Source organism: Streptomyces sp. NPDC018610 (assembly GCF_044391765.1).
Taxonomy (GTDB): Bacteria; Actinomycetota; Actinomycetes; order Streptomycetales; family Streptomycetaceae; genus Streptomyces.
Map to the genome: position 1 here is coordinate 373393 of NZ_JBISAL010000003.1, position 115343 is coordinate 488735.

At 71.3% G+C, this 115343-nt stretch carries 95 protein-coding genes, 2 tRNA genes and 1 riboswitch (1 of these 98 running past the window's edge); of the genes, 39 read left to right on the forward strand and 58 right to left on the reverse strand.

Annotated features, from left to right (window positions below):
• Nucleotides 1-295: 295 nt before the first annotated feature.
• From ACH5A8_RS11120 to ACH5A8_RS11135, 4 genes are all read left to right on the forward strand, one after another.
• Nucleotides 296-1102 (forward strand): SAM-dependent methyltransferase, encoded by an 807-nt coding sequence (locus ACH5A8_RS11120; RefSeq protein WP_399000375.1) that lies wholly within the window; start codon nucleotides 296-298, stop codon nucleotides 1100-1102.
• Between the two features lie 208 nt (nucleotides 1103-1310).
• Nucleotides 1311-3644 carry an AAA family ATPase gene (locus ACH5A8_RS11125; protein WP_399000377.1) on the forward strand — a complete coding sequence of 778 codons (2334 nt, stop codon included), beginning with the start codon at nucleotides 1311-1313 and terminating at the stop codon, nucleotides 3642-3644.
• A gap of 256 nt (nucleotides 3645-3900) precedes the next feature.
• On the forward strand, nucleotides 3901-4689 hold the full coding sequence (locus ACH5A8_RS11130) for a BTAD domain-containing putative transcriptional regulator (RefSeq protein ID WP_399000379.1): 789 nt from the start codon (nucleotides 3901-3903) through the stop codon (nucleotides 4687-4689).
• Between the two features lie 18 nt (nucleotides 4690-4707).
• Nucleotides 4708-5619 (forward strand): sterol desaturase family protein, encoded by a 912-nt coding sequence (locus ACH5A8_RS11135; protein WP_399000381.1) that lies wholly within the window; start codon nucleotides 4708-4710, stop codon nucleotides 5617-5619.
• On the opposite strand, the gene ACH5A8_RS11140 is transcribed toward ACH5A8_RS11135, so the two are convergent.
• The 7 genes from ACH5A8_RS11140 to ACH5A8_RS11170 all read right to left on the reverse strand — a co-directional run bounded on the left by ACH5A8_RS11140 (nucleotide 5517) and on the right by ACH5A8_RS11170 (nucleotide 12604).
• Entirely contained in the window at nucleotides 5517-7289 is a 1773-nt protein-coding gene (locus ACH5A8_RS11140) for an FAD/NAD(P)-binding protein (protein WP_399000383.1), read from the reverse strand. The genes ACH5A8_RS11135 and ACH5A8_RS11140 overlap by 103 nt on opposite strands.
• Nucleotides 7286-8365: a 2-aminoethylphosphonate aminotransferase gene (locus ACH5A8_RS11145; RefSeq protein WP_399000385.1), complete on the reverse strand. Its 1080-nt coding sequence runs from the start codon at nucleotides 8363-8365 to the stop codon at nucleotides 7286-7288. Before ACH5A8_RS11145 ends, ACH5A8_RS11140 begins: the two co-directional genes overlap by 4 nt.
• On the reverse strand, nucleotides 8362-9504 hold the full coding sequence (gene aepY, locus ACH5A8_RS11150; protein WP_399000387.1) for a phosphonopyruvate decarboxylase: 1143 nt from the start codon (nucleotides 9502-9504) through the stop codon (nucleotides 8362-8364). Before aepY ends, ACH5A8_RS11145 begins: the two co-directional genes overlap by 4 nt.
• On the reverse strand, nucleotides 9501-10367 hold the full coding sequence (locus tag ACH5A8_RS11155) for an isocitrate lyase/phosphoenolpyruvate mutase family protein (RefSeq protein ID WP_399000390.1): 867 nt from the start codon (nucleotides 10365-10367) through the stop codon (nucleotides 9501-9503). Before ACH5A8_RS11155 ends, aepY begins: the two co-directional genes overlap by 4 nt.
• A 76-nt stretch (nucleotides 10368-10443) precedes the next feature.
• The gene (locus tag ACH5A8_RS11160; protein WP_399000392.1) at nucleotides 10444-11661 is read right to left on the reverse strand and encodes a beta-ketoacyl-[acyl-carrier-protein] synthase family protein; all 1218 of its coding nucleotides are present in this window, start codon (nucleotides 11659-11661) and stop codon (nucleotides 10444-10446) included.
• Entirely contained in the window at nucleotides 11658-11918 is a 261-nt protein-coding gene (locus tag ACH5A8_RS11165; RefSeq protein ID WP_399000394.1) for an acyl carrier protein, read from the reverse strand. The genes ACH5A8_RS11160 and ACH5A8_RS11165 overlap by 4 nt, the downstream gene beginning before the upstream one ends.
• Nucleotides 11915-12604 carry a lysophospholipid acyltransferase family protein gene (locus tag ACH5A8_RS11170; protein WP_399000396.1) on the reverse strand — a complete coding sequence of 230 codons (690 nt, stop codon included), beginning with the start codon at nucleotides 12602-12604 and terminating at the stop codon, nucleotides 11915-11917. Before ACH5A8_RS11170 ends, ACH5A8_RS11165 begins: the two co-directional genes overlap by 4 nt.
• A gap of 534 nt (nucleotides 12605-13138) precedes the next feature.
• Here ACH5A8_RS11170 and ACH5A8_RS11175 point away from each other — a divergent pair.
• The gene (locus tag ACH5A8_RS11175) at nucleotides 13139-14320 is read left to right on the forward strand and encodes a cytochrome P450 (protein ID WP_399000399.1); all 1182 of its coding nucleotides are present in this window, start codon (nucleotides 13139-13141) and stop codon (nucleotides 14318-14320) included.
• On the opposite strand, the gene ACH5A8_RS11180 is transcribed toward ACH5A8_RS11175, so the two are convergent.
• Nucleotides 14321-15823, reverse strand: a complete 1503-nt coding sequence (locus ACH5A8_RS11180; protein WP_399000401.1) for a succinic semialdehyde dehydrogenase — start codon at nucleotides 15821-15823, stop codon at nucleotides 14321-14323.
• A gap of 17 nt (nucleotides 15824-15840) precedes the next feature.
• On the opposite strand from ACH5A8_RS11180, the gene ACH5A8_RS11185 reads away from it, so the two are divergent.
• On the forward strand, nucleotides 15841-21711 hold the full coding sequence (locus tag ACH5A8_RS11185) for an SDR family NAD(P)-dependent oxidoreductase (RefSeq protein ID WP_399000404.1): 5871 nt from the start codon (nucleotides 15841-15843) through the stop codon (nucleotides 21709-21711).
• Nucleotides 21712-22053: 342 nt separating this feature from the next.
• Here the strand turns inward: ACH5A8_RS11185 and ACH5A8_RS11190 are convergent, their stop codons facing one another.
• The 10 genes from ACH5A8_RS11190 to ACH5A8_RS11235 form a co-directional block, all read right to left on the reverse strand.
• Nucleotides 22054-23715 carry a polyketide synthase gene (locus tag ACH5A8_RS11190; protein ID WP_399000406.1) on the reverse strand — a complete coding sequence of 554 codons (1662 nt, stop codon included), beginning with the start codon at nucleotides 23713-23715 and terminating at the stop codon, nucleotides 22054-22056.
• Complete coding sequence (locus tag ACH5A8_RS11195) at nucleotides 23708-24262, reverse strand: 4'-phosphopantetheinyl transferase family protein (RefSeq protein WP_399000408.1); 555 nt, start codon at nucleotides 24260-24262, stop codon at nucleotides 23708-23710. The genes ACH5A8_RS11190 and ACH5A8_RS11195 overlap by 8 nt, the downstream gene beginning before the upstream one ends.
• A 49-nt stretch (nucleotides 24263-24311) precedes the next feature.
• Complete coding sequence (locus tag ACH5A8_RS11200) at nucleotides 24312-25100, reverse strand: enoyl-CoA hydratase/isomerase family protein (RefSeq protein ID WP_399000410.1); 789 nt, start codon at nucleotides 25098-25100, stop codon at nucleotides 24312-24314.
• Nucleotides 25100-26338, reverse strand: coding sequence for an FAD-dependent oxidoreductase (locus ACH5A8_RS11205; RefSeq protein ID WP_399000413.1), 1239 nt, complete (start codon nucleotides 26336-26338; stop codon nucleotides 25100-25102). The genes ACH5A8_RS11200 and ACH5A8_RS11205 overlap by 1 nt, the downstream gene beginning before the upstream one ends.
• A 1-nt stretch (nucleotide 26339) precedes the next feature.
• Complete coding sequence (locus tag ACH5A8_RS11210; protein WP_399000415.1) at nucleotides 26340-27209, reverse strand: alpha/beta fold hydrolase; 870 nt, start codon at nucleotides 27207-27209, stop codon at nucleotides 26340-26342.
• Between the two features lie 7 nt (nucleotides 27210-27216).
• On the reverse strand, nucleotides 27217-28707 hold the full coding sequence (locus ACH5A8_RS11215; protein WP_399000416.1) for a coproporphyrinogen-III oxidase family protein: 1491 nt from the start codon (nucleotides 28705-28707) through the stop codon (nucleotides 27217-27219).
• 11 nt (nucleotides 28708-28718) lie between these two features.
• Nucleotides 28719-29600, reverse strand: coding sequence for an AfsA-related hotdog domain-containing protein (locus tag ACH5A8_RS11220; RefSeq protein ID WP_399000419.1), 882 nt, complete (start codon nucleotides 29598-29600; stop codon nucleotides 28719-28721).
• On the reverse strand, nucleotides 29594-30793 hold the full coding sequence (locus tag ACH5A8_RS11225) for a beta-ketoacyl-[acyl-carrier-protein] synthase family protein (protein ID WP_399000421.1): 1200 nt from the start codon (nucleotides 30791-30793) through the stop codon (nucleotides 29594-29596). Before ACH5A8_RS11225 ends, ACH5A8_RS11220 begins: the two co-directional genes overlap by 7 nt.
• Nucleotides 30790-31044, reverse strand: a complete 255-nt coding sequence (locus tag ACH5A8_RS11230) for an acyl carrier protein (protein WP_399000423.1) — start codon at nucleotides 31042-31044, stop codon at nucleotides 30790-30792. The genes ACH5A8_RS11225 and ACH5A8_RS11230 overlap by 4 nt, the downstream gene beginning before the upstream one ends.
• 539 nt (nucleotides 31045-31583) lie before the next feature.
• Nucleotides 31584-31656, reverse strand: a tRNA-Ala gene (locus ACH5A8_RS11235).
• Between the two features lie 182 nt (nucleotides 31657-31838).
• Between ACH5A8_RS11235 and ACH5A8_RS11240 the strand changes: the two genes are divergently transcribed.
• Nucleotides 31839-32387 carry a helix-turn-helix domain-containing protein gene (locus tag ACH5A8_RS11240; RefSeq protein ID WP_399000426.1) on the forward strand — a complete coding sequence of 183 codons (549 nt, stop codon included), beginning with the start codon at nucleotides 31839-31841 and terminating at the stop codon, nucleotides 32385-32387.
• Nucleotides 32388-32466: 79 nt separating this feature from the next.
• A complete protein-coding gene (locus ACH5A8_RS11245; protein ID WP_399000428.1) occupies nucleotides 32467-34404 on the forward strand; it encodes a protein kinase in 1938 nt (645 codons plus the stop codon).
• 58 nt (nucleotides 34405-34462) lie between these two features.
• Here ACH5A8_RS11245 and ACH5A8_RS11250 read toward each other — a convergent pair whose 3' ends face one another.
• Nucleotides 34463-35800: a hypothetical protein gene (locus ACH5A8_RS11250; protein WP_399000431.1), complete on the reverse strand. Its 1338-nt coding sequence runs from the start codon at nucleotides 35798-35800 to the stop codon at nucleotides 34463-34465.
• 229 nt (nucleotides 35801-36029) lie between these two features.
• Nucleotides 36030-36158 (reverse strand): DLW-39 family protein, encoded by a 129-nt coding sequence (locus tag ACH5A8_RS11255; protein WP_003999697.1) that lies wholly within the window; start codon nucleotides 36156-36158, stop codon nucleotides 36030-36032.
• A 336-nt stretch (nucleotides 36159-36494) separates the two neighbouring features.
• Here ACH5A8_RS11255 and ACH5A8_RS11260 point away from each other — a divergent pair, with 336 nt between their 5' ends.
• Both ACH5A8_RS11260 and ACH5A8_RS11265 read left to right on the forward strand, forming a co-directional pair.
• Complete coding sequence (locus tag ACH5A8_RS11260; protein WP_399000433.1) at nucleotides 36495-36860, forward strand: DUF6344 domain-containing protein; 366 nt, start codon at nucleotides 36495-36497, stop codon at nucleotides 36858-36860.
• Between the two features lie 164 nt (nucleotides 36861-37024).
• Nucleotides 37025-37483 carry a GNAT family N-acetyltransferase gene (locus ACH5A8_RS11265; protein WP_399000435.1) on the forward strand — a complete coding sequence of 153 codons (459 nt, stop codon included), beginning with the start codon at nucleotides 37025-37027 and terminating at the stop codon, nucleotides 37481-37483.
• A gap of 64 nt (nucleotides 37484-37547) precedes the next feature.
• Here the strand turns inward: ACH5A8_RS11265 and ACH5A8_RS11270 are convergent.
• The 9 genes from ACH5A8_RS11270 to dnaA all read right to left on the reverse strand — a co-directional run bounded on the left by ACH5A8_RS11270 (nucleotide 37548) and on the right by dnaA (nucleotide 51038).
• Nucleotides 37548-37624: transfer RNA gene (locus ACH5A8_RS11270), tRNA-Ile, on the reverse strand.
• A 121-nt stretch (nucleotides 37625-37745) separates the two neighbouring features.
• On the reverse strand, nucleotides 37746-38486 hold the full coding sequence (locus ACH5A8_RS11275; protein ID WP_399000437.1) for a DUF3566 domain-containing protein: 741 nt from the start codon (nucleotides 38484-38486) through the stop codon (nucleotides 37746-37748).
• Nucleotides 38487-38505: 19 nt separating this feature from the next.
• A complete protein-coding gene (gyrA, locus tag ACH5A8_RS11280; RefSeq protein WP_399000439.1) occupies nucleotides 38506-41100 on the reverse strand; it encodes a DNA gyrase subunit A in 2595 nt (864 codons plus the stop codon).
• Between the two features lie 42 nt (nucleotides 41101-41142).
• On the reverse strand, nucleotides 41143-43224 hold the full coding sequence (gene gyrB, locus ACH5A8_RS11285; protein ID WP_399000440.1) for a DNA topoisomerase (ATP-hydrolyzing) subunit B: 2082 nt from the start codon (nucleotides 43222-43224) through the stop codon (nucleotides 41143-41145).
• A 393-nt stretch (nucleotides 43225-43617) separates the two neighbouring features.
• Nucleotides 43618-44310: a DUF721 domain-containing protein gene (locus ACH5A8_RS11290; RefSeq protein ID WP_399000443.1), complete on the reverse strand. Its 693-nt coding sequence runs from the start codon at nucleotides 44308-44310 to the stop codon at nucleotides 43618-43620.
• The gene (gene recF, locus ACH5A8_RS11295; protein WP_399000445.1) at nucleotides 44307-45431 is read right to left on the reverse strand and encodes a DNA replication/repair protein RecF; all 1125 of its coding nucleotides are present in this window, start codon (nucleotides 45429-45431) and stop codon (nucleotides 44307-44309) included. Before recF ends, ACH5A8_RS11290 begins: the two co-directional genes overlap by 4 nt.
• A gap of 52 nt (nucleotides 45432-45483) precedes the next feature.
• The gene (gnd, locus tag ACH5A8_RS11300) at nucleotides 45484-46359 is read right to left on the reverse strand and encodes a phosphogluconate dehydrogenase (NAD(+)-dependent, decarboxylating) (RefSeq protein WP_399000447.1); all 876 of its coding nucleotides are present in this window, start codon (nucleotides 46357-46359) and stop codon (nucleotides 45484-45486) included.
• 210 nt (nucleotides 46360-46569) lie between these two features.
• The gene (dnaN, locus tag ACH5A8_RS11305) at nucleotides 46570-47700 is read right to left on the reverse strand and encodes a DNA polymerase III subunit beta (protein ID WP_399000449.1); all 1131 of its coding nucleotides are present in this window, start codon (nucleotides 47698-47700) and stop codon (nucleotides 46570-46572) included.
• 1286 nt (nucleotides 47701-48986) lie between these two features.
• The gene (gene dnaA, locus ACH5A8_RS11310; protein WP_399000451.1) at nucleotides 48987-51038 is read right to left on the reverse strand and encodes a chromosomal replication initiator protein DnaA; all 2052 of its coding nucleotides are present in this window, start codon (nucleotides 51036-51038) and stop codon (nucleotides 48987-48989) included.
• A 367-nt stretch (nucleotides 51039-51405) separates the two neighbouring features.
• Here dnaA and rpmH point away from each other — a divergent pair, with 367 nt between their 5' ends.
• The 9 genes from rpmH to ACH5A8_RS11355 all read left to right on the forward strand — a co-directional run bounded on the left by rpmH (nucleotide 51406) and on the right by ACH5A8_RS11355 (nucleotide 58313).
• Nucleotides 51406-51543, forward strand: coding sequence for a 50S ribosomal protein L34 (gene rpmH, locus ACH5A8_RS11315; protein ID WP_003956500.1), 138 nt, complete (start codon nucleotides 51406-51408; stop codon nucleotides 51541-51543).
• Nucleotides 51544-51564: 21 nt separating this feature from the next.
• A complete protein-coding gene (gene rnpA, locus ACH5A8_RS11320) occupies nucleotides 51565-51936 on the forward strand; it encodes a ribonuclease P protein component (RefSeq protein ID WP_399000453.1) in 372 nt (123 codons plus the stop codon).
• Nucleotides 51933-52286: a membrane protein insertion efficiency factor YidD gene (yidD, locus tag ACH5A8_RS11325; protein WP_399000455.1), complete on the forward strand. Its 354-nt coding sequence runs from the start codon at nucleotides 51933-51935 to the stop codon at nucleotides 52284-52286. Before rnpA ends, yidD begins: the two co-directional genes overlap by 4 nt.
• Before the next feature lie 3 nt (nucleotides 52287-52289).
• Nucleotides 52290-53579: a membrane protein insertase YidC gene (yidC, locus tag ACH5A8_RS11330; protein WP_396318718.1), complete on the forward strand. Its 1290-nt coding sequence runs from the start codon at nucleotides 52290-52292 to the stop codon at nucleotides 53577-53579.
• Between the two features lie 15 nt (nucleotides 53580-53594).
• Nucleotides 53595-54107: a protein jag gene (locus ACH5A8_RS11335; protein ID WP_396318717.1), complete on the forward strand. Its 513-nt coding sequence runs from the start codon at nucleotides 53595-53597 to the stop codon at nucleotides 54105-54107.
• A 116-nt stretch (nucleotides 54108-54223) separates the two neighbouring features.
• Nucleotides 54224-54940, forward strand: coding sequence for a 16S rRNA (guanine(527)-N(7))-methyltransferase RsmG (rsmG, locus tag ACH5A8_RS11340; RefSeq protein WP_399000458.1), 717 nt, complete (start codon nucleotides 54224-54226; stop codon nucleotides 54938-54940).
• 360 nt (nucleotides 54941-55300) lie between these two features.
• On the forward strand, nucleotides 55301-56374 hold the full coding sequence (locus ACH5A8_RS11345; RefSeq protein ID WP_399000668.1) for an AAA family ATPase: 1074 nt from the start codon (nucleotides 55301-55303) through the stop codon (nucleotides 56372-56374).
• A complete protein-coding gene (locus ACH5A8_RS11350; protein WP_399000460.1) occupies nucleotides 56371-57489 on the forward strand; it encodes a ParB/RepB/Spo0J family partition protein in 1119 nt (372 codons plus the stop codon). The genes ACH5A8_RS11345 and ACH5A8_RS11350 overlap by 4 nt, the downstream gene beginning before the upstream one ends.
• Before the next feature lie 206 nt (nucleotides 57490-57695).
• A complete protein-coding gene (locus ACH5A8_RS11355; protein ID WP_399000670.1) occupies nucleotides 57696-58313 on the forward strand; it encodes a GNAT family N-acetyltransferase in 618 nt (205 codons plus the stop codon).
• A 124-nt stretch (nucleotides 58314-58437) separates the two neighbouring features.
• Here ACH5A8_RS11355 and trxA read toward each other — a convergent pair whose 3' ends face one another.
• The 7 genes from trxA to ACH5A8_RS11390 all read right to left on the reverse strand — a co-directional run bounded on the left by trxA (nucleotide 58438) and on the right by ACH5A8_RS11390 (nucleotide 68310).
• Nucleotides 58438-58770 carry a thioredoxin gene (trxA, locus tag ACH5A8_RS11360; protein ID WP_399000462.1) on the reverse strand — a complete coding sequence of 111 codons (333 nt, stop codon included), beginning with the start codon at nucleotides 58768-58770 and terminating at the stop codon, nucleotides 58438-58440.
• A 45-nt stretch (nucleotides 58771-58815) separates the two neighbouring features.
• Nucleotides 58816-59787, reverse strand: coding sequence for a thioredoxin-disulfide reductase (trxB, locus tag ACH5A8_RS11365; protein WP_399000464.1), 972 nt, complete (start codon nucleotides 59785-59787; stop codon nucleotides 58816-58818).
• Between the two features lie 171 nt (nucleotides 59788-59958).
• Nucleotides 59959-60834 carry an anti-sigma factor family protein gene (locus tag ACH5A8_RS11370; RefSeq protein WP_399000466.1) on the reverse strand — a complete coding sequence of 292 codons (876 nt, stop codon included), beginning with the start codon at nucleotides 60832-60834 and terminating at the stop codon, nucleotides 59959-59961.
• Nucleotides 60831-61556, reverse strand: a complete 726-nt coding sequence (gene sigM / locus ACH5A8_RS11375; RefSeq protein ID WP_399000468.1) for an RNA polymerase sigma factor SigM — start codon at nucleotides 61554-61556, stop codon at nucleotides 60831-60833. The genes ACH5A8_RS11370 and sigM overlap by 4 nt, the downstream gene beginning before the upstream one ends.
• A gap of 27 nt (nucleotides 61557-61583) precedes the next feature.
• Entirely contained in the window at nucleotides 61584-63305 is a 1722-nt protein-coding gene (locus ACH5A8_RS11380) for a protein kinase family protein (RefSeq protein WP_399000470.1), read from the reverse strand.
• A 118-nt stretch (nucleotides 63306-63423) separates the two neighbouring features.
• A complete protein-coding gene (gene murJ, locus ACH5A8_RS11385; RefSeq protein ID WP_399000471.1) occupies nucleotides 63424-65820 on the reverse strand; it encodes a murein biosynthesis integral membrane protein MurJ in 2397 nt (798 codons plus the stop codon).
• 45 nt (nucleotides 65821-65865) lie between these two features.
• Nucleotides 65866-68310, reverse strand: a complete 2445-nt coding sequence (locus ACH5A8_RS11390) for a DUF6049 family protein (protein ID WP_399000473.1) — start codon at nucleotides 68308-68310, stop codon at nucleotides 65866-65868.
• A gap of 288 nt (nucleotides 68311-68598) precedes the next feature.
• Between ACH5A8_RS11390 and ACH5A8_RS11395 the strand changes: the two genes are divergently transcribed.
• The gene (locus tag ACH5A8_RS11395; protein WP_399000475.1) at nucleotides 68599-70065 is read left to right on the forward strand and encodes a CCA tRNA nucleotidyltransferase; all 1467 of its coding nucleotides are present in this window, start codon (nucleotides 68599-68601) and stop codon (nucleotides 70063-70065) included.
• Nucleotides 70066-70180: 115 nt separating this feature from the next.
• Here ACH5A8_RS11395 and ACH5A8_RS11400 read toward each other — a convergent pair whose 3' ends face one another.
• The 4 genes from ACH5A8_RS11400 to ACH5A8_RS11415 form a co-directional block, all read right to left on the reverse strand.
• The gene (locus tag ACH5A8_RS11400; RefSeq protein WP_399000477.1) at nucleotides 70181-70711 is read right to left on the reverse strand and encodes a hypothetical protein; all 531 of its coding nucleotides are present in this window, start codon (nucleotides 70709-70711) and stop codon (nucleotides 70181-70183) included.
• Nucleotides 70712-70825: 114 nt separating this feature from the next.
• A complete protein-coding gene (locus tag ACH5A8_RS11405) occupies nucleotides 70826-72103 on the reverse strand; it encodes an MFS transporter (protein ID WP_399000479.1) in 1278 nt (425 codons plus the stop codon).
• Between the two features lie 96 nt (nucleotides 72104-72199).
• Nucleotides 72200-73282: an inositol-3-phosphate synthase gene (locus ACH5A8_RS11410; protein WP_399000481.1), complete on the reverse strand. Its 1083-nt coding sequence runs from the start codon at nucleotides 73280-73282 to the stop codon at nucleotides 72200-72202.
• Nucleotides 73283-73326: 44 nt separating this feature from the next.
• Complete coding sequence (locus ACH5A8_RS11415; protein WP_399000483.1) at nucleotides 73327-74010, reverse strand: PadR family transcriptional regulator; 684 nt, start codon at nucleotides 74008-74010, stop codon at nucleotides 73327-73329.
• 398 nt (nucleotides 74011-74408) lie between these two features.
• On the opposite strand from ACH5A8_RS11415, the gene ACH5A8_RS11420 reads away from it, so the two are divergent.
• Nucleotides 74409-77147 (forward strand): transglycosylase domain-containing protein, encoded by a 2739-nt coding sequence (locus ACH5A8_RS11420; RefSeq protein WP_399000485.1) that lies wholly within the window; start codon nucleotides 74409-74411, stop codon nucleotides 77145-77147.
• 107 nt (nucleotides 77148-77254) lie between these two features.
• A complete protein-coding gene (locus ACH5A8_RS11425; protein ID WP_399000487.1) occupies nucleotides 77255-78763 on the forward strand; it encodes a glycosyltransferase family 87 protein in 1509 nt (502 codons plus the stop codon).
• A gap of 84 nt (nucleotides 78764-78847) precedes the next feature.
• Here the strand turns inward: ACH5A8_RS11425 and ACH5A8_RS11430 are convergent, their stop codons facing one another.
• From ACH5A8_RS11430 to ACH5A8_RS11440, 3 genes are all read right to left on the reverse strand, one after another.
• Nucleotides 78848-79879, reverse strand: coding sequence for an alanine racemase (locus tag ACH5A8_RS11430; RefSeq protein ID WP_399000489.1), 1032 nt, complete (start codon nucleotides 79877-79879; stop codon nucleotides 78848-78850).
• Nucleotides 79880-79989: 110 nt separating this feature from the next.
• Complete coding sequence (gene femX, locus ACH5A8_RS11435) at nucleotides 79990-81111, reverse strand: peptidoglycan bridge formation glycyltransferase FemX (protein ID WP_399000491.1); 1122 nt, start codon at nucleotides 81109-81111, stop codon at nucleotides 79990-79992.
• 209 nt (nucleotides 81112-81320) lie between these two features.
• Nucleotides 81321-81641 carry a hypothetical protein gene (locus ACH5A8_RS11440; RefSeq protein WP_399000493.1) on the reverse strand — a complete coding sequence of 107 codons (321 nt, stop codon included), beginning with the start codon at nucleotides 81639-81641 and terminating at the stop codon, nucleotides 81321-81323.
• Between the two features lie 288 nt (nucleotides 81642-81929).
• On the opposite strand from ACH5A8_RS11440, the gene rpsF reads away from it, so the two are divergent.
• The 4 genes from rpsF to rplI all read left to right on the forward strand — a co-directional run bounded on the left by rpsF (nucleotide 81930) and on the right by rplI (nucleotide 83662).
• Entirely contained in the window at nucleotides 81930-82220 is a 291-nt protein-coding gene (rpsF, locus tag ACH5A8_RS11445) for a 30S ribosomal protein S6 (protein WP_019324683.1), read from the forward strand.
• A 77-nt stretch (nucleotides 82221-82297) separates the two neighbouring features.
• Nucleotides 82298-82879 carry a single-stranded DNA-binding protein gene (locus ACH5A8_RS11450; RefSeq protein ID WP_399000495.1) on the forward strand — a complete coding sequence of 194 codons (582 nt, stop codon included), beginning with the start codon at nucleotides 82298-82300 and terminating at the stop codon, nucleotides 82877-82879.
• Between the two features lie 81 nt (nucleotides 82880-82960).
• On the forward strand, nucleotides 82961-83197 hold the full coding sequence (gene rpsR / locus ACH5A8_RS11455) for a 30S ribosomal protein S18 (RefSeq protein WP_003949403.1): 237 nt from the start codon (nucleotides 82961-82963) through the stop codon (nucleotides 83195-83197).
• 18 nt (nucleotides 83198-83215) lie between these two features.
• Nucleotides 83216-83662 carry a 50S ribosomal protein L9 gene (gene rplI, locus ACH5A8_RS11460; protein ID WP_009189554.1) on the forward strand — a complete coding sequence of 149 codons (447 nt, stop codon included), beginning with the start codon at nucleotides 83216-83218 and terminating at the stop codon, nucleotides 83660-83662.
• Nucleotides 83663-83856: 194 nt separating this feature from the next.
• Here rplI and ACH5A8_RS11465 read toward each other — a convergent pair whose 3' ends face one another.
• Nucleotides 83857-85194 (reverse strand): MATE family efflux transporter, encoded by a 1338-nt coding sequence (locus ACH5A8_RS11465; protein ID WP_399000498.1) that lies wholly within the window; start codon nucleotides 85192-85194, stop codon nucleotides 83857-83859.
• Nucleotides 85195-85653: 459 nt separating this feature from the next.
• On the opposite strand from ACH5A8_RS11465, the gene dnaB reads away from it, so the two are divergent.
• Nucleotides 85654-87132 (forward strand): replicative DNA helicase, encoded by a 1479-nt coding sequence (gene dnaB / locus ACH5A8_RS11470; protein ID WP_399000499.1) that lies wholly within the window; start codon nucleotides 85654-85656, stop codon nucleotides 87130-87132.
• A 71-nt stretch (nucleotides 87133-87203) separates the two neighbouring features.
• Complete coding sequence (locus ACH5A8_RS11475) at nucleotides 87204-88589, forward strand: serine hydrolase domain-containing protein (protein WP_399000501.1); 1386 nt, start codon at nucleotides 87204-87206, stop codon at nucleotides 88587-88589.
• Nucleotides 88590-88662: 73 nt separating this feature from the next.
• Here the strand turns inward: ACH5A8_RS11475 and ACH5A8_RS11480 are convergent, their stop codons facing one another.
• Together ACH5A8_RS11480 and ACH5A8_RS11485 are read right to left on the reverse strand one after the other, a co-directional pair.
• Entirely contained in the window at nucleotides 88663-89115 is a 453-nt protein-coding gene (locus tag ACH5A8_RS11480) for a GNAT family N-acetyltransferase (RefSeq protein WP_399000503.1), read from the reverse strand.
• 40 nt (nucleotides 89116-89155) lie between these two features.
• Nucleotides 89156-89620 (reverse strand): MarR family winged helix-turn-helix transcriptional regulator, encoded by a 465-nt coding sequence (locus ACH5A8_RS11485; protein WP_399000505.1) that lies wholly within the window; start codon nucleotides 89618-89620, stop codon nucleotides 89156-89158.
• A 138-nt stretch (nucleotides 89621-89758) separates the two neighbouring features.
• Here ACH5A8_RS11485 and ACH5A8_RS11490 point away from each other — a divergent pair, with 138 nt between their 5' ends.
• The gene (locus ACH5A8_RS11490; protein ID WP_399000507.1) at nucleotides 89759-90967 is read left to right on the forward strand and encodes an MFS transporter; all 1209 of its coding nucleotides are present in this window, start codon (nucleotides 89759-89761) and stop codon (nucleotides 90965-90967) included.
• A gap of 153 nt (nucleotides 90968-91120) precedes the next feature.
• Complete coding sequence (locus ACH5A8_RS11495) at nucleotides 91121-91543, forward strand: heme-binding protein (protein WP_399000509.1); 423 nt, start codon at nucleotides 91121-91123, stop codon at nucleotides 91541-91543.
• 106 nt (nucleotides 91544-91649) lie between these two features.
• On the opposite strand, the gene ACH5A8_RS11500 is transcribed toward ACH5A8_RS11495, so the two are convergent.
• The 5 genes from ACH5A8_RS11500 to ACH5A8_RS11520 all read right to left on the reverse strand — a co-directional run bounded on the left by ACH5A8_RS11500 (nucleotide 91650) and on the right by ACH5A8_RS11520 (nucleotide 96083).
• Entirely contained in the window at nucleotides 91650-92516 is an 867-nt protein-coding gene (locus ACH5A8_RS11500) for a GNAT family N-acetyltransferase (protein ID WP_399000511.1), read from the reverse strand.
• A gap of 210 nt (nucleotides 92517-92726) precedes the next feature.
• Nucleotides 92727-93209, reverse strand: a complete 483-nt coding sequence (locus ACH5A8_RS11505; protein WP_399000513.1) for an NUDIX domain-containing protein — start codon at nucleotides 93207-93209, stop codon at nucleotides 92727-92729.
• An 83-nt stretch (nucleotides 93210-93292) separates the two neighbouring features.
• The gene (locus tag ACH5A8_RS11510; RefSeq protein ID WP_399000515.1) at nucleotides 93293-94198 is read right to left on the reverse strand and encodes a LysR family transcriptional regulator; all 906 of its coding nucleotides are present in this window, start codon (nucleotides 94196-94198) and stop codon (nucleotides 93293-93295) included.
• Between the two features lie 223 nt (nucleotides 94199-94421).
• A complete protein-coding gene (locus tag ACH5A8_RS11515; RefSeq protein WP_399000517.1) occupies nucleotides 94422-95603 on the reverse strand; it encodes a cystathionine gamma-lyase in 1182 nt (393 codons plus the stop codon).
• A 102-nt stretch (nucleotides 95604-95705) separates the two neighbouring features.
• Entirely contained in the window at nucleotides 95706-96083 is a 378-nt protein-coding gene (locus ACH5A8_RS11520; RefSeq protein WP_399000519.1) for a phage holin family protein, read from the reverse strand.
• 47 nt (nucleotides 96084-96130) lie between these two features.
• Between ACH5A8_RS11520 and ACH5A8_RS11525 the strand changes: the two genes are divergently transcribed.
• The 4 genes from ACH5A8_RS11525 to ACH5A8_RS11540 all read left to right on the forward strand — a co-directional run bounded on the left by ACH5A8_RS11525 (nucleotide 96131) and on the right by ACH5A8_RS11540 (nucleotide 98443).
• The gene (locus tag ACH5A8_RS11525; protein ID WP_399000521.1) at nucleotides 96131-96448 is read left to right on the forward strand and encodes a cupin domain-containing protein; all 318 of its coding nucleotides are present in this window, start codon (nucleotides 96131-96133) and stop codon (nucleotides 96446-96448) included.
• Between the two features lie 146 nt (nucleotides 96449-96594).
• Nucleotides 96595-96807, forward strand: a complete 213-nt coding sequence (locus tag ACH5A8_RS11530) for a DUF5326 family protein (RefSeq protein WP_399000523.1) — start codon at nucleotides 96595-96597, stop codon at nucleotides 96805-96807.
• Nucleotides 96808-97073: 266 nt separating this feature from the next.
• Nucleotides 97074-97904, forward strand: coding sequence for an IclR family transcriptional regulator (locus ACH5A8_RS11535; protein WP_399000672.1), 831 nt, complete (start codon nucleotides 97074-97076; stop codon nucleotides 97902-97904).
• A gap of 101 nt (nucleotides 97905-98005) precedes the next feature.
• Nucleotides 98006-98443: an SsgA family sporulation/cell division regulator gene (locus ACH5A8_RS11540; protein WP_399000525.1), complete on the forward strand. Its 438-nt coding sequence runs from the start codon at nucleotides 98006-98008 to the stop codon at nucleotides 98441-98443.
• An 81-nt stretch (nucleotides 98444-98524) separates the two neighbouring features.
• On the opposite strand, the gene ACH5A8_RS11545 is transcribed toward ACH5A8_RS11540, so the two are convergent.
• A complete protein-coding gene (locus ACH5A8_RS11545) occupies nucleotides 98525-99922 on the reverse strand; it encodes a YibE/F family protein (protein WP_399000527.1) in 1398 nt (465 codons plus the stop codon).
• Between the two features lie 71 nt (nucleotides 99923-99993).
• A riboswitch (TPP riboswitch) is annotated at nucleotides 99994-100170 on the forward strand.
• Here ACH5A8_RS11545 and thiC point away from each other — a divergent pair.
• A complete protein-coding gene (gene thiC, locus ACH5A8_RS11550) occupies nucleotides 100163-101986 on the forward strand; it encodes a phosphomethylpyrimidine synthase ThiC (protein ID WP_399000529.1) in 1824 nt (607 codons plus the stop codon). Its footprint overlaps the riboswitch before it by 8 nt.
• 287 nt (nucleotides 101987-102273) lie before the next feature.
• On the opposite strand, the gene ACH5A8_RS11555 is transcribed toward thiC, so the two are convergent.
• From ACH5A8_RS11555 to ACH5A8_RS11565, 3 genes are all read right to left on the reverse strand, one after another.
• Nucleotides 102274-103125: a hypothetical protein gene (locus ACH5A8_RS11555; protein WP_399000531.1), complete on the reverse strand. Its 852-nt coding sequence runs from the start codon at nucleotides 103123-103125 to the stop codon at nucleotides 102274-102276.
• A gap of 182 nt (nucleotides 103126-103307) precedes the next feature.
• Nucleotides 103308-104420 (reverse strand): metallophosphoesterase, encoded by a 1113-nt coding sequence (locus ACH5A8_RS11560; protein WP_399000533.1) that lies wholly within the window; start codon nucleotides 104418-104420, stop codon nucleotides 103308-103310.
• Nucleotides 104421-104603: 183 nt separating this feature from the next.
• On the reverse strand, nucleotides 104604-105716 hold the full coding sequence (locus tag ACH5A8_RS11565) for a LacI family DNA-binding transcriptional regulator (protein WP_399000535.1): 1113 nt from the start codon (nucleotides 105714-105716) through the stop codon (nucleotides 104604-104606).
• Between the two features lie 420 nt (nucleotides 105717-106136).
• Here ACH5A8_RS11565 and hisC point away from each other — a divergent pair, with 420 nt between their 5' ends.
• Nucleotides 106137-107216 carry a histidinol-phosphate transaminase gene (gene hisC, locus ACH5A8_RS11570; RefSeq protein WP_399000537.1) on the forward strand — a complete coding sequence of 360 codons (1080 nt, stop codon included), beginning with the start codon at nucleotides 106137-106139 and terminating at the stop codon, nucleotides 107214-107216.
• 71 nt (nucleotides 107217-107287) lie between these two features.
• On the opposite strand, the gene ACH5A8_RS11575 is transcribed toward hisC, so the two are convergent.
• The gene (locus ACH5A8_RS11575) at nucleotides 107288-107662 is read right to left on the reverse strand and encodes a cyclophilin-like fold protein (RefSeq protein WP_396318742.1); all 375 of its coding nucleotides are present in this window, start codon (nucleotides 107660-107662) and stop codon (nucleotides 107288-107290) included.
• 210 nt (nucleotides 107663-107872) lie between these two features.
• On the opposite strand from ACH5A8_RS11575, the gene ACH5A8_RS11580 reads away from it, so the two are divergent.
• From ACH5A8_RS11580 to cydD, 3 genes are read left to right on the forward strand one after another with little or no spacing between them, the layout of a single operon-like run.
• Nucleotides 107873-109381, forward strand: a complete 1509-nt coding sequence (locus ACH5A8_RS11580; protein WP_399000540.1) for a cytochrome ubiquinol oxidase subunit I — start codon at nucleotides 107873-107875, stop codon at nucleotides 109379-109381.
• A gap of 18 nt (nucleotides 109382-109399) precedes the next feature.
• Entirely contained in the window at nucleotides 109400-110404 is a 1005-nt protein-coding gene (gene cydB / locus ACH5A8_RS11585; RefSeq protein ID WP_399000542.1) for a cytochrome d ubiquinol oxidase subunit II, read from the forward strand.
• A 51-nt stretch (nucleotides 110405-110455) separates the two neighbouring features.
• Nucleotides 110456-113959 (forward strand): thiol reductant ABC exporter subunit CydD, encoded by a 3504-nt coding sequence (gene cydD / locus ACH5A8_RS11590; RefSeq protein ID WP_399000544.1) that lies wholly within the window; start codon nucleotides 110456-110458, stop codon nucleotides 113957-113959.
• Between the two features lie 228 nt (nucleotides 113960-114187).
• Here cydD and ACH5A8_RS11595 read toward each other — a convergent pair whose 3' ends face one another.
• Complete coding sequence (locus ACH5A8_RS11595; RefSeq protein WP_399000546.1) at nucleotides 114188-115096, reverse strand: Cof-type HAD-IIB family hydrolase; 909 nt, start codon at nucleotides 115094-115096, stop codon at nucleotides 114188-114190.
• Between the two features lie 76 nt (nucleotides 115097-115172).
• A protein-coding gene (locus tag ACH5A8_RS11600) for an LLM class flavin-dependent oxidoreductase (RefSeq protein ID WP_399000548.1) crosses the window boundary here: on the reverse strand, nucleotides 115173-115343 show its end. Its footprint extends 732 nt past the window's final position; the window shows 171 of its 903 coding nt (coding positions 733-903); its start codon lies beyond the right edge, outside the window — the gene reads right to left on this strand; the stop codon is at nucleotides 115173-115175.

Consider the following 115343-nt stretch of genomic DNA (forward strand, 5'->3'; position numbering starts at 1 on the left):
GCGGGGGTTGGGGGGCGGGGGGGGGGGGCGGCCGCCGGCGGGGGGGGGGGGGGGGCGGGGGGCGGGGGGGGGGGGGGGGGGGCGGCCGCCCCGGGGCCCCCCCCCCCCCCCCGCCCACGTGTCTCCCCGCCCGCCCGCACGCCTCAGCCGGCTCCGCACCGGTGGCCCGGCCCTCGGCACTCCCGAATCCCTCACGGGCGCCCCTTCAAGGGCCCGTGAGGGACCTCCCGGAACACCGATACGGCTTTTTCCACAGGCTTCTGACACCGCGTCGACCTTGTGTGATGCTCTGCCCATGACTGAATCACGTGGCGACTGGCGGGACCGACTGCAGACCGACCGGCCGCATTCGGCGCGGGTGTGGAACTACCTGCTGGGCGGCAAGGACCACTACCCCGTCGACAGCGACACCGGGGACCTGATCCTCGGCGCCTTCCCCGAGATCGCCGCGATCGCCCGGCAGCAGCGCGCCTTCCTCAAACGGTCGGTCCGCTTCCTGGCCGAGGAAGCCGGTGTACGCCAGTTCCTGGACATCGGCACGGGGCTGCCCACGGCGGACAACACCCATGAGGTGGCGCAGCGCTTCGCCCCCGCGAGCCGGGTCGTCTACGTGGACAACGACCCCATCGTGCTGGCGCACGCCGAGGTGCTGATGCGCTCGACCCCCGAGGGCGCGTGCGCCTACCTGGACGCCGATGTGCGGGACACGGGACGCATCCTGGAGCAGGCGGCCCGGACCCTGGACCTCACCCGGCCGGTCGGCCTGGTCCTCCTGGGCATCATCGGGCAGCTCTCCGACGCCGAGGAGCCCGCCCGGGTGGTGCGGGAGCTGATCACCGCACTGCCCGCGGGCAGCTATGTGGCGCTCAGCGACGGCACCGACACCAGTGAGCCCCTGAAGAAGGCGATCGCCGCCTACAACGGCCAGTCCGCCAACTCCTACCACCTGCGGCCCGCACGGCAGATCGCATCCTTCCTGGACGGCCTGCGGCTGCTGGAGCCGGGTCTCGTCAAGACCGGGCACTGGCGCCCCGACCGCACGGCGGACGCGCCCGCCCCCGACGAGGGCTACGCCGTCTGCGCGGTGGGCGTAAAGGAATAACCCACCGCCGCGATTTCCCCTCCGGCCGGAACACCGGAACACACCCGCGGGGATGGTGCGAATGAACCCACATTCGTATCGCCGCACAACGGAACCGCCCTGGATCCACCTCGACAATTGATCCAGATCCGGAAGTGCGTTCGAGTTACCCTCTCCCTCGGACAAGGACTGGCTCGACACTGCACCCGGAAGCTGACAGGGGAGTTCCGTGAAGGTCGTCGAACGTACCGCTGCTGACAATGTCCTCAACGCCCTTTTCGATCAGGCGCGGAGAAGCAGCGGGCGGGCGGCGCTCGTCGTCGGCGCGCCGGGGATGGGGAAGACCAGGCTCCTCCAGGAGGTGCGTCGGCGCGCCGGGGAAGCGGGGGCGCTGGCGCTCTCCGCGGTGGCCTCGCGTGCGGAACGGGCCGTGCCGATGGGCGTGGTGCGGCAGCTGTTCGGCACCGCCCACCGGGTGCTGGGAGAACAGCGGGCCGCGCGGCTCGCCGAACTCATCGACGCGGCCGAGGGCTTCCGGCTGAGCGGCCCCTGGCCGGACCGAGTGGTGGTGCCGCGGGGCGCGGCCGAGGAGGCGCACGGGCTGATCGTGGGGCTGGCCGAGCGGGCGCCGCTGGTGCTGATCGTGGACGACGTGCACGACGCGGACCCGGCCTCGCTGCAGTGCCTGCTGTATCTGGTGCGGCGGGTGGCGCCGTGCCGGATGCTGCTGGTGCTGGGCGGCCGGACCGGGGGCCGGCACGCGATGTCGGAACTGTCCGCGGAGTTCGTGCGCAACCCGGCCTGCACGCTGATCCGGCTCTCCCCGCTCACCGGAACCGACCCCATACTCACGGCCGAACTGGGCGCGGCGACGAGCCGCGCCGCGGGGGACGCCTGGCTGCGGGAGTCCGGGGGCAGCCCGCTGCTGCTGCACGCGCTCGCCGCCGACCGCAGGGATCCCGGCCAGGAACTGCCGCGCCCGGGCGAGACGTTCCAACTCGCCGTGAAGTACCTGCTGGACCAGCTCACCGAACCCGAGCTGGGCACGGCCCAAGCGCTCGCCGTGCTGGGCTCCGAAGCCACACCGGGCCGCCTCGACCGGCTGACCACGCGCCCCCATGGTTCCGGTTCGGTCACCTGCACCGCGCTGGAGGGCCTCGGCCTGGTGACGAGGTACCGCTACAACAGCACCGCCGCGGCCGCGGCGGTGCTGGAACGGATGCCGCCCGGGAAGCGCGCGGCCGCCCACCGCCGCGCGGCCCGGGTGCTGCACGACGACGGCGCGTGCGCCTCCTCCGTGGCCCGGCATCTGCTGGCCGGCGGCCGGGACGACGGGCTCTGGGGCCAGGACGTGCTGCGCCGCGCCGCCGAACAGGCCCTGCGCGACGGCGACCCGCGCTGGGCGGTCTCCTGCCTGCGGGCCGCCGATGCCTACACCGGCGCCCCGGACCAGGCCGATGTGCGGGCCGAACTGCTCAGTGCCGAGTGGGAGCTGAACCCGGCCGTGGCCCACCGCTACCTGGACCCGCTGCTCGACCAGCACCGCCGCGGCCGGCTCACCCCGCGCAACTCCATCCGCTTGGTCGCCTACCTGATGTGGCACGGCCGTCCCACCGAGGCCGCGGAGATCCTCACCGACCTGGACCGGCGGGCCGAGGAGATCCCGGTGGGCCTGCGGATGCGGCTGGAGAGCACCCGTGCCTGGTTCGGCCACGTGTACCCGCTCGGCGGCATCCCCCCGCAGGAGCGTCCCACCCCCGGCGTCGCCGAGCGGCTGCTCACCGCGACCCTGCACGATCCCGCCCTCGCCCCCTCCATCTCGGCCATGGCCTTCGTGCTCCACCGCCGGCCCTACGGGGTCACCGAGGCGTACGAGGGCCAGTTGCTGCGGATGGCCCGCCGCTCGCGCACCGCGCGCGCCGTGCTCGCCGCGGCCGGGGCCGCCCTGGAAGCGCAGCACGGCAACCACGCGCTCGCGCGTTCCCGTGCCGACCAGGCGCTGTCCCTGATCTCCCCGGACGCCTGGGGCATCACCGTGGGCATCCCGCTCGCCGCCGCGCTGATCGGCTGCACCGGCGTGGGGGACTGGGCCGGTGCGGCCGAGTGTGCCCGGGTGCCGGTGCCCGAGATGATGTTCAGCACCCTGCCGGGGGCGCACTACCTCTACGCGCGGGGCGCTTACCACCTGGCGGAGGGCCGCCACCACGCCGCGCTCGGCGACCTGTTCGCCTGCCGGGACCTGCTCTCGCACTGGCCGCTCGACCTCTCGGGCCTGATCCCCTGGCGGGCCGCCGCGGCCGAGGCGAGCCGCGGGCTGGGCCGCGGCCAGGGCCTGGGTGAGCCGCCGGGCATGAAGAACCCGGCCAGGAGGACCGCCGGGACCATCACCCAGGCCGAGCGCAGGGTGGCACAGCTCGCCGTCGAGGGCTCCACGAACCGGGAGATCGCCACCCGGCTCTACCTGACCACGAGCACGGTCGAGCAGCATCTCACCCGGATCTACAGGAAGCTGGGGATCAAGGGCCGGGCGGACCTGTCGGTCGCCCTCGCCACGGAAGAGTAAAGAGATTCCCAAGACGCGGCAAAGTGCCCCACGATCGCTCTTCGGTGACGCACAGGGATTCCCTGACAGGGGCCGGATTATACGCGCGCCGCCTTGCGCAACGGCACCCCTAATGTCACGAGAACGCTCTGATGGGCGACGTTCTGACGTCACTTTAGGGGTGCGGAGCGTAGGGGTTGTTCCGCGCCACGGGGCCCCGGAAAGATGCCTCGCCGACCGCCATAACCGGCGGCCGGCAGAAACGGGGGATTCACAAGTGACGGTGCAGTTCCAGATATTGGGCCCACTGGAGGTCCGAGGAAGCATCCGCAGCATCACACCGCAGCCCGCGAAGATCCGTTCGCTGACCGCACTGCTCTGTGTCAAGGCCGGGGCAGTGGTGTCACGCGACTTCCTCTTCGACGCGCTGTGGGCCGGAAACCCACCGCGCACCGCGCGCACCGCGCTCCAGGTCTACGTCTCCAAGCTGCGCAAGCACCTGGACGAGCACGGCGGGTTCGCGGACCGCCTGGTGACCAGGCCGCACGGCTACGCGCTGGAGTTGGAGACGGTCGAGCTGGACCTGCGCCAGTTCGAGTCACTGGCGGGGCGGGCCAAGGCAGCGCAGGCCGCGGGCCACGCCGATGAGGCGCTGAGCTGCTGGCAGGCGGCGTGCGGGCTGTGGCGCGGTCCGGCGCTGGCCGACCTCAGGGGGCAATCGGTCTTCGACAACCTGGCCCGGCAACTGGACGAGAAGCGGATCGACGCGCTGGAGCAGCGGATCGCGCTGGAGCTGGACCTCGGCCGCAACAGCGGCGTCGTCAGCGAGCTCTACGGCCTCGTCGCCGAGTACCCGCTGTGGGAGAACGTGCACGCCCAGCTGATGCTCGCGCTCTACCGCAGCGGCCGGGTGGCCGAGGCGCTGCAGGTCTACCACAAGATCCGGGACGCGCTGGTGCGCGAACTCGGACTGGAGCCCGGTGAGCGGATCCAGCGGCTGCACCGCGCGGTCCTCGTCCGCGACCCCCAGCTCGACCCGCGCCCCCTGGCCGCCCGCGCCGCCTAGCAGACCGGAGTTCCGACGTTGTCCCAGCTCGTCGACAGACTGCACGACCCGGTCGTGCTCGCCCTGCCGCTCATCGCCCTCATCGTCGTGGTGGAGTTCGTCGCCATCCACCTCGACAAGGACGACACCGAGCGCTTCACCGCCGCCGACACCCGCGCCAACATCCTCACCGGGCTCGGCGCGCTGGTCATCTCCAGCGTGCTGCGCACCGCCGCACTGATCTTCTTCGCCTGGATCTACGAGTACGTGGCCCCCTGGAAGCTGCCGGCGACCGCTTGGTACACCTGGGTGGCGCTCTTCATCGGGGTGGATCTCACGATCTACGTCTACCACCGGATGACGCACCGGGTCCGGCTGCTGTGGGCGGGCCACCAGGTGCACCACTCCAGCGAGTACCTCAACGTCTCGGTCGCCTTCCGGCGCAAGTGGGCGCAGTGGTTCGAGAAGCTGATGTGGCTGCCGCTGCCGCTGCTCGGCGTCCCCCCGGTGCTGGTCTTCACCATGCACTCGATCCACCTGCTCTACGGTCTCTTCGCGCACACCGAGAAGATCGGCAAGCTGCCCCGGCCGATCGAGGCGGTCTTCGTCACCCCCTCACACCACCGGGTCCACCACGGCTCCGACCCGGAGTACCTGGACAAGAACTACGGCAGCATGCTGATCGTCTGGGACCGCCTGTTCGGCACCTTCCAGCCCGAGCTGCACCGTCCCACCTACGGCCTGACCAAGCAGATCAGCACGCACAGCCTGTGGCGGATCCAGGTGCACGAGTTCGTCGCCATGTTCCGCGACATCCGTGGCGCCGCGACCTGGCGCCAGAAGGCGGGTTACGTGTTCGGGCCGCCCGGCTGGCAGCCCGCGGCCGGCTCCGGACGCCCGAGCACCTCCCAGAAGCCGCTGAGCCACGCCAGCACGTCGCGCATGACGTAGTGGTCCGTGCCGGGGCGGAGCGCGGAGAGCTGGAAGGAGCGCCTGCCCTCGGTGGGCGGCCCCAGCACCCCGATCCGCTCCTCGGCCGTCCCGTCCACCCGGACGGGACGGCCGCGCGCGTCGAGGTCCAGCCCTCCGGGCGTGAAGCCGCCGTTGCGCCACAGCCGGACGGTGCCGTCGGCGAGCATCCGGCGGAACAGCGGGTTGGCGTCGAGCCGTGGGTCGAAGGGGTGCACCCGGCCCTCCACCAGGGTGTCGATCCCGTACACGGCTCCGGTGACGGGTCCATTGACCTCGAACCGCCGGCCCGTGGTGCGAACCCGCGCCCCGGGGCCCGCGCCCACGTCCAGCACGCCGTGCCGGATCAGCGCCTGGAGCCGGGCCATCACCTCGGGCGCGGCGCCGTTGCCGAGCCGGTTGTGCACCCGGACCCAGCGGTCCAGGAAGTCGCGGTGCGAGCCGGGGGTGAGGCCGCCGTCGTCCACCGCGTAGGAGATGACGTGCCGCAGGTCCCGCCAGACGCCGTCGGCCGCCGCCTTGTGCGGGTTGGTGACGTTGCCCTCCTCGGCCCGGCGCTGGTCGAGCTCCATGAAGTCCAGCACGGCCTTTCGGTAGGCCTCGGGCGTGTGCGCCCCGGCACTCGCCAGGGGGTCGACCGTGCGCGCGAAGTCGAAGCTCCCGCCTCCCGCGGCCTCGTACAGGTAGGCCATCTCCCGCTCGATCAGCGGCAGCACGTCCCGCTCGAAGTCCAGCCCCTCGGGGTGACGTTCGCGCAGCCGGTCGATCGCCTCGGTGGTGAGGTGGACGCCCTGGTGGGCGCGGTCGCCCTTCTCGTCGTCGGCGCGGCAGAAGGTGAAGAGGCCGGAGCCGCTGAAGGCGACGACGCGCCGTGGCTCGGCGCCGCTGGGCACGTAGCGCAGGCCGCCGGCCACGGGCTCGAAGCGGCCGCCGCGGCCCTCGGTCAGATGGAGGATCACGTCGATGGCCGTGAGGCCCGTGCCGGCGACGCCGACGGTGCCGGTCTCCTCCGGCAGCCGGTCCAGGGGGTAGGCGTAGGGGACGTAGTGGCAGCCGGTGGCCGCGGCGAACCGGGCGCGGGAGCGGGAGGGCTCGCCGCGTAGGGGGTCGTGGTGGGTGTGGCCGGTCACCAGCAGCGCCTGGTCGGCCTCGAAGCGGCGGCCGTCCGCGGTCTGCAGCAGCAGACGTCTGCCCGCCCGCAGCCGCACCACCTCGGCGTGGTGCAGCTCCAGCTCGGCCCTCGGGTGGGCGCGCAGGTCCGCCGCGTAGGAGTCGAACGCCTCACGCAGCGCCAGCCCGTGCACGTACCGTCGTGGCCAGTCCGCCGGCCCGAGGTCCAGGTCCGGTTCCCCGGTGCGGGCGTAGCGCTCGCGGCACCACTCGTGCAGCGTCCTGCGGGAGGTCCGCAACGGTCCGGCCCCGGTCGTCGTCTCGTCGGCCGCGAAGGAGACCTGGCTGCTGACGCGGTTCAGGAAGCTGGTCGCGGGCTGCGAGGGGCTGTGCGCCTGCCCCGCGCCGAACTCCCCCGACCGCTCGAACACCAGCACCTTCAGCCGCTGCCCGGGGCCGAGCCGGTCCAGCTGGGCGGACAGCCGCTCCAAGGCGTAGGTGGCCCGCGGTCCACCGCCCACGACGGCGAGCACATGGGTCACCGCGGCCGCCTCAGCAGCCGGGCCAGCGCGGCGAGGAAGGCGTCGATGTCGGCCTCCGTCATGGCGCCCATGGTGGAGAGCCGGAACCAGCCGGCGGCGAGCTGTTCCTGGGCCGCGTAGATGACGAACCCCTCGCGCTTGAGCCCGTCGTGCAGGCAGTCGTAGTCGAGGCCCGGGGGCAGCCGGACCGCGGTGAGCGAGGCCGCCCGCAGCCCGGACGGCAGCAGCAGCTCCAGACCCAGCTCCTCCAGTCCCCGGCGCAGCCGTCCGGCCAACCGCCGGTAGCGGGAACCGCGGGCGGCGACGCCCTCCTTCAGCGCGAGACCGAGGGCGGTGTCGAAGGCGTAGGCGACCGGGACGGAGGGAGTGAAGGCGGGGGCGCGGCCCCGCTCCTGCGCGAGGTAGTGGCGCCTCAGGTCGAGGTAGTAGGTCCGGGGGACGCCCTGGGCGAAGGACTCGTGGGCGGCACAGACGAAGGAGAGGCCCGGCATCCCCTCCAGGCACTTGTTGGCGGTGCCCACCAGCCAGTCGACGCCGTCCTCCCTCAGGTTCAGCTTCTCCGCCCCGACACTGCTGACGGCGTCGACGATCGTCGCGCGCCCGTGGGCGCGGGCGGCCGCGGCGACCGCCCGGACGTCATTGAGCATTCCGGTGCTGGTCTCGTGGTGCACCACGGCGACGTGGGTCAGCCGCTCGTCGGAGGCCAGCGCCCGCTCCACCGCGGCGGCGTCCACCGGGACGCCCCAGCCCAGCTCCAGGCGGACCGTGTGCAGCCGGTGCACCCGGGCGATCTCGTGCAGCCGCTCCCCGTAGTGCCCGTTGTCCACCACCAGCACTCCGCCCGAGGCCGGCACCGCCGAGGCGATCGCGGCCTCCAGCGCCGCGGTCCCCGAGCCGGTCAGCAACACGCTCGTGTGCTCGGGGCCGCCGCCGCAGATCTCCGTGACGCGGGACCGTATCCGGTCCATCAGCTCCGCGAACTCCGGCTCCCGGTGGCACTGGTCGGGGCCGCCCAGCGCGTCCCGCACCTCCTCGGCGGTGTTCACCGGCCCCGGGTTCATCAACACGTACCTCATACCCGCGCCGCCTTCCTGAACCGTTCGGCCGAAGCGGGCGGGGCCAGCGCGGGCCTGCCCAGGCCGGGGTCCGAGCCCGGCGCCACCCGCACGCGCAGCAGCGCGGGCCCGGCGTACGACAGCTGGCGCTCCAGCGCGGAGCGCAGCCCCTCGGCGCTGGAGACCTCGCGGGCCGCGCGGTAGCCGCAGGCGGCGGCGATCTCGGTGAAGTTGACCTGTCCGGAGCCGGTGGGCTGGCCCCCCGTGGACTCGTACGCCTCGTTGTCGATGAGCACGTGCAACAGATTGGTCGGGGCGAGCCTGCCGATCGCGGCCATCGCCTCCAGTCGCATCAGCGCGGCCCCGTCCCCGTCCAGCACCACGACCTGCCGGGAGCGGGCCTGGAGTGCGACGCCGAGGGCGACGGAGGAGGCGCAGCCCATGGACCCGACCACGTACAGGTTCTCCGGGCGGTCCCAGTCCGCCTCCAGTTCACGGGCGGTCTTACCGGTGGTGGCGACGATCAGTGAGGAGTCGCCGACCGCGCGGACCACCTCGGCGACGGCGTCCCGGCGCAGCATCGTCCCCCCGGGCCGGGGCCCGGGGGCCGCGGCCCGCCGGGCGAAGGTCCCCTTGGGCACCACGAAGGCGAACGGCAGGCCGGTCTCCTCCATGTGCCGTCCGGCGGCCCTCAGCCGCTGCGCGAGACGGTCCCCGGACAGCACCTCGTTGCGGATCTCCATCGAGGTGAGCAGCGACGGCGTGATCCGTCCCATCACCTCGTGCTGCGGTTCGTCCGGACGCCCCGGCTCACCGCGCCAGGTGACCAGGAGCAGCACCGGGACGCGCAGGGTGTGGCAGAGCGAGGTGAGCGGGTTGACCGCGTTGCCGAGCCCGGAGTTCTGGAGGAGCACCACGGGCCGCCGCCCGGCCAGCTGTGCCCCGGCTGCGATGGCGACCGCCTCGCCCTCGTTGGCCGCGATCAGGTACTCGCCGGGAAACTCCTCCTGGAGGCAGGAGATCACCGGCCCCAGGTAGGAGCACGGTACGCCGGTGAAGGGCCCGTACCCCTCGGCGCGCAGCAGCCGCACCGCCTCCGACGGGTCGAGCGGCGCGGGCGAGGCGACGGTCGTGCCGTCACTCCCCTGACGTACGGTCATGCCGTCACGCCCCTGACGTAGCGGTGCTCGTCCGCCTTCAGTTCGTCCATGCCCTGCAGATCGAAGACGGTGCGCAGCGGTGCGATCCGCTCCTCGACGCCGGTGGAGCGGCCCTCCTTGAGGATGGTCTCGAAGGTCTCGGCCATGGCGGTGATCCCGGCCCGCAGCCCGTGGTTGGCGTAGACGACGAGTTTGGCCCCGGCCGCGCCCAGCTCCTCCGCCGTGGCGGTGTGGTAGGTGGTGGGCACGACCACCACGGGGAGGCCCGCCTTCCACCGCCCCAGGAACTCCAGCACCGGTCCGGGCGACTCGCCCTTGGCGTGGATGAGCACGGCGTCGGCGCCCGCCTCCGCGTAGGCCGCGCACCGTGCGAGCGCCTCGTCCATCGACCGGCCGGCGATCAGCGTCTCGGTGCGCGCGATCACCATCAGGTCCGTGCCGCGCTGCGCCGCCTTGGCGGCCTCGATCTTCCCGCAGAACTCCTCCGTGGACACCAGCTGCTGGCGGCCCGCGACGAAGCTGTTGACCTTGGGGAACATCTTGTCCTCGATGCTGACCGCAGCGATCCCGGCCCGCTCGTAGCGCCGCACGGTGTGCATCACGTTCAGCGCGTTGCCGTACCCGGCGTCGCAGTCCGCCACCACCGGCACCCCGACCGCGGCGGCCATCGAGGAGGCCACCTGGAGCAGTTCCGACATGGTGAGCAGGTCGGTGTCCGGCAGACCCTGGGACGCGGAGATCTCCAGCCCGCTGGACCAGATCCCGTCGAACCCGGCACGCTCGGCGAGCCGGGCGCCGAGCGGGTTGTGGGCGCCCGCGATGCGGATCACCCCCGGGCGGTTGAAGAGCTCGCGCAGAGTCATGACTCCGCTCCTTGTCGGTGTGCTGTGCGGGAAGTGGTGCGGGACTGAGAGTGTTCGCGACCGCGTCCCCGGGTCCTCAGCGGGCGAGGACCAGGGAGACGTTGTGGCCGCCGAAGCCGAAGGAGGTGGACAGGGCCGCGCCCCGGCCGACCGGGCGCGGCCGGCCCGTCACCAGGTCGAGGTCGGCGCCCGGGTCCGGGTCGTCCAGGTTGCGGATCGGCGCCACCACGCCGTCCCGCAGCGCCAGCAGCGCGGCGACCGCCTCCACAGCGCCGGAGGCGCCGAGCAGGTGCCCGGTGCAGGACTTGACGGCGGTGACCGGCGGGCGCTCGCCGCCCAGCGCCCTGTTGAGGGCGCGAGCCTCGGCGAGGTCCCCGGCGGGCGTGGCGGTGCCGTGGCTGCTGACGTGGCCGATGTCGGCGGGGGTCAGCCCGGCCGCGCGCAGCGCGAGCCCGATGCTGCGGGCCGCTTGGGCGCCTTCGGGGTCGGGTGCGATGAGGTGGTGCGCGTCGGAGGTGATCCCCGCGCCGAGGACGCGTCCGAGCACCTCGGCCCCGCGCGCGGCGGCGTGCTCGGGTCGCTCCAGTACCAGCACCGCGGCGCCCTCGCCGAGCACGAAGCCGTCCCGGGCGGTGTCGAAGGGGCGGCTGGCCGAGGCCGGTTCGTCCACGCGGCGGGAGAGCGCGCGCAGCTGCGCGAACCCGGCCAGTGTCATCGGGTGGACGCAGGACTCGGCTCCGCCGGCGATCACCACGTCGGCCTGCCCGGTCTCCAGCAGCTCCAGGGCGAACGCCACCGCCTCGGCGCCGGAGGCGCAGGCGCTGGCGGTGGTGCGCGCGCCGCCGTGCACGCCGAGGTGCAGTGCCACGGAGGCGGCGGACGCGTTGGGCATCAGCGCGGACATCAGGTACGGGCTGACCCGGCGCGGCCCGTGCTCCTCCACCAGCAGGGTCTGCCCGGGCAGCGCGGCGATGCCGCCGACGGCGGTGCCGAGCACCACGGCGACCCTGGCCGGGTCGGTGACGTCCTGGGCCTTGGCCTGCTCCCAGGCCTCGCGGGCGGCGATCAGGGCCAGGTGCTGCACGCGCTCCACGGTGCGCGCGGCGGTCCGCTCCAGCCGGCCCTCGACGTTCTCGCGGGCGACGGTGGCGGCGAGCCGGGTCGGCAACGCGTCGAACTCACCGCCCTCCAGCAGTCCCACTCCGGAGGTCGCGGCGAGCAGACCGCGGTGCAGGCTCTCGGCGTCCGGTCCCAACGGGGTGAGGGCGCCGAGCCCGGTGACGACGGCGGTCACGAGGCCGGGGTCCGGGCGGCGGCGAAGTGGTCCAGTACGTCGTCCACGGTGCGCAGCCGGTTCACCACCTCGTCCGGCATGGCGACGCCGAGCCTGCTCTCGCAGGCCACCATCAGCTCGATCCGGGCGACCGAGTCGATGCAGAGGTCGTCCACCAGCTCCGCGTCGGGGCGGATCTCGTCCTCCTCGAGGCCGGTGATCTCCGCGACGATCACGGCGATCCTCCGCAGGTCCTCCTCGCGTGCGGTGTCGCTCATGCGTGGCTCCCTTCCTTCAGGGCCTGACCCTTGACGGCGAAGCGCGGCACGGACTCCTGGCCGCTGAGCGCCCCGATCTGCTGCATGATCCGGTCGGTGTAGCGACGGCGGGTGAGGCTGAGGTGCTCCTTGCCCGCGTAGTCGGCGGGCGAGAGCGGCGCCCCGAAGTGGACCTCGAAGCGGACGGGGCGCAGCAGCAGCTTCCCCGGGCTCTGCACCCGCTCGGTGCCGATCAGTCCGCACGGCACCACGGGCGCGCCGGTCTCCAGCGAGAGCCAGGCGGCTCCCGTGTGACCGCGGTAGAGGCGGCCGTCGGGGGAGCGGGTGCCCTCCGGGTGGATGCCCACCCCGGCACCGCGCTCCAGCACCTCCTGGCTCGCCGTCAGGGCCGCGACGCCGCCGCGGCCGCCGTCGCGGCGGACCGGGATCATGCCGACCTTCTCGAAGAACAGCCCGCTGAGCCGACCGCGCAGCCCGCCCCGCCCGAGCCGCTCGGCCTTGCCCACGAAGTACACCGGGCGGGGCACCAGCAGGCTGAGGAAAATGTGGTCGCAGAAGGAGAGATGGTTGGCGGCGAGCACGAAGGGCCCGCCGCGCGGAATGTTCTCGACTCCGGTGACCTTGGGGCGGAAGACGCCCACGGTCACCGCCGCCAGAATTCTGCGCACCGCCTCACGACCGGCCACTGCTCCCCCTCCAGATCGCCCACTTGCTTCGGCACCGGTGCAGTGTGCCGAATTACCGATGGCGCGGACAAGGCGGGCCGCCGCGTATTCACCAGGGCTTTTTCCCGGGCTTTAGCAACGAATATGGAACGACGAGCCGTCCGCCCGTCGATGTCCGCTCCGGACATCGACGCCGACCTGGCGCCGCCGCCCCCATGAGCGGAGCCGCCCGACCTCGTCGTCCCCGCGCCCGCCGCGGGAGCAGCCGTGAGTGAGAGGCGGGGGACGGTCGGTGACGACGACCGGCAGCCCCCGTCGGAAACCGAAAGCATCCCCGCCGAGATTCCGGGACAGTCGTGCACCAAAAACCGGGGACAGCCGTCCACATGAAATCGGGAACGGCAACCGCGTCGAGCACCCGGCACGACCCGGAGCCGGAACGGAAAACTCCCCGGCCGAGCCCGGTGCGGGGCCCCGGCGGCACACTCTCCTACCCTTCCGTCGATTTAGCTCTGCTTTAGCGGGGCATTTGCCCGCGAACCTAAGGTGCCCGCCATGACCCGCCTCGTCGATCTCACCGCTGACGCCGCCGAGTTCATCACCGACCCCTATCCGCTCTACGCGAAACTCCGCGAGCGCGGCCCGGTGCACCGGGTGCTGGCGGAGGAGGGCGAGCAATGGCTCGTCGTCGGTTACGAGGCGGCCAAGGACGCGCTCACCGACCCGAGGTTCCGCAAGAACCGGCCCCGCCCGAGCGCGTCGCACGGCGGCGTCTCACCGATAGACGCCAACCTGCTGGAGACCGACCCCCCGGACCACACCCGGCTGCGGAAGCTGGTCACCCGGGAGTTCACCGGCCGGCGCATCGCCGCACTGGAGCCGCGGGTCCAGGAGCTGACGGACGAACTGGTGGACGCGCTGACCGCGAAGCCGGAACGCCGCGCCGATCTGGTGGACGCGCTCGCCTTCCCGCTGCCGATGACCGTCATCTGCGAACTGCTCGGCGTCCCCGAGCTGGACCGGGACACCTTCCGCGGCTGGTCCAACGACTTCGTCGCGCCCGAGAGCCCGGACTCGAGGGCGAACGCGGTCCGCGCCCTCGAGGCCTATCTGACCCGGCTCATCGACGACAAGGCCCGCACTCCCGGCGAGGACCTGATGAGCGCGCTGATCAGAACCCGCGACGAGGAGGGCGACCGGCTCTCGCGGGACGAGCTGATCGCGATGGCCTTCCTGCTCCTGGTCGCCGGGCAGGAGACCACCGCGAACCTCATCTCCGGCGGGCTGCTCTGCCTGCTCCAGCACTCCGACCAGCTCGCCGACCTGCGCGCCGACATGAGTCTGCTGGACGGCGCGGTGGAGGAGATGCTGCGTTACGAGGGCCCGGTGGAGAACTCCACCTTCCGCTACACCGACGCCGACACCCGCTTCCGCGGCACCGTCATCCCGGCCGGCTCCACGGTGCGGGTGGTGTTCGCCGCCGCCGACCGGGACCCGGCGAAGTTCGCCGCCCCCGACACCTTCGACATCCGCCGCGCCCCGCAGTCCCACCTGGCCTTCGGGCACGGGGTGCACTACTGCCTGGGCGCGCCGCTGGGCCGGCTGGAGGCGAAGGTCGCCATCCGCACGCTGCTGGAGCGCTGCCCCGGACTGGCGCTGGACACCGAGCCGGGAGCGCTGCGGTGGCGGCCCGGACTGCTCATCCGGGGTGTGCGCAGGCTGCCGGCCCGGTGGTGATCACCGCAGGCGCAGCCGCTTGAGCGTGCGCATCGCCCGCACCATGAACTCCTCGTAGCGTTCGCCCTCGACCCTCAGCGGGCCGAGGGTGAACGGGGCCATGGGCAGCACCCGCTGCTCGGCGACGGTCTGGGTCTCGGTGAAGCGGCGGATGCCCTCGGCGCCGTGCCGGGCGCCGACCCCGGAGGCGCCGCGGCCGCCCATGGGCGCGTCCACGCTGCCGAAGGCGGAGCCATAGGCCTCGTTGACGTTGACCTGGCCGGTGCGCAGCCGGGCCGCGAGGGCACGGGCGCGGGCGGGGCTGCGGGTCCAGAGGGAGACGTTGAGGCCGTAGTCGGTGTCGTTGACGAGGTCGGCGGGGTCGCCGGTGAAACGGTGCACGGCGACCACCGGTCCGAAGGTCTCCTCGGCGTGCAACCGCATCCGCGGGGTGACGTCCGCCAGCACGGTCGGCTCGTAGTACAGCTGTTCACGGGGGTGGCCGCCGGTGAGCACGGTGGCTCCCAGGGAGACCGCGTCCCGGACGTGCTCGTCGACCCGTGCGAGGTGCTCGGCGGAGATCAACGGGCCGATGTCGACGCCCGGGACCAGTGCGGAGGTCCGGGCGACGAAGGCCTCCAGGAAGCGGTCCGCGATGTCGGCGTGCGCGTAGATCCGCTCCGTCGACATGCACAGCTGCCCCGCGGAGGCGAAACAACCGCGGACCGCGCCGTCCACCGCGCGGTCCAGGTCCGCGTCGTCGAGCACCACGAGCGCGTTCTTCCCGCCCAGCTCCAGCGAGCAGCCGACCAGGCGCTCCCCGGCGCGGCGGCCGACCTCGCGCCCGGTGCGGGTGGAGCCGGTGAAGCAGACATGGTCGGCGTGGTCCACCACGGCCCGGCCCACCGTGGGCCCGTCGCCGGTCACCAGCTGCCAGGCCTGGGCCGGCAGCCCCGCCTCGACCATCCGCTCCCGCACCCACCGGGTGGTCCCCACGGTGCGGCTGTCCGGCTTGGTGACCAGCGCGTTGCCCGCGGCGAGCGCCGGGAGGGCGTCGCTGACGGCGAGCGCCAGGGGGTAGTTCCAGGGGACGATCTGGCCGACGACACCGACCGGGTGGCGCAGTTCCGTGGTACGGGTGAGTACCGGTATCGCGCCGCGGCGCCTGCGCGGGCGCAGCTGGTGCGGGGCGCGACGGCCGTAGTACCGGGCCACCACCGAGGCGGCGAGCACCTCCTCCACCGCGTGCGGGCGCACCTTCCCGGTCTCCTCGCGCACCAGCGCCACGATCTCCTCCCGGCGGCTCAGCAGCAGGTCGTGGAAGCGGAGCAGCACCGCCGCGCGGCGCCGTACGGGAACGCGGGCCCACCCCGGCTGTGCGGCGCGGGCTCGGTCGAATGCCTCGGCAACGTCCATACACGGTGACGCTAGCGCCCGAACGCGCCGCCGCCCTGATCGCTTCAGCAGAGCTTTAGCAGGGGTTTTGCCGCCGCTCCTAGCATCGCCAGCGGCGCACGTCGGCACTTGTCTGGAGGGCTCGAGTGAGCATCGCTGTCATCGGCATGGCGGGCCGCTTCCCGCAAGCTCCGGACCTGAACGCCTTCTGGGAACTGCTCGCTCACGGCCGCGACGCCATCGGCCCCGTCCCCGCCGACCGCTGGGACCCGGACGAGGTGACCGACCCGGTGAAGGACATCCAGGCGGTCGGCGGCTTCCTGGAGGGCGTCGACCTCTTCGACGCCGGCTTCTTCGGCATCTCCCCGCGCGAGGCAGAGGTCCTCGACCCGCAGCAGCGGCTGCTCCTGGAGGCCGTGTGGCGGGCCCTGGAGGACGCGGACACCCCGGCCGCCGCCCTGCGCGGCACCCGCACCGGGGTCTACGTCGGCGGCCTCTGGCACGACCACGAACTGCTGCGCAAGGACCGCGGCGCCCCGCCCACCCAGCACTCCATCGTCGGCAACTCGCTCGACATCCTCTCCTCCCGCATCTCCTACACCCTCGGACTCACGGGACCCAGCCTCACCGTCGAGTCCAGCTGCTCCTCCTCGCTGGTCGCGCTCCACCAGGCCTGCCAGGCGATCCGCTCGGGCGAGGTGGACACGGCGCTGGTCGGCGGCTGCAACCTGATGCTCACCCCCGAAGTGACCGTCGGACTCGCCCACTTCGGCGGACTCTCCCCCACCGGCCGGTGCCACGCCTTCGGGGCCGGCGCCGACGGCTTCGTCCGCGGGGAGGGGGTGGCCGTCGTCTATCTGAAGGCCGCGGAGCGCGCGGTCCGCGACGGCGACCGGATCCGGGCCGTGGTGTGCGCCAGCGCCGTCAACAACGACGGCGGCGGGGAGAGCCTGGTCACGCCCCACCCGGCCGCCCAGGTGGACCTGTTGCGCCGGGTCTACGGGCCCGGCGGAATCGACCCCGCCTCGGTGGCCTACGTGGAGGCGCACGGCACCGGCACCGTCCGCGGCGATTTCGCCGAGGCGTCGGCGCTGGGCGAGGTGCTGGGGACCGCCCGGGGCGGGGAACCGCTGCGGATCGGCTCGGTGAAGACCAACATCGGCCACCTGGAGCCCGCCGCGGGACTCGCCGGGCTGTTCAAGGCGGTCCTCGCGCTGGAGCACGGGAGCGTGCCGCCGAGTCTGCACGCCGAGGAGCTAAGTCCGCGGATCGACTTCGACGCCCTGAACCTGGAGGTCGTGCGGCAGCCGCTGCCCCTGCCGCCCGGGGCCCGGATCGGCGTCAACTCCTTCGGCTGGGGCGGCACCAACGCGCACGCCGTGGTGGAACCGCCCCCGCCGCCGGCTTCCGTCCAGGAAGGCGCCGCCGCCGACGGGCCGTTCGTGCTGCCGCTGAGCGGTCACACCCCGCGGGCGCTGGAGGAGCGCACCGCCTCCGTGCGGGCCCTGCTGGCCGCCGGCGCCGACCCGCGCGCGGTGGCCCGCTCCCTGGCCCACCACCGCGACCACTTCCCCGAGCGCCGCGCCTTGGTCGGTCCCTCGCTGCGGGAGGCCGCCGTCGGCCGGGCCCGCGAGACGGGCAAGGTCGCCTTCGTCTTTCCCGGCCAGGGCGCCCAGTGGGCGGGCATGGGCGCCGGCCTCTACGGAGCCGACCCCGCCTTCACCGCCGCCCTGGACCGCTGTGCCGAGGCCCTGAGGGCCCACGTGTCCTGGGACGTGAGGGACCTCGTGACGGGCCGCGCACCGCTTGCGGGCGTGGAGCGGGTGCAGCCGGCCCTGTGGGCCATGTCCGTCTCGCTCGCCGCCGCCTGGGAGCGGGCCGGGGTCCGGCCCGACGTCGTCGTCGGGCACAGCCAGGGCGAGATCGCCGCCGCCACCGTCGCCGGTGCGCTGACCGTCGCGGACGGCGCCCTCGCCGTGGCCCGGCGCAGCGCGCTGCTGCGGAAGGTCGCCGGGCACGGCCGGATGCTCGCCGTGGACCTGGACACCGACGGGGTGCGCAAGGCCCTCGAAGGGTTCGAGGGCCTGGTGGAGCTGGCGGTGGAGAACGGCCCCCGCTCCTGTGTGCTGGCCGGCGAGGCCGACCCGGTGCTGCTGCTGAAGGAGATCCTGGAGACGGACGACGTCTTCTGCCGCCTGGTGGACGTCGACTACGGCTCGCACAGCCCGCAGATGGACCCCATCCTGGGCGAGATACGCTCCGTCCTCGCCCCGCTCACCCCTCGTACGGGCCACATCCCCCTCCTGTCCACCGTGGACCTGAGGGTGAAGGAGGGCGGCGAGCTGGACGCCGCCCACTGGGCCGCCAACCTCCGCGGCCGGGTCCGCTTCGCCGAGGCGGTGCGCCTCCTGCTGGACGACCGGGTGACCCACCTCGTCGAGATCAGCCCGCACCCCGGCCTCGGCACCGCACTGCGCCAGCTCGGTGAGGAGCGCCCCGAGCCCCCCGCGGTGCTGGGCACGCTGCGCCGCGACGAGGGTTCCGCCGCCGACCTGGTCGCCGCCTTCGGCACGGCCTACGTCTCAGGCCTGCCCGCCTACGGCCCGCCGGACCGGCAGCGCCCCGGGGCGGCGGTGCCCCCGTACCCCTTGCAGCGCGAGCGCTACGCCGTCGCCGCGGGCCGGACCACGAGCCGCGGCCGGCTGGAGCTGACCCTGCGCCCCGCCACCGCGAACGGTCTCTGGGAGGACTTCACCGAGCCCTCGCTGGCCGACCACCCGTGGCTGGGCGACCACCGGCTGCACGACGTCGCGGTCTTTCCCGGCGGCGGCCAGCTGGCGCTGCTCCAGCACGCCCTGCGCGACCGGGCGGACGGACCGCTCGTGTTCCGGGACGTGCGCCTCACCGAGGCGCTGCCCCTGTCCGGCGACCCGGTGCGCCTCGGGGTGACCTGGCGGCCGGGCGCGGGCCCGAACGGCATGGCCCAGGTGGCCTCCGCCCAGGACACCGGCTGGACGGTCCACTGTCGTGCCCTCGCGTCGTGGGGCGCACCGATCGAACCGCCCGTCTTCCCGGCCCGCCTGGCGGCCGACGGCGCGCCGCTCACCGCCGAGGACTTCTACCGCCGCTGCGCCGCCCGCGGCCTCCCCTACGGCCCCGCCTTCCGGACCGTGACCGGCGGCAGCCGTGCCGGCGACGAGGCGCTGGTCGTCGTCGCCCTGCCCGGCGGCAGCCGGTCCGGGCGGCTCGCCGACGCCGTGCACCCCGTGCTGTGGGACGGCGTGCTGCAGGCCGCGCTCGCGGTGACCGACGGTCCGTGCCTGCCGGTCGCCGTGCGCGCCGCGACGCTGCCCGCCGAGACACCCGAACGGCTGCTGGTGCACGCCCGGCGGACCGGGCACGGTGTGGACCTCGCCGTGTTCGCCGAGGACCGCACGCCGCTCGGGCGGCTGGACGGAGTGGCGCTGGCCGGCCTGCCGGAGACCGCCGAGGAGACGGACGGGACGGACCGGCTGGTGTTCCGCACGGTCTGGGAGCCCGGGGAGCGCGCGGACGGCGAGCCCGGGGCCGTGCACTGGACCGGTGACACGGCACGGCTGCCCGGGCCGGAGCCGGACGGCGTAGAGCTCGCCCGGGCCGACGTGGTCGCCTTCGTCGCGCCGGCCGACTCCCGTGAGGGCCTGGCCCGGCTGGCCGAACTGGTGCGGCGGACCCTCGCCGAGAACCCTTCCGCGCGGCTGGCGGTCCTCGCCGAGGAGGCGGGCCCGTACGAGGGCTTCGTCGCCGTGGCGCAGTCCGAGCACCCGCAGCTGGTCGCGCGGCTGATCACCGGGGCGTTTACGGAGCTCACGGCCGGCGAGCTGGGCGCGACGGAGGACCGGGTGGAGCTGCGCGACGGGCGGCGGCTGGTGGGGCGCCGGGTGCGCGGGGGCGGCCCCGCCCTGCCGCCCGCCATCCGCAGCGGCGGCGAGCGGCCCTACCGGCTCGCGGTCGGCCGGCCCGGCAGCCTGGAGACCCTGGCGGCGCGGCCGCTGGAGACGGCGCCGCCGGCGGCCGGACGGGTCACCGTCCGCACGACGGCCGCGGCGCTCAACTTCATCGACGTGATGAAGGCCCTCGGCGTCTACCCGGACACCACCGCGGACCGCACCGTCCTCGGCCTGGAGTGCGCGGGCACGGTGACCGCCGTGGGCGAGGGCGTGACCGGCGTGGCCCCCGGGGACCGGGTGGTCGCCTGCGGGTTCGGGGCGCTCGGCTCCGAGATGACGGCGGACGCGCGGCACGTCGTGCCGGTGCCCCGGGGGCTGTCCGGCGCTCAGGCGGCGGCCCTGCCGATGGTGCTGGTCACCGCCTGGTACGCGCTGATCGACGTGGCCCGGACCGGTCCGGGCGAGACGGTGCTGGTGCACTCGGCCACCGGCGGGCTCGGCCTGGCCGCGCTCCAGGTCGCGCGGATGGCGGGGGCCGAGGTGATCGCCACCGCCGGCACCGAGGAGAAGCGGGCGCACCTGCGCAGCCTCGGCGTGCGGCACGTCTTCGACTCGCGCGGCCTGCGGTGGGCCGAGCAGGTGCGCGAGGCGACCGGTGGGCGCGGCGTGGACGTGGTCCTCAACTCGCTCTCCGGTGCGGCCCTCACGCTCGGCCTGGAGGCGCTGGCCGAGGACGGCCGGTTCGTCGAGGTCGGCAAGCGCGACATCCACGGCGAGACCTCGATCGGGCTCGGCGCCTTCCGCAAGGCGGTCACCGTCTCCGCGGTGGACATCGCCGGACTGCTGCGCCGCCGCCCGGAACGGTTCGCCACCGTGCTGGAGACCGTGTGGGGGCTGCTGGAGGCGGGCGAGTTCACCCCGCTGCCCGTGCGGGAGTTCCCCTTCGCGGACGCCGAGCGGGCCTTTCGCACCATGTCCCGCGGCGAGCACATCGGCAAGCTGGTGCTCACCCCGTCACCCGTGGACGTCGTCCCCGAACCGCTGCCCGGCGGCCGGTTCCGCCCCGGCGGCACCTACCTGATCACCGGCGGGCTCGGCGCCCTCGGCCTCTCCCTCGCCGAGCACCTCGCCGACCGCGGCGCGGGCGCCGTGGCACTGCTCGGCCGCGGCGAACCGAAGGACCCGGAGCGCGTCGAGGCCCTCCGGCGCCGCGGCGCCCGGGTCATGGTGTGGTCCGCCGACGTCGCCGACCCGGCCCGCGTGCGGGAGGTGCTGGAGGAGATCCGTACACAGCTCCCGCCGCTGCGCGGCGTCTTCCACGCCGCCGGCGTGCTCGCCGACGCCACCCTCGCCAACGTCGACGCCGCCCTGCTCGACCGGGCGCTGCGTCCCAAGGCCGACGGCGCCCGTGTCCTGCACGAGCTCACCGCGGCCGACGGACTGGACCTCTTCGTCCTCTTCTCCTCCGCCGCCGCCTACGTCGGCACCGCGGGACAGGCCGCCTACGCCGCCGCGAACTCCGCCCTGGACTCCCTCGCCCGCTCGCGCCGCGCCGCCGGGCTGCCCGCCCTCAGCGTCCAGTGGGGCCCCGTCTCGGGCGCGGGCCTCGCCGCCGCCGGCGCGGACCGCCTCGCCGCGCGCGGCCTGGGCGCCGTCACCCCCGAGGAGTGCTGGCGCGCTCTGGACCGCTTCCTCGCCGACGACGAGGACGTGGTCGGCTGTCTCGCGCTCGACCCCGGACGGTGGCTGGAGACCTACCCGGCCGCCGCCGCCCTCCCGAGCTGGCGGCTCCTCGCCGCCGACGGTCCGGACGCCTCACCCACCGGTGGCCCCGGCGGCCTCTCCCCCGCGAGGATCGCCGCCCTCGTCCGCGACGAGGCCGCGCAGGTCCTCCGTCTCGCCCCTGACCGGCTCGCCCCCGACGCACCGCTGCGCTCCCTCGGCATGGACTCGCTGATGTCCCTGGAGCTGCGCAACCGGCTGGAGGCGGCGCTCGGGCTGCGGCTGAGCCCGACGCTGCTGTGGAAACACGGCACGCTGGCGAGACTGGTCCCCGCCCTGACGGAACTGACCGGCGCCGACACCTGACCCCGGCAGCCCGCGCGGGACTTCGGGCCCACGCCGGGCCGAGCGCCGCGGCGCGGGATCCTCGGCCTCACCCCCGGCGCCGCCCGTACGCGTCGCCCGCCGAAGCGGCCGGGGAGCCCGGGACGCGAGCCCGTCAGGGCTGGAGACACGCGCTGGACGGGCGCCCGGTGCGGACGCCTGGCCGCGGGGCACGCCGGACGGCGTGCCCCGCGGCGCACGCGCGGGTCCGGGGCGGCCCCGGAGCCCGCGGCATGGTGCGGGGCCCCGCCTCGGGTACCGCCCGCGCGCACCACCTCCGGCGGGGACGTCCGGCCGAGCGCCGGGCGTCCCCGCCACGGCCCGTCAGGACAGCGGGCGCAGGCTGAACGTGCGGCGCTGCCAGGGGTAGCGCGGGAGCGGCGCCACCGTGCGGGCCGTGCCCGGGCCGGGCAGCGCGTCGTCCGCGGTCAGCGACTGGAGCCGGGCGTCCTGCGTGCCGGCGGCGAGCGCGAGCAGGGCCTCGCGGGCCTCACCGGGGGAGTCGGCCTTGACCCAGAAGGCCTCGCGCAGGCGGGTACGGCCGTGGGTGGCGGTGTGGGCGAAGGCCGCGAAGCCGTCGGCGTCGTCGGGGAGCGCGGCGGCATAGCGGGCGGCCAGCTCGCGCAGGGCGGCGGCCGTGTGGGCGGAGACCGGGAAACCGCCCGCGGACTCCACGGCGGACGCGGGGGAGACATGGCCGGCGAGCAGCGCGTGCGCGTTGGTGCCGCTCATGCCGAACGAGCTCACCGCGGCGTAACCTCCCGCGCCGGCGTCCAGCGGCACCGCGCGGCGCGGCACCTCGAAGCCGCCGCCCTCCTCGATGCGCGGGTTGAGCGTGGCGAAGGCGGCCTGCGGCGGCACGGTCCGGTGTTCGAGGACCAGCAGGGCCTTGAGCAGTCCGAGCACTCCGGCAGCCGCCTCGGTGTGACCGATGTTGGCCTTGACCGAGCCGATGTGCCAGGTCCGGGAGCCGCCGAGGGCCGCGCGGGCGGCGGCGAGCTCGATCGGGTCGCCGAGCGCGGTGCCGGTGCCGTGCGCCTCCAGGTAGCCGACGTCGTCGGCGGTGCACCCGGCGGCGGCGAGGACGGATTCGATCAGCCGGGTCTGGGCGGCGACGCTGGGCGCGGTGAAACCGGTGGCGCGGCCGTCGTGGTTGACGCCGGTCGCCTCGATGACCCCCAGCACCCGGTCCCCGTCGCGCTCGGCGTCGGCGAGGCGTTTCAGGAGCAGCACCCCGCACCCCTCGCCGCGCACGAAGCCGTTGGCGCGGGCGTCGAAGGGGCGGCAGCGGCCGTCCGGGGAGAGCGCGGAGGTGCGGCCGATCTCCAGGGTGGAGCGGGGGCCGAGGACGAGGTTGACGCCGCCGGCGAGGGCCAGGTCGCAGTCGCCGGCGGCGAGCGCGCGGGCGGCCTGGTGGACGGCGACCAGCGAGGAGGAGCACGCGGTGTCGATCGCGAGCGCGGGGCCGCCCAGGCCCAGGGTGTGGGCGAGCCGCCCGGCGGCGAAGCAGTGCCCGTTGCCGATCAGCCACGACGGACTGGGATCCTCCTCCGCCCAGGCCCGGTGGTCCTGCCCGGTGATGCCGACGTAGACGCCGGTGGACCCGGCGGCCGCCGCGGGCACGATCGCCGCGTCCTCGAAGGCCTCCCAGGCGACTTCGAGGAGCAGTCTGTGCTGGGGGTCGAGGTTGCGCGCCTCGCGCGGGGAGATGCCGAAGAAGTCGGCGTCGAAGGCGAGCGCGCCGGCGAGGTAGCCGCCGCGCCCGGCGGGTCCCGGGCCGGGGCGGTCCGCCGGGTAGGGACCGGTCAGGTCGCTCCCCGCGATCAGCGCCTCCCAGTAGGAGTCCCGGTCGGCGATCCCGCCGGGCGCCCGCAGCGCCGCGCCGACCACGGCGACGCGGCGCGCGCCGCGGGCCGCCTCCAGTTCGGCGCGCAGGGAGCGGATGGTCTCCATGGCCCGGCGGAGCGGGGCCGCGTTGTCAGGCACGGGTGAGCCCTTCGTCGTACGGGGGATGGTCGCGGTCCGTCGCCACGGCGGCGTGGTAGCCGGGCGGGGCCGCCAGGTCGCGCACCGGCCCGCGCAGGGTGCACACCTGGTCCAGCAGTGCGGGGAAGCCCTCGCCGCGGGCCTTGAGCAGGGCCTCCTTGCGGACCCACAGCCGGGTGAACCGGTGGGCCGTGGGGTCGCGGCGCCAGTGCGCCAACTCGACCGGGGTGAGGCAGGAGGCGGCCAGCTCGGGCAGGTTGCGGCGGTCCCGGACGCGCTCGACGTCCACGCCGACCGGCGCGTCCCAGGAGGCCGCGAGCACGGCCGTCCCGTCCGAGTGACTCCAGCTGACGAACACCGGGCGCCCGTCGCACGAGGCGAACGGCTTGCCGCGGCCGTCCCGCCACACGGTCACCGGCCGGCCGCCGCACGCCCGGACCAAAGACGCCCGCACCCAGGCCCGTACCTCCGCCCGGACCCGTCGCTTCTCCGCCTGCGGCATCCGGCCCGAGGGATCGTCGGCGAACCGGGCGAACCAGACCCGCACTCCGTCCGCGACGCCCGCTCCGACGGTGTCCGTCGCCGGGGCGGCGAGGTCAGCGGCCGTGGAACTCAGGGGTCTCTCCCGCCAGCAGTGCGCCGATGCCGGTGCGCAGGTCGGCGGAGGCGGCGCCGTCGGCGAAGAGCTCGTGCTCGGCGGCGAGGTGGTCCTCCAGGGAGGTGTGGAGTGCCGTGTCGAGCAGTCGCTTGGCGCTGCGGAGGGTGTGCGGGGCGGCGGAGGAAAGCGCACGGAGGCGGTACAGGGCCTCCGCACGCAGCTCCGAGGGCTCCACGACCTCGGTCACCAGGCCCAGCTCGGCGGCGCGCGACGCCCTCAGGACGGGCTGCTCCAGCAGGAGTTCGAGTGCGCGGCCGTGACCGACCAGACGGGGCAGGAACCAGGACATGCCACCGTCGGTGGAGGCGCCGAGCGCACCGTAGGCGATGTGGAAGGCGGCGCGGCGGGAGGCGAGCCGCAGGTCGCAGGCGAGGGCGAGGGACATGCCGGCGCCCGCGGCCTGGCCGTTGACGGCGGCGAGGACGGGGCAGGGCAGCGCCCTGATGTCGCGGATCGCCGCGCCCAGCAGGTCCGTCAGCTCATGGCTGTAGGCGCGGGAGTCGACCGACGGGTCGCCCAGGCGGCGGTCCATCTCCCGCAGGTCGCCGCCACGGCAGAAGTCCTTGCCCGCTCCGGTGACGAGGACGCCCTTGTACCCGTGCAACTGGCTCGTGGCCGCTGCCAGTTCGGTGAGCAGCGCGTGGTCCATCGCATTCCCGGCCTCGGGGCGGTTCAGGGTGAGCACCCCGATGTCCCCGTCGGCCTCCAGCAGCACCAGGTCGCCCATCACAGGGCCTTCAGCAGTCTGTCGGCGTTCTCGTACCCGGCGCGGAAGCAGGCCTCGATGGAGGCGCCGCGCCGGTAGTCGCCGGTCAGCTCCAACCGGTCGAGGGGTTCGACGGCCCGCTGGATGCGGGCGAGGCGGGCGCTGTGGTGGCGGCTGTAGCCGCAGTAGGCGCGCTCCCAGCGCTTGGTCACCGCGGCGACCCGCTCGGCACGCGCGAGCTCGGCCTGCTTGCCGAGCTGGGCCTCGGCGATGGCGAGCAGTTCCTCGTCCGTGCGCTCGGCGGCGCGGTGGGCACGGCCGGAGAAGGTGTAGCGGACGATGTGCCGGTCGTGGACACCGTACGCGCCGGCGTTGCTCAGCGGGGAGCCCGCGGGCTGCACGAAGGCGCGGGCCCGCTCGCCGAAGACCGGGCGGTCGTACTCGGCGAGGACCACGGCGGCGGGGAAGTAGCGGATGCCGCGCAGTTCCTCGGCGAGGACCCGGGACAGGGGCTCCACCAGGGGCGCCGCCGCGTGTGCGGGGAGGGCGACGAGAACGGCGTCGTGCCGCTCGCGAAGGACCGCCAGGTCGGTGACCCGTGTACCGCCCTGGAAGGCGACGTGCTTGCCGAATCTCTCGAAAAGAGTTTCGAATCCACTGCTGAGTTGCTCGAAGGTGTCCATGACCATGCCGAGGTGGGTGCCGAAGCACTCGAGGTACACCTCGTCGTCCTCGGCGCCGTTCATCCGCACCGTGAGCGAGCGGATCAGCTTCTTGCGCAGCACCGGGCCGAAGTGCTCGGCGAGCGTGGGGTCGCCCTTCCTCGCCGCCATCGCGACCAGACCGGGTCCCGCCAGGAAGCGGTTCTCGTCCTGGGACCGGACCGCGCGCACCACCCGCAGACCGCGGACCAGGTCACGGACGGGGATGTCCTTGAGCAGGTGGAAGATCGAGGAGACCTTCTTGCCGGAGTCGATGGTCCGGTCCCGGCCGCCGTCGCTGCGCGTGGAGTTGATGCCGAAGAACTCCCAGTCGTCGCAGCCCAGTTCGGCGGTGAAAGAGCGGAAGACGGAGTACTTCCGGCCGATGTTCTTGCCGCCCGCGGTCAGCATGCGCTCCCCGAGCCGCACTCCGGCCGAGCGCCCGCCCAGCCGGTCCTGGTCGTCATAGACCGTGACCGCGTGGCCGGCGGCCTGCAGCCGCCAGGCCGCGGCGATACCCGACCAGCCGCCGCCGACCACCGCTATGTCCGCTGCCACCTCAGATGCCTCCTCGAAGCGTCGTGCCGATCCAGTGCGCGATGTGCGCGGCGAGTGCGTCGCTGTGCCGGACCCAGCGAAAGTGGTCCAGTCGCTTGCCGCCCGCCATGGCGTCCGTGTACGTCCAGCGGTCCACGGGCGCCGCGGGGAGCTTGTCGAGCAGGTGCCGCACCGCACCGGGCGGGGCGAGCACGTCGTGCTCCACCTCGACGGCGAGCACCGGCAGCGCGAGCCCGGCGAGCGCCGCCTCGTAGTCGGTGCCGCTGCCCTTCAGGCGGTAACTGCCGGTACGCCCTTGGCGGGCCCAGTCCCTCATGACGCCCGGGAACTGGCGCCCGCCGAAGCCCAGGCGCTCGCCCGGCCAGTGGCCGAGCAGGGTCGACGCGGCGGCGAACAGCTGGCTGCCGGCCAGGTTCCGCACCCCCAGCGGCCCGCCGAAGCCGCGCCACCACACCGAGCCCGCCGCGGTGAGCACCACGGCGCGCACGCTCCGCTCCGGGGCCGCGGCGGCCGAGAGCAGGGCGAGCTGGCCGCCGAGGCTGTGACCGGCGAGCACCACGGGCGCGCCGGGGAGCTCGGCGCGCACGGCACGGACGGCGGCGGGAAGGTCGTCCTCGGCCAGCTCCCGGTAGCCGGCGTCGATCCCGCGGCGGGGCCGCGGCGCCGACTCGCCCTGGCCGCGCAGGTCCAGCACCGCGGCGTGCAGCCCGGCGGCGTGCAGTCTCCTCGCGTACGGGGCGTAGAACTTCCCGGGCGCGCCCATCGCCGGGACGACGAGGGCCACCGGGGCGTCGGCGCGCTCGTTGCGCCACAGCCTCAGCGCCAGCTCCGCGCCGCCCGTCGAGGGGATCCTGACCAGGAGACCTTCCATGCCCGCCTCACTTCATGAGCTTCGGATACAGTTCGTCGTTCTCCTTCATGAACGCGGTCTGCTCGTTGACCCCGAAGCGGTCCTCCTTGTCGAAGTCCTCCTTGGCCTCGGTGAGGTGGTCCATGAGGACCTCGCCCTGCGTGTTGAGCGCGTGGCGCAGGTAGTCGGTCTGGAGGTTGCCATGCCAGATGACGCCCAGCTTGGTGACCCGGAAGTGGTCGCCCTCGTCCTCGACCGTGCCGTTCTCCAGGTGGCCGTCGATGACCTTCATGACCCGTTCGAAGACGTCCGAGTCGACCTTCTCGCCGAAGTCGCCGAGCAGCGACTTGTCGAGGTGCTTGTAGCGCGGGAACATCACCATGATCCGGTCGAGCACCCCGTCGTACCCGATGGACTGGAGCGTCTCGGTGGACGCGCCGTGCTCGTCGACGTTCTTCTGCCAGGCGTCGACCTTCTCCGGGTTGATGGAGACCATGTCCTTGAGGTTGCCGCGGGCGGCGCAGCCGACACCGATGATGTCCTGCCGGGCGCAGTGCGCGGTCTGGTACTGGCTGGCCTCCGGGTGCTTGGACCAGGTCTCCGCGATGGTGTTGTGGTAGCCCTTCTCGGACAGGAAGTCGTAGAGGTGCTCGCGCATGGCGAGCAGCTGCCACGGGCTGCCCGGCTGGGCGACCCGGCCGTCGAGGATCATCTTGTGCAGCGGCCGGTAGGGCAGGTAGATGGTGGTGAAGAGGTCGATCTCGGTGGGGTCGTAGCAGTCGACCAGCTCCGCCAGCTCGTCCTGGAAGCCGTGCAGCGACTGCCCCGGCAGGTCGTACATCATGTCGACGCAGGTGTCGGCCGTGTAGTTCAGGTCCCTCATCCGGTCGAACACCGCGTCCACGTCCTCGCGCGTGTCCAGGCGGCCGATCTTGCGGTGGATGACCGGGTCGAGGGTCTCCACGCCGAAGGTGATGCGGCTCCAGCCGTGGTCCTTGAGGACGTCGAGCAGCCCCGGCCGGCGCAGGGTGCGCGGCTCACCGGTGAAGCTCTTCTCGATGGACTCGTAGTTCGGGACGACCTTGGCGAGGTGGGCGCTGAGCCGCTCCACCGCGGAGGTGGGCAGGGTGGAGGGGCTGCCGCCGCCGATGTAGATACCGGTGAACTTCCGCTCCTGGACGTACGGCTGGCGCATGTACCAGTCGATTTCCTTGATCAGGTAGTCCGTGTAATTCTCCAGCCGCTCCGAGTCCTGCTTGGGATAGTGGAAGCGGTTGAAGTTGCAGTAATGGCAGAAGCTTTTGCAGTACGGGACGTGGATGTACATCATGATCTCGTCGTTGAGATTCCCGCCCGGGTCCTGCAGGCTGCCGATGTTCTCGACGACCTTCTCGCGCGGGACCTGGCTCCAGTCCATGGTGGCGAAGAGCGGCATGATGTAGTGCGACGCCGTGATCACGCCGTCGAACGGAACGGGCTTGGACGGGTTGTCGCCCAGGTAGTACGGCTCAGCAGGCACGGGATGCTCCCTCAGTCGATGGTGATCTCGCCGGTGGCGACGGTCTCCTCGCCCTGCACGATCTCTATGGCGACGGAGTTCTCACGGGGGGTGGCACGGAAGGCCACCGGGGCGGCGAGCTCGGCGAACTGCTCGAAGGTGAAGGCGTACTCGGTGATGTCGACGGCGCCGGGGAGGGCGGCGAGCGCGACCTGACGGGCCCCCTCCCCGAGGAGCATCGCCGGGTAGTGGTCGAGGGCGTGGTCGAAAAAGACGGGGTCGCCGGGATCGACGTCCAGGCGGGCCGTCAGGCGCCCGTCCTCTCGGCGCAGGTCCGCGATCACCACGTTCCGCGGGTCGGTGCGCCCGACCTCGGCCGGGCTCGGTCGGACGCCACCGGAGCCGACCGCGACGGCGCCGGCCTCCTCCCGCAGCGCCTCGTACGAGTCCTGCGCGACCAGCATCAGCGTCCCGCTGAACTCCACCGCGGGGACGCCCTTGAGGTGGCAGATCACCGAGGCCCGCAGGTGCCGAGGTGTCCCGTCCGGACGCTTCTTCGCCTTGTGGACCACCAGCTCGGCGACCATGTTCTCGGGCTCCGGTCCGGCACAGACGGCCTTCTCGTCGAGCATCGCGACCCTCATGGTGCCGATGACGAACTGCCGGTCCAGCGGCACGCCCATCAGCCGGTGCACGATCGCCTCGGAGGACTGCCGCGCCGCCTCCCCGAGCAGCAACAGGTCGTGCCGGCGCCGGCCGTTTCGCGGCACGTCGTTGTAGAGCCGGTGGGTGCGGGGCAGCTGGGCCATCGCCAGCAGCCGGCCCTCCTCCTCGGCGACGTCGGTGACGAGCACCTGCTCCACGGCACGCTTGTGCACCCAGGCGCAGGGGACGGTGCGCTCCGAACTCAGCACGCCGCGCCTCCCTTCAGTACCAGGGCCGCGTTGTGGCCGCCGAAGCCGAACGAGGTGGACAGCGCGACCGGCCGCTCCAGCGCGCAGGGCTCCTGCACGTGCCGGAGACCCTCGAGCCGCGGGTCCGGCTCCTTCAGGCCCACGGTCGGCGGCACCACGCGGTGCCTGAGCGCCTGCACCGCGGCGACGGCCTCCACGGCGCCCGCGGCGCCCAGCAGATGTCCGACGGCCGCCTTGGTGGAGGAGATCGGGATGCGGGCCAGCTCCTCGCCGAGGACGGACGCCAGGGCGGAGGCCTCCGCGAGGTCGTTGAGCACGGTGCCGGTGCCGTGGGCGTTGATGTATCCGAGGTCCCCGGGCGTGACGCCCGCGTCGTCGAGGGCCTTGCGCACCGCACGCGCGGCGGTGGCCCCGGACGGCTCGGGCGCGGTGATGTGGTGGGCGTCGCTGGTGGAGCCGTATCCGACGAGTTCGGCGAGCACGACGGCCCCGCGCCGCTCGGCGGACTCCAGGTCCTCCAGCACCAGGATGCCGGCGCCCTCGCCCATGACGAAGCCGTCCCGGTCCTTCGAGAACGGCACCGAGCCCCCCGACGGAGAGAGAGCGCCCGCGTTCAGGAAGGCCGCGTGCATGAACTCCGAGAGGCCCGCCTCGGCGCCGCCGACGACGGCCGCCTCGGCCTCCCCGGCGCGAATCAGCCGCATCCCGGCGCCGATCGCCTGCGTCCCCGCGGCACAGGCCGACATCACGGACCAGCTCTCGCCCCGGAAGCCGTACTTCAGGGAGAGCTGCGCCGGTGCGGCGTTGGCCATCATCATCGGGACGGTCAGCCCTGACACGTCGTCCGCGCCGTCCTCGCGCAACACCTCGAGCTGTGCCTCCAGGGTGCCGAAACCCCCGATGCCGGTACCGACGACGCACGCCACCGACCCCTCCTCGTACGGCGTCCCGTCGGCCCAACCGGCCTGCTCCAGGGCCTCCTGACAGGCGGCCATGGCCAGCTGCGTGCAACGGTCGGTACGGCGGCGCTCCTTTCGGCTGAGCACCCGTTCCGGGTCGAAGTCACGGCAGCGGCCCTCGCCCCCGGCGAGCCCGCTCTCCCCGGCGACCGCCCGGGAGTGCAGCACGAGCGCGCCGCTGCCGAGAGCCGTCACCGCTCCGACACCGGTGACGGCGATGCGGCGGCGGCTCACTTGACCCCGACAGCGGCGCAGACCACGTCCAGCGCCTCGCCGACGGTCTTCACGTCGTCCAGGTCCTTGGGGTGGAGCTTGACCCGGAACTCCTTGTTCACCGACTGGCCGAGGTCCACCAGGTCCAAGGAGTCGATCTCCAGGTCGTCGAAGGTGGCGTCCATGTGGACGTCCTCCCGCTCGGCGCCGCAGTCCACCAGGGTGTCGACGACGAACTGCTCGACCTGGTCGCGCGTGGGCTGCGTGGGCACATGAACCTCCTGCTTTGGAAGGCGGCTAACCAATTCATCAAAGCAGTGCGGTCTAAAGAGGCAGTTACTGTCCACTAAAGCCCGCTTGTCCGTCGACTCGCTTGTTCAATTGGTGTTCACGGGGCGCGGGAATTCCGGCGCCATGCCAAGAACGCGAAATCGGCGACGAAAACCGCGGAGAGAGTCGGTGCGAATCCGGTCCGCGCGGATGCGGCCCGTGCGGGATCAGCGGGGGCGCGTACCCACGCCGACGGCGTCGGCGCTGGGGTGCCCGTACGGGGGGACAGCGGCTGCCCGTACGGGGGGGCAGCGGCCGCGGAAGAAGGGGCGCGCTCCGGGACGCGCGGCGCGGACACCGGCCGCGACCGGCCGGGAGGATCGGGTGCGGCGCGGCTCACAGGCAGCGGGCGCGCCGCCGGGCCGCCTCCGGCCGCCGGCCCTCGGCCGAAGCGGCGCGATGTGGACGGCCGACCGCCCGGGAGACGGGCGCAGAAGACCCCCCCGACCGCGTTCCCGCAGGTCAGAGGGGTTCGTACAAGTGGAGCCTAGGGGAGTCGAACCCCTGACATCTGCCATGCAAAGACAGCGCTCTACCAACTGAGCTAAGGCCCCGCAGAGGAGCATCCAACCGAAGGAACCGCCCACCGGTCGGGTGCTGCAGACCAGAGTACCGGGTCACCCCCCTGATCCAGCAAAAAGATTGGGGGTCCCCGCGACCGACCACGCTCCGTAAGATGCTCCGCGTGGTTCGCTACAGCGAACCGCCGTACTTGGGGAAGCGATGGGGAGACGCAATGGACGCCGCACAGCAGGAAGCCACCGCCAGGGCGCGGGAACTGCAGCGGAACTGGTACGGGGAGCCGTTGGGGGCGCTCTTCCGTAAGCTCATAGACGATCTCGGGCTCAACCAGGCCCGTCTGGCGGGAGTGCTGGGGCTGTCCGCCCCGATGCTGTCGCAGCTGATGAGCGGCCAGCGCGCCAAGATCGGCAATCCGGCGGTCGTCCAGCGGGTCCAACTGCTGCAGGAACTGGCGGGCCAGGTGGCCGACGGCAGTGTGAGCGCCGCCGAGGCGACCGAGCGCATGGACGAGATCAAGCGCTCGCAGGGCGGCTCGGTGCTCAGCACCTCCACGCAGACCACCAGCGGTTCGGGCGCCCCGACGGTCAAGCGGGTGGTCCGTGAGATCCAGTCCCTGCTCCGCTCGGTGGCCGCCGCCGGCGACATCATCGAGGCCGCGGACAGCCTCGCCCCGGCCCACCCGGAACTGGCGGAGTTCCTGCGGGTGTACGGCGCCGGCCGCACCTCCGACGCGGTCGCGCACTACCAGCACCACCAGAGCTGACGCCCCGCCGAGGGGTCACGGCGCGCGTCGCGGGGCAGGCAAGGGGAGGCGACGGCACGGGGAGGAGCGACGCACAGCCATGGGTGAGGTCTTCGCCGGCCGGTACGAACTGGCCGATCCGATCGGCCGCGGTGGGGTCGGCGCGGTCTGGCGCGCCTTCGACCACCGCCGGCGCCGTTACGTGGCCGCCAAGGTCCTCCAGCAGCGCGACGCCCACTCCCTGCTGCGCTTCGTGCGCGAACAGGCGCTGCGCATCGACCACCCGCACGTGCTCGCCCCGGCCAGCTGGGCCGCCGACGACGACAAGGTCCTGTTCACCATGGACCTCGTGGCCGGCGGCTCGCTCGTCCACCTGGTCGGGGACTACGGCCCGCTGCCCCCGGCGTTCGTCTGCACCCTCCTCGACCAGCTGCTGTCCGGGCTCGCCGCCGTGCACGCCGAGGGAGTGGTGCACCGTGACATCAAGCCGGCCAACGTCCTGCTGGAGGCCACCGGGACCGGCCGCCCCCGGCTGCGGCTGTCCGACTTCGGCATCGCGATGCGGCTGGGCGAGCCGAGACTGACCGAGGCCGACCTCGTGGTGGGAACGCCCGGCTACCTCGCCCCCGAACAGATGATGGGCGCCGAACCCGACTTCCCCGCCGACCTGTTCGCCACCGGCCTGGTCGCCCTCTACCTGTTGCAGGGCGCCAAGCCGGACACCAGGGCGCTCGTGGAGCACTTCGCGGAGCACGGAACACCGAGCGCCGCCAAGGGAGTTCCCGACCCGCTGTGGCAGGTGGTGGCCACGCTGCTGCAACCGGACCCCGACGCCCGGTTCCGGACGGCCACGGGCGCGCGCAAGGCCCTCGCGGCAGCCGTGGAACTCCTCCCGGATCCGGGACCGGACGACGAACTGATCGAGATATTCGACCAACTCGGCCCGCTGCCGCCGGGATTCGCCCTCGGCGGTCCGCTCGAGCGAAGCCCGGGCGTGACAGTGGGAGCCGCCGGGGCCGCCGTGCCCGGCCCAGCCCAGGGGCACGATCACGAGACGGCGTCCGACGAGACGTCCGGCCCCGGCAAGGCTTCCGGGACCGGCGGTGCCGACGCCGGGCGCGTCCATGCGCCTCGCACCGGCGGGCCGTTTCCCGGTGCGCCGGAGTCCCCCCGGACCGCGGGAGCCGCACAGGCCGCCGCCAGGGACGCGGGCGCCGGGACGCCGGGCGGCGCGCACGCGACCGGTGGCCACGGAGGTCCCGGCGAGCACCGCTCGCATCGAGGCCCCGGCGGCCCTGCCGAGCCCGACGCCTCCGACCGGCCCGGCGCCTCCGACCGATCCGGTGGCTTCGACGGACCCGGTGACTTCGGTCCGTCCGGTGACTTCGGCGAGGTCGGTGCCTTCGACCAGGCCGGCGGCGGCTTCGGCCGGAGCGGCGCCTTCCCCCTGGGTCGCCCCGCCACCGGCTCCCCGACCCCGGGGACCGCCCGCGCCCACCCCTCACTCCCCACGGACTTCCCCCACCCCACCGGCCGAACAAGCCACGCGGGCACCCCGAGTCCCCCCGGCTTCGACCCCCGCCAGGGCTTCCAGCAGGACACCGGGCCGACCGCCACGGCCGGGCACGACCACCCCGGCCCCGGCCCCCGACCGGACGAGCCGGCCACCCCGTCGGACACCGGAAGCTTCCACCTGCCGCCGCCCCAGGGCACCCCGCCCTCGGCGTGGCACGCCGCCACGCCACCACAGGCGGCCACACCGGCCACCGGCGTCCCGCTCGCCCCCGCGCCCCACGGCGGCCCCCACGACTTTCCGCCCGCGCCGCGCCCGCCCCGCCCTCGGCTCCCCCTCGCCGACGCGTCCACCGCCTCCTACACCACCGAGGAGCCCCGGGCCCACGTCCCCGCACGGGCGGCGTCCCGGCACCGCGCCGTCCGCGCCCGCCGCCCCGGCCCGCCGGCCAAGGCGGTCGTCCCGCTGCTGCTCCTGGCGCTGGCCTGCTACGCCGCGGGCTTCTGGGCGCTGAGCCGTCTGTGAGCCGGGCCGGAAGCCCTCGCCGGGGCCCCCGCGAGCGCGAGCACCCGGAGGCCGCCCCCTACCAGGCCCCCGCCCGCCGCCGGGCGACCAGCGTCCACGCCCCCAGGGCGACCAGCAGGGCGGTCCCCGTACCGATCCCGCCCACGGCGACCGCCCGCAGCGCCGCGGAGCCGCCCGCGGTCCCCGCGGGTGCCGTGGCGTCCCGGTCCGCGGCCGTGACCTCGAAACGGCCCGCCGGCTCCGAGGCGCCCGCGTAGCCCGGGCCCGGCCGCGCCGTGCCGTCCACCCGCACCCGCAGCGTCAGGCCGTGGGGTCCCGCGCCGAACGCGTCGGCCGTCCGGTCGGCGAGGTGCACGACGAGGTAGTAGGAGCCCGCGAACCGCATGGCCTTCACCTGGTCGGCGATTCCGTAGCGGTTGGCGTAGGCGACGGGCGGCAGGGGTGCGAGCGCGGTGGACACCCGCTGCCCGCTGTATCCGGCGTACGCCTCCTCGACGTAGCCCCGCACGGGGTTGTAGAGGGAGAGCGTCAGCGCGCCGTCGACGTACCCGCTGCCGCCGTCCGCGTCGGCCAGTTCGGCGACGACGCTCACCTGCTGCCCCCAGTCGACGGGCACCCGGTAGAAGAGGGTCTGTCCGGGACGCACACCGGTCCGCCAGGCTCCCTGCCCCACGGCGCTCGCCGTGGCGAACCCGGTCCCGCCCGCCCGGTCCGCCCCCCGGCCGCCGACCGGCTCGGGAGTGGCCGAGTCCCACACCCGCGGGGCGCTCGTCGCGCCCGTCCGCTCCAGGGCCGGTTCCGTCACGACGGCCAGTTCGAGGGGCCAGGTGTCCGGCGAGGAGCCGGTCGCGTCGATGCGCTCGACCAGCACGTAGTAGGTGCCGGCACCCTGGCACAGCGTGTGGCCCGGGGAGGCCTCCCGCGCGCCCCACGCGGCGACCGGGTGCGGGCTGCGGCTCGCCCCGAAGCGGGTGGCCTGGTAGGAGCAGGAACCGCCGTGGGCGTCCCGCACGGACACGCGGACGCCGTCCGTGGACGTGACGGTGCTCCCCGCGCCGGGGACCGCGGTGGCGGAGACGTAGGCGGTGGAGGCGGCGTCGAGTTCGAGGCGGTAGTAGAGCCGGCCGCCGTGCGGCAGGGCGCTGCGGTAGGCACGGCCGGGGTCGAGCAGCGGGGCGCCGGCCGTGGTCGTCGCCCCGGTGACGGACCGGGCCCCGCCGGCGAAGCCGTACGCCCCCTCCGACACCCCGTCCGCGCCCGCCGCGACCGCGTACGGCCCCGGCAGTGCGGCCGGCACGACCGCCACCGCCACGGCGGCGGCCAGCCGCACCACGACGGCGGCCCACGGCCGACGCCGGCCCGCCGGAGCCCGCCTCGCAGCCCTACGCCGTCCCATCCCGCGCCCCCTCGCGTCCGCCCTCGCCCAGACGTCGCCCATCCTGCCCCGGGCGTCGTCGCGCCATCCGCGCATTGCGTACGGGCGTCCGAAACGTACGCCTCATGAGGCGCCCTCTACCCCGCGTGTCCCGTCGCCGCAACACGGGAGCGGGAGTACGCGGGGCGCGCAACACAAAACCCCGACCGCTGCGGCGGCCGGGGTCTGCTCGGTATCTGGTGTCGGTGGCTCAGGAACCCGTGGGCACGGAGTCAGTCGCCTCCGTCCACAGATCCTGCTCGGCGCGATCCGCCTGGATCTGGCGGTACACGAGGAGCCCGCCGATGGCGGCCAGTGCGACCAGGAGAAGCTTCTTCACCGCGCGACCTCGTCTTTCCTTGACGTAGGGGACCTCTGGCGCCCGACTATACACACCGGCCGATACCGATCGGTGACCTGCGTCGGTCCTCAACTGCCGGGTGCGGGAGGGCGGTAGGGACGCCCCGCGCCGGCCCGCCCGGAGCGTGACCGGGCCCCCACGCACCGTGGCTTTGGCCGCGCTTCTCCCCTCTGGGCGCTTTTCCTCCCCCGTGCCCCCATCCGAGTGGTGTTCATCCGAAGATCGCGGCGCCACGGGCGTCGGTCCACCACTTCGCGGCCCTCATACACATCATGAGCAAAGTACGCAAATCGCCCAACCCGAAAGTGAGGGGCCATGGACCAGCACAAGGTCATGAAGTTGTGGACAGCCATCGTCACCGCATTCCTCGCGCTCTGCACGGCGCTCGGACTCATCACCACGACCGCCGGTGCGGCCACGGCCGCTCCGCAGCCCGAGACGGCGCCCAACAGCTCCACCCGGCTGCCGGCGCAGACGACGTCCTCCTCCTGGTCCAGAACACAGGCCCGGCACGCCCGGTCACTGCCCCCCACGATGAAACAGCGGATCCGCGCCGAGGCGCACGGAAAGTCCCCGAGCTGCCGGCACCGCTCACTGGCCGAAGCGCCGTCACTCGCCACCGACCCCGACTGCGCCCCCGCCGAGCCACCGGCCCGGCCCACCATCCCCCTGCAGCGCTGACAGCGCCGGCCCGGCCCCGCCGGAGCCATCACCTGCACCCATGAGACAACGGCGGATTGCGTACAGCACACCACCGAAACCCAGAAGATCCCCGGTCGGCGCCGACCGGGGATCTTCTGCCGTCCCGGCGGCGATGTCAGTGGCCGGTGCCAGACTCCCCCGACATGAGCGATCAGGTGCGTCTGAGAGACGTCGAGCAGGCCGATCTGGAGGAGTTCTTCGCACAGGAGCACGATCCCGAGGCCGTCCGGCGGTCGAAGTTCCCGCCCCGGGAACGCGAGGCCTTCATGACCCACTGGCGGACGAAGGTCCTCGGGGAGCCCACGGTCTTCGTTCAGGCCGTCACCGTCGACGGCGAACTGGCGGGCAACTTGGTGGCGTGGACGGACGGGGGACGGCGCTTCCTCGGCTACTGGCTCGGCAGGCGGTACTGGGGACGCGGCGTCGGTACGCGGGCCCTCGCTCTGTTCCTGGAGCGGGAGAAGGCCCGCCCCCTGCACGCCGATCCCCACGTCGGGAACACCGGCTCGGTACGGCTGCTGGAGAAGCACGGATTCCGGCACTCCGGGACGGTCCGGCACGGCGAGCACGTCATGTTGGTGCTCGACGAGAACCCCGCCTGAGCCCGCCCACCCCTGCCGTGGACACGGAAAGGCCCCCGGTCCACAGGACCGGGGGCCTTCTCGCTGGTGGGGCTAACAGGATTTGAACCTGTGGCCTCATCCTTATCAGGGATGCGCTCTAACCAACTGAGCTATAGCCCCGCCGCGCTTCTCGGGGTGTCCCGCGCGCTGACTCCTGAAGATTAGCGCACGAGGGCGGCAGTCCCAAAATCGGTTCCCCCGAGGCCGCGCCGGGGCCTTCGGCCCAGGTCGCGGCCGCCGCTCACTCGTCCTCGGCGAGGGTCAGCTCGACGCCGCCCACGAAGCCCGCGGAGAGGTTGTAGATGAACGCGCCGAGCGTGGCCAGCGCCGTCGCGAGGACGACGTCGATGACCGCGATGATCGTCGAGAACATCAGGACGTGCGGCAGGGACAGGAAGGACTGGAGGTCGAAGCCGTTCGACTCGTTGGAGCCGGTCGCCTCCGAGATCGTCCCGCCGACCGTCGAGAACACGCCCATCGCGTTCATGACCATCCACAGCACGGCGGCCGCGACGACCGTGCAGATGCCCAGCGCGATGGAGAGCAGGAAGCTGACCTTCATCACCGACCAGGGGTCGGCCTTGGCCACGCGCAGCCGGGCCTTGCGGGTGCGCGGCGTCGTACGGGCGCCGGTGCGCGGCCGGCGCACGGTGCCCGCGCGGTCGCCGGGCCCGCCCGCCGCCGGGTAGGCCTGCGGCGGGTGGTACGGCTCCGTGACCTGCTGCGGCTGGCGCTCGCCCGGCAGCGGGGAGGCCGACTGCTGCCGGCCGGCTCCGGGCTGGGCCTGTCGGCCCCGGGTGTCCGTCACCGTAGCCCCCTGGCTGGTGTGAGTGTCGGGCGAGTGCGTCTGTGAAGCCGACGGCTTGACCGGCTTCAGGTTGGTGGTGTGCGAGTCCGTCGCACGCGCGGCGGAGCCACGGCCGCCGTCCGTCTCCGTACCAGTGGAGGTACCGGCCGATCCGGCGCCCGTGGCTCCGCTCACGATGACTCTCTCCTCGTGCCTACTCGGCCGAGGGCGCCTCACCCTCGTCCGTGCCGTCGGTCGCGACACCCTCGGCGGTCTCGTCCACGGCCACGTCGCCGTCGACTTCCTCCGCCTCGCGTCCCGCCTCGGCGTTACGTGCGATGCCGACCACGGCATCGCGCTTGCCCAGGTTGATCAGTTGGACGCCCATGGTGTCACGGCCCGTCTCCCTGACCTCGTTGACTCGCGTACGAATCACACCGCCCGAGAGTGTGATGGCGAGGATCTCGTCGGTCTCCTCGACCACCAGCGCGCCGACCAGCTCACCGCGGTCCTCCACGATCTTGGCGGCCTTGATGCCGAGGCCGCCGCGGCCCTGGACGCGGTACTCGTCGACCCGGGTCCGCTTGGCGTACCCACCGTCAGTGGCAGTGAACACGAACGTACCGGGTCGAACAACATTCATCGAGAGCAGTTCGTCGCCCTCGCGGAAGCTCATGCCCTTGACGCCCGAGGTGGCACGGCCCATGGGACGCAGCGTGTCGTCCGAGGCGGTGAACCTGATCGATTGGGCCTTCTTGCTGATCAGCAGCAGATCGTCGTCGGCCGAGACGAGTTCCGCGCCGATCAGTTCGTCGTCGGTGCCGTCCTCCCGCTCGCGCAGGTTGATGGCGATGACACCGCCGGAGCGCGGCGAATCGTAATCCTTCAGCGGCGTCTTCTTGACCAGACCGGCCTTGGTGCCGAGCACCAGGTACGGCACCGCCTCGTAGTCGCGGATGGCGCGGATCTGGGCGATCGACTCGTCCGGCTGGAAGGCCAGCAGGTTGGCCACGTGCTGGCCGCGCGCGTCCCGGCCGGCGTCCGGCAGCTCGTAGGCCTTGGCCCGGTAGACCCGGCCCTTGTTGGTGAAGAACAGCAGCCAGTGGTGCGTGGTGGAGACGAAGAAGTGGTCGACGATGTCGTCTTCCTTCAGCTTCGCGCCGCGCACGCCCTTGCCGCCGCGCTTCTGGGCGCGGTAGTCGTCGGTCTTGGTCCGCTTGATGTAGCCGCCGCGGGTGACCGTGACGACGATGTCCTCCTCGGCGATCAGGTCCTCGATGGACATGTCGCCCTCGTAGGGGATCAGCTTCGTCTTGCGGTCGTCGCCGTACTTCTCGACGATCGCGGCCAGCTCCGCGCTGACGATCCCGCGCTGGCGGACCGGGGAGGCGAGGATCTCGTTGTACTCGTTGATCTTCGCCTGCAGCTCGTCGTGCTCCTGCACGATCTTCTGGCGCTCCAGGGCGGCCAGCCGGCGCAGCTGCATCTCCAGGATGGCGTTGGCCTGGATCTCGTCGATCTCCAGCAGGCCCATCAGGCCCCCGCGGGCGACCTCGACGGTCTCGCTGCGCCGGATCAGCGCGATGACCTCGTCGATGGCGTCCAGGGCCTTCAGCAGCCCGCGCAGGATGTGGGCGCGCTCCTCGGCCTTGCGCAGCCGGAAGCGGGTCCGGCGCACGATGACCTCGATCTGGTGCGTCACCCAGTGCCGGATGAACGCGTCCAGCGAGAGGGTGCGCGGCACGCCGTCGACCAGCGCCAGCATGTTGGCGCCGAAGTTGGTCTGCAGGTCGGTGTGCTTGTACAGGTTGTTCAGGACGACCTTGGCCACCGCGTCCCGCTTGAGGACGATCACCAGACGCTGACCGGTGCGCGAGGAGGTCTCGTCGCGGACGTCGGCGATGCCGCCGATCTTGCCGTCCTTGACCAGGTCGGCGATCTTCTGCGCGAGGTTGTCCGGGTTGACCTGGTACGGCAGCTCGGTGACCACCAGGCACTGGCGGTTCTGGATCTCCTCGACCTCGACGACCGCGCGCATCGTGATGGAGCCGCGGCCGGTGCGGTACGCCTCCTCGATGCCCTTGCGGCCGACGACCAGCGCGCCGGTCGGGAAGTCGGGACCCTTGATGCGCTCGATGAGCGCGTCCAGGAGCTCCTCGTGCGAGGCCTCCGGGTTCTCCAGGTACCACTGGGCGCCGGCGGCGACCTCGCGCAGGTTGTGCGGCGGGATGTTGGTCGCCATGCCGACCGCGATGCCGGCCGAACCGTTGATCAGCAGGTTCGGGAAGCGGGCCGGCAGGACGGTCGGCTCCTGGGAGCGGCCGTCGTAGTTGTCCGTGAAGTCGACGGTCTCCTCGTCGATGTCGCGAACCATCTCCATCGACAGCGGCGCGAGCTTGCACTCGGTGTACCGCATGGCCGCCGCCGGGTCGTTGCCCGGGGAGCCGAAGTTGCCGTTGGAGTCCACCAGCGGCATCCGCATCGACCACGGCTGCGCGAGACGGACCAGCGCGTCGTAGATCGAGGAGTCGCCGTGCGGGTGGTAGTTGCCCATGACGTCGCCGACGACGCGCGCGCACTTGTAGAAGCCGCGCTCGGGCCGGTAGCCGCCGTCGTACATGGCGTACAGCACGCGGCGGTGGACGGGCTTGAGACCGTCCCGCACGTCCGGGAGCGCACGCGAGACGATGACGGACATCGCGTAGTCGAGGTACGAGCGCTGCATCTCCGTCTCGAGCCCGACGGGCTCGACGCGCAGGGCGAGTTCGCCGCCCTGTTCAGGGGTGACTGGAGTGTTCTCGTCGGCCATTGCTGGTGAGGATCCTTCCTGGTGCGGTCAGCTGAGACCGACTCAGATGTCGAGGAAGCGGACGTCCTTGGCGTTGCGCTGGATGAACTGGCGGCGCGCCTCGACGTCCTCGCCCATCAGGACCGAGAACAGGTCGTCGGCCTGGGCGGCGTCGTCGAGGGTGACCTGGCCGAGGACCCGGTGCTCCTGGTCCATGGTGGTCACGCGCAGCTCCTCGGCGTTCATCTCGCCGAGGCCCTTGAAGCGCTGGATCGAGTCCTCGCGGATCCGCTTGCCGCGCTGGCGGCCCATCTCGATCAGCGCGTCACGCTCGCGGTCCGAGTAGGCGTACTCGATGTCGTCCCGACCCCACTTGATCTTGTAGAGCGGGGGGCGGGAGAGGTACACGTGACCGGCCTCGACCAGCGGCCGCATGAAGCGGAACAGGAAGGTCAGCAGCAGCGTGCTGATGTGCTGGCCGTCGACGTCGGCGTCCGCCATCAGGATGATCTTGTGATAGCGGAGCTTCTCGATGTCGAAGTCCTCGTGCACGCCGGTGCCGAACGCGGAGATCAGCGCCTGGATCTCCTGGTTCTGCAGGATCTTGTCGATCCTGGCCTTCTCGACGTTGAGGATCTTGCCGCGGATCGGGAGGATCGCCTGGTACTCCGGGTTGCGGCCGGACTTGGCCGAGCCGCCGGCGGAGTCGCCCTCGACGATGAAGATCTCGCACTTGGTGGGGTCGTTCGACTGGCAGTCCGACAGCTTGCCCGGCAGGGAAGCGGACTCCAGCAGGCCCTTGCGGCGGGTGAGGTCGCGGGCCTTGCGGGCCGCCACGCGCGCGGTGGCCGCCTGGATGCCCTTGCGGATGATGTCCGCCGCCTCGACCGGGTTGCGGTCCAGCCAGTCGTTCAGGTGCTCGTAGACCGCCCGCTGGACGAAGGTCTTCGCCTCCGTGTTGCCCAGCTTGGTCTTGGTCTGGCCCTCGAACTGCGGCTCGCTCAGCTTGACCGAGATGATCGCGGTCAGACCCTCGCGGATGTCGTCGCCCGTGAGGTTGTCGTCCTTGTCGCGCAGCAGTTTCTTGTCGCGCGCGTACTTGTTGATCAGGCTGGTGAGGGCCGCGCGGAAGCCCTCCTCGTGCGTACCGCCCTCATGGGTGTGGATGATGTTCGCGAAGGAGTACACGCCCTCGCTGTAACCACCGTTCCACTGCATGGCGACCTCGAGGGACAGGCTCTTGTCCTTGTCCTCGGCCTCCAGGTCGATCACGGTGGGGTGCACCACGTCGCCCTTGCGGGAGTTGAGGTACTTCACGAAGTCGACGATGCCGCCCTCGTAGTGGTACGTGACAGACTTGACCTCGTCCTTCTCGTCGGCGCCCGCCTCGTCCGCCCCGGAGGTGGCCTTCGCCGACTCGCGCTCGTCGGTGAGCCGGATCGTCAGGCCCTTGTTGAGGAACGCCATCTCCTGGAAGCGCCGCGACAGCGTCTCGAAGGAGTACTCGGTGGTCTCGAAGATGTCCGGGTCGGCCCAGAAGGTGACCGAGGTGCCGGTCTCGGCCGTCGCCTCGTGCTGGGCGAGGGGGGCCGTCGGGACGCCCATCTTGTAGTCCTGCGTCCAGCGGTGGCCGTCCGTGCGGACCTCGACGGAGACCTTCGCCGACAGGGCGTTGACCACGGAGACGCCGACACCGTGCAGACCACCGGAGACCGCGTAGCCGCCGCCGCCGAACTTGCCGCCCGCGTGCAGCACCGTGAGCACGACCTCGACGGCCGGCTTGCCCTCGGAGGGAACGATGCCCACCGGGATGCCGCGGCCGTTGTCGACGACGCGGACCCCGCCGTCGGCCAGGATCGTCACGTCGATGGTGTCCGCGTGGCCCGCCAGCGCCTCGTCGACGGAGTTGTCGACGACCTCGTACACGAGGTGGTGCAGGCCTCGCTCGCCGGTCGAGCCGATGTACATACCGGGTCGCTTGCGGACCGCGTCCAGACCCTCGAGGACGGTGATGGCACTGGCGTCGTACGAGGCCGTGACCTCACCACTGGAGGAGGCGGCACCGTTGTCGCCGGCGTCGGTGGACGGGATGTTCTCGTTGGGGTTGCCGGAATCGGCCACGAAGCGCCCTTTCTGGCACAGCACGAGCCGGGCTCGGCGGCAGGTTGCCGGAGCGGCTGCGGCATGTTGCGTTGGTCAGCCTTGATCAGCCTTGATCAGCGTTGCTCAGCTTTTCCCGGACGGTCCCCACGTTCGGGGCGGGATTGTCTTCCAGTCTACCGGTAGCGCCGACAGTGATGGGGGTTTGCGGGCACCTGAGTCCGCATGTGCCGCCCTGAACCGGTCTCGAACGGGTCCCGATATGCGGAAGGGGGCCCAAAGAGGCTCACAGCGGCACTCAGCGCTTCGAGCCGTCAACCCTTCGCTACTCCGGGGTCAGGTGGGGATTCGCAAGCACGTGCGGAGGTACGACGGACCGCGCGGCGGGTGCGTCGCACACCCCGCACGGGTCCCTGTGATCGCCTTGTGTGAGTTCCGTCACCCGTACGTGTCACCGGGTCCGGCGCTGCCCGGAGCGCGCAGCGGACCGTGCCGGCGGACGGGGCCGCCGGGGCCGAGGACCTTGATCAGCCGGACCGCGCCATGGCCGAGGTCCTCGTTGAGCCGGGCGACGAGCGTCGGGGCGAGCAGCCTCAGGTTCGTCGCCCACGCCGTCGAGTCGCAGCGCACCGTCAGCACCCGCTCGTCCTCGTCGTACCGCTCCGGCGCACAGTGCTTGGCGACGTCCGCGCCGACGATCTGCGGCCAGCGCCCCATGACGCCGCCCACCGCCGCCGGGGTCTCCCAGCCGCGCTCGGTGATCAGCCGGTTGATCGCCGCGCCCAGCGCCAGCGGATCACGGCCGTCGGCGCGCGCGCCGGAGCGCAGACCGCCGCGCCGCGCCTGCTTCTTCTGCTGCGCCGCGTCGCCCCGGGCGCGCGCCGCCTCCTTCGCCGCGCGCAACGCCACGCGCGCGAGGTCGACGCCGGAGGGCTCGGGAGCCCTCGCGGGGACCTCGGGGGCCTTTCCCGGGGGCTTCGGGCCTGGGTTCGCCGCGGAGTGCGGCGCGGAGGCCGCGGCGGGGCCGGCGGCCCGGTCGGGTGCCGGGTCCGGCGCGGGGTTCGGCCGGGGCCGCGCGGCCGACGGTCCGTGCGGGGTTTGTGGTCCGTGGGGTCCGTGCTCGGTGCTCATACGCGTTCGACCGTCCCGTCCGACACCGTGAACCGCGTCCCGGCCAGGACGTGCGGCACGTCGTCGTCGACCGCGGCGGTCACCAGGACCTGCTCGCCGGGGGCCACCAGCTCGGCCAGCCGCTCCCGGCGGCGGGCGTCCAGTTCGGCGAAGACGTCGTCGAGGATCAGCACCGGCTCGTTCCCCTCGGCCCGCAGCAGGTCGTACGACGCCAGGCGCAGCGCCAACGCGTAGGACCAGGACTCGCCGTGCGAGGCGTAGCCCTTGGCGGGCAGCCGGCCGAGCTTGAGGAGGAGGTCGTCCCGGTGGGGCCCCACCAGGGTGACGCCCCGCTCGATCTCCTGCTTGCGGGCGTCCGCGAGCGCCGCCATGAGCTGCTCGTAGAGGGCCTCGCGCGTGTGCGCCTCGCCGGGCGCCGACGGCTTGTACTCCAGCGCGACCGGACCACCGCCGGGCGCCAGCTGCTCGTACGCCTTGTCCGCCAGCGGCTGCAGCGCCACGATCAGGTCCAGCCGCTGTGCCAGCAGTTCGGCGCCCGCGCGCGCGAGGTGCTGGTCCCACACGTCCAGCGTGGACAGGTCCGCCCCCGTCCGCCCGCCGTGCCGACGCGCCAGGGCCGCGGACTTCAGAAGCGTGTTGCGCTGCTTGAGGACCCGCTCGTAGTCCGAGCGCACGCCCGCCATGCGTGGCGAGCGGGCGGTGATCAGCTCGTCGAGGAAGCGGCGCCGCTCCCCGGGGTCGCCCTTGATCAGGGCGAGGTCCTCCGGCGCGAACAGCACGGTCCGTACGATGCCGAGCACGTCGCGGGGTCTGACCTGCGAGGACCGGTTGATGCGGGCCCGGTTGGCGCGGCCGGGGTTCAGCTCCAGCTCGACCAGCTGCTGCCGCTCGCCCTGACGCACCTGGGCGCGGATCACCGCCCGCTCCGCGCCCATGCGGACCAGAGGGGCGTCGGAGGCGACCCGGTGGCTGCCGAGGGTGGCGAGGTAGCCGACCGCCTCCACGAGGTTCGTCTTGCCCTGGCCATTGGGTCCGACGAAGGCGGTGACGCCCGGGTCGAGCGGTACCTCGGCCCGGTCGTAGGAGCGGAAGTCGGCCAGCGAAAGGTGCGTGACGTGCATGGTCGTTCGCCGGCCTCCTCCAGCGTCGTGGACCGCCGTGCGGTCCTGTGGACTACTTCTTCTCCACCGCGTGGCCGCCGAACTGGTTGCGCAGCGCGGCGATCATCTTCATCTGCGGCGAGTCCTCCTGGCGGGAGGCGAACCGCGCGAACAGCGAGGCCGTGATCGCCGGCAGCGGCACGGCGTTGTCGATGGCCGCCTCCACGGTCCAGCGGCCCTCGCCGGAGTCCTGCGCGAAGCCCCGCAGTCCTTCCAGGTGCTGGTCCTCGTCGAGCGCGTTGACGGCGAGGTCGAGCAGCCAGGAGCGGATGACGGTGCCCTCCTGCCAGGACCGGAAGACCTCGCGGACGTTGTCCACGGAGTCGACCTTCTCCAGGAGTTCCCAGCCCTCGGCGTAGGCCTGCATCATCGCGTACTCGATGCCGTTGTGGACCATCTTGGCGAAGTGGCCGGCGCCGACCTTGCCGGCGTGCACCGAGCCGAAGTCGCCCTCCGGCTTCAGCGCGTCGAAGACCGGCTGCACCCTGGCGACGTTCTCGGCGTCTCCGCCGTACATCAGCGCGTACCCGTTCTCCAGCCCCCAGACGCCTCCGGAGACACCGCAGTCCACGAAGCCTATGCCCTTGGCGGCCAGCTCGCGGGCGTGCTTCTCGTCGTCCGTCCAGCGGGAGTTGCCGCCGTCCACGACCACGTCGCCGGGCTCCAGCAGCTCGGCGAGGGCGTCGATGGTCGACTGGGTCGGGGCGCCGGCCGGGACCATCACCCAGACCACGCGGGGGCCCTGCAGCTTGCCCACGAGTTCCTCGAGGCTGTGGACGTCCGCGAGGTCGGGGTTGCGGTCGTATCCGATGACGGTGTGGCCGGCGCGGCGGATGCGCTCGCGCATGTTGCCGCCCATCTTGCCGAGGCCGACGAGACCGAGCTCCATCAGTTGTGTCCTTAGGTTTCCGACGTGGCATGGGGGCACTCGCGTGCCCCGGCCGAGCCTAGACCCGGACGCTCGCGCACATCCGTGGGCATACGCGCTCATGCGTACACGCATGCCCACGCACCGGACGGCCCTGTGAGCGGCTCGATCGCCGGGGCCGGGCAGCCGGGCCACCAGAGCCCCGCCGCACCGGCCGACGGTCTCAGCCGCTCAGCCGCTCAGCCGCACCGGCATGATCAGGTACTTGTAGGCGTCGTCCGCCTCGGCGTCCACCGCGGGCTTGCCGCTGAGCAGGGCCGGCTTGGTGGACGTCGTGAAGGACAGCTGGGCCACCGGGGAGTCGATGGCACTGAGGCCGTCCAGCAGGAACGTCGGGTTGAAGGCGATGGAGATGTCGTCGCCGTCGAGCTGCGCGTCCACCCTTTCCACAGCCTGTGCGTCGTCGCTGGAGCCGGCCTCCAGGATGAGCACGCCCTGCTCGAAGCTGAGGCGCACCGGGGTGTTGCGCTCGGCGACCAGGGCCACGCGCTTGACGGCCTCCACGAAGGGGGCGGTCTCGATGACGGCGACCGAGTTGAACTCGGTCGGGAACAGCGTGCGGTACTTCGGCAGGTCGCCTTCGAGCAGTCGCGTGGTCGTCCGCCGGCCCGCGCCCTCGAATCCGATCAGGCCCTCACCGGCACCGGACCCGGACAGCGCCAGGATCACGCTGTCGCCGCTGGTCAGCGCCTTGGCGGTGTCCTGGAGCGTCTTGGCGGGCACCAGGGCGACCGCGGAGACGTCCGGGTTCTCCGGCTTCCACAGGAACTCGCGGACCGCGAAGCGGTAGCGGTCGGTGGACGCCAGGGTCACGGTGTCGCCCTCGATCTCGATGCGGACACCGGTCAGGACGGGCAGTGTGTCGTCGCGGCCGGCGGCGATCGCGACCTGCTGCACGGCCGAGGCGAAGACCTCGCCGGGGACCGTGCCCGTCGCGTTCGGCATCTGCGGCAGGGCCGGGTACTCCTCCACAGGCAGTGTGTGGAGCGTGAAGCGCGAGGAGCCGCAGACCACCGTCGCCCGTACACCGTCTGTGGAAATCTCCACCGGGCGGTTGGGCAGGGCGCGGGAGATGTCGGCGAGCAGGCGGCCGGAGACCAGGACCGTGCCGTCCTCCTCGACCTCGGCGTCCACCGACACCCGCGCGGAGACCTCGTAGTCGAAGCTCGACAGGCTCAGCTGGCCGTCCTCGGCCTTCAGCAGCAGGCCGGCGAGAACAGGCGCCGGCGGACGGGCCGGGAGGCTGCGTGCCGCCCAGGCCACTGCCTCCGCGAGTACGTCGCGTTCCACCCGGATCTTCACCGTAAGCCGCCTCCTGCTGTTGCCACTGAGTCCTCCGACTCGGTCACCACCCGCTGCGGCGGGCGGAGCACCGGGGACCAGTCTGACGCACGCCACTGACAGTAGGCGCCTGTCGGGGTCAAGTCGCTCCGAGGGGCAGCCGGGCCCGAAAGGGCGAGTTGTGCACAGGACCCGCTTCGAAACGAATCCCACGCTCTCTCTAGTCGGGAGTAGTAGTAGGGCCTGTGGATACCGTGGATAACCACGTTTGCCCAGCTCAGAGCGGAGATTTTGTCCACGGGCCCTGTGGGTGGAGCCGGTGGAAAACCGGGGCTCGCTGTGGAGAACGGAAAGTTCTGCACACACCGCCCACAGGGCGAGGGCAGTTCTCCCCAGCTGCGTCCCCAGTTTTACCCAGGTTTCCCACACCCCAATCCGGCACCTTGGTGTGACCGCTTTCACTCGACGTGGTGACCGGGCACCGAGGGTTGCCGAACAGTGGACAGGGGTGTGGAGAAGGGGCCGATCATTGGGGACAACGGGCCACAACCTGTGGGTTGTCCGTGGACAACTTCATGCACAGCCTGTGGATCAATCTTTTGTCCACAGCCTGTGGAGATCGTTCGTCCACGGATCCACAGGCTGCTGAGCTGGGCTGATCATCTCTCGACAGCCAAGCCTGTGGATGCGATCTGGACAACTCACCGGTCCCCAGCATGTGGACGGAAGAAAGTCGGCACATCTGTGGAGGGCGGCCGTAACCTCGGCCAGAAATCGAACAGCGGGTGGGCGGGACGTGTGCGGTCGGGGGCGGATCGAAGAACCGGAGGGGCGTCGAAGCCCCCTCGGGAGGGCGCCGGACCCGCCTTCGGACGCCGTACGACCTCCCCGCGGGCCTTCTCGGACGCCCTACGACTTCCCCCGGGCCTTCTTGAGCCTCCTCAGCTGGCCTCCTCAGCCTCCCTCAACCCTCATCGGCGGGCTCCCGGTGCGGCTTCGGCGGCCTCGGTGGTGGCCTCGTCCGGCGAGGGGACACGGCGCGGGACGGCCAGGAGCATGGCACCGGCCGGGCGGGGGCACGGCCCGGGCCGGGCGGGGTCCGCGCTCCAGAGGCCGGGAGGCCCGCCCGCTCGGCCCGCGCCCCCTGCCTGCCGGACAGCCCCGCTCCACGCCGCTGGCCGCCGCTTCCACCAGCCGCGGCGGTGCGACGATGGCGCACCGCGACGCCGTGCGACGAAGGGCGCCCCGGAAGTCCCGGGGCGCCCTTCGCGGGCCGGGCCGGCCGGCTGCGGCCGGCCCGGCGTTCGTCAGCCGTTCTTGATGCGGTTGGTCAGCTCGGTGACCTGGTTGTAGATCGAGCGCCGCTCCGCCATCAGCGCACGGATCTTGCGGTCGGCGTGCATGACGGTCGTGTGGTCCCGTCCGCCGAACTGGGCGCCGATCTTGGGCAACGACAGGTCGGTCAGCTCACGGCAGAGGTACATGGCGATCTGCCGGGCCGTGACCAGCGCGCGCCCGCGTGAGGTGCCGCACAGGTCCTCGACCGTGAGGCCGAAGTAGTCGGCCGTGGCCGCCATGATGGCCGTCGCCGTGATCTCCGGGGCCGAGTCCTCGCCGCCGGGGATGAGGTCCTTCAGGACGATCTCCGTCAGGCCCAGGTCCACCGGCTGCCGGTTGAGCGAGGCGAACGCCGTCACCCGGATCAGCGCGCCCTCCAGCTCACGGATGTTGCGCGAGATGCGGGAGGCGATGAACTCCAGCACCTCCGGCGGGGCGTTCAGCTGCTCCTGGACCGCCTTCTTGCGCAGGATCGCGATGCGCGTCTCCAGCTCGGGCGGCTGGACGTCGGTGGTCAGCCCCCACTCGAACCGGTTCCGCAGCCGGTCCTCCAGCGTCACCAGCTGCCGGGGCGGCCGGTCGGAGGACAGCACGATCTGCTTGTTGGCGTTGTGGAGCGTGTTGAAGGTGTGGAAGAACTCCTCCTGCGTCGACTCCTTGTCCGCCAGGAACTGGATGTCGTCGACGAGCAGGATGTCCATCTCGCGGTAGCGCTTGCGGAAGCTGTCGCCCTTGCCGTCACGGATGGAGTTGATGAACTCGTTGGTGAACTCCTCGGAGCTCACGTACCGCACGCGGGTGCCCGGGTACAGGCTGCGCGCGTAGTGCCCGATCGCGTGCAGCAGGTGCGTCTTGCCGAGCCCCGACTCCCCGTAGATGAACAGGGGGTTGTAGGCCTTGGCGGGCGCCTCGGCGACGGCGACCGCCGCCGCGTGCGCGAAACGGTTGGACGCGCCGATGACGAACGTGTCGAACAGGTACTTCGGGTTCAGCCGCGCGGTCGGCTCGCCCGGCCCCGGGGCCGGCTTGGCCGGCCCGCCCGAGGGGCCGGACGTGCCGTGGCCCGGCGGGTTCGGGCCCGGGGGACCGCCCCGGTGCCCGGGACCGGCCGGCGGCTCGGGCAGCTCACGGCGGCCGGAGTCGCGCTGGTCGTAGCCCCGCTGGTCGTAGTCGTCGCGGGAGGAGTCGTAGTCGGAGCGCGGCTGGTCGTAGGAGGAGCGCTCCACCGGTCGCGGCCGGTAGTCCTGCGGCGGCGCGTAGGGGTCCTTCGACGATCCGTACGCGTCCTGCCCGCCGTATCCCTCCTGCTGGCCGTAGGAGTCCTGGCGGCCGTAGGACTCCTGCTGGCCGTACCCGTCGCGCGTGCCGTACGGCTCCTGGGCGGGCGAGGCGTACGGGTCCCGCTCCGGGAAGCCGAGCCGCTGCTGCTGCCAGCCGTAGTCGTCCTGGGCCGGGCGCGGCCAGGCGCCGGGCTCGGGACGCTGGTAGTCGGCGTACTCCGAGGGGTAGGCAGGGCGGGCCGTCGGGAGCTGGTCGGCGCCCTCGGCCGGCTGGGGGCCGGTGCGCGGCGGCATCTGGTCGCCGGAGCCGCCCTGGCGCTGGTCGCCGCGGCCCGCGCGGTGGTCCTCGCCGCGGTGGTCGGGCCGGCGGCGGCCGTAGCCCTCGTAACCACCCTGGCCGCCGGGCAGTTCCTGCTCCTCGTAACGCGGCGCGGGCGCCTGCGGTGCGGGTGGCTGGGACTCGCCGACCGAGCTGTCGACGGTGATCGCGATGCGGATCGGCCGGCCGCACTCACGGCTCAGGGTCTCGCTGACGATCGGGGCCAGACGCCCTTCCAGCACGTTCTTCGCGAACTCGTTCGGCACGGCGAGCAGCGCCGTGTCGGCGACCAGCGCGAGCGGCTGGCAGCGGCGGATCCAGTGTTCGTCCTTCGTCTCGACCCCCTGCCCGCGCCCCTCGCCGAGGAGATGCTCGAGTACGCGTGGCCACACTGCGGCAAGATCGGCAGGTACGTCAGCCACAGGGCACGCTCTCTCACGGGGTCCCACGAACGTGTGGTTCGGGACGGGTCGGGATGTAAACGGGGGACAAGGGAACGAATGGGAGACCAGCCACGGTAGTCAGCGCGGCCGGTACGGTTCAAGTTGTTGTCCCCAGGCTGTGGACAGTGTCCCTCGTGGGCAGCCGGTTTGACCGGACGGCTCAGCCGCGCGTACCGTAACCAGGTCGAGTTGTCGATGGCTGCTGCCGCCTGCCTCCGAAGGGCACAGATCGCGTCCAGGTGATCGGAAAGCGGTGCACCCGGGTGTGACCGCGAGCTAATCGTGGGCGCACGGTGACAGCCAGGACGGCACCCCGCCACCTACCGAGTCTTTCTGGAGCCCCCGAGTGAGCAAGCGCACCTTCCAGCCGAACAACCGTCGTCGCGCGAAGACCCACGGCTTCCGGCTGCGTATGCGCACCCGTGCCGGCCGCGCGATTCTCGCGTCCCGCCGTAGCAAGGGTCGCGCCCGTCTGTCCGCCTGATCCCGATCAGGTCATGACATCGTGCTGCCTACCGAGAACCGGCTGAGGCGGCGCGAGGACTTCGCGACCGCGGTACGACGAGGGCGCCGGGCCGGACGCCCGCTCCTCGTCGTCCACCTTCGTAGCGGTGCCACGGACCCGCACGCGCCAGGGGAGAGCGCTCCCCCGACACGTGCGGGTTTCGTCGTGAGCAAAGCGGTAGGCGGCGCGGTCGTGCGCAACACGGTGAAGCGCAGACTTCGTCACTTGATGCGCGACCGGGTCACCCTTCTGCCCCCCGGTAGCCTGGTAGTCGTACGAGCGCTGCCCGGCTCGGGTGACGCCGACCACGCACAGTTGGCCCGAGACCTGGATGCCGCCCTTCAACGACTGCTGGGAGGGGGCCCACGATGAAGTACCCGCTGCTGGCCCTGATCAAGCTGTACCAGTGGACGATCAGTCCGCTGCTGGGGCCGGTGTGCAAGTACTACCCGTCGTGTTCCCACTACGGCTACACGGCCATCGACCGGCATGGTGCGATCAAGGGCACGGCACTCACCGCCTGGCGCATCCTGCGGTGCAATCCGTGGTCGCTGGGCGGTGTGGACCACGTCCCGCCGCGCAAGCGTCCGCGGTGGCACGAAATGCTGCGCGACGCCTGGCGTGCGCGCAGGGGCGGGACCTCCGCCGCCGAACCGGCCACCGACGGGAGTATGCCGCCGAGCCCGGCCGCAGAGACCTCGCCCCATGCCCAAGGAGCATGATTAGTGGACACGATTGCCAGCCTCTTCAGTTTCATCACCTGGCCCGTCTCCTGGGTCATCGTCCAGTTCCACCGGGTGTACGGGGCGATCTTCGGACCTGACAGCGGGTGGGCCTGGGGCCTGTCCATCGTGTCCCTGGTGATCCTGATCCGTATCTGCCTGATCCCGCTCTTCGTGAAGCAGATCAAGGCCACCCGGGCCATGCAGACCCTGCAGCCCGAGATGAAGAAGATCCAGGAGCGTTACAAGACGGACAAGCAGCGTCAGTCCGAAGAGATGATGAAGCTCTACAAGGAGGCGGGCACCAACCCGCTCTCCTCGTGTCTTCCCATCCTGGCGCAGTCCCCGTTCTTCTTCGCCCTGTACCACGTGCTCAACGGCATCGCCTCGGGCACCAAGATCGGCTACATCAACGACTCGCTGCTCGCCAGCGCCCGGCAGGCGCACATCTTCGGCGCCCCGCTGGCCGCGAAGTTCCTGGACAGCGCCGACACGGTGCAGAAGCTCGGCGCCTCGCTGACCGACGTCCGGGTCGTCACGGCAATCATGATCGTCCTGATGTCGGCGTCGCAGTTCTACACGCAGCGCCAGCTGATGACGAAGAACGTCGACACCACGGTGAAGACGCCGTTCATGCAGCAGCAGAAGATGCTGATGTACGTCTTCCCCATCATGTTCGCCTTCTTCGGCATCCGCTTCCCGGTCGGTGTCCTCGTCTACTGGCTGACCACCAACGTGTGGACCATGGGCCAGCAGATGTACGTGATCCACAACAACCCGACGCCGGGCTCCAAGGCCCAGGCCTCCTACCTGGAGCGCCTGCTCAAGCACGTCACGCACCACGGCAAGACCCGCAGCCGCGGCGAGAAGGCCATCGTCAAGGCGATCGTCGCCAAGGGGCGCGACCGCAACGAGTTCGAGCGCAAGTTCATCAACGGGCTGACCAAGGCCGGCCTGACGGCCCAGCCCGACGGCACCGTGGTGAAGAGCGACAGCACCGTGACCATCCAGGCCGAGGACGGCACGACGACCACCACCACCGCGGCCGCCGCCGCGCAGCGGCGTCAGCAGCCCAAGCGGCAGACCAAGGCCCAGCGCCAGTCCGGCGGCCCGAAGGCCGCCGGGGCCGACGAGGCCGAGCCGACCACGTCGCTGACCAAGTCCACCGAGCCGCAGGACACCCCGTCCGACGCCGCCGGCAAGGCCGCCTCCAAGCCCGGCAACGGCCGGAGCAAGGCCCAGTCCGGTCAGCGCAAGGGTCCGCAGCGGCCCAAGTCCCCGTCCAAGAAGTAAGAAGGAGCCCATCCCGTGACGGAAGGCACCACCTCCGCCGCTGTCGAGGGCGCAGACGCCCTGACCCGCCTGGAGCAGGAGGGCGAGATCGCGGCGGACTACCTCGAGGGTCTGCTGGACATCGCCGACCTCGACGGCGACATCGACATGGACGTCGAGGCCGACCGCGCCTCTGTCTCGATCATCAGCGACGCCGGAAGCCGGGACCTGCAGAAGCTGGTCGGACGGGACGGCGAGGTGCTGGAGGCGCTGCAGGAGCTGACGCGCCTGGCCGTGCACCGGGAGACCGGCGACCGCAGCCGCCTGATGCTGGACATCGGTGGCTACCGCGCCCAGAAGCGGGCCGAGCTGTCCGAGCTGGGCGCGAAGGCCGCGGCCGAGGTCAAGAGCAGCGGCGAGTCCGTGAAGCTGAAGCCGATGAGCCCCTTCGAGCGCAAGGTCGTGCACGACGCGGTCAAGGCCGCCGGCCTGCGCAGCGAGTCCGAGGGCGAGGAGCCGCAGCGCTTCGTCGTCGTACTTCCCGCCTGATCGGTCTTACGTTTCACCGGCCCCGTCTGTTGCGCAGACGGGGCCGAACTTTGTCAGCCTGTTGGTTCTGGTGATCGGCGCCGGTGGCGCTGATGCGGTACGGAAGGACGGTCCCCGTGACGGAGGCAGCGGAGCTCCCCCCTGCGCCCGAGCAGGCACGTGACGTATTCGGCGATCGCTTCTCGGATGCGGTCCGGTACGCCGAGCTGCTGGCCGAGGCCGGAGTGCAGCGAGGTCTCATCGGTCCGCGTGAGGTACCGCGCCTGTGGGAGCGGCACCTGCTGAACTGCGCGGTGCTCTCCGAAGTGGTGCCCGAGGGGGTGACCGTGTGCGACGTCGGTTCCGGCGCGGGCCTGCCGGGCATCCCGCTGGCGCTGGTCCGCGAGGACCTGAAGATCACGCTGCTGGAGCCGCTGCTGCGGCGCACCAACTTCCTGACCGAGGTCGTCGAGCTCCTGGGACTCGATCACGTCACCGTTGTCCGGGGACGTGCCGAGGAGGTCATGGGCAAGGTCACACCCGTCCATGTGGTGACCGCCCGTGCGGTCGCGCCGCTGGACCGGCTGGCCACCTGGGGCATCCCGCTGCTGCGCCCCTACGGCGAGATGCTCGCCCTCAAGGGGGACACGGCCGAGGAAGAGCTGAAGAGCGCTGCCACCGCTCTGACCAAGCTGGGCGCGGTGGAGACCTCCATCCTGCACGTGGGTGAGGGCGTCGTGGATCCGCCGTCCACCGTGGTGCGTGTCGAGGTCGGGGAGAGCCCCGGCGGAGTGCGTTTCGCGGCCAAGCGGGCGAAGGCCGCGCGGACAGGACGTACACGTCGACGCCGGTAGCCCGTTCGGGGGAGACCCCTCTGGGTGACCGAGCCCCCGGCACGTGTCCGTCGGCGCTGGTCCGTTCGGCACCTGCTCCGCAGGCCGCACGGGTGGTTCGGCCCGGCGGCCGGCGTACTCCACACAAGCTGCCCCGCCCTGCACTGACGGAGTGTCGCGAGAGTTCGGCCACCGCTGCTGTGCATCGTGTTTCACGTGAAACGTCGTTCTCTGCTGCACGGCATCATCAACCGTGGCCGCGCCGCGGCCCAACCGCGCGACCCCAGGCCTCTCGGTTCACTCGGAGAGGTACCGGAGTTGTCCACAGAGGTGGATTTCTCCACAGAACGCCAGGCCTCACTGGTTCGCGACCCCGAAGGCATGGGAGGCTCTGTTCATTGCGAGCCTGAAGTCGAGGAGAGTGAATCCTTGCGGTCCGACGCCAACATCGCGGGACCGATGACCGATCCGGTCCCCGGTCCCCGTACCGAGTCCATGGGGGAGCATGTTTCACGTGAAACACCGCCCCCGTTGGACGACACTCCCATCGGTCGTGCCGCCCAACAGGCGGTCGAGGCTCTGGGCCGTACCGGCGATGGTCTGCCACGGCCCGAACAGACCCGCATCATCGTGGTCGCCAACCAGAAGGGTGGCGTGGGCAAGACCACGACGACGGTCAACCTCGCCGCTTCCCTGGCCCTGCACGGCGGCCGTGTCCTGGTGATCGACCTCGACCCGCAGGGCAACGCCTCCACCGCACTGGGCATCGACCATCACGCCGAGGTTCCCTCCATCTACGACGTGCTGGTGGAGAGCAAGCCGCTGGCCGAGGTCGTCCAGCCGGTCGTTGATGTCGAAGGCCTCTTCTGTGCCCCCGCCACGATCGATCTCGCCGGTGCGGAGATCGAGCTGGTGTCCCTGGTGGCCCGGGAGAGCCGGCTGCAGCGGGCGATCCAGGCGTACGAACAGCCGTTGGACTACATCCTCATCGACTGCCCGCCCTCGCTCGGCCTGCTGACTGTCAACGCACTGGTCGCCGGTGAAGAGGTCCTCATCCCCATCCAGTGCGAGTACTACGCGCTGGAGGGCCTGGGCCAGCTGCTGCGCAACGTCGACCTGGTGCGTGGGCACCTGAACCCCACGCTGCATGTCTCGACCATCCTGCTCACGATGTACGACGGTCGGACACGTCTTGCCTCCCAGGTCGCGGAGGAAGTGCGCACCCACTTCGGTGATGAGGTGCTGAGGACGAGCATCCCCCGGTCCGTCCGTATCTCCGAGGCTCCCAGTTACGGCCAGACGGTGCTGACCTACGATCCAGGATCGAGCGGTGCCCTCTCATACCTTGAGGCGGCACGAGAAATCGCGCTGAGGGGCGTGGGAGTCAGCTATGACGCCACCCACGCTCACATCGGTGCCCAGAGCGACGCGAGCATGGTGGAGGGCGTTCAGTGAGCGAGCGACGGAGGGGGTTGGGCCGTGGCCTCGGCGCGCTGATCCCTGCTGCCCCGACCGGAGAGAAGCCGCCGGCCCAGGCGAGCGTGGGGAGCGCTGCTTCCACCTCCCCTACAGCCGTGCCGGTGCTGACCGCGGAACGGACCGACCGGGGGGTGGCCGCCGCGCGAGTGGCCGCGCTGCCGCCTGTTTCACGTGAAACAGAGGAGCCGTCGCCGAGCCCGGTGGCGGAGCATCCCGCGCCTCCGATGGGCGCGCACTTCGCCGAGCTGCCCCTCGACTCCATCACTCCGAACCCGCGGCAGCCCCGTGAGGTCTTCGACGAGGACGCGCTGGCCGAGCTGATCACCTCGATCAAGGAGGTCGGTCTCCTCCAGCCCGTCGTCGTGCGGCAGCTCGGCCAGGAGCGCTATGAGCTGATCATGGGCGAGCGTCGCTGGCGGGCCTGCCGTGAGGCCGGCCTGGAAGCGATCCCGGCGATCGTGCGGGCCACGGACGACGAGAAGCTCCTCCTGGACGCTCTGCTGGAGAACCTCCACCGGGCCCAGCTGAATCCGCTGGAAGAGGCGGCGGCCTACGACCAGCTGCTGAAGGACTTCAGCTGCACCCACGACCAGCTGGCGGACCGCATCGGCCGCTCCCGACCGCAGGTCTCCAACACGCTGCGTCTGCTGAAGCTCTCGCCGGCGGTGCAGCGCCGGGTCGCCGCCGGGGTACTGTCCGCCGGACACGCACGCGCGCTGCTGTCGGTCGAGGACTCGGAGGAGCAGGACCGCCTGGCTCACCGGATCGTGGCCGAGGGGCTCTCGGTGCGGGCCGTCGAGGAGATCGTGACCCTGATGGGGTCCCGGCCGAAGGCGGCTCAGCGCTCGAAGGGGCCGCGGGCCGGCGGCCGGGTCTCCCCGGCCCTGTCGGACCTCGCCACCCGTCTGTCCGACCGTTTCGAGACCCGGGTGAAGGTCGACCTGGGGCAGAAGAAGGGCAAGATCACCGTCGAGTTCGCGTCCATGGAGGACCTGGAGCGCATCCTCGGCTCCCTCGCGCCGGGCGAGGGTCCGGTGCTGCAAAAGAGCCTTCTGGACGGCGGTCTGGAAGAGGCGGAGGCGGACGCCTGAGGCCGTCTGAGAACGGGGCTTGCGCACCCTTCGCTCGGTAGGGCGGGCCGTGACCGGTGTCGACCGGAACACGGCCCGCTCTTTGCTCTCCGTCGGTGTTGACGGCAACTCGCCGCGGATACGATCGATCGGGCATGGCACATTCACCTGGCGGCGTTCCTGATTCACAGCCGCTCGTGACGCTGCAGGTGCAGGAAGCGAGGATCATGGGTCGTCGGCTGCTGCCGCTCACACTGGACAATCTCCAGGACCTCCCCCAGCGCTGCCGCGGGTGTGTCTTCTGGGAGCTGGACCCCGTCAGCGGCGAGGCCGCCCAGAAGGGGGACAGGGCCGCTTCGGAGAAGGAAGCGTGGATCTCCGCCGTTCTGCTGGACTGGGGCTCCTGCGGCCGGGTCGTCTATGTCGACGACGTTCCAGTGGGCTTCGTGCTCTACGCTCCCCCCGCCTATGTCCCCCGGTCCACGGCGTTTCCCACCAGCCCCGTGTCCCCCGACGCGGTGCAGTTGATGACCGCCTTCATCATGCCGGGCCACCAAGGACAGGGACTGGGCCGTGTGATGGTCCAGACGGTCGCCAAGGACCTGTTGCGGCGGGGCTTCAAGGCCATCGAGGCCTTCGGGGACGCCCGCTGGAAGGAGCCCTCCTGCATGCTGCCGGCGGACCATCTGCTGGCGGTGGGCTTCAAGACCGTTCGGCACCATCCCAGGCACCCGCGGCTGCGGCTGGAGCTGCGCTCGACGCTGTCCTGGAAGGAAGACGTGGAGATGGCGCTCGACCGGCTCCTGGGCGCGGTGCAGAAGGAACCGGCGCTCCGGCCGCTGTAGACACGACCGCTGTCGGCATCCCGGCGGGGTGAACTCCCCGGCAAACCGAATGGGCCAACCCGGAAGGGTTGGCCCATTCGTGTTTCACGTGAAACATGCGCCGTCTGCCCGACGGCCTACCGTGTCACTCGGCGATGAAGTCCCCGAGGTCGCGGACGATCGCGGCCTTCGGCTTCGCACCGACGATGGTCTTGGCGACCTCGCCGTTCTGGTAGACGTTCAGCGTCGGGATCGACATGACGCCGTACTTGGCCGCCGTGGCCGGGTTCTCGTCGATGTTGAGCTTGACGACCTCGATCTTGTCGCCGTACTCGGCGGCGATCGCCTCCAGGGAGGGAGCGATCTGGCGGCACGGACCGCACCAGGCGGCCCAGAAGTCCACCAGGACGGGCTTCTCGCTCTTGAGGACGTCCTCGTCGAAGGAGGAGTCGGTCACGTTCTTCAGGGTGCCGGCCACGGCGGGCTCCTTAACTCGTTCGGTGCGGTGGGGTGGGTGGGGGTGTCAGACGGTGCTCTTCTCGGGCTCCGCCTTCTGCTCGTTGTCCGCGAGAGCGGCGAGGAAGCGCTCGGCGTCGAGAGCGGCGGAGCAGCCGGTGCCGGCCGCGGTGATGGCCTGGCGGTAGGTGTGGTCGACGACGTCACCGGCGCCGAAGACACCCGCCAGGTTGGTGCGGGTGGAGGGGGACTCGACCTTCAGGTAGCCCTCCTCGTCCAGGTCCAGCTGGCCCTTGAACAGTTCCGTCCGCGGGTCGTGGCCGATCGCGATGAACAGACCCGTCACGGGCAGGTCCGAGAGCTCGCTCGTCTTGAGGTTGCGCAGCTTCAGGCCGCTCAGCTTCTGCTCGCCCTGGATCTCGGCGACCTCGCTGTCCCAGACGAACTTGATCTTCGGGTCGGCGAAGGCGCGCTCCTGCATGGCCTTGGAGGCACGCAGGGTGTCCCGGCGGTGGACGATCGTCACGGACTTGGCGAAGCGGGAGAGGAAGGTGGCCTCCTCCATCGCGGTGTCGCCGCCACCGATCACGGCGATGTCCTGGTCCCTGAAGAAGAAGCCGTCACACGTGGCACACCACGACACGCCGCGGCCGGAGAGGGCGTCCTCGTTCGGCAGGCCCAGCTTGCGGTGCTGCGAGCCGGTGGTGACGATCACGGCCCTCGCCTGGTGCACCGTGCCCGAGGTGTCCGTGACGGTCTTGATCTCACCGGACAGGTCGACCGAGACGATGTCGTCCGGCACCAGCTCGGCACCGAAGCGCTCGGCCTGGGCGCGCATGTTGTCCATGAGGTCGGGACCCATGATGCCGTCGCGGAAGCCCGGGAAGTTCTCCACCTCGGTGGTGTTCATCAGCGCACCGCCCGCGGTGACGGCGCCCTCGAACACCAGCGGCTTCAGCGAGGCACGCGCGGTGTAGAGCGCCGCCGTGTAGCCGGCGGGCCCGGAGCCGATGATGATCACGTTACGGACGTCGCTCACGGCTTGATTCCTCGTCTCTGGACTGTGTCCTACGGCCGGTGGGAGCCTTCCTCGCTGCTCTCACCCCACCCAACGGATCCTAAGGGGCGCGCATTCCCGGTGTGCCAGGGCACACGGAGGCCCCCCACCGTACGGGATACCGCGCAGGGCGGGGACCAACCGCCCGTGGGCTCAGGGGCGTGGGTAGGAGCGGTTCAGGAGCACCTTGGCCGCGATTGAAGGATGGTCCACACAGGTCGCCTCGACGACGTAGGCCGTGACCCGGGTGCTGTCACCAGGGACGGGCAGGAGGACGAGATAGGCGTCCTTGCCGTCGTACGTGCCGGGCTTGGCCCCGAGGGGGGATCCGGTGCTGTTGATGCCCTGCCGGACGCACGGGGGGACCGAGATGGGCTCGCTCTTGAGGGTGTTCGGCCTGTCGGAGTCCGTGCCGGAGTCGACGCCGAAGCTGTGCGGGGGACGGGCGGGGCCCGGTGTGTGCGGGGACGCACTGAGGAGTCCGGAGACCTGCTTGTCCAGGGCTTGTCCGGCGAAGGTGTCCACGGCGGTGCTCGACCGGCCGTGAGCCGAGGTGCCGGGTCCCTTGTCGTCGTGCAGGGACACCAGCACCGCTGAGACGACACCGAGGGCGGCCACGGTGAAGGCGGTTCCCAGGACGGCGATCCTGCGGCGGCCGTGGCGGGTGCGGGCCTTACGGCCGGGGCCGGTGCTGGAAGGGCGGGCGCGGCCCGCGGGACGGTCGGCGATCGATGTTTCACGTGAAACACGGGGAGCGGAACCCTCGTCGTCTGCGTCCGGCGCATCGGCCTCGGCGGCCAGGGCGGCGTCGATCCGGTCAGCGATGTCGCCGGGCATCTCCTGCGGCCCGTGCAAGGTGCCGAGCAGAGTCCTGATCTCCTCGAGCGAGGCGTGGACCTCGGCACACGACTCGCACTCGTCCAGATGCCGGTGCAGGTCGTCGGCCCGGGAGGGTGTGAGCAGGCCTTCGGTGAGGTCGGAGATCTCCGTGACGTCCGGGTGTCCTGCCGTATCCGTCGTGGATGTCACGTTCGCCCACCTCCGCCCTTCGCAGCCGCTGGATCACTTGGCCCGGGATCCTTCGAGCCCGGGCTCTCGGGACGTGCCGCCGGTGGGACGGATGTCCCCTGCGCCCGGTTCCGTCCCACGCCGGACTCGTTTCCGACGCCGGCGTTCTCCGGCCGCAGGTGGGTGAGCAGCGGGAGGAGTCTGGCTCTGCCCCGGGCACAGCGGCTCTTCACCGTGCCGGTCGGCACGTCGAGGATGCGGGCGGCCTCGGCGACGGGATATCCCTGCATGTCCACGAGCACCAGGGCGGCCCGCTGGTCGGGCGGCAGGGTGCCGAGCGCCTCGACGAGCTGCCGCTGCACGTCGTTCCGTTCGGCGGGCGCGGAGGCCGACTCATGCGGTTCCAGCAGCTGTTCCAGCCGCTCGGTGTCGTCCACCGGTGACGTCTTCCGCGTGGCCGCCTTGCGGACCCGGTCCAGGCAGGCGTTCACCGTGATCCGGTGCAGCCAGGTCGTGACGGCCGACCGGCCGCGGAAGGTGTGGGCGGCCCGGTAGGCGGAGACGAAGGCGTCCTGGACGGCGTCGGCGGCCTCCTCGCGGTCCCCCAGCGTGCGCAGGGCGACCGCCCAGAGGCGGTCGCGGTGGCGCCGTACGAGCTCGCCGAAGGCGTCGGGATCGCCTTCCACATGACGGGACAGGAGGTCCTGGTCGCTCGCGTCGCCGTAGGCGGTGCCGTCCGCCATCGGGCCCCCTCCCCCTGGTCCGAGGTGTCAGCCCGTGAACTTCACGTCGGTGATGGCCTGCTTGTACCCGGATCCGCTGTAACCGTCGCCGGGCGCCAAGGGCACGTCCGTGATCCACAGCAGGACGTACCGCGTCTTCGCGGCCTTCGACGCCTTCACCGTGAGAGAGGTCCCGGTGGTGGTGGCGGTTCCGATCTCCTTCATCCCGTCGACACCAGTCGAGGGGGACAAGGAGTCCGTGGCGTACAGGTGGACCGTGGTGTGGTCGCCGGCGTAACGCAGCCCTATGGACGCCGTGTCGAGCGTCCTGGCTGAGCCGAGGTCGTAGACGATGCCCACGCCCGGCTTGTAGGGAGCCAGGCGGGGACCGGCGTTGTAGCGCCTGGTCCGCCAGTACGTCGACGTGTTGTCGTCGTAGGTGTTGCCGACGTCCTCCGGGGCCTGGGCGTCACCGCTGGCGACGTACTCCTGGGCGCCCTGGACCTTGAGCGGCACGGCAGGCTTCGGCAGCTTGTCCTTCTTGTCGTTGCCGTCCTGGGTCTGCGTCTGGGTGTCCTTGTCGGACTTGCCGCCCTGGTCCAGCAGGGCGTCCGCGAGCTGCCAGCTGCCGAGGCCGAGGGCGGCGATGAGGAGGGCCGAGACGGCCCACTTCAGGGCCTTGCCGGTACGGCTCTGCAACGGGGGCGGCGGCGCGGGGACCGGCTGGGTGATGCCGGGATGCGGCGCCGGGCGCCCGTAGGTGCCCTGCTGGTACGACGTGCCCTGGTACTCCGGCGGCGCGGCGAACACGGGCTCCGGCGGACGGACCCGCGGCATCTCGCCGATCGCCTTCACCAGCTCCTCGGGAGTGGTGCACGGCGACTCGTGGCGGGAGGCGGTGGCGCCGTCGTTGACGAGGGCGCGCATGGCGAGTTCGGACAGGCCGCGGTGGACGCCGGCGCGCACCTGGTCCGGGGCGATGAGACCGAGGTCCTTGGGGAGGCCGGACAGGCCGTAGGCGTCGTTGTCGTAGGGCCAGCGCTGGGTGAGCGCCGCGTACAGCAGGGCGCCGATCGCCTCGGTGTCGGTGCGCTGGGGGGTGTCGGAGCTGATGCCGCGCAGCGCGGCGTTCACGGCGAGGCCGCGGATGCGCCACTGGCCGGTGGAGGCGCGCAGCACGGCGTTGGGGTTCAGGCGCAGATGGGCGAGGCCCTCGCGGTGCGCCGTGGCCATGGCGGAGGCGACCTGGCTGACCAACTGGTAGGCGTCGTGCGGCTCCAGGGGCCCGGCCGAGAGCAGGGTCGTCAGTTCGGTGGCGTCGGGGAGCCATTCGTGGACGACGTAGACGAGGTCGTTCTCCTCGACGGCGTCGAGGACCTGGACGAAGCGGGGGTCGCCGAGCAGGGCGGAGGAGCGTGCCGCGGCCAGCACGGAACGGGCGCGTGAGTGGAACGCGGGCAGGATGTGCACGCCGACGGCGCGGCGAAGCTTCTCGTCCACCGCCCGCCAGCTGCTGAACCCGTCCAGACGGGTGACGCACTCCTCCAGGCGGTAGCGTCCGGCCAGTTTGTGACCGCTGTGCAGTTCAGGCGGTGAGGTCCTCGTTCCAGGACGCTCGGTCCCGCCGTTCCCCTGCCCCTCGTCGATGTCCGTGTCCCGCTCCTGGTTCTGGGCCACCCCGTCGGCCGTGGACTGGTCCGCCTCGGCGGTCAGCGGCTCGTCACCGCTGTTGTCTGCCACGTCGACGGCAGCCGTGCTCCGTTCCGCCACCGTCGCTCCTGCCTCCCCATCCATCGCGCGTTGTCCGACGCCGAAACCAATTGTGCCCACAGTCCGCTGCTATGCACGACACACAGCCGCGGCCGATGGTTGTGCGCCTACCCCCGCCTCAACGCCCCAGCCGCCCGCGGACCATTCCCACGAGCGAGTTGAGCTCCTCGATCCGCATGCGGCGGGCGGCGACGAAGAAGATGCCGAAGAGCAGGATGCCACCGGCCACCAGCGCGGCGAACGAGCCCACGACACCCTGGCCCAGCACATGGCCGACGCCGTAGCAGGCGGCCCCGCTGACGAGGGCGGCCGGTACGGACGCGATGCACAACCGCGCGTAGGTGCGCAGCACGTGGGAGCCGTCGAGGTCACCGCCGAGCCGCTTGCGCAGCCGGTTCCAGGCGACGCCGACACCGATGGCGTAGGCGAGGCCGTAGGCGGCGGACATGCCGATCACGGACCAGCGGGCCGGCAGCAGGACGTAACACAGGACCGAGGCACCGGCGTTGACGGCGGCCACGATGACCGTGTTGTAGAAGGGAGTCCGGGTGTCCTCGTAGGCGTAGAAGGCGCGCAGGACGACGTACTGCACGGAGTACGGGATCAGGCCGAGGCCGAAGGCCATCAGCATGTAACCCATGTTCGTGGCGTCGCCGGTGCCCGAGGAGCCGAAGATCAGCGTGCACATCGGGATGCCGAGCGAGACGAAGCCGAAGGCGACCGGCACGATGGCGACGGCCGTGGTGCGCAGGCCCTGGGAGATGTCCTCGCGGACGGCGCCGCCGTCGCCCTCGGACGCCGAGCGGGAGATCCGCGGGAGCAGCGCGGCCATCAGGGACACGGTGATGATGGCCTGCGGCAGGCCCCAGATCAGCTGGGCGTTGGCGTAGGCGGAGAAGCCGGTGCCGCCGACGTCGGAGTGCTTGCCGGCGGCGGTGGACAGCTGGGAGACGACGAGCGCGCCCGCCTGGTTGGCCAGGACGAACAGGACCGTCCACTTGGCGAGGGTCGCGGCCTTGCCGAGACCGTGGCCGCGCCAGTCGAAGCGCAGCCGCAGCCGGAAACCGGTCTCGCGCAGGTAGGGGATCATCGCCAGGGCCTGGACCACCAGACCGAGCAGCACGCCGATGCCCAGCAGCCGCTGGCCCTCCGGCGGGATGTTCGCGACCTTCATGCCGGAGTCGGCCGAAGTGCCGTACACCCAGATGAACATGCCGAGCGTCACGATGATGACGATGTTGTTCAGGACCGGGGTCCACATCATCGCGCCGAACTTGCCGCGGGCGTTGAGGACCTGCCCCATGACCACGTGGATGCCCATGAAGAAGATCGAGGGCAGGAAGTAGCGGACGAAGGTGATGCCGACCTGGTTGGACGCCGGGTCGCTGGCGACCGAGTCGGACAGCAGACGGATCAGGAGGGGGGCGGCGAGGATCGCGAGCGCGGTCAGTGCGCCGAGCGCGACCATGACGAGGGTCAGGAGCCGGTTGGCGTACGCCTCGCCCCCGTCGTCGTCCTCCTTCATGCTGCGTACGAGCTGGGGCACGAAGACGGAGTTGAGGCCGCCGCCGACGGTGAGAATGTAGATCATCGTCGGCAGCTGGTAGGCCACCTGGAAGGTGTCGCCGAGCACGCCGATACCGAGGGCCGAGGCGATCAGCGCGGACCGGACGAAGCCGGTGAGGCGGGAGACCAGCGTGCCGGCCGCCATCACGGCGCTCGACTTCAGCAGGCCGGACGCCTTTCCGCCCTTCTTGGCGGGTGCGGCCTCGGCGGGCGCGGCGACGGGCGCCTGGACGGTGGCGTCGACCGGAGCGGGCGCGTAGGGACCGGCGGGGCCCTGGCCGACGCCGGGGACCGGACCCGGACCGGGGTTGGCGGGCACCCCCATGGGCGGGTACGCGCTCGTCTCCTGCCGCTGAGCCTGGTAGCCGTACTGGCCGGCCGCCTGGTAGCCGCCCGCGCGGGGGTCCTGGTAGCCCTGCTGGAGGTTCTGGTAGCCCTGCCCGGGGTTCTGGACGTCACCGTGGCGCGGGCCCTGGTAACCGCCCTGCTGCTGGTCGCGGAAGAGGTGGGCGAAGGCGTCCGGCTCGTGCTGCTCCTCGCCGGAGTGGCTGACCAGGTCGTCGACACCGACGAACTGCGTGGTGCGGGGGTCCTCGCCGTAGGGCAGGTGCTGGGAGGCGCCGCCCGACGGTTCGGGCGGCGGGGTCTGGGCCCACACGCGCGGGTCGGGGGCGTACGGCGACTGCGGCGGGTTCCCGTACAGAGGCTGCTGGGGCCCGTAGGCGCCCGGGGGCGGCGGGGGGTGCGCGGCACGGTCGTACAGCGCCTCGCCGACCGGGTCCTGAGCGGTGAGGTCCTGCGCCCGGTAGGGGTCCTCGGCGTAGGCGTCCTGGAGGTACATGTCCGCCGGGTGCTGCGGTGGCACCTGGCCGTGCTCGGGCGGCGGGGCGTCGGGGTGCCCCGAGCTGCCCACGGCCTGGCCGCGGTCACCGTCGTACGGCGCGTTCATGGTTACCCCACCTCATCGTCCCGGGCCCTCCGGGCCACGACATCCTCAACGGTCCACTTTCTCACCCGTGCCGGACGGGTCGGCGTTTTCCGCTGCGGTGTCCGGTGTCGGGTCACTCGGCTGCTCCGGGCCTTTCGCCCGGGGCCGGGCGCCCGGTTCTTGCTTGGGACGCTCGGAGGTGCCCTCGGGGTTCTCCGGCTCATCGTCCGGCCGGTCCGCGCCTTCGGCGGCCTCCCCGGAGTCCTCCGGGTCGTCCTCCGCCGCGTCGGCTTCCTCGGCGGTCTCCGCTTCCTCCCTGGCCGCGGCGCGCTTGCGCTGGGTGTACATGCGGAAGCCGGCGAGGACGAGGAGCAGGACGCCGCCGCCGATGACGAGCATCACCGTGGCGGTGATCTCGGTGACCTTCACGTCGAAGACGACGGGGGCACCGTACGTCCGGCCGTCCTGCGTGTACAGCTGGGCGATCACCGACACCGGGCCGTTGGCGTTGGCCGACGTGGTGAACTTCACCGACTGGCTGTGCCCGCCCGAGACGGTGACCCGCTGCTCCGAGTAGGCCCGTCCGCCGATCTTGAGTCGGGTGGGGTTGGTCGAGGTGAGGCGCAGCACCAGGTGGTCGACGCCCTGCACCAGGTTGTTCTGCACGGTGACGGGGATCGTGGCGCTGCGGCCGGACAGTTTGGTCTCCGACTTGTCGATCAGTTTGACCTGCTCGGAGATGTCGTCCAGGTACGCCTCCACGCCGTCCCGGAAACCGGACGCCGCGCTGCGCCGGCCGCGCCACGACGTGGACATCTCCCGGTTCATGGCCCGCCCGAACGGTGTGACGACCCGCGACTCGTCGGTGAGCACGACCTTGAAGTTGTCGACCTTGTCCTGTGTCCTGGCGATCTCCGCGAACGCCGTGCGGCCGAGCTGCCGCTTGCGCAGCGAGGAGGGGTAGTCCGAGGCCGACGGGACCCGTGTCGTGGCGCTGGGGTCCGGCTTGGCCTTGGCGGTCGCGCCCAGTCCCTGCGACTGGGACCAGGTGCTCTGCTGGAGGGCGGTCAGCGCCTGTGCCATGGCCTGGGCCTGACTCGCGCTGGGCATGCGCTGCGGTGCCACGACGATGCTGCGCTGCTTGCCGGTCTGGCCGTTGATCTCCAGGCTCTGGGCGAGGAACCGCTGAACGGCGAGGGTGCTCGTGCCGGCCCGTGTCATGTCGCCCTGGAACGCCGTCGACAGCCGTGCGTCGGCGACGACCGCCGTGGTGCCTCCGCCGATCGGGCGGGCGGCCGAGGGCGTGTAGGTCAGGCCGTCGGGCTCCTCGAGGCTGTCACTGCGCGCGATGACCTTGTCGGCGCCCGCCGAGGTGGCGACCCGGACGATGGACGGGTCGACGGCGCCGTCCACCGGCCAGGCGAAATCCGTGTCCGGCTTCACGTGGAGCACCGTCTCCACCGTGCTGGAGGCGACGTCGGTGGCGTCCTTGAGCTGGCTCAGCGAGCCGGTGACGCTCGTGCCGTTGTGGGCGAGGGAGGCGAGGTCGGGGTCGGCGAAGGGCAGCGCCACGACCTCTTTGCCCGTCACGGCCTGCTGCAGTTCGGCGAGCCACTGCTTGGCCACCGCCTGGTGGGTGCCGGCGACGGGATCGGTGTCGCCGCTCGTCCGGATGCGGTAGCTGCGGGTCATCGCGTCGACGGACGCCAGCAGGTCGGGGTCGATCACCCAGGTGACGTCGAGGTCCTTGCCCAGGGAGAGCATCCGCTCCAGACGGCCGCCGGGGGCCAGGTCCTTGGCGAGGTCGTCGTTGAGGAAGACCGGGATCTGCTGGGTTCCGGGCCCCGTCTCGGCCGTCATGTGCACGGTGGAGACGAGCGGCCACAGATAGGTCGTCCGCGTCTTGGTGTCCGCCTCGTCGGGCTGCCAGGGCAGGAACGTGTGCTGGATGCCCAGTACCTGCTCCCACGGCTCGGCCGAGGTCTGGCCGGACAGCGAGACGGAGAGCTCGTAGACGCCGTCCGGGCCGAGGTTCAGCTTGCCGACCGGCACGGAGATGCTGAAGTGCTGGGCGACGCCGGGAGCGAGCCGGCTGAACTTCTGCGCGTACTTGCCGTCGATCTCCGGGCCGTCGGCGCCCGGGTCGAAGTCGGTGCGCCGGGCGATGTCGTCGATGGTGGAGCGGGTCTCCACCTCCTGGCCCACCCGCAGACCCACGTGGGCGTCGGTGACCGTCTGCTTGCCGTTGTTGGTCACCGTGCCCGAGACGGTCAGCGTGTCCCCGTCCGAGGGGGCGTCGGGGGTGAGGGAGTCGAGGGACACGGCCACCGTGCGCGAGCCGGAGGCCGCCGCCCGGAGGGCGTCCTGGCCCAGGGCGTGCGCGGCCGGTGCGGCGGGCAGCTGGACCAGGCCGGCCATCAGCGGCGCCGCGGCGAGCACCGCCCAGGCACGCCGCAGCAGGCGGCGGGCAGGTGAGGGACCGGTCCCCTGGAAGTCTGCCGCCTCGGCCACGCGCTCGCCCGTCCCTCGTCGTCGTCAGTGGTCGTCGGAATGTACGTCCACGCATGGTAACGAGACGCGCGGAGGGGAAGTGCCGCGGAGGCGGCCTCAAGATCGGCGGCAGGGAGGGAGCCGCCTGTATGTAGAGGTATCCGGCGATTGTGTTCGTTGTGTCACGCAGGTCCCGTTTGTGCGGTCGCCGAGCGCCGTCGCCGCCGTCCGTGCGGGTGCCCGGCGAGCCGGTCGGGCGGCCGGTTCCGCGAAGCGGCCGGGCACCCCGGCCACGTACCCTCTTCTGTTGTGCCGAACGCCAACGATGACACCTCCCCCGCCCTGAGCCAGGTACAGCAGCGCGCGGTGAGCGAACTGCTGCGAGTGGCCCCTGTCGCCGACGACCTCGCGCGCCGATTCCAGGAGGCCGGGTTCTCCCTCGCCCTGGTCGGCGGCTCGGTCCGGGACGCGCTGCTCGGCCGGCTGGGCAACGACCTGGACTTCACGACCGACGCCCGCCCCGAGGACGTACTGAAGATCATGCGGCCGTGGGCGGACGCGGTGTGGGAGGTCGGCATCGCCTTCGGCACGGTCGGCGCGCAGAAGCAGGCCTGTGTCGAAGGTGCCGAGCGGTGCTTCCAGATCGAGGTGACGACCTACCGGTCGGAGGCGTACGACCGCACCTCGCGCAAGCCCGAGGTGTCGTACGGCGACTCCATCGAGGAGGACCTCGTCCGGCGCGACTTCACCGTCAACGCGATGGCGGTGGCGCTGCCGGAGAAGCACTTCATCGACCCGCACCGGGGTCTGGAGGATCTGGCGGCACGGGTACTGCGCACCCCGGGCACGCCCGAGGAGTCCTTCTCGGACGACCCGCTGCGCATGATGCGGGCCGCGCGTTTCGCCGCTCAGCTCGACTTCGAGGTCGCCCCCGAGGTCGTCACGGCGATGAAGGAGATGGCCGGCCGTATCGAGATCGTCTCGGCCGAGCGGGTTCGGGACGAACTGAACAAGCTGGTCCTGTCCGCACACCCGCGCAAGGGCCTCACGTTGCTGGTCGAGACCGGACTCGCCGACCGGGTGCTGCCCGAGCTTCCCGCCCTGCGGCTGGAGCGGGACGAGCACCACCGGCACAAGGACGTCTACGACCACACGCTGATCGTCCTGGAGCAGGCCGTCGCGCTGGAGAAGGACGGCCCCGACCTCACCCTGCGGCTGGCCGCGCTGCTGCACGACATCGGCAAGCCGCGCACCCGCCGGTTCGAGAAGGACGGCCGGGTCTCCTTCCATCACCATGAGATGGTCGGCGCGAAGATGACCAAGAAGCGCATGACCGCACTGAAGTACTCCAATGAGCTGGTGAAGGACGTCTCGCGCCTGGTCGAGCTGCACCTGCGCTTCCATGGTTACGGCACCGGCGAGTGGACGGACTCCGCCGTCCGACGCTATGTCCGCGACGCCGGTCCCCTCCTCGACCGCCTCCACAAGCTGACCCGTTCCGACTGCACCACGCGCAACAAGCGCAAGGCGGCCGCGCTCTCCCGGGCGTACGACGGTCTGGAGGAGCGCATCGGCGAGCTCCAGGAGCAGGAGGAGCTCGACGCCATCCGTCCGGATCTCGACGGCAACCAGATCATGGAAATCCTGGGGATCAAGCCTGGTCCGGCGGTCGGGAACGCCTACAAGCACATGCTGGAGCTCCGTCTGGAGAACGGGCCGATGGAGCATGACGCGGCGGTGGCGGCTCTGAAGGAGTGGTGGGCCCAGCAGAACTGATCGACGGGGGGGTCGTGTTTCACGTGAAACACGACCCCGGCCGGAGACCTGCCTGTGCATGACGAAGGGGCGATGTTTCACGTGAAACATCGCCCCTTCGTCATGAGCGGTAGAGCTACTTCTTGGCTTCCTTCAGGCAGAGCACGACATCGTGTCCGCCGCCGTACTGGACGTAGGAGATCGTCGCGTCAGTGACAGCCTTGCACTTGTCCTCGTCGGTGGAGCCGTCGAACTTCTCGACCACCTTGTACTCGGCCTTGTCGGACGAGCAGTCGACGTCGTTGAGGTCGGGCTTGGACATGGTGCCGTCGTTGTGCATGCAGGAGCCCACCGAGGTGGTCTCCGCGTCGTCGCGGCTCAGGAACCAGCCGAGGCCCAGGGCGCCGCCGAACTTCAGCAGGCCGATGAGGACGGCGACGAGGATGCCGCCGACGATGCGCAGGGCCTTCTTGCCGCCGCGCTTCGCCGGCGCGGGCGGCGGCGGGGGAACCGGAGCGCCCTGCTGCTGCGGGAACGGGGCGTACGGCTGCTGCGGCGGGTAGGGCTGCGGGGGGACGACTCCCGGCTGACCGGGCTGCTGCCCCATCGGAGCGGTGGGCGCCTGGGCGTACGGATTCTGGCCCTGGGGCGGCGGCGGAGTGGTCACTTGAAGAGTCCCCCTAGAGAACATAGGCACGATGACGCGAACATGGCGTCGAAATAAGACGCACGTAAGCTACAGGCCCCCACTGACAACCCTGAACTCCACAGGGGGTCTGTGTCATTGATGTGACACTGAGCGGCGCTCATACCGGGCGATAGCCACCGCAACCGCTCCGTAGACCGCGGCGACCGTGATCACCAGGGCCGTCGACCGGCCGTCCGGCGGCAGCATCAGCGCGGCGACGGCCGCGGCGCCGACGAAGGCGACGTTGAAAAGCACGTCGTAGAGGGAAAAGATCCGGCCGCGAAAGCCGTCATCGACCCGCGACTGCACGACGGTGTCCGTGGCGATCTTGGCCGCCTGGGTGGTCAGCCCCAGGACGAATGCCGCGACCAGCAGCGGACCGGCGGCGAACGGCAGGCCGAGAGCGGGTTCGAGGACGGCGGCGGAGCCGGCGCACACGACGATCCACCACAGGGGGCCGAACCGTCCCGCCGCCCAGGGCGTCACCAGCGCGGCCACGAAGAACCCGGCACCGGAGAACCCCAACGCCAGCCCGAGCAGACGCAGTCCCTCACCGGTGCTCGACGTCAGGCCGTAGCGGCACAGCATCAGCACCATCACGGTCAGCGCGCCGTAGCAGAACCGCATCAGCGTCATCGCGGCCAGCGCCCTCGCGGCTGCCCGGCGCGGTGGCTCGGCGAGGTGCCGTACGCCCGCCGCCAGATCACGGACGGTGCCGGTCAGCGCGGTGGACAGCCGCGGACGAGCCGGGCGGCGGTCCGGGCCGAGCAGTTCCGGGGCCAGGAGCAGCGACACGAGCGCCGCGCACAGATAGAGAGCGGCGCCCAGCAGCACCACGGCCGTGTCGGAGTCGGCGCCGGTCAGGCGTATGAGGAAGGCGAGACCGCCGCCCGCGAACGCGGCCAGGGAGCCCGCGGTGGGCGTCAGGGAGTTGGCCATCACCAGCCGCTCCGCGTCGACCACCCGCGGCAGCGCGGCCGACAGACCGGACAGGACGAAGCGGTTGACGGCGGTGACGCACAGCGCGGACACGTAGAACAGCCAGTCAGCGGCGCCGGCCGCCATCAGCGTGGCCGTGGCGGCCGCCATCACCGCACGCGCCAGATTGCCGTGGAGGAACACCTGGCGGCGTCGCCAGCGGTCCAGCAGGACGCCGGCGAACGGGCCGATCACGGAGTACGGAAGCAGCAGCACCGCCATGGCGGAGGCGACCGCGGCGGCCGATGCCTGGCGCTCCGGCGAGAAGACGACGTAGGTGGCGAGGGCCACCTGGTAGACGCCGTCGGCGCTCTGGGACAGCAGTCGTACGGCGAGCAGACGCCTGAAGTCCCGCAGGCGCAGCAGGACACGCAGGTCACGGACGACGGCCATGAGGCACAGCCTCACATACGGGAAGGTCCCCGGACGCACCACGGTGCCTCCGGGGACCTCTCAGCCCTGGCAGGAGCGGTTTCGGTGAGTGGCTCGTCAGCGCTCGACTTCGCCGCGGATGAACTTCTCGACGTTCTCGCGGGCCTCGTCGTCGAAGTACTGGACCGGCGGGGACTTCATGAAGTACGAGGACGCGGAGAGGATCGGGCCGCCGATGCCGCGGTCCTTGGCGATCTTCGCGGCGCGCAGGGCGTCGATGATGACACCGGCGGAGTTCGGGGAGTCCCAGACCTCGAGCTTGTACTCCAGGTTCAGCGGGACGTTGCCGAAGGCGCGGCCCTCGAGGCGGACGTAGGCCCACTTGCGGTCGTCGAGCCAGGCCACGTAGTCGGACGGGCCGATGTGGACGTTGTTCTCGCCGAGGTCCCGGTCGGGGATCTGAGAGGTGACGGCCTGCGTCTTGGAGATCTTCTTGGACTCCAGGCGCTCGCGCTCGAGCATGTTCTTGAAGTCCATGTTGCCGCCGACGTTCAGCTGCATGGTGCGGTCCAGGACGACACCGCGGTCCTCGAACAGCTTCGCCATGACGCGGTGCGTGATGGTGGCGCCGACCTGGGACTTGATGTCGTCACCGACGATCGGGACGCCCGCCTCGGTGAACTTGTCCGCCCACTCCTTGGTGCCGGCGATGAAGACCGGAAGGGCGTTGACGAAGGCGACCTTGGCGTCGATGGCGCACTGGGCGTAGAACTTCGCCGCGTCCTCGGAGCCGACGGGCAGGTAGCAGACGAGGACGTCGACCTGCTTGTCCTTGAGGATCTGGACGACGTCGACCGGCTCCTCGGCGGACTCCTCGATGGTCTGGCGGTAGTACTTGCCCAGGCCGTCCAGGGTGTGGCCGCGCTGGACCGTCACACCGGTGGAGGGGACGTCGCAGATCTTGATCGTGTTGTTCTCGGAGGCGCCGATGGCGTCCGCGAGGTCCAGGCCGACCTTCTTCGCGTCGACGTCGAAGGCGGCGACGAACTCGACGTCACCCACGTGGTAGTCGCCGAACTGCACGTGCATCAGGCCCGGGACCTTGGACGCCGGGTCGGCGTCCTTGTAGTACTCGACGCCCTGCACCAGCGAGGCGGCGCAGTTGCCCACGCCGACGATGGCTACGCGAACCGAACCCATTCCGGTTGCTCCCTGTGTGTACTCGGTGAAGCCCTGACCGGGCATCACGTGACGGTGTCGCCGGGCGTATCCGGCCGGGGGGGCTCCCCGGACCGGGGCAGGCCGCCCGTCGCTCCAGATGTGGTGTCCTGCTGAGCGGTTCCCCCGGCGGCGGACCCCTTGAGGTCCCGTCCGGCCCGCTCGCTCTCGATGAGCTCGTTCAGCCAGCGCACTTCGCGCTCCACGGACTCCATTCCGTGGCGCTGGAGCTCGAGGGTGTAGTCGTCGAGGCGTTCCCGGGTGCGCGTGAGGGAGGCGCGCATCTTCTCCAGGCGCTCCTCCAGCCGGCTGCGGCGGCCCTCGAGCACCCGCATGCGCACGTCGCGCGACGTCTGCCCGAAGAAGGCGAAACGCGCGGCGAAGTGCTCGTCGTCATAGGTGTCGGGGCCCGTCTGGGAGAGCAGCTCCTCGAAGTGCTCCTTGCCCTCCGCGGTCAGCCGGTAGACGATCTTGGCGCGTCGTCCCGTGAGCGGAGCGGCGAGCGCGTCCTCGGCGGTGTTCCCCGGTTCCTCCGTCAACCAGCCGCTCGCGACCAGCGTCTTGAGGCAGGGGTAGAGCGTCCCGTAGCTGAACGCACGGAACACCCCCAGTGACGTATTGAGTCGTTTGCGCAGCTCGTAGCCGTGCATCGGGGACTCGCGGAGCAGGCCGAGTACGGCGAACTCAAGGATTCCGGAACGCCGGCCCATCGTCGCCTCCTCTCTGCCGCGACCCGGTGGTGTCGGATGCCACCCCGGGTGCCGTGACGGTCTTTATCTCGCGCTGATGTATCGACTCGATACATCACGACGATAGAACGGCCGACCCCGCGCGACAAGAGGGGGCATGGTGAACGGGATCACATCACTGTTTCATTGGAGCCAAGTTGCCTGATTTGGGGTGAACTTCGGAGCTCGGAGGGTTTTGCCGGTGCGTAGTCTGTGCGCCATGTACACCACCGGGAACCGAATGACGCCTGGGGACGTCCTCGTCCTGGGTGCAGTACGGATGAATGTGCGACCGACCACATCCGTACTTCGGGGGGACCGGAAACCAGCCGCCGTTTCCAGGCGCGCGCCTGTGCGCCTGCCCGAGGAGTAATCGTTCGATGAGCGAGCACCGTCGCAAACCGCAGCAGCCGCAGGGAGGCGGACGTGCCGCGGCCCGACGCGGCCCCTCCGGTTCGTCCTCCGGCCGCCGTGCGGCTCCGCGAGGGGCCACCGGATCTCCCGCTGATTCCTATGGGGCCGGTTCCCAAGGATCGGACTCGTACGGCTCGGGGGGTGAGGAGCGCGCCTATGGCGGGCGCGCCGAGGCCCGCCGGGCGGCACAGCGCGGAGGCAGCCGGCGCCGTGGTGCCGACCCCGGCGGACCGGGGCGCGGCCGGGGCCGTCCGGGGCCGCCCGCCAAGAAGCGGTTCATCGACTACCCGCGCGCCGGCAAGTTCGGCTGGCGCCGCTGGATGCCCTCCTGGAAGCTGATGACGGGGCTGTTCATCGGCTTCATCGGGAGCCTGGTGGCGGTGGCGGGCATCGGCTACGCGATGGTGGACGTGCCCAACCCCGCGAAGACGGCCACCGCTCAGAACAACGTGTACTACTGGTCCGACAACACCGAGATGGTCCGCACGGGCGGTGAGATCAACCGCCAGATCATCAATTACTCGGACATTCCCGCGAACATGCGGTACGCGGTCATCTCGCAGGAGAACAAGACCTTCGAGACCGACAGCGGCATCGACCCGAAGGGCATCGCACGCGCCCTCTTCAACATGGCGCGGGGCGGACAGACCCAGGGTGGTTCGACCATCACCCAGCAGTACGTCAAGAACGCGATGCTGGACGACCAGTCGCAGACCATCTCCCGGAAGTTCAAGGAGATCTTCGTCGCGATCAAGGTCGGCGCGGAGGTCCACAAGGAAGACATCATGGCGGGTTACCTCAACTCGTCGTACTACGGGCGCGGCGCCTACGGTCTTCAGGCGGCCTCACGCGCGTACTTCAACACGGACGCCAAGCACCTGAACGCGGGCCAGTGCGCCTTCCTCGCGGCGATGCTCAAGGGCGCCACGTACTACGACCCGGCGGGTGCGACCTCCATCGACCCGAACGCGACCGCCGAGGCCAACACGAAGCGCGCCGAGACGCAGATGCAGGACACGCTCGACAAGATGGTCGAGTACGGGCATCTGAGCCCCACGGAGCGCGCGAAGTACACGAAGCTCCCCAAGTGGCAGAACCCTCGGTCGAACACACGGCTGAGCGGCCAGGTCGGTTATCTCGTCGACCTCGCCAAGGCGTACATCATCCACAACACGAAGATCACCGCGAACGACCTGCAGCAGGGCGGCTACCAGATCCACACGACCTTCGACAAGAAGAAGGTCAACGAGCTGGTCGCCGCCGTCACCAAGGTCCAGAAGGCGAACATCAAGCCCAAGCTGCGCCCGGACACCGACAAGTACGTCCAGTTCGGCGGCGCCTCGGTGGACCCGGCGACCGGTGCCATCGTGGCGATCTACGGTGGCGAGGACGCGACCAAGCACTTCACGAACAACGCCGACGCCACCGGCGCCCAGGTCGGCTCGACCTTCAAGCCGTTCGTGCTGGCGGCGGCCATGCGCGACGGAGTCCGCGACCCGAACAAGGGGCCGACGCAGGGGCCGGAGACCCGCACCCTGGTCTCGCCGAAGAGCCGCTTCAGCGGTCTGAACGGCCTCAAGATCAAGAAGTACGACGGGTCCGTCTGGAGGAACGAGAAGGGCGAGGAGTGGCTGCAGACCAATGACGGCCACGATTCCGTCGGCAAGGCGCCCGACTACATGATCGACCTCCGCGAGGCGATGCAGTGGTCGGTGAACTCCGCCTTCGTGCAGCTCGGCATGGACGTGGGCCTGGACAAGGTCAAGGACGCCGCGGTGGACGCGGGTGTGCTGGAGGACAGCCTGACCGGCACCACCTTCCCGTCGTTCTCCATCGGCATCTCCGACCCCAGCGCCATCCGCATGGCGGGCGCGTACGCGACCTTCGCCGCCAGCGGCAAGCAGAACGACCCGTTCTCGGTCACCGAGGTCGACAGCAAGGACGGGCGGGTCTACAAGCACGAGACCAAGACCAAGGACGCCTTCACCGCCAAGATCGCCGACAACGTCAGCGACGTGCTGAAGACCGTGGTGGACAAGGGCACCGGCACCCACGCCCAGCTGCCGGGACGCGACGTGGCCGGCAAGACCGGAACCACCGACGGCAACAAGTCCGCCTGGTTCGTCGGCTACACCCCGCAGCTGTCCACCGCGATCAGCATGTTCCGGATCGACGACAACGCGGACACCAAGTCGCGCAAGTTCCTCGAGATGTACGGAACGGGCGCCCAGAAGCAGATCCACGGCGCCTCGTTCCCGTCCGAGATCTGGCACGACTACATGCTCCAGGCGCTGGAGGGCCAGCCGGCGAAGCAGTTCCCGACGCCCGAGCCGATCGGTGAGGTCGTCAACGCCGCGCCCAGCCCCACCCCCAGCCCCTCGGTCACCCCGAGCCAGTCGTCCAGCCCGACGCCGACCGAGTCCGCCACACCGAGCAAGACGCCCAGCAGTGCGCCGCCCTCGCCGTCGGAATCGGAATGCGGCTTCTTCGGCTGCTCCGACAACGGGGGGCAGCAGGGCGGCAACAACGGCAACGGCGGCAACAACGGCAGCGGTGGAAACGGCGGGAACGGCGGCGACGGCGGGAACGGCGGCGCAGACGGAGGAACCCTCCCGTCGCCCACGTCCTCCGAGACGACAGGGGAAGGCAGCGACCAGGGCAGCACCTGGGGCAACGGGGGACGCGGAGGCGTCTTCGGCAATTAGCCGCAGCACTGTCCGATCAGGGCGTTTCACGTGAAACATGGGCCGCCGCACCCACCAGGTGCGGCGGCCCACGGCGTATCCCCAGGCACGTACGGCAGGATGTCCGCATGCCCAGTGCTGAATCGACGCAAGCGAGCGCGCACGAGCCCGGACCGGTGCTGCCGACCCGGGAGGACGAGGTCGCCGCGGCCGGCAGCGAGCTGATCGGTGGCCCGATCGGACGGCGTGCCCTGCTCGGGAGGTCCTGGTGGACCCCGGTGCGCGTGGTCGCCCTCGTCGCGATCGGCATGTTCGCCCTCGGCCTGGTCCAGAAGGCGCCCTGCTACCACAGCGCCTGGTTCTTCGGCGCCAGCTCGCAGTACACGAAGGCCTGCTACTCGGACATCCCGCACCTCTACCAGGGACGCGGCTTCGCCGACGGCCTGGTGCCCTACTTCGACAAGCTGCCCGGCGACATGCCGTACCTCGAGTACCCGGTGCTCACCGGCGTGTTCATGGAGGTCGCCTCCTGGCTGACCCCGCACAGCGGCACCCTGCAGCACCAGGAACAGTGGTACTGGATGGTCAACGCCGGGATGCTGATGGTCTGCGCGGCCGTCATCACCGTGTGCGTGGTGCGGACGCACGCCCGGCGGCCGTGGGACGGCCTGCTGCTCGCCCTGGCGCCGGCGTTCGCGCTGACCGCGACCATCAACTGGGACCTGCTGGCGGTCGCCCTGACGGCCGCCGCGATGCTGATGTGGTCCCGCGGGCGATCCGTCGCCTTCGGTGTCCTGCTGGGGCTCGCCACGGCCGCCAAGCTCTATCCGGTGCTCCTGCTCGGCCCCCTGCTGGTGCTGTGCTGGCGTGCGGGCAGATGGCGGGAGTTCGGCAGGGCCCTGGGGGGCGCGGCCGTCGCCTGGCTGGTCGTGAACCTGCCGGTGATGGCCTTCGCCGGCGACGGCTGGTGGCAGTTCTACCGGTTCAGCCACGACCGGGGCGTCGACTTCGGCTCCTTCTGGCTGGTCATCGCCCAGGAGTCGAGCAATCCGCCCAGCACCGACTTCGTGAACACCATGGCCACGCTGCTGGTGGTGGTCTGCTTCCTGGGCATCGCGGCACTGACGCTCACCGCCCGGCGCCGGCCGCGCTTCGCCCAGCTCGCCTTCCTGATCGTGGCGGCCTTCATCCTCACCAACAAGGTCTACTCGCCGCAGTACGTCCTGTGGCTGGTCCCGTTGGCCGTGCTGGCCCGCCCGAAGTGGCGGGACTTCCTGATCTGGCAGGCCTGCGAGGTGGCGTACTTCCTCGGGATCTGGATGTACCTCGCGTACACGACCAGCGGGGACGCCCACAAGGGACTGCCGACCGAGGGCTACCACTGGGCGATCATCGTGCACCTGGCGGGAACGCTGTACCTGTGCGCGGTCGTGGTGCGCGACATCCTCATGCCGGAGCGGGACGTGGTGCGCGGCGCGGGCGACGACGACCCTTCGGGCGGTGTGCTGGACGGCGCCGAGGACGTCTTCGTCCTCGGCACGTCGGCCCGCGCGCCGCGCCATGCGGGCCCCTACGCGGGGACGCGGGCGGAGTGGGCCGCCGAGCCCGCCGTCTCACCCGAAGACCGTTCGCTCTGAGCGAACGCGGTCCGTCGGCTCACGCGAAAGGCCGTACCCGGGGCTTCCGGGTACGGCCTTTCGCGTGAGCCGGGGGCGTGCCGCTCAGCGGTCCAGGATGCGGTCGAACTGCGTCGTGGTGTGCCGCAGATGGGCCACCAGCTCGTCACCGACCTTCGGCTCCGGCGCGTCGGAGGGCACGAAGAGGATCGACACCTGCATGTGCGGCGGCTCGGCGAACCAGCGCTGCTTGCCGCCCCAGACGAACGGGGAGAGGTTGCGGTTCACCGTGGCGAGGCCGGCCCGTGCGACGCCCTTGGCGCGCGGCATGACGCCGTGCAGGGCCTTGGGGGCCTCCAGGCCCACGCCGTGCGACGTACCGCCCGCCACGACCACCAGGAAGCCGTCGGAGGCGGCCTTCTGCTGCCGGTAGCCGAAGCGGTCGCCCTTGGCCACCCGGGTGACGTCCAGGACCGCGCCGCGGTACTCGGTGGCCTCGTGGTCGCCCAGCCACAGCCGGGTGCCGATGCGGGCGCGGAAGCGGGTCTGCGGGAACTGCTGCTGCAGCCGCGCGAGCTCCTCGGCCTTGAGGTGGCTGACGAACATGGTGTGCAGCGGCAGCCGGGCCGCGCGCAGCCGGTCCATCCAGCCGATGACCTCCTCGACGGCGTCCGACCCGTCGGTGCGGTCCAGCGGCAGGTGGATGGCGAAGCCCTCCAGCCGGACGTTCTCGATGGCGGCGTGCAGCTGCGGCAGTTCCTGCTCGCTGACGCCGTGCCGCTTCATCGAGGACATCACCTCGATGACCACACGGGCCCCGACGAGGCCGTAGACGCCGTCGATGGACGACACGGAGCGGATCACCCGGTCGGGCAGCGGCACCGGCTCCTCACCGCGCCGGTAGGGCGTCAGCACCAGCAGGTCGCCGCCGAACCAGTCCTTGATCCGCGCGGCCTCGTACGTCGTGCCGACGGCGAGGACGTCCGAGCCGAGCCGGGTGGCCTCCTCCGCCAGTCGCTCGTGTCCGAAGCCGTAGCCGTTGCCCTTGCAGACCGGGACCAGCCCCGGGAACTGCTCCTGCACGTGCTTGTGGTGCGCACGCCAGCGCGCGGTGTCGACGTAGAGCGTGAGCGCCATGGCCGGACCTGGGACCTTTCTCCTGGTTGCGGTGTGTCGTCAGAGGTGGATGGGACGGGCGCCGCCCAAGACGGGGACGCCTTCGGCGGGGGCGGGGCGGTGGGTGCGGGTCAGCGGCGCGACATGTAGATGTCGAGCGCCTTGTGGAGCAGCTTGTTCAGCGGGAAGTCCCACTCGCCGAGGTACTCGGCCGCCTGCCCGCCGGTGCCGACCTTGAACTGGATCAGGCCGAAGAGGTGGTCGGTCTCGTCCAGCGAGTCCGAGATGCCGCGCAGGTCGTACACCGTGGCGCCCAAGGCGTAGGCGTCGCGCAGCATCCGCCACTGCATCGCGTTCGAGGGACGGACCTCACGGCCGATGTTGTCGGAGGCGCCGTAGGAGTACCAGACGTGCCCGCCGACGATCAGCATCGTCGCCGCGGCCAGGTTCACCCCGTTGTGCCGGGCGAAGTACAGCCGCATGCGGTTGGGGTCCTCGGTGTTGAGGGCCGACCACATGCGCTGGAAGTACGACAGGGGACGGGGCCGGAAGTGGTCGCGGACCGCCGTGATCTCGTAGAGCCGCTGCCATTCCTCGAGGTCGTAGTAGCCGCCCTGGACGACCTCGACGCCGGCCTTCTCGGCCTTCTTGATGTTGCGGCGCCACAGCTGGTTGAAGTTCTTGTGCACCTCTTCCAGGGACCGGTTGGCCAGCGGCACCTGATAGACGTAGCGCGGCTGGACGTCGCCGAAGCCGGCGCCCCCGTCCTCGCCCTGCTGCCAGCCCATGCGGCGCAGCTTGTCGGAGACCTCGAAGGCGCGGGGCTCGATGAAGTCCGCCTCCAGGTCACGCAGACGCTTGACGTCCGCGTCCTGGATGCCGCGCTTGATGGTCTCGGCGTTCCAGCGCCGGATGATCACCGGCGGGCCCATCTTCACCGAGAAGGCGCCCTGCTGCTTGAGGTGTGCCAGCATCGGCTGGATCCAGTCCTCCAGGTTCGGCGCGAACCAGTTGATGACCGGGCCCTCGGGCAGGTAGGCGAGGTAGCGCTTGATCTTGGGGAGCTGGCGGTACAGCACGAGGCCGGCGCCGACCATCTGACCCGTACGGTCGTCGAACCAGCCGAGGTTCTCCGAGCGCCACTCCGCCTTCACGTCCGCCCATGCCGGGACCTGCATGTGACTCGCCGCCGGCAGGCTCTGGATGTAGGCCAGATGCTGCTCTCGACTGATGGTCCTCAGGGTCAGGCTCATTCGGGGCGCTCCTCGGGCTGGCGTGTCCCCATGGGTTCAGGGGCTCCGGCTCTCGCGCCGAAGCCTACTGCGCCAGGGGAGCGCGCAGACTGGCCGCACACCACCTTCGTCCCGGCCCGTCGCCACCGGGGCGCTGCGCGGGCTCGCCGCGGGGGCGTCCGCGCCGCTCGGCGGACGTCCCCGTGCGAGGAGTGTCGGTGCGACCGGTGTCAGCCGACGACACCACCGAAGGGTCCGCCGTGCCACATGCCGAGGAAGAAGCCGATGGCGGAGGCGCCGAGGCCGAGGATCAGCCCGAAGCGCTGGCGCGTCGTCACCGAGATCCACTGGCCGTACGCGCCGGTGATGATGCCCACCAGGCCCGCCCAGGAACTGAGCAGGTGCAGGCCGGGAGCGGTGAGTCCGGTGACGAACGCGGTCAGGCCCAGCACCAGGGTCACCAGCAGCAAGGTGTCCTGGAGCGGATGGGGCTTGCCGTCCGTGGCGAAGAGGCCGTTGCCGGCGGCGTTCGGTCGCATCGTCTGTGCCATGGGCACCTCCTGCGAAAGGCGGCGCATCGTAGCGCCGTACACACCCGAGGTGTCCAGATTGCCGGGAACGACGCACCGATTTCAACCGGAAGCGCGGGGGCGGGTACTCTGTACCCTCTGCACCCGTGTCTGCCGACCCGTGGTCCGCGAGGACAACCTGACGATTCCGCCGGTCGACCCCGTTTGTCAGTGCCGGCTGTTTTACTGGCGGACACGATTGCGTACGCATCACAACCCTCCTGCCACGGAACGACCGTGGCCGCTGAGTCCAAAGGAGGTGGGTTCCACATGCGTCACTACGAGGTGATGGTCATCCTCGACCCCGATCTCGAGGAGCGCTCTGTCTCCCCGCTGATCGAGAACTTCCTCTCTGTCGTCCGTGACGGCGGCGGAAAGGTCGAGAAGGTCGACACCTGGGGCCGTCGTCGTCTCTCGTACGAGATCAAGAAGAAGCCCGAGGGCATCTACTCGGTCATCGACCTGCAGGCCGAGCCTGCGGTCGTGAAGGAGCTCGACCGCCAGATGAACCTGAACGAGTCGGTCCTCCGGACCAAGGTCCTCCGCCCCGAGACCCACTGAGCCACTCGGCTCAGCCGGCCTCGGGATCCGAGTAGCAGCACCAGCAGCCAGCAGCAAACCCGCCGAGAGGTACCCCCATGGCAGGCGAGACCGTCATCACGGTCGTCGGCAATCTTGTCGACGACCCCGAGCTGCGCTTCACCCCCTCCGGTGCGGCGGTCGCGAAGTTCCGTGTCGCGTCCACGCCCCGCACCTTCGACCGTCAGACGAACGAGTGGAAGGACGGCGAGAGCCTGTTCCTGACCTGCTCGGTCTGGCGCCAGGCGGCGGAGAACGTCGCAGAGTCGCTCCAGCGAGGCATGCGCGTGATCGTGCAGGGCCGGCTGAAGCAGCGGTCCTACGAGGACCGTGAGGGCGTCAAGCGCACGGTCTACGAACTGGACGTCGAGGAAGTCGGCGCCAGCCTGCGCAACGCCACGGCCAAGGTCACCAAGACCTCCGGTGGCGCTCGCGGTGGCCAGGGCGGTTACGGCGGCGGCGGTGGCGGCCAGCAGGGCGGCGGCTGGGGCGGCGGCCCCGGTGGCGGCCAGCAGGGCGGCGGTGCTCCGGCCGACGACCCGTGGGCGACCGGCGCTCCCGCCGGTGGCAACCAGGGTGGCGGCGGCTGGGGCGGCGGCTCCGGCGGCGGTGGCGGCTACTCGGACGAGCCGCCCTTCTAGACCTCAGCGCCGGTCCCCACGGACCGGGCCGGGTCGAGGGCGGGTCGTACCCACACTTCTTGATCACACAGGAGAAACACCATGGCGAAGCCGCCTGTGCGCAAGCCTAAGAAGAAGGTCTGCGCTTTCTGCAAGGACAAGGTCACGTACGTGGACTACAAGGACACGAACATGCTGCGGAAGTTCATTTCCGACCGCGGCAAGATCCGTGCCCGCCGCGTGACCGGCAACTGCACGCAGCACCAGCGTGACGTCGCCACGGCCGTCAAGAACAGCCGTGAGATGGCGCTGCTGCCCTACACGTCCACCGCGCGCTAAGGGAAGGGTGACCGAATCATGAAGATCATCCTCACCCACGAGGTCTCCGGCCTCGGTGCCGCCGGCGATGTCGTCGACGTCAAGGACGGCTACGCTCGCAACTACCTGATCCCGCGGAAGTTCGCCATCCGCTGGACCAAGGGCGGCGAGAAGGACGTCGAGCAGATCCGTCGCGCTCGCAAGATCCACGAGATCCAGACCATCGAGCAGGCCAACCAGATCAAGGCCCAGCTCGAGGGTGTGAAGGTCCGCCTGGCCGTCCGCTCGGGCGACGCCGGCCGTCTCTTCGGTTCCGTCACGCCGGCCGACGTCGCTTCGGCGATCAAGGCCGCCGGTGGTCCCGAGGTCGACAAGCGTCGCATCGAGCTGGGTACGCCGATCAAGACCCTGGGCGCCCACGAGACGTCCGTGCGTCTGCACCCCGAGGTTGCCGCCAAGGTCAACATCGAGGTTGTCGCGGCCTGATCGCCGTGCTCGGCTGCGTCAGCTGAGAGAGGGGCCGTACCCACCGGGTACGGCCCCTCTTCGTGCCCCCGGCCGGTCGATGCCCGGAAGACGTGTCGGTGTGTTCCACGTGGAACGGCGCGAAGCGCAGCGACGTTTCACGTGAAACACCCTGAAGCGGTCCTGCGGAAGGCGAGGTTCGGGGAGTGCCGGGGTCAGCGTGTCGCGCCGGTCACCAGCCAGCGGCCCGAACGGGTGCGCAGCCACAGGGTGAGCAGGCGGACGGCCATCATGAGCGTCATCGCCGCCCACAATGCGGTGAGGCCGCCGCCGAACACGGGCACCAGAAGAGCCGCCGGAGCGAAGACCGCCAGGGTGAGCAACATCGCCGCGGCCAGGTACGGGCCGTCGCCCGCGCCCATCAGCACACCGTCGAGGACGAAGACGACACCGCAGATCGGCTGGGAGAGCGCCACCACGAGCAGCGCGGGCAAAGCCGTGTCCTTCACGGTGGCGTCACCGGTGAACAGAGGCAGGAACACCGGACGGGCCACGATCACCGCCAGGCCCAGGACCGCACCGACCGCGATGCCCCACTGCACCATTCTCCGGCAGGCCTCCCGTGCGCCGTCGGTGTCTCCGGCACCCAGGAAGCGTCCGATGATGGCCTGCCCGGCGATCGCGATGGCGTCGAGCGCGAAGGCGAGCAGGCTCCACAGGGACAGGATGATCTGATGCGCGGCGATGTCCGCGTCGCCGAGCCGGGCGGCGACCGCGGTGGCGATCATCAGAATGGCGCGCAGGGAGAGAGTGCGGACGAGCAGCGGAACGCCCGCCTGCGCGGACGCCCGGATGCCGGCCGCGTCCGGACGCAGGGACGTGCCGTGCCTGCGCGCTCCGCGGACGACCACGACGAGGTAGACCACGGCCATGCCGCACTGGGCGATGACGGTTCCCCAGGCGGAACCCGCGATGCCGAGTCCGGCACCGTAGACGAGGCCGGCGTTGAGGGCGGCGTTGGCGACGAAGCCCGCGACGGCGACGTAGAGCGGTGTCCTCGTGTCCTGCAGTCCGCGCAGGACACCGGTCGCGGCCAGTACGACGAGCATGGCGGGGATGCCGAGGGACGAGACGCGCAGATACGTCGTCGCGTACGGAGCGGCTGTGTGCGAGGCGCCGAAGAGGTCCACCAGGGCGGGTGCGGCGGGAAGGGCGATGGCGATCACCGCGGCGCCGAGGAGCAGCGCCAGCCAGATGCCGTCCATGCCCTGACGGATGGCGGCCTGGAGATCACCGGCGCCCACTCTGCGCGCGACGGCGGCCGTGGTGGCGTAGGCCAGGAAGACGAAGACGCTGACGGCTGTCGTCAGAAGGGCGGAGGCGACACCGAGTCCGGCGAGTTGCGCTGTGCCGAGATGGCCGACGATCGCGCTGTCGGCCATCACGAAGAGCGGCTCGGCGACGAGTGCGCCGAAGGCCGGGAGGGCCAGTGCGGCGATCTCTCGGTCGGGCCGTCGACGGGTGACCGTACGGCGTGCGGGGGCCTGTGTCATGGGCATCAATCTAGTCGTCCACAGGTAAGTGATGCAAAGCCGCTGTGATCCTTACAGATCGTTGCGCGTTGTGCACGTGTACGCCTCGTTCGAAGTCAAGTCGGCCCGAGCGGGGAAGTTTTTCTTCTGCACAGCCCGTGGACGGCAACTTCCCAGGTCAGCGGGTTTTGGCGGCAAGGGGAGAGGTCTTGTTCACAGCGCTGTCCACTGAGTCGTGCACAGGTTTCGCCGAGTTCTCCACAGCATCGGGCCAGTCGTCCACATGGCCTGTGGATAACCAGATTGGCTGACGGTGCCCGGGGGCCTACCGTGGTCCGGCGCCCGCTCCTCCCGCACGGCTTGTGAACCGTCCCGAAAAGACGCGAGGAAGTGGAGTCGGGCCTCCGATTTGTCAGTGCCGTGCCGTAGAAGAAGAGAAGCACGGCGAGGTCCGCTCGGCGGACGGGAGGAGGTGGCTCGGTGAGCATTTCCGAGCCCTTGGACGACCCCTGGGCCGACAGCGGTCCCAGTGATCGTCTGCCCGCCTCCCGGCGACGCCCCGACGGCGGCCGCGGCCGGGACGAACAGCACGACCGCGGCCGGGACAACGCCACCTGGGAAGGCGGAGGCTCCTCGTTCGAGCGCGTGCCCCCGCAGGACCTCGACGCGGAGCAGTCCGTCCTCGGCGGCATGCTGCTGTCCAAGGACGCCATCGCCGACGTCGTCGAGATCCTCAAGGGGCACGACTTCTACAAGCCGGCCCACGAGACGATCTATCAGGCGATCCTCGACGTCTACGCCAAGGGCGAGCCGGCCGACCCCATCACCATCGCCGCCGAGCTGACCAAGCGCGGCGAGATCAACAAGGTGGGCGGCGCCTCGTATCTGCACTCCCTGGTGCAGACCGTCCCGACGGCGGCGAACGCGGCGTATTACGCGGAGATCGTCCACGAGCGCGCGGTGCTGCGCCGCCTGGTCGAGGCGGGCACCCGCATCACCCAGATGGGCTACGCGGCCGACGACGACGTCGACGAGATCGTCAACCGTGCCCAGGCCGAGATCTACGCGGTCACCGAGCAGCGCACCAGCGAGGACTACCTGCCGCTGGGTGACATCATGGAGGGCGCGCTCGACGAGATCGAGGCGATCGGGTCCCGCAGCGGCGAGATGACCGGCGTACCCACCGGGTTCACCGACTTCGACTCGCTGACCAACGGTCTGCACCCCGGTCAGATGATCGTCATCGCGGCCCGCCCCGCGATGGGCAAGTCGACGCTTGCGCTGGACTTCGCGCGGGCCGCGTCGATCAAGCACAACCTGCCGAGCGTCATCTTCTCCCTGGAGATGGGCCGCAACGAGATCGCGATGCGCCTGCTGTCGGCGGAGGCCCGGGTCGCCCTGCACCACATGCGCTCGGGCACGATGACCGACGAGGACTGGACCCGGCTGGCCCGCCGGATGCCGGACGTATCGGCCGCCCCGCTCTACATCGACGACTCCCCGAACCTGTCGATGATGGAGATCCGCGCCAAGTGCCGACGCCTCAAACAGCGCAACGACCTCAAGCTGGTCGTCATCGACTACCTCCAGCTGATGCAGTCCGGCGGCTCCAAGCGCGCCGAGAGCCGTCAGCAGGAGGTCTCGGACATGTCCCGGAACCTCAAGCTGCTCGCCAAGGAACTGGAGATCCCGGTCATCGCGCTCTCGCAGCTGAACCGCGGACCCGAGCAGCGCACCGACAAGAAGCCGATGGTCTCCGACCTGCGTGAGTCAGGCTCCATCGAGCAGGACGCCGACATGGTCATCCTGCTGCACCGCGAGGACGCCTACGAGAAGGAGTCGCCGCGCGCGGGCGAGGCCGACCTGATCGTCGCCAAGCACCGAAACGGCCCGACCGCCACCATCACGGTCGCCTTCCAGGGCCACTACTCCCGGTTCGTGGACATGGCGCAGACCTGATCGGCGTGCCGCGGCACGGCGTGGGCCGAAATGAGCTCGACGCGCGCCGGTCGACCCGGTGGACTGGGGGCATGACGACACCTCAGGATGAGCTGCTTCCCGGCACCCGCCGTGCCTTGTCGCACCGGATCGCCCTGGCCCAGGCGGAAGGGCGGGCGCCGTCGCTCGTCGCGGCGGTCGTGCGGGGCGGGCGGACCGTCTGGCACGGTGCGCGCACGTCCGTGGACGGTCACGCGCCGGACGACAACACCCAGTACCGCATCGGGTCGATCACCAAGACCTTCACCGCCGTACTCGTCCTGCGGCTGCGTGACGAGGGCCTGCTCGATCTCGGGGACCCGCTGGAGAAGCACCTGCCCGGCACCGGCGCGGGGGAGGCCACGGTCGCCGACCTGCTGGCGCACACGGCCGGCCTGGCCGCCGAGTCGCCCGCGCCCTGGTGGGAGCGCACGCCCGGCGCCCTGCGCCCCGAACTCTCCGACGTCCTGGGCGAGCAGCCCCTGCGGCACCCGGCCGGCCGGCGGTTCCACTACTCGAACCCCGGCTACACGGTGCTGGGAGCACTGGTCGAGAAGCTGCGGGGCGCCCCGTGGGAGGACGTCCTGCGACGGGAGGTACTGGAGCCCCTGGGGCTGCGCCGCACCGGCGGTCGGCCGCAGGCACCGCACGCGGGCGGCTGGGCGGTGCACCCCTGGGCCGACGTGATGCTGCCCGAGCCCGCCGAGGACCTCGGCCGGATGGCTCCTGCCGGTCAACTGTGGTCCACGACGGGGGACCTGGCCCGCTTCGCGGCCTTCCTCGCCCGGGGCGACGACCGGGTCCTCGGCGCCGATTCGCTGCGGGAGATGCGCACCCCCGCGGCTCCGCCCCAGGAGGCGGACGTGGTGGCGGGGTACGCGTACGGGCTGGGACTCGAACTGCGCCGGTCGGGCGAGCGGCTGCTCGTGGGGCACTCGGGTTCGCTGCCGGGCTTCGTCGCCTCGCTGACCCTCGCGGTGGAGGACGACGTGGCCGCCGTCGTGCTGGTCAACTGCACCTCGGGCGTGCCGGCCGTCACGGTGGGCGCCGACCTCGTCCGGATCGTCGCCGACGCCGAACCGCGGATCCCGGAGCCCTGGCGGCCGTCGCGGGACGTGGATCCGGCGGTGCTGGAGCTGGTGGGGCAGTGGTACTGGGGGACGTACGCCTTCGGCCTGCGGTTGGGCGCCGACGGGCTGATCGCCCTGGAGCCGCTGTCCGGCAACGGCCGCGGTGCGCGGTTCCGGTCCGAGGGCGACGGGACCTGGACGGGGCTGGAGGGTTACTACGCGGGGGAGACGCTGAGGCCCGTACGGCGGGCGGACGGCTCCGTGGACCATCTGGACCTCGGATCGTTCGTCTTCACCCGTCAGCCCTACGACGAGGGGGCCGAGGTGCCCGGCGGCGTGGACCCGAAGGGGTGGCGGGGCATCGGGTAGGGCCCCGCGAGACGAACGGCGGGTGGGGCCGTTTCACGTGAAACACGAAATGTCCCACCCGGATCGGCGGCTGTCACAGGGGCAGCTTGAAGCCCACGTGGGAGGCCTCGAACCCCAGCCGCTCGTAGAAGCGGTGGGCGTCGGTGCGGGACCTGTCCGACGTCAGCTGCACCAATTGGCAGCCCGCACGGCGGGATTCCTCGATCGCCCACTCGACGAGCCGGGTGCCCAGACCGCTGCCGCGTTCGTCGGCGTGGACACGGACGCCCTCGATGACCGACCGGGTGGCGCCTCGCCGGGACAGCCCGGGAATGACCGAGAGCTGGAGCGTGCCGACGATCCGGCCCTCGCGCACGGCGACCACCAGACGCTGGTTCGGATCGGCGCTGAGCCGTTCCAGAGCGGCCAGATACGGCGTGAGGTCGTCCGGTGACTCGCGCCGGGCGCCCAGCGGATCGTCCGCGAGCATGCCCACGATGGCGGGTACGTCGTCCGGGCCGGCGGCGCGTATTTCGAGATCTCCCATGCTCGGCACCCTACGCGAGGCGTCGGGTGCCGAGGGGGCGTCACGCGGGAGCGGGCGCGTGCAACGACTCGACGACGCGGACCAGCGGTGCCAGCTCCGGGTTCTCGGCGGCGGCGTTCAGCGCCTCCCGCAACGCGGCGTCGTTGGCCGGCCGGGCCTCCTCCAGGAGTGCGAGGCCGGCCTCGGTGACGTTGGTGTAGATGCCGCGCCGGTCGGTGGGGCACAGATAGCGCTCCAGCAGTCCGCGGTCCTCGAGCCGGGTGACGAGCCTGGTGGTGGCGCTCTGGCTGAGGACGACCGCGTCGGCGACCTGCTTCATCTGCAGGTGGCCGCCGTCGCCGTCGTGCTGTCGGCTGAGGACGTCGAGCAGTGAATACTCGCGCACGCTCAGTCCGTGCCCGGTCTGGAGGGCGCGTTCGATGTGAGTCTCGATCCTCCCGTGCAGCAGGGAGAGGGCGCACCAGCCCTGGGCGAGCGCGGTGAGCGAGGGGTCCGTCGCTGTCATGGGCGTTTCCTCCATCCCGTGGGACTGCGTCCAGGATAGGGCAACACCGCGATATCCATCGTTTGCCATTAGCCCGCGTGTGCAACTATTGTCTGAGCACGTAAAGCGCACCTGCAATCGTTGGGAAGGTAGCCCCTCATGCCTCTCGCGCTTCTGGCCCTCGCGATCGGGGCCTTCGGAATCGGCACGACCGAGTTCGTGATCATGGGATTGCTCCCGGAGGTCGCCCACGACTTCGGGGTCTCCATCCCCACGGCCGGTCTGCTCGTGACCGGCTACGCGCTGGGCGTCATGTTCGGTGCCCCGCTGATGACCGTGCTCGGCACGAAGATCTCCCGCAAGCGGATGCTGATGCTGCTGATGGGACTGTTCATCGCGGGGAACGTGCTGTCGGCGCTGGCCCCCGCCTTTTCGGTCATGCTGATCGGCCGCGTGGTCGCCTCACTGGCCCACGGCGCCTTCTTCGGCATCGGCTCCGTGGTCGCGGCCGAGCTCGTCGCACCGCACAAGCGGGCCGGCGCCATCGCGATGATGTTCACCGGCCTGACGGTCGCCAACGTCGTGGGCGTCCCGCTCGGCACTTTGATCGGGCAGTCCGCCGGATGGCGCGTCACGTTCGCCGTGGTCGCCGGGCTCGGTGTCGTCGGTCTGGCAGGCATCGCCAAGCTGGTGCCCGACCTGCCGAGGCCCGAGGGCGTTCACCTGCGGCACGAGCTGGCCGCGCTGAAGAACGCGCAGGTGCTGCTGGCCATGGCGATGACCGTCCTCGGCTTCGGCGGTGTCTTCGCGGCCGTCACCTACATCGCGCCGATGATGACCCGCGTCGCCGGCTTCTCCGACGGCTCGGTCACCTGGCTGCTGGTCCTCTTCGGGCTCGGCATGGTCGCCGGGAACCTCATCGGCGGCAGGTTCGCCGACCGGGCCCTGATGCCCATGCTGTACGTCTCCCTGAGCGCCCTGGCCGTCGTTCTCGCGCTCTTCACGCTCACCGCGCACAGCCGTGTCACGGCGGCCGTGACCATCGTCCTGATCGGCGCCCTGGGCTTCGCGACCGTGCCGCCCCTGCAGAAGCGCGTCCTGGACCAGGCGCACGGCGCCCCGACGCTGGCCTCGGCCCTCAACATCGGCGCCTTCAACCTCGGCAACGCGCTCTCCGCCTGGCTCGGCGGCCTCGTCATCGCGGCCGGCTTCGGCTACACGGCGCCCAACTGGGTCGGAGCCGCCCTCGCCGCGGGAGCCCTGGTGCTCGCGGTCCTCTCCGCCGCTCTGGAACGCCGTGCCGGCGCCCCGAGCGCGGTCGTCGCGTCCGCCGCCCGAGCCGAGCAGCCGATCGCCGTCCAGCAGTGAGGGACCGCGTCCGGCACCGGCCGGCGACCGTACGGCAGGCCAGGGCCGCTGCCCCTTCCGGGCTGGGGCTGCCGTCCTGATCCACGCCCCGGCTGATCCTCCCCACCCACCACCCCCGTGCACTTGGCACCACCCTTGAGGAGAATTCCCCAGATGAGCACCACCACCGCCGTGGCCCCGCTGACCATCCAGGACGCGGAGGCCCTCGTCACCGCGGCCCACCGGGCGGCGGAGGCCTCCGGCGTCGCGGTCAGCGTCACCGTGCTGGACGCGGGCGGGCACCTGCTCGCCTTCCGCCGTGACGACCGGGCCGTCCTGATCTCCGGTGAGACCAGCACCCGCAAGGCCTACACGGCCCTGCAGCTCGACGCCCCCACCGCCGACCTGGTGAACGCCGTGCAGCCGGGCGGCGCTTTCCACACCCTGCCCACCGCGCTCGACAGGCCGCTGCTGTTCATCGCGGGCGGTGTGCCCGTGCGCCGCGACGGTCGGCTGATCGGGGCCATCGGTGTGGGCGGCGGCGCACCGGAGCAGGACCACGGTTTCGCCGTCACCGCGTTGGAGACGCTCGCCTGACGAGCACCCACGACGGCTCCCCGTGACATGACCGTCGGCGATATGACCGTCGGCCCCGCGAAGAACGCGGGGCCGACGGTCACGTGTCTCGACGTCCGGGCCGCGCTCAGCCGGCCGCCACGGTCAGCGGGGCGAACCGGCGGGTCCAGTCCCCGGGAAGCTCCGGGACGCCGTACGTCATGACGGAGTTGGAGAAGACCGTGGCCAGCCCGCGTCGTCCCGCCCAGGCCAGCAGCTCGTCGTGGCGGACGTCGATGTCGGTGCGCAGCGGGCGGTCGGTACGTGCGGCGAGTGAGGCGATGAGGGCCTTCGCGGTCTCCGTGTCCCGGGCGATCAAGGGGCCCACGACGTGGGTGTGCATGTTGGGCCAGGCCGCCGCGTACCCGATGATCCGGCCGCCGTCCTCGGCGACCAGGAGATGGTCGGCGAACGCGGGCAGCCGCGTGATGACGTGCGTGCGGTCGACTCCGAACACTTCCTCGTCCAGCCGGAGGATGCCGGTGATGTCCTCGGCGGTGGCCGTCCGCGTGGCGATGCGGGAGGGGGTGTCCTCCGGCACGAAGTGCCCGACCACCATCTCGGCACGGCCGGTGACCTTGAAGCCGATCTCCTCGTACAGCGGGCGGCCGGCGGGCGTCGCGTGCAGGGTCAGCGGCGTGGGGCCCATCACCGAGACGACATGACGCATCAGCCGGCGGCCGATGCCCTGCCGGGCGTACCGCTCGGCGACCAGGACCATGCCGATGGCGCCCAGGCCGGGCCGGCCCTGTGGGCCGTACTCGGTGACGACGCAGGCGGCCATGAGGCCCCCCTCGGGTGAGTCGATGCCGTACCCCTTCCCGGCGGTGAGGAGGAGGCCCCATTTGTGCTCCTCACGCTGCCACCCCCGGTTCTCGGACAGGTCTGCGCACGCGGTGAGATCGCGGATGGTCAGACGGCGGATGGGCAGGGCGGCGGGGGAAGGAGTCGACACGCTGGTCAGGCTGTCCGACGAGTGCCGTCGACGTCCACCCATTTCGCATCGCACGTACGTGCTTTTGGCCATGCCGTGGTGGCCTGGCCTGTGCCATGCCCGAGCCGGGTCCAAGCCGCGCTCGCTGTTTCACGTGAAACGGCGGCGCAGACCCCGCGAGCGCGGTGCATGACGGACCCGCGGGGCCGGGGGCCCGTGAGGAGCCTGCCGTCAACCGAGGTCAGGGGCGTGCATGGCACGGACGCCCTCGATGTTCCCGTCCAGGTAGTGGCGAAGCGACAGCGGCACGAGGTGGACGGAGGCGATGCCGACGCGAGTGAACGGCACGCGCACGATCTCGTACTCCCCCGCGGGCTCCTCCACCTCGGGGCCGTGGCGGAGGGACGGGTCCATCGACTCCAGACGGCAGACGAAGAAGTGCTGCACCTTCACGCCGGTCGTACCGGCGTCCGCACCGATGTGCTCCACGGTGTCCACGAAGCAGGGCACCACATCGGTGATCTTGGCGCCGAGCTCCTCGTACACCTCCCGGTGCAGGGCGTCGACGACGCTCGTGTCCTCCGGCTCGACCCCGCCACCGGGAGTGACCCAGTAGGGATCGACACCGGGCTTGGTGCGCTTGATCAGGATCAGGTCGTCACCGTCGAGAAGAACGGCGCGGGCGGTGCGCTTGACCACGGGTCGGACGGTCATGGGAGAAATGTGGCCCGGTTGGTTCCACGTGAAACATCGTGTGCCACGGCCATGTGAGTTCGTCCCACGGCACCTCGAACGGCTCAGCACCAGCGGGAGGCGGCCCGTAGCAGCCACTCATGAGCCCGTGCGATGTGCGGCATCGCCAGCGTGCCGGCGCGCACCACCAGGAAGTACGTACGCAAGGGAGGGACGGCGGGCTCATGCAGGGCCACCACGTCCCCCCGCGCCAGGGCGGAGGCGCACAGATAGCGGGGCAGCACCGCGAGCCCGGCCCCCGCCGCGGCACAGGCGAGGGCCGCGCGCAGATCGGGAACGATCACGGCGCCGGCCGCGGTCGGCCGGGAGTCGAAGACCGAGGCCCAGTACCGGGACACGAAGGGCAGCGACTCATGCACCTCGACCACGGGGACGTTCTTCAGGACGGACACGTCCTCGCCCCATGCATCCACCGGCCCCGTCTCCTCCGACCAGCGGGGGGCGGCGACCAGGACGTGCTCCTCGTCGCAGAGCGGGGCCGCCGTGAGCAGCGCGCCGCGTGGCCGGGCCGTGCCGATGGCCAGGTCGTGGTGCCCGGCGGACAGCCCGTCCAGGACTTCCTCGGCGTTGCCGAACGACGCGCGCAGGGCGAAGCCCTGGCCGTCCTCGCCGCTCAGCTCGGTCAGTGCCGGCAACGCCCGCTCCGCGGTGAACTCGGGCGGACCGGCCAGATGCAGCGTGCGTAAGGAGGAGTCGTCGTCCAGTCCCGACTCGGCGATCTCCACCAGGGCGTCGAGATGTGGTGCGGCCTTGTGGGCGAGCTCGTCACCGATGGACGTCGGCGTGACACCGCGGGCCTGGCGCAGGAACAGGGGGCGGCCCAGCTGGCGCTCCAGGGTGCGGATCTGCGAGGTGACGGCCGGCTGGGACAGACCGAGCAATGCCGCCGCCCGTGTGAAGGAACCCGCCCGGTGCACGGTCACGAACGTACGCAGCAACGCCAGATCCATGACACGTCCTCCCCTCGCCGTGGCTCCCCGTGTTCCCGGCTCCCCGGCCGCCCCCAACTATAAATATGTCGATAGGTTTCTGTCGTTACCGTGATTGGACACTGACAAACAGTCAACTAGCCTTGTGCACACGGTTCTTCACACGGAACCGAAGGCGGTCCGAGCCACGAGGGGGGAGGCTCGGACCGCCCGCTGTGCATGGCCGGACGCGGTCGGCAGGCGGTCAGTCCGCCGATTCGTCCAGAGCGCGCAGCACGTCCGCCACCAGGTCCGCCGGGTCCTCGGCGCCGACGGACAGCCGGATGAAGCCCTCCGGCACCGCGTCCCCGCCCCAGCGCCCGCGCCGCTCGGCGGTGGAACGCACCCCGCCGAAGCTCGTCGCGTCGTCCACCAGCCGCAACGCGTCGAGGAAACGCTCGGCACGCACCCGCGTGGGCAGCGTGAAGGACACCACACAGCCATAGCGGCGCATCTGCTGCGAAGCGATCTCGTGCGAGGGATCGTCGGTGAGACCGGGGTGGCGCAGCCCCGTCACCTCGGGCCGCTCGCGCAGTGCCTCGGCGAGGGTGAGGGCGGTCGCGTTCTGCCGGTCGACGCGCAGCTGCAGGGTGGCGATCGAACGGTGCGCCAGCCAGGCCTCCATAGGCCCCGGGATCGCGCCGACGATCTTGCGCCAGCGGCGCACGGCCGCCATCGCCTCGCCGCTTCGGCCGGTGACATAACCGAGCAGGACGTCGCCGTGCCCGGTGAGCTGCTTGGTCCCGCTGGCCACCGAGAAGTCAGCGCCCAGCTCCAGCGGACGCTGTCCGAGCGGCGTCGCCAGCGTGTTGTCGACGGCCACCAGGGCGCCCTGCGCGTGCGCCGCCCGGACCAGCCGCCGGATGTCACACACGTCGAGCCCAGGGTTCGACGGGGTCTCGATCCACAGCAGCCGGGCGCCGTCCAGCACGCCGAGCTGGGCGTCACCGCCGGTCGGGGCGGTGCGCACCTTGATGCCGTAGGCCTCCAGCTGGGCGCGCGCCAGGGGGAGGGCCTGGTAGCCGTCGCTGGGGAGGACCACGGCGTCCCCGGCCCGCAGCTGGGAGAAGAGCACCGAGGAGATGGCGGCCATGCCGGAGGCGAACACGAGCGTCTCCGCACCGTCCTGCCCGGGCGCCTCCAGCTCGCCGATGGCGCGCTCGAGCAGCGTCCAGGTCGGGTTCTCGTCCCGGCCGTAGGTGTACGGGCCCGTCGGGTCGCCCGGCAGGTGGAAGTGGGCGGCGAAGACCGGACCGGGCAGTGTCGGCTCGTGCTTGACGGGTTCGGGCAGGCCTGCCCGAACGGCGCGCGTGCCGTCACCGGCGCCGACGGGGAGCTCGCCTCCCTGCCCGGTGCCGTTCGTGCTGTCCGCAGCGGAATCGCTCATGCCGCCTGTCCCTTCGCGTGCTGTCGTGGCGCGGCGAGCGGGCCGTGTCTCGCCGCCCCCACCTTCTCAGAGCCCGGCGGCGGTGCCGTGCCGCCGGGGCGCTCAGTCCTCGTCCGGCAGCACCATGTGCAGCGCCCAGGAGACGACCGAGACGATGAGGCCGCCGAGGACGGCGGTCCAGAAGCCCTCGACGTGGAAGCTGAGCTGGAGCTTGCCGCACACCCAGGAGGTCAGCAGCAGCATCAGCGCGTTGACGACCAGGGTGATCAGGCCGAGGGTGAGGATGAACAGCGGGAGGGTCAGGATCTTCACCACCGGCTTGACCAGGAAGTTCACCAGGCCGAAGACCAAGGCCACCACGATCAGCGTGCCGGCCTTCTTGGCGGTGCCGTCCCCGCTCAGGGTGATCTTGTCCAGCAGCCAGACGGCGACCGCCAGGGCGCCCGCGTTGGCGATCGTCTTGACTACGAAATTCTTCATGTGTCTGATCGTGGCAGACGGGATCGAACACGAACACGGGCGAGGCGATGAAGGCATTCCGGCTGGACGAACTGGAGGCGGAGCGCGCCGCCAACGACGGCGCCTACCTCCAGTTCCTGAGGGAGCGGAACATGTCGGTCGGGCTGTACGCGCTCGACGCGGGCGAGGCCGATCCGCAGCGGCCGCACGGCCAGGACGAGGTGTACTTCGTCGTGAGCGGCCGGGCCTCGATCACGGTCGGCCTGGAGACGACCGAGGTGGCGCGCGGCAGCGTGGTGTACGTGCCGGCCGGAGTCGCCCACAAGTTCCATCACATCAGCGAGGACCTGAGGGTGCTGGTGGTGTTCTCTCCCCCGGAGGCCTGAGGTTCGGTATCAGGGTTCCCTAGGGGTCCGGTCAGGGGAGGACAAGGGATGCGGGACGCCCGCGGGGCCTGCTGTCGGCCCTAGCATCGAGTGCAGGACATCGACAGGGCCCGGCACAGTGCGGGCGAGAGGTAGGGACGAGGGCAATGCGAGAGATCTTCGCGGGTCTGCCGTGGTGGGTGAAGTGGGTCGCGGTGCCGGTCATCGCCCTGGTCGTGTTCGGCGGACTGATAGCGAGCGTGGTCGGCTTCGTGATCGGCCTGCTGTTCAAGCTGCTGGTCTTCGTGGCCCTGGTCGGCGGACTGATCTACATCGTGCGGAAGTTCATTTCGGGCTCGTCCTCGCGCAGCGACTGGTGAGCGTCGCGGGTCTCGGGTGACCGGTGACGCAACGCGCCGGGTCCCTCGCGGGAGGGAAGTTTCCCGCGCAAGCCGTTCGTGAGCGGTGACGGACGGATAGGGTCCGGAGATCGACGCGGGGCCGGCCCCCGCGGGCGGCCTGCCCCTCACCCGTGTTTTTCCGCACGGGCTGCCCCCACGCGCTCTGGGAGTGACCCTTGGCCACGGTTGACACCGCACCCGCAGAACGGCCCGCACCGCCCGTGCCCCGGGCGCCGTCCCCCTCCATGGCGCTGCCGGCGCAGCCGCGCTCCGCGCCCGCGGTGGAACGGACTCGCCCCAGGGTGCCCGAGCAACCGCCGGCGCGGACGGCACAGACGCTCATCGGATCCGTGCAGCGCGCGATGCGCCTGCTGGAGACCGTCGCCGGGCATGAGCACGGCGCCACCGCCAAGCAGTTGGCGCGCGAGACCGGCATTGCCCTGCCCACGGCCTATCACCTGCTGCGGACCCTGGTCCACGAGGGCTATCTGCACCGAGACAAGGGCCTGTTCTTCCTCGGCGTGGCGGCCGAGCGGCTGAGCAGCAGCGGGGCGGCGCAGAAACGTCGCAGCACGATCGCCGACGCGCTCGGACAATGGCGGGATTCGATCGGTGCGCCGCTGTACTACGCGATGTACCGGGACGGCGAGATCGACGTCCTGTGCGTGTCCGACGCACCGGGCTCCCCCGCCGTCGAGGAGTGGGCCAGCTTCCGGGAGACCGGGCACGCGCACGCGATCGGGCAGTGCCTGCTCTCCCAGCTGGACGAGGACGCCCGCCGCGACCACCTCGACCGCCATCCCGTACGTTCCCTCACCCCGTACACGGTGCGTGACGCACCCACGCTGCTGCGGCGTGTCGAGCGGGTGGGGCGCATGCAGCCGGTGACGGAGCGACAGGAGTACGCGCTGGGCACGGTCTGTGCGGCTGTTCCCATCACCGTGGGTACGGCGGCTGTCACCGTGGCCCTGTCGCTGCCCGCACACCAGGCCGACCGATTGTTGTCCGCCGCGCGGCAGCTGCAGCACGAGGTGGGGCGGAGTGCGGGCTCTCTCGCGCTCGCTATCAGTATCTGAAAACTCACTCCTTGTGATCCGGCGTGTACGTTCAGCAAGATGCCTCAAGTGTCACTTGGATGATTCCCGGCCAGTCGACGGCAGCAGATGACGGGGTAGCGATGCGCGAGTCCGTACAGGCAGAGGTCTTGATGAGCTTTCTCGTGTCCGAGGAGCTCTCCTTCCGCATTCCGGTGGAGCTGCGGTACGAGACCTGCGATCCCTATGCCGTGCGGCTGACCTTCCATTTGCCCGGCGACGCCCCGGTGACATGGGCGTTCGGCCGCGAGCTGCTGATCGACGGAGTGGGGGCGCCGTGCGGGGACGGCGACGTGCGGATCTCGCCCGCCGACACCGACTCCCTCAGCGAGGTGCTGATCCGTCTCCAGGTCGGGCCGGACCGGGCGCTGTTCCGCTCCTCCACGGCACCGCTGGTGGCGTTCCTCGACCGTACGGACAAGCTCGTCCCACTCGGCCAGGAAGGCGCTCTGGCCGACTTCGACGCCCACCTCGACGAGGCGCTGGACCGCATCCTCGCGGAGGAGCAGAGCGCGGGCTGAAGCGTTTCGGCAGCAGGCGTGTGCGGTGACGGACGTCGTACCGCGTGCGCCGGTGGTGAGGACGACGATGCCGCCCCCCGGTCACCGCTTGCGGCGCCTGCCCCTGCCACCGCGTGCCGGAGCGGGACCACCGGCGGCCGCCACGGCCCGGGCCTGCCCCGGACGGTCGGCCGAGACCACGAGCGCGGCGAGCGCCGTGGTGACCGGCACCGAGGCGACCAGCCCGATCGAGCCCACCAGCGTACGGACGATCTCCTCCGCCACGAGCTCGCTGTTGGCGACGGTCCCCATACTGCTCTGCGCGATGGAGAAGAGCAGCAGCAGCGGCAGCGCGGCGCCCGCGTAGGCGAGGACGAGGGTGTTGACGACGGACGCGATGTGGTCGCGCCCGATGCGGATGCCCGCCCGGTACAGCCCTCGCGGGCCCATCGCCGGGTTGGCCTCGTGCAGCTCCCAGACGGCCGAGGTCTGCGTGACCGTCACGTCGTCGAGGACGCCGAGCGAGCCGATGATGACGCCGGCCAGCAGCAGTCCGCTCATGTCGATGGACGGATACAGGCCATGGATCAGACCGGTGTTGTCGTCCGTGTTGCCGGTGAGCGCGGCCCAGCCGATGAACAGCGAGCCCAGGAGGCCGATCAGCACCAGGGAGATCAGGGTGCCGAGCACCGCCACCGATGTCCGGGCGGAGAGGCCATGACACATGTACAGCGCGATCAGCATGATCGCGCTCGACCCGACCACGGCCACCACCAGCGGGTTCGATCCCTCCAGGATCGCGGGCAGGACGAAGAACCTCAGCACCAGGAAGCTGATGGCCAGCGCGACCAGTGCCATGACGCCCCGCATTCGCCCGACGACCACGACGGCGAGTGCGAAGACACCGGCGAGCAACGCCACCGGGAGACGCCGGTTGACGTCGGTGACCGAGTACTGCAGCTCCTTCGGAGCGGAGGGTTCGTAGGCGACCACCACCTTCTGGCCCTGGTGCAACTGCCGGGGCTGGTCGGGCCGCACGATCTCGGTGAACGTACGCCCCTCGTCCTTGCCGGTGTCGACGCGGATCGTGGCCTTCCTGCAGGTGCCCGACGCCTGCGCCTGGGCGGAGGCGCCCTCGGCGGTGGAGGTGTCGCCGGTCGGCGTGTCCCCGGAGGTGTTCACCGTCCTGCAGCTCACCGCCGCCACCTGAGTGACCGTGGCCTGCTGGGTCTGCCGGTCGAAACCGACGCCGGTGCGCTGGTGGGAGGGCGTGCCGCCGGGCCAGAGCACGGTGAGGCCGACGAGCACCGCTGCGGCGAACGGGATCAGGATCGCCGCGATGACCTTGCGCAGGTGCTTCGAGACGGGGGCGGCGGGGCCGTGACTGTGACCGTGCGCATGCCCGTGACCAGGCGCGTGCCCGGATTCCTGCCCGTGTCCGTCGGCGGTCCCGCGCCCCGGTTCGGGCGGCGGATGGGGGAACTGGTGTGTCGTGGTCACCGCCCGATCATCGCAAGTACGGCGGAGGCCCCCTGTTCACCGCGCCACAAATGGCGCTAGCGTGGGGGCACCTTTGCACACGCGGGAGCTCGGAGCACCGGGCTGAGAGGGCGCTGACCTTCGTCTCGCGGTGTTTCACGTGGAACGAGCGATGTTCCACGGGGGACACCGACGGACGGGAGCCGCTGCGTCGACCGCCGAACCTGTTACCGGGTAATGCCGGCGTAGGGAGTAGGTCTCATGACCAACAAGGACGCACGCACGCCTGCCTCCACGCAGCTGTCCAGCGACGGGGAGCGGAACGCTCCCCACGGGGAGGCCGGGAAGTCCATCGGCTGGCACAAGGGGTACGTCGAGGGCTCGCGCCCCGACCTCCGGGTGCCGGTCCGTCAAGTGCACCTCACCAACGGTCAGTCGGTCACGTTGTACGACACATCGGGCCCATACACCGATCCACTCGTCGAGACGGACGTCCGCAGGGGGCTGTCGCCGCTGCGGGAGAACTGGATCATCGCCCGCGGTGACACCGAGGAGTACGCGGGCCGCCCCGTCCGTCCCGAGGACGACGGCATCAAGCACACCTCGCCGCGCGGCGGTCTGCGCAACCTCGACGCGGTGTTCCCGGGCCGGCCGCGTCAGCCGCGCCGCGGGCGCGACGGTGGCGCGGTGACGCAGCTCGCCTACGCGCGCCGCGGGGAGATCACGCCGGAGATGGAGTTCGTGGCGGTCCGGGAGAACGTCGATCCCGAGGTCGTCCGCGAGGAGATCGCGGCGGGCCGCGCGGTGCTGCCGGCCAACGTCAACCATCCGGAGATCGAGCCGATGATCATCGGCAAGCGATTCCTGGTGAAGGTCAACGCCAACATCGGCAACTCCGCGGTGACGTCCTCCATCGAGGAGGAGGTCGAGAAGATGACCTGGGCGACCCGCTGGGGCGCCGACACGGTCATGGACCTCTCCACCGGCCGCAACATCCACACCACGCGGGAGTGGGTGCTGCGCAACTCCCCCGTTCCCATCGGGACGGTGCCGCTCTACCAGGCCCTGGAGAAGGTCGACGGCAGGGCCGAGGAACTGACCTGGGAGATCTACAAGGACACGGTCATCGAGCAGGCCGAGCAGGGCGTGGACTACATGACCGTCCACGCCGGCGTGCGCCTGGCGTACGTGCCGCTGACCGCCAACCGCAAGACCGGCATCGTCTCGCGCGGCGGCTCGATCATGGCGGCCTGGTGCCTCGCGCACCACAAGGAATCGTTCCTGTACGAGAACTTCGAGGAACTCTGCGAGATCCTCGCCGCCTACGACGTGACGTACTCCCTCGGGGACGGCCTCAGGCCCGGTTCGATCGCGGACGCCAACGACGAGGCGCAGTTCGCGGAGCTGCGCACGCTCGGGGAACTCAACACGATCGCGAAGCGTTACCACGTACAGACCATGATCGAGGGCCCGGGACATGTCCCGATGCACAAGATCAAGGAGAACATCGACCTTCAGCAGGAGATCTGCGATGAGGCTCCGTTCTATACGCTCGGCCCGCTGACGACGGACGTCGCTCCGGCGTACGACCACATCACCTCGGGCATCGGCGCCGCGATGATCGCGTGGTGGGGCACGGCCATGCTCTGCTACGTCACGCCCAAGGAGCACCTGGGCCTGCCCAACCGGGACGACGTCAAGACCGGCGTGATCACCTACAAGATCGCCGCCCATGCGGCCGACCTCGCCAAGGGGCACCCGGGGGCGCAGGAGTGGGACGACGCACTGTCCGACGCCCGCTTCGAGTTCCGGTGGGAGGACCAGTTCAACCTGGCCCTCGACCCGGACACGGCACGGGAGTTCCACGACGAGACGCTTCCGGCGGAGCCCGCCAAGACGGCGCACTTCTGCTCGATGTGCGGGCCGAAGTTCTGCTCGATGAAGATCAGTCAAAGCATCACCGAGCGGTTCGGCGGTAGCGCGGCGGCGGGTTCGTCCGCCGAGGAGATCGCCGAGGGGATGCTGCAGAAGTCGAAGGAGTTCGCGGCGAGCGGGAACCGGGTGTATCTGCCGCTGGCCGACTGATCGGCGGTGGTGGCGCGGCGGCGATGACGGCGTCGGCCGGGCGGGGGCGCTTGAAGAGTGGCGGTCGGGCGGGTTCGGACGGAACTCGTCCGCACCCGCCGGTGCGGACCGGCCCTGCCGGGCCGGCGGCAGCGCGAGGACCCGTCCGTCCCGCCCGTCCCGTACGGTCGCGTCGGGGCCCCTGAAGCACCCGGGGCCCCGTCGTTCCGCCGGGGCGGCTCTTCGGGCCGCCCCGCCCGCGTCGCCGGCCGCCATGGCGCAGTGCGGAGTGGGAGGCGCAGCCCCGTCTACTCCGGCTGGTGCTCCGGGCCGCCGAAGTCCGGGCTGGTGAAGTCGGGGCTGGTGTAGCGCGGCCGGGCGCTCGGGACTCCGTCGTCGGGGCTGCTGAAGCCCGGTCGGCCGTAGCCGAGTTGTGGGATGCGGTCGCCCGGTTCCGCCCGGTCCCTCCGGCGCGGTGCGGTGGAGGGACCGGCGAGCGCATCGCGCAGGAACGGCAGGATGCCGCGCTCGAGCAGCGCGTCGCGCCATGCGTCCCTGGCCTGCTCGACCTCCTCGTGGAGCCCGGCGCCGGGCTCGGGCGAGGGATGGTTGCGCAGGGCGGTGAGCAGCAGCGCGGTGCCGGCGACGACGATCGCGGCCGCGGTCACGGCGCCGAACACCCAGCCGGCGGTGATCATGGTCTGGGCGAACGCGGGTGCCGGGTCGAGCATCTTCAGGAGGTAGCCGACGAGGAGGAAGACCGTCGCCGCTATGCCCGCGAGGACCGGGGCGAGGACCGCGACGACGGCGCCCGCGCCCGCTCCGGTCGTCTCGGCGGCCGCCCCGGCCGTGGCCGTGCCCTGCTCCGCGGAGCCGGCACCGAGGACGGACGACGAGGCGGACGAGGTCGCCGGGACGGCCGTCGGCCGGCGCAGTTCCTCACGGATCTTCACGTAGTGCTGGTACTCGGTCGCGGCGGCCACCGTGATCAGGGCCGTCGCGCCGAGAGCCATGGTGCGCAGCTGTTCGGTGGTGAGCCGCTGTCCGATGGCGGCGAGTTCCGGGCGGTGTGGGGCGGAGCGCAGCGCCTCATCGAGGATCCGCTCGAATTCCTGGCGGTCCTCACTCAGCAGGTACTGCGGAACGCTGTTCATGTGCATCCCCCGATGCTCCGTAGGGCTGGGGGCTCGCATGGCGACGAGCCGTCGGGCAGAAACGGAGGGGAGCCTGCTACGGATAAGCCGATGGTAGAGCCGTCACGGCGCGAGGTGACAGGGGGTTTCCACAAATTGCGTGCCGACCTGGGCCGTCGGCGGGGGCCCGACGGCAGGACGCGGAACGGTCAGTTGTCCAGCGGCAGTTGCCGGACCAGCAGCTTCCCGGCCATGGTCACGCCGCCGTCCATCGCGATGGCGAGCCCGTCGGCGTAGACGTGGGGTCCCTCCACCACCGGACCGGCCGCCTCGTCGCCCTCCTCGGAGCCGACCTCGCCCAGCAGGTAGGGAATCGGGCTGTGGCCGTGAACGATGCGGGTGCCGCCGTACGTATCGAGCAGGGAGCGCACGGCGTCGGCGCCGCCCTCGTCGCGGAAGGAGAAGCGCTTGGTGAACTTGCGGAACAGGTCCCACACCTCGTCCGCGTCGTTGCGGGTGAGCGCCTCGCGGACGGTGTCGTTGACCTCTTCGATCGAGCGGCCGTAGTCGAGGTAGGCGGTGGTGTCGGAGTGCACGAGCAGATAGCCGTCGACCTCCTCGACCGCGTCGAGGCGGGCCATCCACTGCAGGTGGTGGTCCTGCAGGCGGTCCATGTCGGACTTCTGACCGCCGTTGAGCAGCCAGGCCGCCTGGAAGGTGGCGGTGCCCGCGCCGGAGTTGACCGGCGTGTCTCCGAACCGCCGGGCGCCGAGCAGCAGCAGCTCGTGGTTGCCCATGAGCGCCTTGCAGTAGCCGCCGGCCGCGGCCGCCTCGGCGGACAGTCGCATCACCAGGTCGATGACGCCGATGCCGTCCGGGCCGCGGTCGGTGAAGTCGCCGAGGAACCACAGCCGTGCGGCCCCCGCGCACCACTGGCCCGCGGCGTTGATGAGGCCCTGCTCCTGGAGGGCGGCGACCAGCTCGTCGAGGTAGCCGTGCACGTCGCCGACGACGAACAGCGGGCCGGGACCGGCGGCCGGCTGCTGGGCGGCCGGCGCGGGCGTCGGCGCGGTGCCCGCCTGGAGTGTGTCGCCGCGGTTGATGACGGGCAGGTCGCGCTCCGTGGGCGTGTACGCGTCGGGGTAGCCCTCCGCGGCAGCCGGGTAGCCGGGCTCGGCCGGCGGCACGGGCTCGGCCGCATGGCTGTGGGCGTACGGACCGGTCTCGTTCACATACGCGGGCACTCGGAAGTCACGCAACGTCGCCGTCCGCTCCACCTCGGGTCCCTGACCGGCCCCCTGAGTCATCGACCCCTCCACCATCGCGCCGCATCTGCACCGCTTCGGACTGCCTGGTCGCAGCGGCCCGCGGTGTCGTGGGCCCATCATAGGAATGCGGATCGCGCCATGTGATGACCCAGGGGTGGTGAATCGGAACAGGACTCAGGTTCACTGCGGCTTTCGCCCCGGTTGGGCACTCTTCGGCGGTCCCGCGACCGGCTGTCCCTACTGCTCCTCCGGTGCGCGTGGCGGGCTGACCGTCGTGCGCGGCGGGCGTCGCTGGGACGAGGTGCGCACGATCAGCTCGGTCGGTATGACCTGCTCGACCGGGTGGTCCGACTCGACGCCCTCGATCGCGTCGATGAGCAGTTGGATGACGGCCGTGCCGATGCGGCGCGGCTTCAGGGAGAGCGTGGTGATGGGCGGCTCGGTGCTGGCGTACACGGTGGACTCGCTGCAGCAGACCAGCAGCAGGTCCTCGGGGACCCGCAGTCCGTAGCGGCGGGCGGCGGCGAGCAGGTCGGTGCCGTTCGGGTCGAACAGTCCGTAGACGGCGTCGGGCCGGTCGGGGCGCGCCAGCAGCCGGTCGGCGGCGACGGCGCCGGCGCACGGGTCGTGGGCGGGATAGGCCTCGTAGACCGGGTCCTGGCCGACGCGCTCGCACCAGTGCAGGTAGGCGGTGGTCGACAGATGGGTGTACGTGTCGGTCGTGGTGCCGGTGAGCAGGCCGATGCGGCGGGCACCGGCTTCGGCGAGGTGGTCGAGGATGCCCAGGACGGCGGCCTCGTGGTCGTTGTCGACCCAGGCGGTGACGGGCAGCGAGCCGACCGGGCGGCCGTCGCTGACCACGGGTAAGCCCTGGCGGACGAGTTCGCTGACCACCGGGTCCTGGTCGGAGGGGTCGATGACGACCGTGCCGTCCAGGGCGACGTTCGACCACACGTCGTGGCGGGAGGTCGCGGGCAGGATGACGAGGGCGTAGCCGCGGGCGAGCGCGGCCGAGGTGGCGGCCCGGGCCATCTCGGCGAAGTACGCGAACTCGGTGAAGGTGAAAGGTTCATCCCCGTAGGTGGTCACGGTCAGGCCGATGAGGCCGGACTTGCCGGTACGGAGGGTGCGGGCGGCGGCGGAGGGCCGGTACCCCAGCCGGTCGGCCACCTCGCGGACATGGCGGCGGGTGGCGTCCGGGAGTCTGCCCTTGCCGTTGAGGGCGTCGGAGACGGTCGTGATGGAGACTCCGGCGGCGGCGGCCACGTCTCTGATGCCCGCCCGGCCCGGCCGGCTGCCTCGGCGTGAGGTTTCCGCGCGGCTCACCTGGTGCTTCCCTGCTGCTGTCATGGCGAGCCGATAGTAGGGCTCATGCGGTGGGGTAGCGCGGACGCATATGCACGCGTTGACAGGCACGTTTCTGCATGATCAAGATCGATTAATGGCCTGCGAAACAGAGCTGGTTGACCGATCTGGCCGCAGGACGTGATGCGGTGGCAGGTGTGAGCCTGCCGTGCTTCCGAGGTCTCGAAGAGGTCTCAACTCACCTTGACGGGGGACGCGCGCCACGGCGCGAGCCACCGGCGCATAGATATATGTGCGATGCGCCCCCGATTCGCGCTCATTTGTGCCGTGGTGCCTGTGATGCCAGTGTGACGGACGAGGCCGGAAACCGGCAGGAGTGATGGCCGCCGACCCATACGCACCGGCGGCCAATCCTCATAAGGTGTGCAGTATTGGAAAGCCGGTGTGGTCACGAGGAGGACTGCGGTGAGCGAGACGAACCCGAAGCTGCGCGCCGAGCTGGAGGGTATCCCCACCTACAAGCCGGGAAAGCCCGCAGCGGCCGGTGGCCCGGCAGCGTACAAGCTGTCCTCCAACGAGAACCCCTACCCGCCGCTGCCGGGTGTCATGGAGACCGTGACGGCGGCCGCCTGCTCCTTCAACCGGTACCCGGACATGGCGTGCACCGCGCTGATCGAGGAGCTGGCCGAGCGCTTCGGTGTTCCGGCCTCCCACGTGGCGACCGGCACCGGTTCCGTCGGTGTCGCCCAGCAGCTGATCCAGGCCACCAGCGGCCCCGGTGACGAGGTCATCTACGCCTGGCGGTCTTTCGAGGCCTACCCGATCATCACCCAGATCAGCGGGGCGACCTCGGTGAAGGTGCCGCTGACGCCGGGCGAGGTGCACGATCTGGACGCGATGGCGGACGCGATCACCGACCGCACCCGGCTGATCTTCGTCTGTAACCCCAACAACCCGACGGGCACGGTGGTGCGGCGGGCGGAGCTGGAGCGCTTCCTCGACCGGGTGCCCGGCGACGTGCTGGTCGTGCTCGACGAGGCCTACCGCGAGTTCATCCGCGACCCCGAGGTGCCCGACGGCGTGGCCATCTACCGTGACCGGCCCAACGTCTGTGTGCTGCGCACATTCTCCAAGGCGTACGGCCTGGCCGGGCTGCGGGTGGGCTTCGCGATCGCCCATGAGCCGGTGGCGGCGGCGCTGCGCAAGACGGCCGTGCCGTTCGGCGTGAGCCAGCTGGCGCAGGAGGCGGCGATCGCCTCGCTGCGGGCCGAGGACGAGCTGTTGGGCCGGGTCGGCTCGCTGGTGTGCGAGCGCACGCGCGTGGTCGACGCGCTGCGCGCGCAGGGCTGGAACGTGCCCGAGACGCACGCCAACTTCCTGTGGCTGCGGCTGGGGGAGCGCACGGTCGCCTTCGCCGAGGCGTGTGAGCAGGCGGGTGTGGTCGTCAGGCCGTTCGCGGGTGAGGGCGTGCGAGTGACCATCGGGGAGACCGAGGCGAACGACATCTTCCTGAAGGCGGCGGAGGCGTTCCGCAAGGAGGCGTGAGCGGTCCCGCGGTCCTTGAGGGCCTGTCCGGCGGCGTGGTCTTCGTGTGACACGTCCGCTCGGACGGGCCCTCAGTCGTTCACGAGCTCCACGCGTACCGGATCGCCGGCGCGGACGGCCGTCAGCAGGCGCGGGTCGCCATCGATCCGGCCGAGGACGTTGCACGGACTCGCGAGGCGGCATTCGTCACCGCGCGAGATCGGCGTGGGCCCGTAGGGGAGGGCCAGCGCGTCACCGTCGGTCCAGAACGCGACCGTGCCGGGATCGACGACCTGCCGTGCGTCGGTTTCACGTGGAACACGGATGCCGGTGTCGAAGTAGACCTCCTCGCCCCAGGTGTGGGCGGAGGAGACCAGCGGAAGTTCCGCGGCGAGGGCGCGCGCGGTCGGGGTGTCGTCGAGGCTGGCGACGAGGTGTCCGGTGGGCCAGGAGATGCGTATCTGCATGGCGTGCAATTCAACAAGTTGTTGAAGTCCTTGCCAAGGGGTCGACGCGAAGGTGAAGGGGGACCCCCGGTGCCGCGTCGAAAATCGGTACGTCATAATTGCTTGTGAATGTGAACGCGTTCACAAGCTAGTCCGATTGCTGCCCTGTTGTGTAGGACACATCAGGGCAAACCGTCACCGTGACCACGGCGACGTAAGGAGAGTGACGACGTGGACCTGGCTTTGGCGCCGGAGACGCTGGCGCGCTGGCAGTTCGGCATCACGACCGTCTACCACTTCCTGTTCGTTCCCCTGACGATCTCGCTGGCCGCTCTGACGGCAGGACTGCAGACCGCCTGGGTGCGCACGGAGAAGGAGAAGTACCTCAGGGCGACCAAGTTCTGGGGCAAGCTCTTCCTGATCAACATCGCCATGGGTGTGGTCACCGGCATCGTGCAGGAGTTCCAGTTCGGGATGAACTGGTCGGACTACTCCCGCTTCGTCGGCGACATCTTCGGTGCCCCGCTCGCCTTCGAGGCCCTGATCGCGTTCTTCTTCGAGTCCACCTTCATCGGCCTGTGGATCTTCGGCTGGGACAAGCTCCCCCAGAAGATCCACCTGGCCTGCATCTGGATGGTCTCGCTCGGCACGATCCTGTCGGCGTACTTCATCCTCGCGGCCAACTCGTGGATGCAGCACCCCGTCGGCTACCGCATCGACAAGGCCAAGGGCCGCGCGGAACTCACCGACTTCTGGGCGGTCCTGACCCAGAACACCGCGCTCAGCCAGGCCTCCCACACGCTCTCCGCCGCCTTTCTGACCGGTGGCGCCTTCATGGTGGGCATCGCCGCCTACCACCTCGCCCGCAAGAAGCACGTGGGCGCGATGAAGACCTCTTTGCGGCTCGGCCTGATCACCGTGGTCATCGCCGGCCTGCTCACCGCGATCAGCGGCGACACCCTCGGCAAGGTCATGTTCAAGCAGCAGCCGATGAAGATGGCCGCCGCCGAGGCCCTGTGGGACGGGCAGGAGCCGGCCCCGTTCTCGATCTTCGCCTACGGCAATGTGGAGAAGGGCCACAACACGGTCGCCATCGAGATACCCGGCCTGCTGTCCTTCCTGGCGGACGACAGCTTCAGCTCCTACGTCCCCGGCATCAACGACGTCGACAAGGCCGAGCAGCAGAAGTTCGGGCCCGGCGACTACCGGCCCAACATCCCCGTGACCTTCTGGGGCTTCCGCTGGATGATCGGGTTCGGCATGGCGTCCTTCGCCCTCGGCATGGCCGGACTCTGGCTCACCCGCAAGAAGTTCCTGCTGCCGCAGCACCTGCGCGTCGGCGAGGACGAGGTGCCGCACCTGGTGCTGTTCAAGAACAAGGCGCTCGGGCCGCAGCTGACCACGTGGTACTGGCGGATCGCCGTCTGGACCCTCGCCTTTCCGCTGATCGCCAACTCCTGGGGCTGGATCTTCACCGAGATGGGGCGCCAGCCGTGGGCCGTCTACGGCGTGCTGCAGACCCGGCAGGCGGTCTCCCCCGGCGTGTCCCAGGGCGAGGTCATCACCTCCATCGCCGTCTTCACGGCGCTCTACGCCATCCTCGCCGTCGTCGAGGTGAAGCTGCTCGTGAAGTACGTCAAGGCCGGCCCGCCCGAGCTCACGGAGGCCGACCTCAACCCGCCCACGAAGATCGGCGGCGACGTCCGTGACGCCGACAAGCCGATGGCCTTCTCGTACTAGGCCGAGGGAGGCACTGTCATGGAACTGCACGACGTCTGGTTCGTCCTCATCGCCGTCCTGTGGACCGGTTACTTCTTCCTGGAGGGCTTCGACTTCGGAGTCGGCGTCCTCACCAAGCTGCTCGCCCGGAACCGGGCCGAGAAGCGGGTGCTGATCAACACCATCGGTCCCGTCTGGGACGGCAACGAGGTCTGGCTGCTCTCCGCGGGCGGTGCCACCTTCGCCGCCTTCCCCGAGTGGTACGCCACGCTCTTCTCCGGCTTCTACCTCCCGCTGCTGGCCATCCTGGTCTGCCTGATCGTGCGCGGGGTCGCCTTCGAGTACCGGGCCAAGCGGCCCGAGGAGAACTGGCAGCACAACTGGGAGACCGCGATCTTCTGGTGCTCGCTGATCCCCGCCTTCCTGTGGGGTGTGGCCTTCGGCGACATCGTGCACGGCGTGAAGATCGACCGGAACCTGGAGTACGTCGGCGGTCTCGGCGACCTGCTCCACCCGTACGCGCTGCTCGGCGGACTGGTCACCCTCACGCTGTTCACCTTCCACGGCGCGGTGTTCACGGCGCTGAAGACCGTCGGTGACATCCGGGAGCGGGCGCGTAGGCTCGCGCTGCGGGTGGGCCTGGCGACGGCGGTGGTGGCGCCGGTCTTCCTGCTGTGGACCCAGGCCGACACGGGCGACGCACGGAGCCTCGGGGCGCTGATCGTCGCTGTCGTGGCCCTGGTCGCCGCCCTGGCGGCCAATCAGGCGGGACGGGAGGGATGGTCGTTCGGATTGTCCGGCGTCACCATTGTGGCCGCCGTGGCGATGCTCTTCCTGTCGCTCTTTCCGAACGTCATGCCGTCCACCCTCGACCCGAGCTGGAGTCTCACGGTAACCAACGCCTCGTCCAGCCCGTACACCTTGAAGATCATGACCTGGTGTGCGGGGATCGCGACGCCGATCGTCCTGCTCTACCAGGGATGGACGTACTGGGTGTTCCGCAAGCGGATCGGCACGCAGCACATAGCCGAAGCCGCGCACTGAGTCCGAACGGGGTGTGTTTCACGTGAAACACACCCCCTGGGGCCGAAGGGCATGTTTCACGTGAAACCGATCGATCCGCGTCTCCTCCACTACGCCCGGGCCACCCGGTTCTTCCTGCTGGCCGTCGTCGGTCTCGGCGCCCTCGGCGCGGGGCTGGTGATCGCCCAGGCCATGCTGATCGCCGAGACCGTGGTCGGCGCGTTCCAGCACCGGATGACGGTCGGCGAACTGCGCACTCCCCTGCTGCTGTTGGTGGCCGTCGCCTGCGGCAGGGCGCTGGTGTCCTGGCTGACCGAGCTGGCCGCCCACCGGGCGAGCGCGGCGGTCAAGTCCGAACTGCGCGGACGGCTGCTGGAACGGGCGACCGCGCTGGGTCCCGGCTGGCTGAGCGGGCAGCGCACCGGCTCGCTGGTCGCCCTGGCCACCCGGGGGATCGACGCCCTGGACGACTACTTCTCGCGCTATCTGCCGCAGTTGGGGCTCGCGGTGGTCGTCCCGGTGGCGGTGCTGGCGCGGATCGTCACCGAGGACTGGGTGTCGGCGGCCATCATCGTCGCCACCCTGCCCCTCATCCCCGTCTTCATGATGCTCATCGGCTGGGCCACGCAGTCCCACATGGACCGCCAGTGGCGGCTGCTGTCCCGGCTGTCCGGGCACTTCCTGGACGTGGTCGCGGGCCTGCCCACCCTGAAGGTGTTCGGCCGGGCCAAGGCGCAGGCGGAGTCCATCCGGCGCATCACCGGCGAGTACCGCCGGGCCACCCTGCGCACCCTGCGCATCGCCTTCCTGTCCTCCTTCGCCCTGGAACTGCTGGCTACGCTGTCGGTGGCCCTGGTCGCCGTCACGATCGGCATGCGGCTCGTGAACGGCGACATGGACCTGTACGTCGGCCTGGTGATCCTCGTGTTGGCGCCCGAGGCCTATCTGCCGCTGCGCCAGGTCGGCGCGCAGTACCACGCGGCGGCTGAGGGGCTGGCCGCCGCCGAGGAGATCTTCGCCGTCCTGGAGACCCCGGCGCCGCCGGCCGGCTCGGGCGCCGTCCCCACGGGGACGCTGGCCTTCGAGAACGTGGGCGTCCGCTACCCCGGCCGCGCGGCGGACGCCGTGTCCGGGGTGTCCTTCACCGTGGAGCCGGGGGAGACCGTCGCCCTGGTCGGGCCGAGCGGCACGGGCAAGTCGACCCTCCTGAACGTCCTTCTCGGCTTCGTCAGGCCCACCACGGGACACGTGCGGATCGGGGGAGCCGATCTCACCGGCCTCGACCTCGATCAGTGGCGCTCACGCATCGCCTGGGTACCGCAGCGGCCGCACCTGTACGCCGGGACGATCGCCGAGAACGTCCGGCTGGCCCGGCCCGACGCCGACGACGCCGCCGTCCGCACGGCCCTGGCCGACGCGGGCGCGCTGGAGTTCGTGGCCGCGCTGCCGGACGGAGCGGACACCGTGCTCGGGGAGGACGGCGCAGGGCTCTCGGCCGGGCAGCGGCAGCGGCTCGCGCTCGCCCGGGCCTTCCTCGCCGACCGTCCCGTCCTGCTGCTCGACGAGCCGACCGCCGCCCTGGACGGCGCGACCGAGGCCGAGGTCGTCGCGGCGGTACGGCGGCTGTCGGCCGGGCGGACCGTGCTGCTCGTGGTGCACCGGCCCGCGCTCCTGGAAGCGGCCGACCGAGTGGTCCGGCTCGACGGCGCCGAGTCGCGGCAGCCCGTACGCACCGCGGTGCCCACTACCGGACCGCGCCCGGGGGAGACACCGCCGGGAGAGGAGCTCGGGCCGGCCGAGACCGCGCCCGCCGAGAAGCCCACGGGCCGGGGCGCCTTGGCCCGCGTCCGTGCGATGGCCGGTCCGCGCCGCGGCCGCCTCGCGCTCGCCCTGCTGCTGGGCACCCTCGCCCTGGGCAGCGCGGTCGGCCTGATGGCCACGTCCGGATGGCTCATCTCCCGGGCGTCGCAGCACCCGCCCGTCCTCTACCTGATGGTGGCCGTGACGGCGACCCGGACCTTCGGCATCGGTCGGGCCGTCTTCCGGTACGCCGAACGGCTCGTCTCGCACGACGCGGTGCTGCGGATGCTCGCCGACACCCGTGTCGCCGTCTACCGGCGGCTGGAGCGGCTGGCGCCCGCGGGGCTGCGCCGGATCCGTCGGGGCGACCTGCTGACCCGGCTCGTCGCCGACGTGGACGCGCTGCAGGACTACTGGCTGCGCTGGCTGCTGCCCGTCGGCGCGGCGCTGGCCGTCTCCGCCGCCTCCGTCGCGTTCACGGCCTGGCTGCTGCCCGAGGCCGGCGTGGCGCTCGCCGCCGGGCTGCTCGCGGCCGGAGCCGGTGTCCCGCTGGTCACCGGCGCCGTGGCACGGCGCGCCGAACACCGGCTGGCCCCCGCGCGTGGCGCCCTGGCGATCAGGGTGGCCGATCTGCTCACCGGGACCGCCGAGCTGACGGTCGCGGGCGCGCTGCCCGACCGCACCGTCCGGGCGCGGCGTGCCGACGCCACGCTCACGCGGATCGCCTCACGCGCGGCCACCGCCACCGCCCTCGGCGACGGGCTCACCGCGCTGGTCTCGGGACTCACCGTCGCGGCGACGGCCCTCGTCGGCGCCCAGGCGGTCGCCGACGGGCGTCTGGGCGGAGTGACCATGGCCGTGGTCATCCTCACCCCACTGGCCGCCTTCGAGGCGGTGCTCGGGATGCCGCTCGCGCTGCGGTACCGGCAGCGGGCGAGCCGCAGCGCGGAACGCGTCCACGAGGTCCTCGACGCCCCCGAGCCGGTCCGCGAGCCCGAGCGGCCGCGGAAGGCGCCCGCGGTGCCGTTCCCGCTCACCGTCAAGGGGCTCGCCGCCCGGCACCCCGGGCAGGGCCGGGACGCGCTCGTTGGCCTGGAACTGACGCTCGAGCAGGGCCGCAGGGTCGCCGTGGTCGGGACGTCCGGGGCCGGCAAGACGACGCTCGCGCAGGTGCTGCTGCGGTTCCTCGACCCGCGGGCGGGGTCCTACACCCTCGGCGGGGTCGACGCGTGCGCCCTGGACGGCGACGACGTACGACGGCTCGTCGGACTGTGCGCCCAGGACGCGCACCTCTTCGACAGCTCGGTGCGGGAGAACCTGCTGCTCGCAAGGAAGGACGCGACCGAGGCCGAGTTGAGGGACGCGCTCGCGCGGGCCCGGCTGCTGGACTGGGCCGACACCCTGCCCGACGGCCTCGACACGCTGATCGGCGAGCACGGCGCCCGGCTGTCCGGTGGACAGCGGCAGCGGCTGGCCCTGGCCCGGGCGCTGCTCGCCGACTTCCCGGTCCTCCTGCTCGACGAACCGGCCGAACACCTCGACCTGCCGACCGCCGACGCGCTGACCGCGGACCTGCTGGCGGCCACGGAGGGCCGTACGACGCTGATCGTCACCCATCGGCTGGCCGGGCTGGAGGCCGTGGACGAGGTGATCGTCCTGGACGAGGGCCGGGTGGTCCAGCGAGGGCCGTACTCGGAACTGGCCGCGCTGCCCGGACCGCTGCGGCGCATGGCCGAGCGCGAGGCCGCGGCGGACCGGCTGGTGGGGGCGCGGTAGCGGAAGGCGCGCTCAGCCCGGCCGGTGACCGGTCACCGGCCACCGGGGCGCGGACGCGGTCCCGGCCCTCCCGGCGGGCCGGACGCCGGTCCCGCGCCGGCCTTGCCGGAGGCGGGCGTGGGCATCTCCTCGGCCGTCCGGCGGACGGGTACGGGGACGTCTCCTCGGCCGTCCGGCGGACGGTTACGTGGGCTTCTCCCGGGCGTGCCGTCGGCGGGGCCGTGGCCGTTACAGCCGCTCCTCCAGCAGCCGTTCGATCACGAGTGCGACGCCGTCCTCGTTGTTGGGCGCGGTCTGTCCGGTCGCCGCGGCGATCGCGGCGGGGTGCGCGTTGCCCATGGCGTACGACCGTCCGGCCCAGGTGAGCATCTCGACGTCGTTGGGCATGTCACCGAAGGCGACGACCTCCTCGTGCGAGATGCCCCGTTCGGCACAGCACAGGGCTAGCGTGCTGGCCTTGGAGACGCCGGGGCCGCTGATCTCCAGCAGGGCGCTGGGGCTGGAGCGGGTGATGGTGACGCGGTCGCCGACCGCGAGGCGGGCGACGGTGAGGAAGGCGTCGGGGTCCAGAGTCGGGTGGTAGGCGAGGATCTTCAGGATCGGCTGGTCGGCGGTGACGCCGCCCGGCGCCAACAGCTCCTCGGCCGGCGCGAGGAAGTCCGGCGCCTCCATGTGCAGCTTCGGGTACTCCGGCTCCTGGTAGAAGCCGTACGTCTGCTCGACCGCGCAGACCGTGCCCGGCGCGGCCTCGCGCACGCGCCGTACGGCGTCCAACGCGTGCTCCGGCGTCAGCTCCCGCACCTTCACGAAGCGGTGGGCGCCGGGGCCGCCGTGCAGGTCGACGACGGCGGCGCCGTTGCCGCAGATCGCAAGGCCGTGGCCGTGCACGTGGTCGGCGACGACGTCCATCCAGCGGGCCGGGCGGCCGGTGACGAAGAAGACCTCGATGCCCGCTTCCTCGGCGGCGGCCAGGGCGGCGACCGTGCGGGGCGACACGGACTTGTCGTCGTGCAGCAGGGTCCCATCGAGGTCGGTGGCGATCAGCCGAGGCGGGACGATCGGGGCGTCCCGGCGGCCGAGCGAGGCCGAGAGCTGGGAGGAGGCCGGGGTCTCCGGCTTTCGCGTCGCTGAGGTCATCGCGTCATTGTCCCGCATATGCCCGCACGTGCGTGCGGGAGTGCGCACATGTGAGAAGTCGCCTCGGTCACGTCGGCTATGCCAGCAGGGCGGGGGCCTCCGTGGCGATCCGCTCGTAGACCTTCTCGTCCGCGGCGAAGTCGGAGTCCGGGATCGGCCAGTGGATCACGATCTCGGTGAACCCGAGCTCCCGGTGCCGGCCCGCGAAGTCGACGAACGCCTCGACCGACTCCAGCGGCCGCTGCCG

What these genes read in the sequence shown, in the direction of transcription:
- ACH5A8_RS11120 (WP_399000375.1), top strand. Translation starts at nt 296, where the DNA reads ATGACTGAATCACGTGGCGACTGGCGGGACCGACTGCAGACCGACCGG.
- ACH5A8_RS11145 (WP_399000385.1), bottom strand. Translation starts at nt 8,365, where the DNA reads ATGAGGTACGTGTTGATGAACCCGGGGCCGGTGAACACCGCCGAGGAG.
- aepY (WP_399000387.1), bottom strand. Translation starts at nt 9,504, where the DNA reads ATGACCGTACGTCAGGGGAGTGACGGCACGACCGTCGCCTCGCCCGCG.
- ACH5A8_RS11155 (WP_399000390.1), bottom strand. Translation starts at nt 10,367, where the DNA reads ATGACTCTGCGCGAGCTCTTCAACCGCCCGGGGGTGATCCGCATCGCG.
- ACH5A8_RS11165 (WP_399000394.1), bottom strand. Translation starts at nt 11,918, where the DNA reads ATGAGCGACACCGCACGCGAGGAGGACCTGCGGAGGATCGCCGTGATC.
- ACH5A8_RS11175 (WP_399000399.1), top strand. Translation starts at nt 13,139, where the DNA reads ATGACCCGCCTCGTCGATCTCACCGCTGACGCCGCCGAGTTCATCACC.
- ACH5A8_RS11200 (WP_399000410.1), bottom strand. Translation starts at nt 25,100, where the DNA reads ATGGGCGACCTGGTGCTGCTGGAGGCCGACGGGGACATCGGGGTGCTC.
- ACH5A8_RS11210 (WP_399000415.1), bottom strand. Translation starts at nt 27,209, where the DNA reads ATGGAAGGTCTCCTGGTCAGGATCCCCTCGACGGGCGGCGCGGAGCTG.
- ACH5A8_RS11240 (WP_399000426.1), top strand. Translation starts at nt 31,839, where the DNA reads ATGGACGCCGCACAGCAGGAAGCCACCGCCAGGGCGCGGGAACTGCAG.
- ACH5A8_RS11245 (WP_399000428.1), top strand. Translation starts at nt 32,467, where the DNA reads ATGGGTGAGGTCTTCGCCGGCCGGTACGAACTGGCCGATCCGATCGGC.
- ACH5A8_RS11250 (WP_399000431.1), bottom strand. Translation starts at nt 35,800, where the DNA reads ATGGGACGGCGTAGGGCTGCGAGGCGGGCTCCGGCGGGCCGGCGTCGG.
- ACH5A8_RS11260 (WP_399000433.1), top strand. Translation starts at nt 36,495, where the DNA reads ATGGACCAGCACAAGGTCATGAAGTTGTGGACAGCCATCGTCACCGCA.
- ACH5A8_RS11265 (WP_399000435.1), top strand. Translation starts at nt 37,025, where the DNA reads ATGAGCGATCAGGTGCGTCTGAGAGACGTCGAGCAGGCCGATCTGGAG.
- gyrA (WP_399000439.1), bottom strand. Translation starts at nt 41,100, where the DNA reads ATGGCCGACGAGAACACTCCAGTCACCCCTGAACAGGGCGGCGAACTC.
- ACH5A8_RS11290 (WP_399000443.1), bottom strand. Translation starts at nt 44,310, where the DNA reads ATGAGCACCGAGCACGGACCCCACGGACCACAAACCCCGCACGGACCG.
- recF (WP_399000445.1), bottom strand. Translation starts at nt 45,431, where the DNA reads ATGCACGTCACGCACCTTTCGCTGGCCGACTTCCGCTCCTACGACCGG.
- gnd (WP_399000447.1), bottom strand. Translation starts at nt 46,359, where the DNA reads ATGGAGCTCGGTCTCGTCGGCCTCGGCAAGATGGGCGGCAACATGCGC.
- yidD (WP_399000455.1), top strand. Translation starts at nt 51,933, where the DNA reads ATGAAGTACCCGCTGCTGGCCCTGATCAAGCTGTACCAGTGGACGATC.
- ACH5A8_RS11345 (WP_399000668.1), top strand. Translation starts at nt 55,301, where the DNA reads ATGGGAGGCTCTGTTCATTGCGAGCCTGAAGTCGAGGAGAGTGAATCC.
- ACH5A8_RS11355 (WP_399000670.1), top strand. Translation starts at nt 57,696, where the DNA reads ATGGGTCGTCGGCTGCTGCCGCTCACACTGGACAATCTCCAGGACCTC.
- sigM (WP_399000468.1), bottom strand. Translation starts at nt 61,556, where the DNA reads ATGGCGGACGGCACCGCCTACGGCGACGCGAGCGACCAGGACCTCCTG.
- murJ (WP_399000471.1), bottom strand. Translation starts at nt 65,820, where the DNA reads ATGAACGCGCCGTACGACGGTGACCGCGGCCAGGCCGTGGGCAGCTCG.
- ACH5A8_RS11405 (WP_399000479.1), bottom strand. Translation starts at nt 72,103, where the DNA reads ATGGCCGTCGTCCGTGACCTGCGTGTCCTGCTGCGCCTGCGGGACTTC.
- ACH5A8_RS11410 (WP_399000481.1), bottom strand. Translation starts at nt 73,282, where the DNA reads ATGGGTTCGGTTCGCGTAGCCATCGTCGGCGTGGGCAACTGCGCCGCC.
- ACH5A8_RS11415 (WP_399000483.1), bottom strand. Translation starts at nt 74,010, where the DNA reads ATGGGCCGGCGTTCCGGAATCCTTGAGTTCGCCGTACTCGGCCTGCTC.
- ACH5A8_RS11420 (WP_399000485.1), top strand. Translation starts at nt 74,409, where the DNA reads ATGAGCGAGCACCGTCGCAAACCGCAGCAGCCGCAGGGAGGCGGACGT.
- ACH5A8_RS11425 (WP_399000487.1), top strand. Translation starts at nt 77,255, where the DNA reads ATGCCCAGTGCTGAATCGACGCAAGCGAGCGCGCACGAGCCCGGACCG.
- ACH5A8_RS11430 (WP_399000489.1), bottom strand. Translation starts at nt 79,879, where the DNA reads ATGGCGCTCACGCTCTACGTCGACACCGCGCGCTGGCGTGCGCACCAC.
- femX (WP_399000491.1), bottom strand. Translation starts at nt 81,111, where the DNA reads ATGAGCCTGACCCTGAGGACCATCAGTCGAGAGCAGCATCTGGCCTAC.
- ACH5A8_RS11440 (WP_399000493.1), bottom strand. Translation starts at nt 81,641, where the DNA reads ATGGCACAGACGATGCGACCGAACGCCGCCGGCAACGGCCTCTTCGCC.
- rpsF (WP_019324683.1), top strand. Translation starts at nt 81,930, where the DNA reads ATGCGTCACTACGAGGTGATGGTCATCCTCGACCCCGATCTCGAGGAG.
- ACH5A8_RS11450 (WP_399000495.1), top strand. Translation starts at nt 82,298, where the DNA reads ATGGCAGGCGAGACCGTCATCACGGTCGTCGGCAATCTTGTCGACGAC.
- rpsR (WP_003949403.1), top strand. Translation starts at nt 82,961, where the DNA reads ATGGCGAAGCCGCCTGTGCGCAAGCCTAAGAAGAAGGTCTGCGCTTTC.
- rplI (WP_009189554.1), top strand. Translation starts at nt 83,216, where the DNA reads ATGAAGATCATCCTCACCCACGAGGTCTCCGGCCTCGGTGCCGCCGGC.
- ACH5A8_RS11465 (WP_399000498.1), bottom strand. Translation starts at nt 85,194, where the DNA reads ATGACACAGGCCCCCGCACGCCGTACGGTCACCCGTCGACGGCCCGAC.
- ACH5A8_RS11475 (WP_399000501.1), top strand. Translation starts at nt 87,204, where the DNA reads ATGACGACACCTCAGGATGAGCTGCTTCCCGGCACCCGCCGTGCCTTG.
- ACH5A8_RS11480 (WP_399000503.1), bottom strand. Translation starts at nt 89,115, where the DNA reads ATGGGAGATCTCGAAATACGCGCCGCCGGCCCGGACGACGTACCCGCC.
- ACH5A8_RS11485 (WP_399000505.1), bottom strand. Translation starts at nt 89,620, where the DNA reads ATGACAGCGACGGACCCCTCGCTCACCGCGCTCGCCCAGGGCTGGTGC.
- ACH5A8_RS11490 (WP_399000507.1), top strand. Translation starts at nt 89,759, where the DNA reads ATGCCTCTCGCGCTTCTGGCCCTCGCGATCGGGGCCTTCGGAATCGGC.
- ACH5A8_RS11495 (WP_399000509.1), top strand. Translation starts at nt 91,121, where the DNA reads ATGAGCACCACCACCGCCGTGGCCCCGCTGACCATCCAGGACGCGGAG.
- ACH5A8_RS11505 (WP_399000513.1), bottom strand. Translation starts at nt 93,209, where the DNA reads ATGACCGTCCGACCCGTGGTCAAGCGCACCGCCCGCGCCGTTCTTCTC.
- ACH5A8_RS11510 (WP_399000515.1), bottom strand. Translation starts at nt 94,198, where the DNA reads ATGGATCTGGCGTTGCTGCGTACGTTCGTGACCGTGCACCGGGCGGGT.
- ACH5A8_RS11515 (WP_399000517.1), bottom strand. Translation starts at nt 95,603, where the DNA reads ATGAGCGATTCCGCTGCGGACAGCACGAACGGCACCGGGCAGGGAGGC.
- ACH5A8_RS11520 (WP_399000519.1), bottom strand. Translation starts at nt 96,083, where the DNA reads ATGAAGAATTTCGTAGTCAAGACGATCGCCAACGCGGGCGCCCTGGCG.
- ACH5A8_RS11525 (WP_399000521.1), top strand. Translation starts at nt 96,131, where the DNA reads ATGAAGGCATTCCGGCTGGACGAACTGGAGGCGGAGCGCGCCGCCAAC.
- ACH5A8_RS11530 (WP_399000523.1), top strand. Translation starts at nt 96,595, where the DNA reads ATGCGAGAGATCTTCGCGGGTCTGCCGTGGTGGGTGAAGTGGGTCGCG.
- ACH5A8_RS11535 (WP_399000672.1), top strand. Translation starts at nt 97,074, where the DNA reads ATGGCGCTGCCGGCGCAGCCGCGCTCCGCGCCCGCGGTGGAACGGACT.
- ACH5A8_RS11540 (WP_399000525.1), top strand. Translation starts at nt 98,006, where the DNA reads ATGCGCGAGTCCGTACAGGCAGAGGTCTTGATGAGCTTTCTCGTGTCC.
- thiC (WP_399000529.1), top strand. Translation starts at nt 100,163, where the DNA reads ATGACCAACAAGGACGCACGCACGCCTGCCTCCACGCAGCTGTCCAGC.
- ACH5A8_RS11555 (WP_399000531.1), bottom strand. Translation starts at nt 103,125, where the DNA reads ATGCACATGAACAGCGTTCCGCAGTACCTGCTGAGTGAGGACCGCCAG.
- ACH5A8_RS11560 (WP_399000533.1), bottom strand. Translation starts at nt 104,420, where the DNA reads ATGGTGGAGGGGTCGATGACTCAGGGGGCCGGTCAGGGACCCGAGGTG.
- ACH5A8_RS11565 (WP_399000535.1), bottom strand. Translation starts at nt 105,716, where the DNA reads ATGACAGCAGCAGGGAAGCACCAGGTGAGCCGCGCGGAAACCTCACGC.
- ACH5A8_RS11575 (WP_396318742.1), bottom strand. Translation starts at nt 107,662, where the DNA reads ATGCAGATACGCATCTCCTGGCCCACCGGACACCTCGTCGCCAGCCTC.
- cydB (WP_399000542.1), top strand. Translation starts at nt 109,400, where the DNA reads ATGGAACTGCACGACGTCTGGTTCGTCCTCATCGCCGTCCTGTGGACC.
- cydD (WP_399000544.1), top strand. Translation starts at nt 110,456, where the DNA reads ATGTTTCACGTGAAACCGATCGATCCGCGTCTCCTCCACTACGCCCGG.
- ACH5A8_RS11595 (WP_399000546.1), bottom strand. Translation starts at nt 115,096, where the DNA reads ATGACCTCAGCGACGCGAAAGCCGGAGACCCCGGCCTCCTCCCAGCTC.